This is a genomic window from Lachnotalea glycerini (assembly GCF_003201285.1).
Lineage (GTDB): Bacteria > Bacillota > Clostridia > Lachnospirales > Lachnospiraceae > Lachnotalea > Lachnotalea glycerini.
Genome location: NZ_QICS01000007.1, coordinates 115,344 through 230,686, shown reverse-complemented (window position 1 = coordinate 230,686; position 115,343 = coordinate 115,344). Strand labels below are relative to the sequence as shown.

93 protein-coding genes and 1 pseudogene (2 of these 94 cut by a window edge) are annotated in these 115,343 nt (G+C 35.3%); 79 read left to right on the top strand and 15 right to left on the bottom strand.

Features of this window, described 5'->3' with window-relative positions:
• The 15 genes from C8E03_RS14195 to C8E03_RS14125 all read left to right on the top strand — a co-directional run.
• Positions 1–243, top strand: partial view of a sensor histidine kinase gene (locus C8E03_RS14195; protein WP_242993551.1) — the end only. It extends 1,515 nt beyond the left edge of the window; only the last 243 of its 1,758 coding nucleotides appear in the window; its start codon lies beyond the left edge, outside the window; it ends in the stop codon at positions 241–243.
• Positions 244–282: 39 nt separating this feature from the next.
• On the top strand, positions 283–1,872 hold the full coding sequence (locus C8E03_RS14190; protein ID WP_110291325.1) for a response regulator transcription factor: 1,590 nt from the start codon (positions 283–285) through the stop codon (positions 1,870–1,872).
• A gap of 127 nt (positions 1,873–1,999) precedes the next feature.
• Positions 2,000–3,685 (top strand): extracellular solute-binding protein, encoded by a 1,686-nt coding sequence (locus tag C8E03_RS14185; protein ID WP_110291324.1) that lies wholly within the window; start codon positions 2,000–2,002, stop codon positions 3,683–3,685.
• 77 nt (positions 3,686–3,762) lie between these two features.
• Positions 3,763–4,704 carry an ABC transporter permease gene (locus C8E03_RS14180; protein ID WP_110291323.1) on the top strand — a complete coding sequence of 314 codons (942 nt, stop codon included), beginning with the start codon at positions 3,763–3,765 and terminating at the stop codon, positions 4,702–4,704.
• Positions 4,705–4,716: 12 nt separating this feature from the next.
• Complete coding sequence (locus C8E03_RS14175; protein WP_110291322.1) at positions 4,717–5,625, top strand: carbohydrate ABC transporter permease; 909 nt, start codon at positions 4,717–4,719, stop codon at positions 5,623–5,625.
• Positions 5,626–5,635: 10 nt separating this feature from the next.
• Positions 5,636–6,778: a glycosyl hydrolase family 8 gene (locus C8E03_RS14170; RefSeq protein ID WP_110291321.1), complete on the top strand. Its 1,143-nt coding sequence runs from the start codon at positions 5,636–5,638 to the stop codon at positions 6,776–6,778.
• A gap of 36 nt (positions 6,779–6,814) precedes the next feature.
• Positions 6,815–8,365: a glycoside hydrolase family 43 protein gene (locus tag C8E03_RS14165; protein ID WP_110291320.1), complete on the top strand. Its 1,551-nt coding sequence runs from the start codon at positions 6,815–6,817 to the stop codon at positions 8,363–8,365.
• Positions 8,366–8,603: 238 nt separating this feature from the next.
• A complete protein-coding gene (locus C8E03_RS14160; RefSeq protein ID WP_110291319.1) occupies positions 8,604–9,224 on the top strand; it encodes a GntR family transcriptional regulator in 621 nt (206 codons plus the stop codon).
• Positions 9,225–9,553: 329 nt separating this feature from the next.
• Positions 9,554–10,753 carry a quaternary amine ABC transporter ATP-binding protein gene (locus tag C8E03_RS14155; RefSeq protein ID WP_110291318.1) on the top strand — a complete coding sequence of 400 codons (1,200 nt, stop codon included), beginning with the start codon at positions 9,554–9,556 and terminating at the stop codon, positions 10,751–10,753.
• A complete protein-coding gene (locus C8E03_RS14150) occupies positions 10,746–11,630 on the top strand; it encodes an ABC transporter permease (protein WP_110291317.1) in 885 nt (294 codons plus the stop codon). Before C8E03_RS14155 ends, C8E03_RS14150 begins: the two co-directional genes overlap by 8 nt.
• 22 nt (positions 11,631–11,652) lie before the next feature.
• Positions 11,653–12,573 carry a glycine betaine ABC transporter substrate-binding protein gene (locus tag C8E03_RS14145; RefSeq protein ID WP_110291316.1) on the top strand — a complete coding sequence of 307 codons (921 nt, stop codon included), beginning with the start codon at positions 11,653–11,655 and terminating at the stop codon, positions 12,571–12,573.
• A gap of 308 nt (positions 12,574–12,881) precedes the next feature.
• Positions 12,882–13,763, top strand: a complete 882-nt coding sequence (locus tag C8E03_RS14140; protein WP_242993549.1) for a MurR/RpiR family transcriptional regulator — start codon at positions 12,882–12,884, stop codon at positions 13,761–13,763.
• Positions 13,764–14,046: 283 nt separating this feature from the next.
• Positions 14,047–15,435 (top strand): 6-phospho-beta-glucosidase, encoded by a 1,389-nt coding sequence (locus C8E03_RS14135; RefSeq protein ID WP_110291315.1) that lies wholly within the window; start codon positions 14,047–14,049, stop codon positions 15,433–15,435.
• A 41-nt stretch (positions 15,436–15,476) separates the two neighbouring features.
• Positions 15,477–16,517, top strand: coding sequence for an aldose epimerase family protein (locus C8E03_RS14130; RefSeq protein ID WP_110291314.1), 1,041 nt, complete (start codon positions 15,477–15,479; stop codon positions 16,515–16,517).
• 95 nt (positions 16,518–16,612) lie between these two features.
• Positions 16,613–18,265 carry a PTS transporter subunit EIIC gene (locus C8E03_RS14125; RefSeq protein ID WP_094377487.1) on the top strand — a complete coding sequence of 551 codons (1,653 nt, stop codon included), beginning with the start codon at positions 16,613–16,615 and terminating at the stop codon, positions 18,263–18,265.
• A gap of 144 nt (positions 18,266–18,409) precedes the next feature.
• Here the strand turns inward: C8E03_RS14125 and C8E03_RS14120 are convergent, their stop codons facing one another.
• From C8E03_RS14120 to C8E03_RS14110, 3 genes are all read right to left on the bottom strand, one after another.
• Positions 18,410–20,185 (bottom strand): oleate hydratase, encoded by a 1,776-nt coding sequence (locus C8E03_RS14120; RefSeq protein ID WP_094377488.1) that lies wholly within the window; start codon positions 20,183–20,185, stop codon positions 18,410–18,412.
• A gap of 116 nt (positions 20,186–20,301) precedes the next feature.
• Positions 20,302–20,886: a TetR-like C-terminal domain-containing protein gene (locus C8E03_RS14115; protein WP_094377489.1), complete on the bottom strand. Its 585-nt coding sequence runs from the start codon at positions 20,884–20,886 to the stop codon at positions 20,302–20,304.
• A 171-nt stretch (positions 20,887–21,057) separates the two neighbouring features.
• Positions 21,058–21,549: a QueT transporter family protein gene (locus tag C8E03_RS14110; RefSeq protein WP_094377490.1), complete on the bottom strand. Its 492-nt coding sequence runs from the start codon at positions 21,547–21,549 to the stop codon at positions 21,058–21,060.
• 245 nt (positions 21,550–21,794) lie between these two features.
• Between C8E03_RS14110 and C8E03_RS14105 the strand changes: the two genes are divergently transcribed.
• The 5 genes from C8E03_RS14105 (at position 21,795) to C8E03_RS14085 (ending at position 24,204) form a co-directional block, all read left to right on the top strand.
• Complete coding sequence (locus C8E03_RS14105; protein ID WP_094377491.1) at positions 21,795–22,112, top strand: PadR family transcriptional regulator; 318 nt, start codon at positions 21,795–21,797, stop codon at positions 22,110–22,112.
• Positions 22,105–22,692, top strand: coding sequence for a DUF1700 domain-containing protein (locus C8E03_RS14100; protein ID WP_094377492.1), 588 nt, complete (start codon positions 22,105–22,107; stop codon positions 22,690–22,692). Before C8E03_RS14105 ends, C8E03_RS14100 begins: the two co-directional genes overlap by 8 nt.
• The gene (locus C8E03_RS14095) at positions 22,689–22,928 is read left to right on the top strand and encodes a hypothetical protein (protein WP_094377493.1); all 240 of its coding nucleotides are present in this window, start codon (positions 22,689–22,691) and stop codon (positions 22,926–22,928) included. The genes C8E03_RS14100 and C8E03_RS14095 overlap by 4 nt, the downstream gene beginning before the upstream one ends.
• Positions 22,929–22,930: 2 nt before the next feature.
• Positions 22,931–23,761 carry an RNA polymerase sigma factor gene (locus C8E03_RS14090; protein ID WP_110291334.1) on the top strand — a complete coding sequence of 277 codons (831 nt, stop codon included), beginning with the start codon at positions 22,931–22,933 and terminating at the stop codon, positions 23,759–23,761.
• A 128-nt stretch (positions 23,762–23,889) separates the two neighbouring features.
• Positions 23,890–24,204 (top strand): carboxymuconolactone decarboxylase family protein, encoded by a 315-nt coding sequence (locus tag C8E03_RS14085; RefSeq protein ID WP_094377494.1) that lies wholly within the window; start codon positions 23,890–23,892, stop codon positions 24,202–24,204.
• Between the two features lie 29 nt (positions 24,205–24,233).
• Here C8E03_RS14085 and C8E03_RS14080 read toward each other — a convergent pair whose 3' ends face one another.
• Positions 24,234–25,862 carry a putative polysaccharide biosynthesis protein gene (locus tag C8E03_RS14080; RefSeq protein ID WP_110291313.1) on the bottom strand — a complete coding sequence of 543 codons (1,629 nt, stop codon included), beginning with the start codon at positions 25,860–25,862 and terminating at the stop codon, positions 24,234–24,236.
• Positions 25,863–26,147: 285 nt separating this feature from the next.
• On the opposite strand from C8E03_RS14080, the gene C8E03_RS14075 reads away from it, so the two are divergent.
• A complete protein-coding gene (locus tag C8E03_RS14075) occupies positions 26,148–26,771 on the top strand; it encodes a precorrin-2 dehydrogenase/sirohydrochlorin ferrochelatase family protein (RefSeq protein WP_094377496.1) in 624 nt (207 codons plus the stop codon).
• On the opposite strand, the gene C8E03_RS14070 is transcribed toward C8E03_RS14075, so the two are convergent.
• Entirely contained in the window at positions 26,768–27,646 is an 879-nt protein-coding gene (locus tag C8E03_RS14070) for a LysR family transcriptional regulator (RefSeq protein ID WP_094377497.1), read from the bottom strand. The genes C8E03_RS14075 and C8E03_RS14070 overlap by 4 nt on opposite strands.
• A 129-nt stretch (positions 27,647–27,775) precedes the next feature.
• On the opposite strand from C8E03_RS14070, the gene C8E03_RS14065 reads away from it, so the two are divergent.
• From C8E03_RS14065 to C8E03_RS14035, 7 genes are all read left to right on the top strand, one after another.
• The gene (locus tag C8E03_RS14065) at positions 27,776–29,401 is read left to right on the top strand and encodes an FAD-dependent oxidoreductase (RefSeq protein ID WP_094377498.1); all 1,626 of its coding nucleotides are present in this window, start codon (positions 27,776–27,778) and stop codon (positions 29,399–29,401) included.
• Between the two features lie 25 nt (positions 29,402–29,426).
• Complete coding sequence (locus tag C8E03_RS14060; protein WP_094377499.1) at positions 29,427–30,377, top strand: 4Fe-4S dicluster domain-containing protein; 951 nt, start codon at positions 29,427–29,429, stop codon at positions 30,375–30,377.
• A gap of 426 nt (positions 30,378–30,803) precedes the next feature.
• The gene (gene larB, locus C8E03_RS14055) at positions 30,804–31,556 is read left to right on the top strand and encodes a nickel pincer cofactor biosynthesis protein LarB (RefSeq protein ID WP_110291312.1); all 753 of its coding nucleotides are present in this window, start codon (positions 30,804–30,806) and stop codon (positions 31,554–31,556) included.
• Positions 31,546–32,838 carry a nickel pincer cofactor biosynthesis protein LarC gene (gene larC, locus C8E03_RS14050; RefSeq protein WP_110291311.1) on the top strand — a complete coding sequence of 431 codons (1,293 nt, stop codon included), beginning with the start codon at positions 31,546–31,548 and terminating at the stop codon, positions 32,836–32,838. The genes larB and larC overlap by 11 nt, the downstream gene beginning before the upstream one ends.
• Positions 32,838–33,659 carry an ATP-dependent sacrificial sulfur transferase LarE gene (gene larE, locus C8E03_RS14045; protein WP_094377502.1) on the top strand — a complete coding sequence of 274 codons (822 nt, stop codon included), beginning with the start codon at positions 32,838–32,840 and terminating at the stop codon, positions 33,657–33,659. The genes larC and larE overlap by 1 nt, the downstream gene beginning before the upstream one ends.
• Before the next feature lie 39 nt (positions 33,660–33,698).
• Positions 33,699–34,148: a D-aminoacyl-tRNA deacylase gene (gene dtd, locus C8E03_RS14040; protein ID WP_094377503.1), complete on the top strand. Its 450-nt coding sequence runs from the start codon at positions 33,699–33,701 to the stop codon at positions 34,146–34,148.
• Positions 34,149–34,208: 60 nt separating this feature from the next.
• Positions 34,209–34,982, top strand: coding sequence for an HD domain-containing protein (locus tag C8E03_RS14035; protein WP_094377504.1), 774 nt, complete (start codon positions 34,209–34,211; stop codon positions 34,980–34,982).
• Positions 34,983–35,059: 77 nt separating this feature from the next.
• On the opposite strand, the gene C8E03_RS14030 is transcribed toward C8E03_RS14035, so the two are convergent.
• Complete coding sequence (locus C8E03_RS14030) at positions 35,060–35,431, bottom strand: metal-dependent transcriptional regulator (protein ID WP_094377505.1); 372 nt, start codon at positions 35,429–35,431, stop codon at positions 35,060–35,062.
• Positions 35,432–35,731: 300 nt separating this feature from the next.
• Here C8E03_RS14030 and C8E03_RS14025 point away from each other — a divergent pair, with 300 nt between their 5' ends.
• The 4 genes from C8E03_RS14025 (at position 35,732) to C8E03_RS14010 (ending at position 39,043) form a co-directional block, all read left to right on the top strand.
• The gene (locus C8E03_RS14025; RefSeq protein ID WP_094377506.1) at positions 35,732–35,941 is read left to right on the top strand and encodes a FeoA family protein; all 210 of its coding nucleotides are present in this window, start codon (positions 35,732–35,734) and stop codon (positions 35,939–35,941) included.
• Positions 35,942–35,999: 58 nt separating this feature from the next.
• Positions 36,000–36,221 (top strand): FeoA family protein, encoded by a 222-nt coding sequence (locus C8E03_RS14020; RefSeq protein ID WP_094377507.1) that lies wholly within the window; start codon positions 36,000–36,002, stop codon positions 36,219–36,221.
• 78 nt (positions 36,222–36,299) lie between these two features.
• Positions 36,300–38,492, top strand: a complete 2,193-nt coding sequence (gene feoB / locus C8E03_RS14015) for a ferrous iron transport protein B (protein ID WP_110291310.1) — start codon at positions 36,300–36,302, stop codon at positions 38,490–38,492.
• 59 nt (positions 38,493–38,551) lie between these two features.
• The gene (locus C8E03_RS14010) at positions 38,552–39,043 is read left to right on the top strand and encodes a transcriptional repressor (RefSeq protein WP_094377509.1); all 492 of its coding nucleotides are present in this window, start codon (positions 38,552–38,554) and stop codon (positions 39,041–39,043) included.
• Between the two features lie 290 nt (positions 39,044–39,333).
• Here C8E03_RS14010 and C8E03_RS14005 read toward each other — a convergent pair whose 3' ends face one another.
• Positions 39,334–39,675 carry a helix-turn-helix domain-containing protein gene (locus C8E03_RS14005; RefSeq protein WP_110291309.1) on the bottom strand — a complete coding sequence of 114 codons (342 nt, stop codon included), beginning with the start codon at positions 39,673–39,675 and terminating at the stop codon, positions 39,334–39,336.
• Between the two features lie 247 nt (positions 39,676–39,922).
• On the opposite strand from C8E03_RS14005, the gene C8E03_RS14000 reads away from it, so the two are divergent.
• The 8 genes from C8E03_RS14000 (at position 39,923) to C8E03_RS13965 (ending at position 52,001) form a co-directional block, all read left to right on the top strand.
• Positions 39,923–41,650 (top strand): methyl-accepting chemotaxis protein, encoded by a 1,728-nt coding sequence (locus tag C8E03_RS14000; protein WP_094377511.1) that lies wholly within the window; start codon positions 39,923–39,925, stop codon positions 41,648–41,650.
• Between the two features lie 415 nt (positions 41,651–42,065).
• Entirely contained in the window at positions 42,066–43,424 is a 1,359-nt protein-coding gene (locus C8E03_RS13995; RefSeq protein ID WP_110291308.1) for an MATE family efflux transporter, read from the top strand.
• Between the two features lie 59 nt (positions 43,425–43,483).
• Positions 43,484–44,434, top strand: a complete 951-nt coding sequence (locus tag C8E03_RS13990) for a M14 family metallopeptidase (RefSeq protein ID WP_110291307.1) — start codon at positions 43,484–43,486, stop codon at positions 44,432–44,434.
• 195 nt (positions 44,435–44,629) lie between these two features.
• Positions 44,630–45,247, top strand: coding sequence for a DUF3793 family protein (locus C8E03_RS13985; RefSeq protein WP_110291306.1), 618 nt, complete (start codon positions 44,630–44,632; stop codon positions 45,245–45,247).
• A 14-nt stretch (positions 45,248–45,261) separates the two neighbouring features.
• Complete coding sequence (locus C8E03_RS13980; RefSeq protein ID WP_094377515.1) at positions 45,262–45,693, top strand: flavodoxin; 432 nt, start codon at positions 45,262–45,264, stop codon at positions 45,691–45,693.
• 80 nt (positions 45,694–45,773) lie between these two features.
• Complete coding sequence (locus C8E03_RS13975) at positions 45,774–46,070, top strand: DUF2325 domain-containing protein (RefSeq protein ID WP_094377516.1); 297 nt, start codon at positions 45,774–45,776, stop codon at positions 46,068–46,070.
• 418 nt (positions 46,071–46,488) lie between these two features.
• Positions 46,489–49,197, top strand: a complete 2,709-nt coding sequence (locus C8E03_RS13970; protein WP_094377517.1) for a glycoside hydrolase family 48 protein — start codon at positions 46,489–46,491, stop codon at positions 49,195–49,197.
• A gap of 140 nt (positions 49,198–49,337) precedes the next feature.
• On the top strand, positions 49,338–52,001 hold the full coding sequence (locus C8E03_RS13965) for a glycoside hydrolase family 9 protein (RefSeq protein WP_207657808.1): 2,664 nt from the start codon (positions 49,338–49,340) through the stop codon (positions 51,999–52,001).
• 106 nt (positions 52,002–52,107) lie between these two features.
• On the opposite strand, the gene C8E03_RS13960 is transcribed toward C8E03_RS13965, so the two are convergent.
• Positions 52,108–53,631: a response regulator transcription factor gene (locus tag C8E03_RS13960; protein WP_110291304.1), complete on the bottom strand. Its 1,524-nt coding sequence runs from the start codon at positions 53,629–53,631 to the stop codon at positions 52,108–52,110.
• Positions 53,615–55,411, bottom strand: a complete 1,797-nt coding sequence (locus C8E03_RS13955) for a sensor histidine kinase (protein ID WP_094378241.1) — start codon at positions 55,409–55,411, stop codon at positions 53,615–53,617. The genes C8E03_RS13960 and C8E03_RS13955 overlap by 17 nt, the downstream gene beginning before the upstream one ends.
• Positions 55,412–55,705: 294 nt before the next feature.
• Here C8E03_RS13955 and C8E03_RS13950 point away from each other — a divergent pair, with 294 nt between their 5' ends.
• The 7 genes from C8E03_RS13950 to ascB all read left to right on the top strand — a co-directional run bounded on the left by C8E03_RS13950 (position 55,706) and on the right by ascB (position 64,804).
• Positions 55,706–57,013, top strand: a complete 1,308-nt coding sequence (locus C8E03_RS13950; protein WP_110291303.1) for an ABC transporter substrate-binding protein — start codon at positions 55,706–55,708, stop codon at positions 57,011–57,013.
• A 126-nt stretch (positions 57,014–57,139) separates the two neighbouring features.
• A complete protein-coding gene (locus tag C8E03_RS13945) occupies positions 57,140–58,009 on the top strand; it encodes a carbohydrate ABC transporter permease (protein WP_094378239.1) in 870 nt (289 codons plus the stop codon).
• The gene (locus C8E03_RS13940) at positions 58,006–58,827 is read left to right on the top strand and encodes a carbohydrate ABC transporter permease (RefSeq protein ID WP_094378238.1); all 822 of its coding nucleotides are present in this window, start codon (positions 58,006–58,008) and stop codon (positions 58,825–58,827) included. The genes C8E03_RS13945 and C8E03_RS13940 overlap by 4 nt, the downstream gene beginning before the upstream one ends.
• A 56-nt stretch (positions 58,828–58,883) precedes the next feature.
• Entirely contained in the window at positions 58,884–60,212 is a 1,329-nt protein-coding gene (locus tag C8E03_RS13935) for an alpha-L-fucosidase (protein ID WP_094378237.1), read from the top strand.
• A gap of 302 nt (positions 60,213–60,514) precedes the next feature.
• On the top strand, positions 60,515–61,360 hold the full coding sequence (gene licT, locus C8E03_RS13930; RefSeq protein ID WP_110291333.1) for a BglG family transcription antiterminator LicT: 846 nt from the start codon (positions 60,515–60,517) through the stop codon (positions 61,358–61,360).
• A gap of 161 nt (positions 61,361–61,521) precedes the next feature.
• Positions 61,522–63,369, top strand: a complete 1,848-nt coding sequence (locus C8E03_RS13925; RefSeq protein ID WP_110291302.1) for a beta-glucoside-specific PTS transporter subunit IIABC — start codon at positions 61,522–61,524, stop codon at positions 63,367–63,369.
• A 10-nt stretch (positions 63,370–63,379) separates the two neighbouring features.
• The gene (gene ascB, locus C8E03_RS13920) at positions 63,380–64,804 is read left to right on the top strand and encodes a 6-phospho-beta-glucosidase (protein ID WP_094378235.1); all 1,425 of its coding nucleotides are present in this window, start codon (positions 63,380–63,382) and stop codon (positions 64,802–64,804) included.
• A gap of 198 nt (positions 64,805–65,002) precedes the next feature.
• Here the strand turns inward: ascB and C8E03_RS23020 are convergent.
• Positions 65,003–65,380, bottom strand: a pseudogene (locus tag C8E03_RS23020) (IS1634 family transposase); the annotation flags it as partial.
• Between the two features lie 20 nt (positions 65,381–65,400).
• Between C8E03_RS23020 and C8E03_RS13910 the strand changes: the two are divergent.
• The 23 genes from C8E03_RS13910 to C8E03_RS13800 all read left to right on the top strand — a co-directional run bounded on the left by C8E03_RS13910 (position 65,401) and on the right by C8E03_RS13800 (position 93,027).
• A complete protein-coding gene (locus tag C8E03_RS13910; protein ID WP_110291301.1) occupies positions 65,401–65,676 on the top strand; it encodes a hypothetical protein in 276 nt (91 codons plus the stop codon).
• A 241-nt stretch (positions 65,677–65,917) separates the two neighbouring features.
• Positions 65,918–66,748, top strand: a complete 831-nt coding sequence (locus C8E03_RS13905) for a type II CAAX endopeptidase family protein (protein ID WP_110291300.1) — start codon at positions 65,918–65,920, stop codon at positions 66,746–66,748.
• Between the two features lie 257 nt (positions 66,749–67,005).
• Entirely contained in the window at positions 67,006–67,485 is a 480-nt protein-coding gene (locus tag C8E03_RS13900; protein ID WP_094378232.1) for a complex I 24 kDa subunit family protein, read from the top strand.
• A complete protein-coding gene (locus C8E03_RS13895) occupies positions 67,482–69,353 on the top strand; it encodes an NADH-quinone oxidoreductase subunit NuoF (RefSeq protein ID WP_094378231.1) in 1,872 nt (623 codons plus the stop codon). The genes C8E03_RS13900 and C8E03_RS13895 overlap by 4 nt, the downstream gene beginning before the upstream one ends.
• Before the next feature lie 14 nt (positions 69,354–69,367).
• Entirely contained in the window at positions 69,368–71,059 is a 1,692-nt protein-coding gene (locus C8E03_RS13890) for a [FeFe] hydrogenase, group A (protein WP_110291299.1), read from the top strand.
• Between the two features lie 282 nt (positions 71,060–71,341).
• On the top strand, positions 71,342–72,514 hold the full coding sequence (locus C8E03_RS13885) for an NAD(P)-dependent malic enzyme (RefSeq protein ID WP_094378229.1): 1,173 nt from the start codon (positions 71,342–71,344) through the stop codon (positions 72,512–72,514).
• A gap of 68 nt (positions 72,515–72,582) precedes the next feature.
• A complete protein-coding gene (locus C8E03_RS13880; protein ID WP_094378228.1) occupies positions 72,583–73,560 on the top strand; it encodes a 2-keto-3-deoxygluconate permease in 978 nt (325 codons plus the stop codon).
• A gap of 148 nt (positions 73,561–73,708) precedes the next feature.
• On the top strand, positions 73,709–75,295 hold the full coding sequence (locus C8E03_RS13875; RefSeq protein WP_110291298.1) for an ATP-binding protein: 1,587 nt from the start codon (positions 73,709–73,711) through the stop codon (positions 75,293–75,295).
• 12 nt (positions 75,296–75,307) lie between these two features.
• Entirely contained in the window at positions 75,308–75,982 is a 675-nt protein-coding gene (locus C8E03_RS13870; protein WP_094378226.1) for a response regulator, read from the top strand.
• 24 nt (positions 75,983–76,006) lie between these two features.
• A complete protein-coding gene (locus tag C8E03_RS13865) occupies positions 76,007–76,795 on the top strand; it encodes an ABC transporter ATP-binding protein (protein ID WP_094378225.1) in 789 nt (262 codons plus the stop codon).
• A gap of 1 nt (position 76,796) precedes the next feature.
• A complete protein-coding gene (locus C8E03_RS13860) occupies positions 76,797–78,473 on the top strand; it encodes an ABC-2 transporter permease (protein WP_110291297.1) in 1,677 nt (558 codons plus the stop codon).
• Between the two features lie 200 nt (positions 78,474–78,673).
• Positions 78,674–79,948: a right-handed parallel beta-helix repeat-containing protein gene (locus C8E03_RS13855; RefSeq protein ID WP_242993545.1), complete on the top strand. Its 1,275-nt coding sequence runs from the start codon at positions 78,674–78,676 to the stop codon at positions 79,946–79,948.
• Between the two features lie 18 nt (positions 79,949–79,966).
• Positions 79,967–80,773 (top strand): formylglycine-generating enzyme family protein, encoded by an 807-nt coding sequence (locus tag C8E03_RS13850; RefSeq protein WP_094378223.1) that lies wholly within the window; start codon positions 79,967–79,969, stop codon positions 80,771–80,773.
• 267 nt (positions 80,774–81,040) lie between these two features.
• Positions 81,041–81,898, top strand: a complete 858-nt coding sequence (locus C8E03_RS13845) for an AraC family transcriptional regulator (RefSeq protein WP_094378222.1) — start codon at positions 81,041–81,043, stop codon at positions 81,896–81,898.
• 466 nt (positions 81,899–82,364) lie between these two features.
• Positions 82,365–83,939 (top strand): motility-associated ABC transporter substrate-binding family protein, encoded by a 1,575-nt coding sequence (locus C8E03_RS13840; RefSeq protein ID WP_110291296.1) that lies wholly within the window; start codon positions 82,365–82,367, stop codon positions 83,937–83,939.
• Between the two features lie 62 nt (positions 83,940–84,001).
• Positions 84,002–85,048, top strand: a complete 1,047-nt coding sequence (locus C8E03_RS13835; RefSeq protein WP_110291295.1) for a phosphate/phosphite/phosphonate ABC transporter substrate-binding protein — start codon at positions 84,002–84,004, stop codon at positions 85,046–85,048.
• Between the two features lie 66 nt (positions 85,049–85,114).
• Positions 85,115–85,894 (top strand): phosphonate ABC transporter ATP-binding protein, encoded by a 780-nt coding sequence (phnC, locus tag C8E03_RS13830; RefSeq protein WP_110291294.1) that lies wholly within the window; start codon positions 85,115–85,117, stop codon positions 85,892–85,894.
• Positions 85,870–86,691 (top strand): phosphonate ABC transporter, permease protein PhnE, encoded by an 822-nt coding sequence (gene phnE, locus C8E03_RS13825; RefSeq protein WP_094378218.1) that lies wholly within the window; start codon positions 85,870–85,872, stop codon positions 86,689–86,691. The genes phnC and phnE (C8E03_RS13825) overlap by 25 nt, the downstream gene beginning before the upstream one ends.
• Positions 86,692–86,703: 12 nt before the next feature.
• Positions 86,704–87,510 (top strand): phosphonate ABC transporter, permease protein PhnE, encoded by an 807-nt coding sequence (gene phnE / locus C8E03_RS13820; RefSeq protein ID WP_094378217.1) that lies wholly within the window; start codon positions 86,704–86,706, stop codon positions 87,508–87,510.
• 2 nt (positions 87,511–87,512) lie between these two features.
• Positions 87,513–89,030, top strand: coding sequence for a bifunctional metallophosphatase/5'-nucleotidase (locus C8E03_RS13815; protein WP_110291293.1), 1,518 nt, complete (start codon positions 87,513–87,515; stop codon positions 89,028–89,030).
• A 160-nt stretch (positions 89,031–89,190) separates the two neighbouring features.
• Positions 89,191–90,144, top strand: coding sequence for an ABC transporter permease subunit (locus C8E03_RS13810; protein ID WP_110291292.1), 954 nt, complete (start codon positions 89,191–89,193; stop codon positions 90,142–90,144).
• 60 nt (positions 90,145–90,204) lie between these two features.
• A complete protein-coding gene (locus C8E03_RS13805) occupies positions 90,205–91,134 on the top strand; it encodes a carbohydrate ABC transporter permease (RefSeq protein ID WP_094378214.1) in 930 nt (309 codons plus the stop codon).
• Positions 91,135–91,230: 96 nt separating this feature from the next.
• Positions 91,231–93,027 (top strand): type 2 periplasmic-binding domain-containing protein, encoded by a 1,797-nt coding sequence (locus C8E03_RS13800; RefSeq protein WP_094378213.1) that lies wholly within the window; start codon positions 91,231–91,233, stop codon positions 93,025–93,027.
• A 108-nt stretch (positions 93,028–93,135) separates the two neighbouring features.
• On the opposite strand, the gene C8E03_RS13795 is transcribed toward C8E03_RS13800, so the two are convergent.
• Both C8E03_RS13795 and C8E03_RS13790 read right to left on the bottom strand, forming a co-directional pair.
• Positions 93,136–94,671, bottom strand: coding sequence for a response regulator transcription factor (locus C8E03_RS13795; RefSeq protein ID WP_094378212.1), 1,536 nt, complete (start codon positions 94,669–94,671; stop codon positions 93,136–93,138).
• Positions 94,672–94,675: 4 nt separating this feature from the next.
• Positions 94,676–96,478, bottom strand: a complete 1,803-nt coding sequence (locus C8E03_RS13790; RefSeq protein ID WP_094378211.1) for a sensor histidine kinase — start codon at positions 96,476–96,478, stop codon at positions 94,676–94,678.
• 233 nt (positions 96,479–96,711) lie between these two features.
• On the opposite strand from C8E03_RS13790, the gene yicI reads away from it, so the two are divergent.
• Together yicI and C8E03_RS13780 are read left to right on the top strand one after the other, a co-directional pair.
• Positions 96,712–99,048: an alpha-xylosidase gene (gene yicI, locus C8E03_RS13785; protein WP_110291291.1), complete on the top strand. Its 2,337-nt coding sequence runs from the start codon at positions 96,712–96,714 to the stop codon at positions 99,046–99,048.
• Between the two features lie 49 nt (positions 99,049–99,097).
• Positions 99,098–101,260 carry a beta-glucosidase gene (locus C8E03_RS13780; RefSeq protein WP_110291290.1) on the top strand — a complete coding sequence of 721 codons (2,163 nt, stop codon included), beginning with the start codon at positions 99,098–99,100 and terminating at the stop codon, positions 101,258–101,260.
• A gap of 67 nt (positions 101,261–101,327) precedes the next feature.
• Here the strand turns inward: C8E03_RS13780 and C8E03_RS13775 are convergent, their stop codons facing one another.
• On the bottom strand, positions 101,328–102,638 hold the full coding sequence (locus C8E03_RS13775) for a glycoside hydrolase family 18 protein (RefSeq protein WP_110291289.1): 1,311 nt from the start codon (positions 102,636–102,638) through the stop codon (positions 101,328–101,330).
• 180 nt (positions 102,639–102,818) lie between these two features.
• Here C8E03_RS13775 and putP point away from each other — a divergent pair, with 180 nt between their 5' ends.
• The 6 genes from putP (at position 102,819) to C8E03_RS13745 (ending at position 111,032) form a co-directional block, all read left to right on the top strand.
• Entirely contained in the window at positions 102,819–104,351 is a 1,533-nt protein-coding gene (gene putP, locus C8E03_RS13770; RefSeq protein ID WP_207657807.1) for a sodium/proline symporter PutP, read from the top strand.
• 656 nt (positions 104,352–105,007) lie between these two features.
• Positions 105,008–106,690 carry a pectate lyase family protein gene (locus C8E03_RS13765; RefSeq protein WP_110291288.1) on the top strand — a complete coding sequence of 561 codons (1,683 nt, stop codon included), beginning with the start codon at positions 105,008–105,010 and terminating at the stop codon, positions 106,688–106,690.
• A 314-nt stretch (positions 106,691–107,004) separates the two neighbouring features.
• Complete coding sequence (locus C8E03_RS13760; RefSeq protein ID WP_110291287.1) at positions 107,005–108,381, top strand: alanine/glycine:cation symporter family protein; 1,377 nt, start codon at positions 107,005–107,007, stop codon at positions 108,379–108,381.
• 279 nt (positions 108,382–108,660) lie between these two features.
• Positions 108,661–109,107 carry a staygreen family protein gene (locus tag C8E03_RS13755; protein WP_094378205.1) on the top strand — a complete coding sequence of 149 codons (447 nt, stop codon included), beginning with the start codon at positions 108,661–108,663 and terminating at the stop codon, positions 109,105–109,107.
• 181 nt (positions 109,108–109,288) lie between these two features.
• Positions 109,289–110,335, top strand: a complete 1,047-nt coding sequence (locus C8E03_RS13750; protein ID WP_110291286.1) for a PocR ligand-binding domain-containing protein — start codon at positions 109,289–109,291, stop codon at positions 110,333–110,335.
• Positions 110,336–110,555: 220 nt separating this feature from the next.
• The gene (locus C8E03_RS13745; protein WP_094378203.1) at positions 110,556–111,032 is read left to right on the top strand and encodes a DUF134 domain-containing protein; all 477 of its coding nucleotides are present in this window, start codon (positions 110,556–110,558) and stop codon (positions 111,030–111,032) included.
• A 118-nt stretch (positions 111,033–111,150) separates the two neighbouring features.
• Here C8E03_RS13745 and C8E03_RS13740 read toward each other — a convergent pair whose 3' ends face one another.
• Complete coding sequence (locus C8E03_RS13740; RefSeq protein WP_094378202.1) at positions 111,151–111,507, bottom strand: NifB/NifX family molybdenum-iron cluster-binding protein; 357 nt, start codon at positions 111,505–111,507, stop codon at positions 111,151–111,153.
• A 192-nt stretch (positions 111,508–111,699) separates the two neighbouring features.
• Here C8E03_RS13740 and C8E03_RS13735 point away from each other — a divergent pair, with 192 nt between their 5' ends.
• Positions 111,700–112,659, top strand: a complete 960-nt coding sequence (locus tag C8E03_RS13735) for a tRNA dihydrouridine synthase (RefSeq protein ID WP_110291285.1) — start codon at positions 111,700–111,702, stop codon at positions 112,657–112,659.
• 174 nt (positions 112,660–112,833) lie between these two features.
• Here the strand turns inward: C8E03_RS13735 and C8E03_RS13730 are convergent, their stop codons facing one another.
• On the bottom strand, positions 112,834–115,343 hold the 3' portion of the coding sequence (locus C8E03_RS13730; RefSeq protein WP_110291284.1) for a glycoside hydrolase family 2 TIM barrel-domain containing protein. 493 nt of this gene lie beyond the right edge of the window; only the last 2,510 of its 3,003 coding nucleotides appear in the window; the start codon falls outside the window, past its right edge; it ends in the stop codon at positions 112,834–112,836.

Sequence of the window (115,343 nt, the reverse complement as noted above, 5' to 3'; positions counted from 1 at the left end):
GAACGGTCAGAGTTTTGCATAGAGATAGAAGATACGGGGGGAGGAATAGAAGAGCCACTTTTGAAAAAACTTCTGGATAAGATGAACCACGCAAGTATAGAGAAACTAAAGGACAAGGAGGGAGTGGGTATTTTAAATGCCTGTTTACGTTTGAAAATGGCAACGGATAACAGAGTATACTTTGAGGTGGAAAGTGAAATAGGAATTGCAACAATGATTTTAATTAAAATTCCACTTCAATAAGAAACGTTGCTTTTATTTATTTAGTGGGAGGATAAAGATATGCTTCAAGTTTTATTAGTGGATGATGAGCCTTTTATTGTACAGGGGTTAAAGGTTTTGATCGATTGGAAAGAGCAAGGATACGAAATTGCAGGAACGGCAGCAAATGGAATGGAGGCCTTAAACTTTTTACATAAAACAAAAGTTGATCTGATAATCGCCGATATTAAAATGCCTGTTATGACAGGACTTGAACTATTAGAGGTCATAAGAAAAGAAAAAATCTCAGACGCATATTTTGTTATTTTAAGCGGTTACGGAGACTTTAATTTTGCACAGCAGGCGATACGTAATAATTGCTTAGATTATATTTTAAAGCCTGTGTTGAAAGAAGAACTGATCAAAATTCTTGAAAAATTATTAAGCCTGAATCAGGGCAATAAGCTTCAGCAGCAAACCGATCAAAGATTAAAAAAGGCCTATTTGGCAAGAAATATGATTTCATTGATATTTGGAAAGTATGACCAGATTAATTTGGACTATATTTACCATCAAATGCATTTGTCAAACGGAGTACGCTATATTGGTATTGAACTAGACCATATGGGTCAGATGGAAGAATTTATGGATGAGGAAAAGCGTCTTCAGCAAAGAAAACTCTACGATTCTTGTCTTGAATTTCTGGGTGAGGATGGAGATCATTGTATTTTAGATGTATCTAGCCATGAGAAAAGCTATGATATTGGCTTTATCTATTGTGATTATATGGCAAATTATCAGGAAATCTGTGAAAAGGAATACTTGGAGAAATTTTTAAAATTTTTAAATTGTAACACGGAAATTTCGGTTGTAATGTTGGTTGGCAAGAAAGTAGCTGATATTTCCCAAATATCCAAATCATATGGAACCTCATGCGTTCTGCGCTCTTTTCAGGCATTTCGCGTGAAGAGAAATATTTATTTTTATGAGGAAGAGGTACAGGTGAACAGCAGTGGAATTTTACTGTGTAAGGAAAGCTTGGACGCATTATTATTTGCAGTTGAGCAAAATGACAAGCTTCAAATCATAACAAGCGTGGAAAATCTGTACAAAGAAATGAATCAAATGGGCTTTAATGCAGATACGGTAGATTTAAATATCAACTATCTGCTTTTTCAATTTATTCATCTTGCAACTCAGCAGGACAGTTATGTAAATCAAGAAGAAATTATGCATTTCATTAGTGAGAATACATTTGAAGGCGGTGTAATGAGAGGAAGCAAGGCTCATTTGTCAAGATTTGCATGTGAGTATGCCCAATACCTTGCCCAGCTTCGTAAAAATGTATCTCGAGGGGTGTTATATGAGGTTGAAAAAGATATTCGGGAAAACTATGCACAAAATCTTACGTTAAGGGATTTAAGTAAAAAATATTATGTAAACAGTGCTTATTTGGGGCAGATGTTTCGCAAAAAATATGGACAGTCATTTAAAGATTATTTAAATAATTATCGAATTGACCAGGCTGTCATTAAGCTGCTTCGCACCGATGAAAAAATATATCGCATAGCAGAGGAAGTGGGCTACCATGATTTGGACTACTTTGTAAATCGTTTTATTACAGTTAAGGGTTGTACACCTGCTAAATTCAGGAAGCATGCTAGACAATAACGAATACAGGAGTAATTTGATAGGGTAATATATATAATTTACCCTATCTTTATATATGCTTTCTCCTATTGATAAGAGAGTATAAAAAGGTAAAATTTAACTATAAACATTTAAGGGAGGATATAACATGAAGAGGAAGAAACTTGTCGTAATGCTGCTTGTGGGGTCAATGGCTGCATCCATGTTTACAGGATGCTCCAAGGATGCAACACAAACCAGTAACACAACATCATCAAACAATGGGGAAAGTATCAAGGAATTTACTGCTTTTTTTGCAGTACCAGGATCAGAAATTAATGATGATAATGAAATTCAACAAAAAATTGCTGAAATCACAGGAGCAAAGGTAAAAGAAACCTGGCTGACCGGACAGACTGCAGAAGAGGCAGTGGGTACTTTAATTGCTGGAGGTGAATATCCAGATTTCATTGATGGAAGTAGTGGAACGCCTCAGTTATATGAAGCAGGTGCATTGGTAGCTTTGGATGAATATCTGGATAATTATCCAAATATAAAAGACTATTTTACAGAGCAAGAATGGGAACAGCTCCGTCAGGAGGATGGTCATATATACTGGATTCCTCAATTTAGCAACAGCTATGAAAAATTAATGGAAACTGACCATAATGATGAAGCGTTCTGGATTCAGACACGTGTGTTAAAGTGGGCAGGATACCCTGAAATAACAACAATGGATCAATATTTTGATTTGATTGAACGATATAATGAAGCCAATCCGACAATGGAGGATGGAATGACAAATATTCAATATACAATTCTATGTGATGACTGGAGATATTTTTGTCTGGAAAATGCTCCTTTGTTCTTAGATGGCTATGCGAATGATGGAAGTTGTATTGTAGACCCTGATACAAAAAAAGTAATAGATTATAATACAACTCCTACTGCAAAAGAATATTTTGAAAAGTTAAATACAGAATTTCAAAAAGGCGTCGTAGATCCAGAATCTTTTACACAAACGTATGACGAATATATAGCTAAGCTTTCCACCGGTCGTGTATTAGGTATGATTGACCAGTACTGGGATTTTCATTTTACTGTTAACGATGCCCTAAAGCAACAAGGGCTGGAAGATCAAGGCTGTAACTATGTTCCATTGCCAATTACAATTAAAGAGGGAGTTCAAAACAGATGGCACACATCTGGTGATACCCTAAATGTAGGAGCCGGATTAGCAATCACAACGAGCTGCAAAGATGTGGAGGGTGCACTACAATTTGTAAATGATATACTTGGTGAAGAGGTAGCGACTCTTCGTAACTGGGGCGTTAAGGATGTTGATTATCTCGTAGATGAGGATGGTGTATTCTATCGTACCGATGACATGCGTACTCAAAGTTCAAACACGGCTTATAAAGCTTCACATGCATGCGCCTATTCTTATTTTCCAAACTGGGGAGGAATGAGCCATGACGGTATCAATGCTGCAACACCGGCATTGCAACCTAACGAATTCCTTGATTCTATGCCAGATAATGTACAAGAATGCTTAGAAGCGTATAACTGCAAGACGTTTGTAGAAATGTTGGGTCAACAAGATATTCCGGGACCTTGGTTTCCAATTTATACATTTGCGGGAACATTAACCACGGCGACAGAAGGTGGTGTGGCATGGAATAAGATGTCAGATATCAAGCATGAGTATTTACCTAAGGTAGTAATGGCGACTGATTTTGAGAGTGCATGGTCAGATTATATGGAGGTTTATGAAGAATGTAATCCGGAAGCATTTTTAAGTGAGGTACAAACAGAGGTGGACCGTAGAATCGAAAACGCAAAGAAATGGGAATAACAACATAAAGGAAATACAGGCAGAGGCAGAGGGAGCTTTTACTGCAACTGCCTGTATTTAGTTAAAGGAGTGAGATAATGTCTACTAGTGTGAAGGTGAAAGAGAAACGTGAAAAAATAAATTGGAAAGAAGTCAAAAAGCAGAAAGTATTATTAATTTGGTCTGCTGTATTTGTAATATATGGTACTATATTTTGCTACCTCCCTTTGTTTGGATGGTTAATGGCTTTTCAAAATTATAAACCAAAGGATGGATTTATTCATTCAACCTTTGTTGGTATGGCTAAATTTAAGCAGTTGTTTTTAGATGATGGATTTATAAGAGTAATACGAAACACACTTGCCATGGGGGTGATTAATCTTGTCTCTACGTTTGTAATGGCAATTGTATTTGCAATCCTACTAAATGAGGTAAAGTCAAGAGGCGGAAAGAAGATGGTTCAGACGATTTCCTATCTTCCACACTTTCTCTCCTGGATTATCGTAACTTGTATCCTTCACGATGCTCTTTCTAGCACAGGTATTATAAATGAGCTGCTGATGAAGTTTCATGTGCTTGAGGATCCACTTAATTTTTTTGCATATCCGAAGTATTTCTGGTGGATTGTTGCATTTGCAAACGTTTGGAAAGAAACAGGATGGAATGCCATTATTTATTTATCGGCAATTACTGCGATTGATACAACTCTTTATGAAGCTGCCGCTATAGATGGAGCAGGACGTTGGGGAAGAATTAAATATATTACATTACCGGGAATCAAGCCAACGATTATGATATTGCTCCTGATGAATGTCGGAAATGTGTTAAATGCAGGCTTTGAGGTACAGTACTTGTTAGGAAATGGATTGGTGCAAAGCGTTTCTCAGACCATTGATATTTATGTTCTAAAGTGGGGTATCAGTCAGGCAGATTACTCTATCGGTACTGCAGCAGGTATTTTTAAGAGTATTGTTAGTATTATATTAATTGTAATTGCAAATCAAATGGCAAAAAGAGCAGGTGAAGAGCGATTGTTCTAAGGAGGCAGTAAAATGAATAGAAGAATAGTATTACATAAGAAGAAAAAAACTTCTTGTTCTGATAAAATATTTGTAGTGTTGAATACCGTTTTTATGATTATACTTGTTATTTTTACCTTATATCCCGTGTTAAATACGCTTGTAGTATCACTCAATGATGGTACAGATGCGCTTCGCGGGGGATTGTATTTGTGGCCTAGAAAGTGGACTTTACAAAATTACATCACAGTAATTCAAAAAAATAATTTGATAATTGGAGCGTATATATCCGTGGCGCGTACCGTTTTAGGTACTTTGCTTGCACTTTCGGCTAATGCATTGCTCGCATTTATTGTAAGCAGAAAACGATTTCTTTTTAAAAAACAATTGTCGTTATTTTGGGTTATTACCATGTATGTAAACGGCGGACTGATTCCAACCTTTTTATTATATAAGTCTTTAGGACTTACAAATAGCTTTTATGTGTATATTATTCCGGGGATGTTGGGAGCCTTTAATATGTTGGTTATTCGTACTTATATGGCCGGTATTCCGGATAGTCTAGAAGAATCTGCACAATTAGATGGAGCAGGTTACATGACTGTATTTGTGAAAATTATATCCCCTTTGTGTAAGCCGGTGTATGCGACAGTAGCCTTATTTATAGCAGTTGGACACTGGAATTCATGGTTTGATGCGATGCTATACAACCGTATGAGTTCGAATTTGACTACTCTTCAATATGAATTAATGAAACTGTTATCTTCTGTTACAAATCAAAGTACATCTGTGGAGGCTATGAAGAATGCGGCTTCGTCAGTCACACCAACCTCGGTTCGTGCGGCTGCAACAATATTAACTATGCTTCCCATTGTTTGTCTGTATCCGTTTTTACAACGATACTTTGTGACAGGACTGACCATAGGGGGCGTAAAGGAATAGGAGGTTATTTATGCAGGGAGCATATGATACTGGCATTTATCGAAATGTATTATTAGAATATGGATATACGATTCGGGAGATTGAAGATAAGCTGAATCAGGCATTTGAAATGCTTTTCTACGGAACAGCAAAGGAGCGAATATATCATACAGCAGGAGATGATAGGGGGTATATAGAGGATACCGGAAATCATGATGTACGTACAGAAGGAATGTCATATGGGATGATGATGTGTGTACAGATGAACAAAAAGTTAGAATTTGACTGTTTGTGGAAGTGGGCTAAAACCTATATGTATATGAAAGATGGAGAGAATGCAGGCTTTTTTGCATGGTCGTGTCAGACAAATGGGGAAAAGAATGCATGGGGACCGGCACCAGATGGAGAAGAGTATTTTGCAATGGCATTGTTCTTTGCAGCAAATCGCTGGGGAGATGGAGAGGGAATCTTTTGCTATTCGAGAGAAGCCAAAGAAATTCTTCATACATGCATTCATAAGGGAGAACATAAGGAGGGCGGCAGACCTATGTGGGAGCCGTCTAACAAGTTAATAAAGTTTATAACAGAGTGTGATTTTACGGATCCGTCCTATCACTTGCCTCATTTTTATGAACTATTTTCTTTATGGGGAAATGAGGAGGACAGCAAATTTTGGGAGGAGGCGGCTAAAGCAAGCCGAAGCTTTTTAAAAAAGGCGTGTCATATCGATACTGGATTGTGTGCAGAATACACAGACTATGATGGCAGACCAAAGAAATGCACCATAAATACAACGCAAAGGCATGATTGGTATTACAGTGATGCGTATCGAACCATAGCCAATATAGGTCTTGACTATTCGTGGTTTGCAAAGGATGAGTGGGAAAGTGAAAATGCGGATAGACTGCAGAAATTTTTCTCGGAAACAGGGAATGAAAATGGAGTATATTTAATTGATGGAACTCAATTAGAGGGTGTGAATGCATTGCATCCGATTGCCATAATTGCAACCAATGCGCAGGCTTCCTTGGCGGCAAAAGGCGTTTATGCAAAAGCCTGTGTAGAACGATTTTGGAATACCCCATTACGCACGGGCGACAGAAGATATTATGATAATTGCTTATACTTTTTTGCTTTGCTTTCGTTAAGCGGAAAATTTCGCATATGGAAATAAAAGAATCAAAGAAAAGGATAATGGAAAGGAAAAAATATGATTACAATATCAAACCCTATATTAAGTGGATTCTATCCTGATCCATCCATTTGCAGAGTAGGAGATGATTTTTATCTTGTCAATTCAAGCTTTGCCTATTTTCCCGGAGTACCGATTTTTCACAGTAAGGATATGGCTCATTGGGAACAAATTGGAAATATTCTCGACCGTAATTCACAGCTTCCGCTTAAGGGGTGTGGACATTCACAGGGAATATTTGCGCCAACCATTCGCTACTTTAATGGTACATTTTATATGATAACCACGAACGTGTCAGGCGGCGGAAATTTTATTGTAACGACAAAGAATCCAAAAGGGCCGTGGTCAGAGCCTTATTTTTTGGGAGAAGATGCGACTGGAATAGATCCCAGCCTGTTTTTTGATGAAGATGGAAGCTGTTATTATGTGGGAACACGGCCAAATCCTAAGGGAGTGCGTTATAATGGAGATTGGGAAATATGGGTTTCAAAGTTGGATTTACAAACGATGAAATTAACAGGAGAAAATCATAAAATCTGGAAGGGCGCACTTAATAACGTCATTTGGCCGGAAGGACCTCATCTGTATCAAAAGAATGGATATTATTATGTAATGATTGCTGAGGGAGGAACTGGACCAAATCACAGTATTACGGTTGCTAGGAGTAAAGAGGTTATGGGAACTTATGAGAATAATCCCAACAATCCGATTTTGACACACCGTCATTTGGGAAGCAATTATCCAATTATTTATGTAGGGCATGGTGATTTGGTTGACGATGAGAAAGGAAACTGGTATATGATTATGTTGGCTTCAAGACCATGTGAGGGCTTTACTAATCTAGGGCGGGAGACTTTTTTAGCTAAGGTGATATGGGAGAACAACTGGCCGGTGGTTAATCCGGGTATTGGCAAATTAGAAGAGAAGCTAATGCTTCAGGGTGAAGCTTTCTATAAACTCCCAAGACAGAGTACCTATCATTTCATGAATCAAAAGCTTGACGATGCTTTTGTAATGCTTCGAAATCCCGAAGAGGGTATGTATAATATGGCTGAGCGAGAGGGCTATCTAAGAATGAGATTGTACAAGGATAATTTGAAGAAGGCGGCTAATCCTGCCTATATTGGAGTGCGTCAGCAAGGATACTACTATCAATCAGACACCTTACTGGACTTTACTGCAAATCAGGATGGAGAAGAAGCCGGAATTGCAGTACTTCAAAGCAATCTGTATCATATCCGATTCGGCAAGATTATGGAACATAAAGAAGAATGGCTGATAGTAGCATTATGTGAAAACGGTACTGATACAATAATATCAAAACAAAAAGCACCCAGGGGAAAGCTTGAACTTCGAATTATTAATCGTGGACAGAAAGCAGATTTTTATTATAGAGTAAAAGAGGAATTCTTGCCAATTGCGAGTGGAGTTGATATGTATAAGCTTAGTACAGAAGTAGCAGGTGGATTTACTGGCTGTACGATTGGTATGTATGCTTCCTCAAATGGATGGGAAAGTGTAAACTATGCAGACTTTGGCTGGTTTTCATATGAGACTATTAAAATATAATAGTTAGAGCTAATGGGAGGAGTATCAAGAAGCTTATCAAGCATGTAAAACGCAAGTTTTTTTGCAGAGCTACAAAATGAATTGAGTCTAAAAGAATAAAGTTATCAAATGGAGAAAGCTTTCAGGCTAAGCATAGCATAACCTTGCACTATTTTATAATTTGATTTATAATTACTTCTTAAGGCACATATTGAATATGGGGACAGAAGTTCACCTACATGATTTTGAGGAAGGATAAATGAAAATAGCGATACCAAGATATCAGCAAATTGCAGCAGATGTTGCAACTAAAATAGCACAAGGTTATTATTTAGAAGGAGAAAAATTTTATGTTCGTTCTTCATTGGCCAGTCAGTATGGAGTTTCATCTGAAACTGCCAGACGAGCCATCTGCATCCTGTCAGATATGAAGATTGTTGAATCAACCAAAGGAAGTGGAGTATTAATAAAGTCAAAGGAAAAAGCAGTTGAATTCATTCATAGATTTAACAATATTAACCAAATGAGTGATTTAAAGGAAGAGATTTTGTCTAACCTTGAACAGCAGATAGAACATAGCAGCCAGCTTAAAATTCTGGTATCTGAATTTATGTATAAAACAGAACGATTTCAGGCAGTTCATCCTTTTACACCTTTTGAAATTGAAGTAACAGATAAGGCAAAGCATATTGGAGAGAGTATTTCTGATTTGAGATTCTGGCATAACACAACAGCAACCATTATTGCTATCAGGCGGGGGGAACAGATTATTATTTCACCTGGTCCATATGCAATCATTACATTGGGAGATATTATTTATTATGTTGGCGATGAAAATTGTCATGAACGAGTAAATAATTTTTTATACTCAATTGAATAAATTATTTAAACAGTTCCTAAATTGTGGGAGCTGTTTTTTGTTACATAGAGTAGACCTGTTGTGGTAACGTATAAACGTTTTGATTCGTATCTTTGGGGAGGGGAAGAAGGAAGTAATTTTTAGCAATCGCGTTTCGCGGGAGTATTTGCTTGCATAAGGCGAAGACAAAGTATTTATGGTTCATTTGATCAAATTTTTGTGTGTATGTAAAGTACAATGTACATTAGAATTTGACAAATTAACACAAACACTTTATAATAAACAAGCAACACTAAAAAAGATACAAGTTGTAACTATTGTAAAGTTGCAACTTTTAGAAAGGAGAATTTATGCCGAAAATAGAAGTTAAAAATATATATAAAATATTTGGTTCAACCCCAAAGCTGATTGTTCCTTTACTTGAAAAAGGGGATAGCAAATCCGTAATATTGAAGAAATATAAGCATAGTGTAGGTGTAAACAAAGCATCGTTTCAGGTAAATGAAGGTGAAATTTTTGTGGTTATGGGACTATCTGGAAGCGGTAAATCGACGCTGCTTCGTTGTCTAAATCGCTTGATTGAACCAAGCAGTGGTGAAATTTTTATAGATGGAACTGATATTACGAAGGTGGATGGATCCGAACTTCGAGAAATAAGAAGAAAAAAGATTGCAATGGTCTTTCAAAATTTTGCACTTCTGCCACATAAAACAGTACTAGAAAATGTTGCTTTTGGTTTAGAAATTCAAAATGTAAAAGTAGAACAAAGATTAAAGAAAGCTATGGAGATGTTGGAACTTGTAGGGCTAAAGGGTTATGGTAATGCAAAACCAAAGGAGTTATCAGGGGGTATGCAGCAAAGAGTAGGTCTTGCAAGGGCTCTTGCAACAGATGCAGATATTTTACTTATGGATGAGGCATTTAGCGCTCTTGATCCGCTGATAAGAAAAGATATGCAAAATGAACTTTTATCTTTGCAGGCTCATATGCAAAAAACAATTGTTTTTATAACCCATGATTTAGATGAAGCATTAAAAATCGGTGACAGAATTGCTATTATGAAAGATGGTAATATTGTTCAAATTGGTACATCAGAAGATATTTTGCATCATCCTGCAGATGACTATGTTAGAGAATTTACCCAGGATGTGAATCGTACCAAAATTGTTACAGCAGCCTCCATTATGCGTACAGCGGAATCCATCATTGTAGGAAAAGCAGGAGTTCGAACGGCGGCAAAGAAAATGAAAGATTTAGGCATATCAAGTATATTCGTAACGGACAAAAATAATATTCTACTTGGCATAGTTACCATTGATAAAGTATCAGAGATGATCAAGGAGCAGAAAGAGGATCTGAATGAAATTATAGATCATGATATTTTTACAGTGGAGTGCGATCATTCTATTGATACGATCATATCAGAGTTCATAAAATCAAAATACCCAATTGCAGTTGTAGATGAAGAAAATAAATTAAAGGGAATTGTCTTTAAGTCTACGGTTCTATCTGGAATTGCAGGTGAAGGAGGTGACCAAATTGATGCTTAGCACAAAAATTCCAATCGGTGCGTTCATGGAAAAGGTCATAAATTGGATGACAATAAATTTTTCTGACTTTTTTGATGGAATGAAGGCAGGACTTTCTCACCTGATAGAAGGAATAGAATTTTTTCTAAATGCAGTACCAATATTAATATTTATTCTAGTTGCAGTATTTCTTGCATGGTGGATAGCAGGTAAGGGAATTGCTGTTTTTACAGGGGTTGGTTTGCTTCTTATTCAAAATCTAACACTATGGAAGCAAACGATGCAGACTCTGGCACTTGTCAGTACATCAACACTAATTGCACTCATGATAGGGTTACCGCTAGGTATTCTTATGGCTAAAAATGATATGGCAAATAAAATAATAAGACCCATATTGGATTTTATGCAGACAATGCCTGCCTTTGTTTATTTAATTCCTGCAGTTTACTTTTTTGACCTTGGAACAGTACCAGGAGCAGTAGCTACAATTATTTTTGCGATGCCTCCTATTGTTCGTCTTACCAATCTTGGAATCAGACAGGTTCCAAAGGATATCGTAGAAGCATCCAGATCCTTTGGTGCTACATCAATGCAGTTATTGTATAAAGTTCAGATTCCTCTTGCAATACCTACAATCTTAGCAGGATTGAATCAGACCATAATGCTTTCGCTATCCATGGTTGTTATTTCTGCAATGATTGGAGCAGAGGGGCTGGGGAATATCGTTTTACAAGGAATTACACAGATGAAAGTCGGTAAAGGATTTGAAGGTGGTTTAGCCGTCGTTATTATCGCTATGATTCTGGACAGAGTTACTCAATGCCTTGGAAAGACAAATAGTAAATCCGGAAGAGTTATGATAAAAAATTTAAGAAACAGACAAGCAAACAAGAATTAAAATTAACAGGAGGAAGTAAAGTATGAAGAAAAAATTTATAATGCTGTTAGCGGCTGTTATGATGATAGGTACTTTAACAGCATGTACATCTGACAATAATAAGGAAACAAGTGCAGGAAATAATGAGGACATAAATTCAGAGACTGATGCAGATTCAAAAGAAGAAAAGAAAACTGTAAAACTGGCATATGTAAATTGGTCAGAAGGTATTGCAATGACAAATCTTGCAGCGGCTATTTTAGAAGATAAGATGGGATATGAGGTAGATATGACGATGGCAGATATTGCTCCTGTGTTTACTTCCATTGCCAGTGGAAATACAGATGCATTTCTTGATGTATGGCTTCCTGTCACACATAAAGAATATATGGAAAAGTATGGTGATGATGTAGTAGATCTTGGAGTAAGCTATGAAAATGCCAGATTAGGTGTAGTTGTACCATCCTATGTAGAAATCAACAGTATCGAAGAATTAAATGATAATAAAGATTTATTTGGTGGAAAAATAGTAGGAATTGACGCAGGAGCAGGTCTTATGACTGCAGCTGAAAATGCAATTCAAGAGTATGGTCTTGAATATGATCTTTTAACAGGGAGTGGAACAACAATGACAGCTGCGTTAGGTAAGGCAATTGAAGCAAATGAACCGATTGTGGTTACCGGCTGGTCACCTCATTGGAAATTTGCAAGATGGGACTTGAAATTTTTAGAAGACCCTAAGGGAGTGTTTGGTGAAGTAGAAAATATTCACATTATTACCAGAAAAGGTTTAGAAGAGGATCAACCTAAGGTAGTAGAATTTCTAAAGAGCTTTAAATTGACAGAATCAGATCTTGGCGATTTGATGGGAGCAATCGAGGAAGACACAAGAGAACCGCTTGACGTTGCCAGAGATTGGATGAATGCACACGATGAACTTGTGCAAGGCTGGATGATACAATAACAGTTGAATAGTACTAACTATTAAACGATAAAGAATGGTACCTATTTTGAAAGATAGGTACATCAAAAATGAGTCAACATTGGATCAGTATGATTGAATGTTGACTCATTTTGTATGACATCAATTAATCTTATATAGTTGAAACAATTGCTTTCATGGGATAATTATAGGTGATTGAGAAAATTAATGGTTGAATATTATTTTGATAGGTTTAAAATGAATTTAATACAAAACTATATTAATGGCTCTAGAATAAAAATTGCGAATTAGTAAATAATGTTTTAAAATTAGAATTGGATATTAAATGAATGGAGCGTAAGGATACTATGACAATAGAAAATCTGATTAAATGCTATAATTTAACACCTGTCGAATTTCAGTTGGCAAAATATATTTTACAAAATAAAGAGGAAATAAAGAACTTATCTATTCAAATTTTATCAGAAAAAACATTTGTATCAAAATCTGCCATTCATCGTTTTTGCAAAAAGATTGGATTAGATGGATTTAATGAATTAAAGGTAAGATTGATTCAAGATCTTTTACAGGAAAGCGATTCATATAACCAAATTGATGTAAATTTTCCGTTTGAGAGTACGGATACACAAAAAGTTATTGCGCAGAAACTGCTAAAATTATATGAAGCATCAATAACAGATACTTATAATTTTATTGATGTGGAGGAATTAAATAAGATAGTTGTATTATTGCATCATGCAGACATTATTGATATCTATACACATGCACATAATCAAAGTATTGCAATTAATTTTCAAGACAAAATGCGTGCAATTGGACGAATTGTTAATTGCCCAGAATCTTTTTATGATAAGCGCTGTACGGCTACTGCATCTAAGAAAAATCATGTGGCCATGATTTTATCGTATTCGGGTAAGGCTACTTTTTTGCCAATTATAGTAGAAACCTTATATAATAAAGGGATTGATATTATTTTGGTAGGAAGAGTCGGGAATAATGCGATATCTAATTATGTTAAATATCATTTGTATATCAGTGACAGAGAACATTTACGAAATAGAATATCACAGTTTTCGTCGCATATTGCCATGCAGTATATGCTTGATGTATTATTTAGCTGTATTTTTAAAATGGATTATAAAGCGAACATGGATTACACTCAGGAAGTCATTGGCATTGTTGATGATAGAAATATTAATGAACCAAATTAGAATAGATTTAAATTAAAATAGTAAAATGCTTGTTGGAGAAAACTCTGATAAGCTTTTTTTTATTAATAAAGTTCTACGAACATCCATTTTAGCTTTTTGCATATTCGTTCCTTAAAAAGTTTCAAAAAGTATCAAAGAATAAAAATTATACAGTTTATTTTTGAAAAAAAGAACCAGAATATTTGTGGTTTATTGACGAGAACCTGAGAAATAAATATAGTAAATATAACAATTAATTATGGCCGTAATAATTGAAATAAGGTTATCTTTAAGGAGGAGCTACATGAAAGGTAGTATAAAAATTGTAACAATAGGGGGAGGCAGCAGCTATACACCAGAGCTCATAGAAGGTTTCATTAATCGATATGAAGAGCTTCCCATTAAAGAAATATGGCTGGTTGATATAGAAGATGGAAAAGAAAAGTTAGAGATTGTAGGGAGACTGGCACAACGTATGTGGGATGCGGCTGGATACAAGGTAAAGGTATATACTACATTGAATAGGCAAGAGGCATTAGTAAATGCTGATTTTGTGACAACACAGTTTCGGGTTGGACTACTAGATGCAAGAATTATTGATGAAAGGATACCTTTACTACATGGAATGTTGGGACAGGAAACGAATGGGGCAGGAGGAGTATTTAAAGCATTTCGTACAATTCCAGTTATGAAAGAGATTATTAAGGATATGAAAGCCTTATGTCCAAATGCATGGCTCATTAACTTCACGAATCCAAGTGGAATCATTACAGAAGCTGTAATTAAGCAGTTTGGATGGGAAAAGTGTATTGGATTATGTAATGTACCAGGGATTGCAATGATGAATGAACCCAATGTGCTTGGTATGGAGCCGACAAAGTTACATCATCAGTTTGCAGGTCTAAATCACTTTCATTGGCACAAAGTTTTTGATAATCAGGGAAATGATATGACAGATCAAATAATTGATCATATTAATGAAAAAAACGGCGGAACCCCTGCTAATATTTACCAAGCTGAATTTCCACTGGAATTATTGCATACTATGCATTTGTTGCCTTGCGGTTATCATCGTTACTATTATCTCGAAAAAGAAATGCTAGAGCACAGTATAGAAGAGTTTCGCTGCGGTGGAACACGAGCCGAACAAATGAAAGAGGTAGAGGCTGAATTATTTAAAATATATCAAAATCCTGATCTGACAACAAAGCCAGAGCAATTAAAAAAGCGAGGAGGAGCCTACTATAGCGATACAGCATGTGAATGTATCAGCGCAATTTATAATGATAAAGGAAGCCATATGGTAGTAAGCACAAAGAACAAGGGAGCAATTTCATGCCTTGATTCGGAATCAATTGTTGAAGTATCAAGTATAATCACAGCAAAAGGTGCGAGTCCGATTGCATGGGGGAAAATGCGATCCGCAGAAAAGGGCTGGGTGCAAATAATGAAAGCTATGGAAGAATGCACGATTGAAGCAGCTTTATCAGGAGATTATGGACAAGCTTTAGAGGCATTTACAATTAATCCATTAATCCAAAGCGGAAGAGAGGCAAAACAAATTCTTGATGAATTGCTCGTTGCTCATGCAAAATATCTTCCTCAATTTGATGAGAAAATTGGTCAGTTAAAAAAGGATGGAGTGGCATCTAAGGATGCTGTAGTAGTCAAACTAATTGAAAATGGATATTAGAAAGAAACTTTCATGAAAGTAAAAGAATTAATGGAGGGCATATGAGTGTTGCGATGAAGTTATTTGGAAAAACCAAGGAGGGAAAAGAGGCTTACCTATTTACACTTTTAAATGAAAGAGGAATGAAAGCAGAAGTCACTAATTATGGAGCCATACTGGTTTCCTTGCATGCATTTAGTAAATCGGGAAAAATAAAGGACGTAGTTTTAGGTTATGACAAATTAGAGGAGTATTTTAAAAATCCGATGATGCTTGGTGCAACTGTTGGAAGAAATGTAAATCGCATTGAAGGAGCCAAGTTTAAGATTGATGATGTACTATATGAATTAGTTGATAACAATAATGGAAATAATATCCATAGTGATAAGGAACATGGATTTCATAAGATTTTATGGGATTTTCATGTAATTTGCGATAATTCCGTAGAATTTTATTATCGAAGTGTGGATGGAGAACAAGGCTTTCCAGGCAATCTAGATGTATCCGTTACCTATTCATTAACAAATGCAAACGGACTTATTATTTCATATCGTGCAATCAGTGATAAAAAAACTTTGATAAATTTAACAAATCATACCTATTTTAATCTGAATGGACATGAGAGTGGAAGTATTTTAGATACCGTGGTTACTATAAATGCTAACCAGTATACACCGATTAAGAAAGGTTTGATACCTACTGGAGAAATTGCCACAGTAAAGAACACTGTTTTTGATTTTGAAGTTCCTAAAATCATTGGAAAAGAAATAGAGAGTGATTGTGAACAGCTAAGACTTGCACAGGGTTATGATCACAATTTTGTTCTTAACTATCAAAATATTGGTATTAGAAAGATAGCAGAAGCTTCCAGTGAATCGGGTATTACCATGGAAGTGTATTCGGATCAGCCAGGCTTACAGTTCTATACAGGCAATACAATGAAACAAACAGTAGGAAAGGGGAGTACTGTTTACCAAAAAAGAGGAGGCTTTTGTATGGAACCTCACTTCTACCCAAACAGTATCAACATAAAGCACTTTCCGTCACCAATATTTGACAAGGGAATGGAATTCAAAACAACGACGATATATCAATTTGTTTAAATGAGGTATATCAAGATATGGGGATTCTCAATATAAATTGTTATAAAGGATTATTCATTGTCATATAAGATAATAAAATTTGGGAGGTTTAAAATATGGAAAGAAAAAAGAATGGAAAAGTATTTGCAACAGTTCAAAAAATTGGAAAAGCATTTTTTCTGCCGGTTTCAATTTTGCCAATTGCTGGTTTATTATTAGGACTTGGGGCGTCCTTTACCAACCAAACCACCATAACATCGTATCATTTAGAAGGATTATTGGGTTCGGGAACCGTTTTAAACGCTTTGTTAACGATTATGTCTCAGGTTGGAAGTGTTATATTTGGAAATCTTCCAATTATTTTTGCTATGGCAGTTGCGCTTGGTATGGCAAAAAATGAAAAAGGTGTAGCAGTTTTGGCTGCTGCAATCTCCTTTTTGGTTATGCATACGACCATTAATGCAATGCTAAAATTAAACGGTTATATTCTTTCAGATGGAAGTTATGCCGATAAAGTGTTAAGTGGGGCACTTACGGATGTATGTGGCATCAGTTCCTTACAAATGGGAGTATTTGGCGGTATAATAGTAGGTATTGGTGTTGCCGCATTACATAATCGTTTCTATAAGCAAAAATTACCAGCAGCCCTCTCCTTTTTCTCGGGAATCCGGTTTGTTCCCATTATTTCTGTTTTAGTATATATTTTAGTTGGTATTGTATGTTTTTATATATGGCCGATAGTACAAAATGGTATTTTTGCAGCAGGTGGATTGGTTACAAACTCAGGTTATGCAGGAACATTTATTTTTGGCTTTATAGAACGTGCATTAATTCCATTTGGACTTCATCACGTATTTTACATTCCGTTTTGGCAAACAGGACTAGGTGGCACTGCTGTGATAGATGGAGTTACTGTTGCAGGAGCTCAGAATATTTATTTTGCAGAACTGGCATCCTCTCATACGGTAAAGTTTAGTGTGGAGGCATGTCGTTTTATGACTGGAAAGTATTCTTTTATGATGGCAGGGCTGCCAGGAGCTGCATTTGCAATGTACAAAACATCAAAACCCAAAAACCGTAAAATTGTAGGCGGTTTGCTTCTTTCAGCAGCACTTACATCTTTCTTAACAGGAATTACAGAGCCAATTGAATTTACATTTTTGTTTGTTGCACCTGCATTGTATGTGTTACATTGTGTATTAGCAGGAATATCCTTTATAATTTGCCATGCTTTCGATATTTGCATTGGTACAACTTTTTCCTGCGGCTTTATTGATTTCACGTTGTATGGCTTGCTTCAAGGAAATGCAAAGACAAATTGGTTTCGAATCATACCTGTTTTTATTGGGTATGCAGCAGCTTATTATTTTATTTTTAAATTTTTCATTATCAAATTTAATTTAGCTACTCCAGGACGTGAAGAGGATGAAAATGAAATTAAGCTATATACTAGGGAAGATTATAATAAAAAAAATAAAATAGATGGGGAAGTGAATACAGAAGTATCTAAAGAAAATTATATATCAGCTATGATTTTGAAAGGAATAGGCGGCGAAAAAAATTTAGTGGATATTGATGCATGCGCCACCAGATTACGATTAACAGTCGTTGATTCTTTGGTTATAGATGATCAATTATTAAAGGATACAGGTGCTAAAGGTATTATAAAGAAAGGCACGGGAGTTCAAATTATTTATGGCCCACATGTAAGCATTATAAAAAGTGATTTTGAAGAATATGTGCAAACATTAAGCCATGAGAAGGCATAAATATTAGTTTGGTTTTAAAGTCTAGATCATTTCTCTTTGTACAGTAGGAAAAGAAAATTAATATAAAAATCCCAGAATAGCTAAATATCCTGGGATTTTTATATTAATTTACAAATTTAAGTTAGTTATGTAGGTGTCGTTTTATTAAATAATATGATATTCCTTTAGAAGTTTCTCAATGTCAGTTCCTTCTATTTTCTTTAGCAAGTCCTTAAGTGCTAATTTCTGTTTCAAGCTCAGATTCATATCAATTGCTTTTTTGCCGTCTCGAAGCTGAACCGTCGCATTGAGTAAATCACGAACATCAAATACACTGCCCCACACCTCAGGTACACCGCGGTCTACATTCAAAAGAGTATAAACAGCCTCCATTCCGGTACGAATGGAATATTCGGTTGTGAATATAGTGTCACGGGCTGTTTCGGCAAATTGACCAAGGAAAGCAAAATTAACACTGCCCTCCGGAACAACAGCCGGACGATCACCAGTACTTCGTGGCATGAAGAAAGCTGTAATATATGGCATCATACAAGGAATAGTATTGGCACTGTTGGACGCCATATCTTCAATTTCATTTTCAGGTACGCCCATGTGGTATAACCACTCCATGCAAATTTCCTTACCGGTACAATCACGCATTGGCTTTTTGATATAGTTACCCGGTTTATCACTGAATAAGCCATAAATCCATCCTACAAGCTGTCCTTTTGGTTGATTGCGAAACTGTGGCTGGCGGTTAAAGGTCCAGCTAAGAAGCCAGTTAGAATCTTTTACGGTTACAATGCCGCCGGTTACTACTTTTCCGCTGAAAGGATCTCTTTTACATATACTTTGTATGTATGGAGGAATACGGTCATCTAGAGTAGTTACAGTAGCTGACATCCAGTTTGTTAATTCCGGGTCATAGCAAAACTTGTCAGGATGTCCAAAGGATGGGTCTTGTGCTGCAATTTTACGCCACATATCCCAGCCTCCGCCTTCTTTGATTTCTTTATTAAATAATGCCGGATGATTTTGATCGCCAAGAGTAGAATTTTCTACGCAGCCTCCGTTGGTAATAAAGATTAAGTCATTTTCAGTTAAATCAATTGTTTCATCATTTCCATCTCTAATAACAGATACAGATTTTGCTATTTTTTTATCAGATTGTATATCAAATTCAACATTTACAACTTTGGTATTGTAGTGGAATTGAACCTCATGTGCTTCCAAATATTTAATCATAGGAAGAATCATTGACTCATACTGGTTATATTTTGTAAAACGAAGTGCTTTAAAATCAGGTAGTCCCCCGATGTGATGGATAAATCGCCTGATATATAGTTTCATTTCCAATGCACTGTGCCAGTTTTCAAATGCGAACATAGTACGCCAGTATAGCCAGAAATTAGAATTTAATACATCAAAGCTAAAAAAATCCGTGATTGGTTTATCATATAGATCTTCATCCGGAGTGAAAAACAGCTTCATAATTTCCATAGAACCTTTGTCAGAAAGATTAAATTTGTTTTCCGTATGGGCATCTTCTCCTCGATTTAAGGTTGCACGCATAAGAGAATAGTTAGGGTCGTGCTTGTTAAGCCAGTAGTATTCATCCAGAACGCTTATTCCTTCTGTCTCGATGGATGGAATGGAACGCATAATATCCCACATACATTCAAAATGATTGTCCATCTCACGACCACCACGCATAACATAACCTAAGTTATCATATTGATAACCATCACAGGCTCCGCCCGGAATTGGATCTTTTTCAAGAATGTGAATTCTTTTGCCACTCATTTGTCCGTCACGAACAAGATAGCAGGCCGCTGAAAGTGCTGCCAGACCTGAACCTATGATATAAGCTGATTTTTGGTCAACACCTTCAGGCTTTTGTGGACGAGCAAATGATTCATAAGTACCGCTTGAATAATACATATAGATACCTCCTATTAATTTTAATAATCTTATTTTACTCTTATAGGAAAGAAATGCCATAAACAAAGAAACCGCCATGATAAAAGTTTTATCATGACGGATAGAATGTATAAATTTTAATCATTTGTATGGTTTTGATGTATTATATCAGTTCGGTACCGATCCAAAGCAGCACTGATGTTTCCATGAACCAATATACTGAGCCGGTCGATTATTATACCGGGATCTTCACGCATCCCGTTTTTAATCCAGTCGAGCAAAAGTCCAACCAAAGCAAATTTATAAAAATCGGCAATAAACTTTTTGTCCTCCTCACGAATTTCCATGCCAAAAGACTGTTCATTAACAACTCCTATTAACAAATCATAAGTAAGCTTATAGAGATAAATTTCTACCTGTTCACGGCTGATTGAATGATAAGCATTTGTGATTAAAGGCTTGTTTTCCAATACAGCTTCAAAAATCTGCAAATAGCCTTGTTGCCAGGTATCGTAGGTTTTCTTTCCGTCAATTGCCTTGGCGGCATCTTCGACACAAGACCATTCAACCAAATCAAAAATGTCTTTAAAATGATAATAAAAGGTCATACGGCTGATTCCACAATCTTCTGTGATATCAGTAATTGTAATTTTCTCCAAAGGCTTTTTTAGAAGCAATTTTTTAAGTGATTCTTCTAATGCACGTTTTGTTATTTGCGACATCATTTTCTCCTTTCAGGCTTATTTATACCGGAGGGAATGATTTAGTATAATTAAATTCATTTCATGTAGTATAACATAAATAAAAGGAAATGTGAATTACAAATAAAATTAAAAATATAGACATATCAATATAAAAATATTTATGATTTTTGTTCTTAAATGATACCTCTTTTATTCTATAGAAGTTCGAAATAGGATATATTTGTATTTTTCTAAACCAAGTAAAAGAATTGTTCCAATTACACCGCAAGAAATGAATTCCCCAATACCAACAGTAAGTATCATGAACATAATAGTAAGAGGAACACCATATGCATACTTTAATATGAAAGGGACAACTAACATATTAGCGAGTATGGGAGGAATCGGCACGAGAAATTTATATTTTCGAAGTGAATAGGAAATACCAGCAGCAAGTAATGTAGCTAAGCTGCCGAAAATGACATCAATTAGCACGGCACCTCCTAAGAAATTACCGAGCAAGCAGCCAATAAAAAGTCCGGGAATAGCAGCCGGCGTAAAGAACGGCAGAATGGTCAATGCCTCAGCAAATCTGATTTGAACCGCATCAAAGGACAGCGGTTTTAGAAAAACTGTCATCACTACATAAATTGCAGCAATAGCAGCAGCATGGGTAATAAATTGTACGTTTTTTGTTTTCATCATATTCTCCTTTAGTTTTGTTTTACGTGTGGAAGGTTACGAACACACGAATTGATAGTTGGGAAACCTGTATTTTTTAGGAATTTCACAATGTATACTATAAACCATAAAGATGGAAGATGCAAGTAATGCATGATACAGTTTTTTACTCTTTTATTTTTAAGATTCATTGTGACAAATTGTTTAAATACTACTTGACACATTATACTATGTAATATATAGTATAATGCATAAGGAGGTGTAACGTGGATATTCAATTAAAAAAAGGCTTATTAGAATTTTGCGTACTCGCAGTTCTAAAAAAATCTGATTCCTATGGTTATCAGATCATTAAAGATATATCTACCTGCATAGAAATTTCAGAATCAACACTGTACCCAATCTTAAAAAGACTGGAAACAGGTACCTATCTGGAAACATATTCGTTGGAACACAACAGTCGTTTAAGAAAATATTATAAAATAACCGAAAAGGGAAAAGATTATATGAATGAATTCTTGGAGGAATGGAAACAGGTAATGAATATTTATTATTTTATTAAAGGAGAGCAGAATTATGAATAAAGCAGTTTTTTTGAAAGAGCTAGCACTTTATTTGAATAAAATGAAGAAAGAGGATAAAGATAGGTTTATTACATACTATGATGAAATGCTTTCTGATTATATTGAAAATGGTATGTCAGAAGAAGATGCGGTCAATAAAATTGGTGATCCCAAAAGAGTAGCAGAGGAACTTTTAGAAAGTCATGACAGTGTTAAAATTGAAATCCCTTCTACCGGCAGCAAATTTTTAAATATTATATTATTAATTCTGGGTTTCCCATTATGGGGCAGCTTACTACTATCTGGCATTATAATGATAATTTCGATTTATGTCCTTTTATGGTGTCTGCCTTTTATTACCGGAATCGGTTGTTTTGGATTTTTCTTAACATCAATTATTGGTGTGATCGGGTCACCATTTATTATGTTTAAAAGCATACCTTTTGGCATAATACAGTTAGGAACCAGTATTATATCAGTTGGCAGTTCAATTTTATTAGGTATCGCAACAGTAAAAATTTCAAAGATATTTATTAATATAAATAAGAAATTCAATATTAAATTAGTTTCACTATTTAAAAAGAAAGTGGTGATAAGATGAAAATAAAAAGTTTTAAGAAAAAAGCAATCATGTTAAGTCTTATATTCATTTTAACAGGTACAATTATTTTTATTGCAGGATTTGGATTCTTAGGCTTTAATAACAATCGTTTGAAAGAATACGCTTATAATGACACATGGTATCAAACAATTCATGTGAACAGCAACAATGAATTATGGTTTGGAATTGAGTTTGGAGATGACATTCATTTATTCACGATAGGAAAATGTGATTGATTATGGATAAGAATACTGCGCAAGAAGCAGATGCTTATAAAGAAAACACAACAGAAGATGAGCTCACGATTGAAGTGGTTATCACAAAATATGGGAATTATATTTATAACTTAGCTCTTAAATTGTCATCTAATCCTGAAGATGCAAATGATTTGGCACAAGAAACCTTTATCAAAGCTTGGAAGCATATAGCTGATGTAAAAGAGCCAATCGCCATTAAAAAGTGGCTTCGCACCATTTGCGTTAATGAATTTCGTATGATGATAAGAAAAGAGAAGCGGGACAATATATGTTATGTTGAAAACGTAGAGGATTTAGAAAAAGATAGTACACTGCTTATCAATGTTTCGCCATTAGTGATTGATGAAATCCAGACAACAGAGGAAGTTATTAAGCTAAGAAATGGATGCTTTTTGGCAATGACGCGCAAATTGACGCTCAATCAAAGAATTACATTTTCTCTCATAGATATGTTTGGACTATCAAAAAATGAAGTCTCTGAGATACTGGGGCTTTCAGAAAAAGCAGTGAAGGGTCTGTTGTATCGGGCAAGAATGAATTTGGAATCATTCTTTCAAGGACATTGCAGTTTTCTTGATATAAACAATCCATGCAGTTGTACAGCCTGGATTGAATTTATGCAAAACAGAAGCCAATTGCAAGAAGAAATGAAGCAAAAAATAGATATTCTGGATTATAAGGAGAGAGGATATTCCTTTGATTCTAATGTAAGACAAAAAATTCTACATTACTATAACAATATGCCCGATCAAAGACCAAGTCAGGAATGGTATGAAAAGGTAATCGAACTTGTAAAAAAAAGTTACAATTAATTTATTACTTATCCGAGTCTTTTACAAAAAATTTGCATCTTATATTATGAGAAGGTAAAAATGAGAATTATAAAGAATGGGTATGGTTTTACCGGATTAAAATTGTAAAAGGAAAAGGAGATTACAGAATGACAGAAGGATTTAGTATATTTATGAAAGAGGCAGAAGAAACAGGACAAGCATATAACAAAATGATCATGCAACTATCGCAGTCAAGTGCATTAGACAAAAAGACGCATGAGCTTGCTTATATTTCAGTACTTTCAGCAGTTAAAATGACAGGTGGTTTAGAATTTCATGTGAAATCAGCAAAGAAGCTTGGGGCAAGTCGAGATGAAGTAAAGAGTGCTGTATTAGTTGGTCTGCCTGCGGTTGGTGTAACGGTTATCGAAGCCTTAAAACCTGCATTGGACGCTTATGACAACAAGGAAGAAATAGAATAATTTGTAAACATTATGACGATTTTGAATGCTTATTCAGAACCGTCATTTTTGGTAAAAGCCTTTATTTTCTTTCCAAAAGGCAGAGTCTCTAATTCACTTTTATCTATTCCACCTAAATGAAAGAGTAAAATCAAATAGATTGCAGCCGCAATTGCTATCGTAGCAAAAAGTGATACCACATTAATTTTGGTTATAAAGTAAAGCCCGTTATATAGAAAGTAAGCCAATACCCCCATAATAGAGGCAGCAGAGAAAGGAATCAGAAAGCATTTTTTCAAATTAATCTGATAACTTAACTCTTTGCGAAGTGAAATTCCGTTTAAAACGCACATAAAAAAAGAATAAACAATTGCCGCAATCGCTAGAATAAACAGGTCTAATTTTGTGGTAAATAATAATGTTATCAGAACAATTGCCTGTATAATAAGAGATATCAATGCATTCAGTACCGGAATATTTACCTTACCAATTCCTTGCAAGACAGCATTGGTTATTGTGGATAAGGAATAAAACACTACCGTAATACTAAGACATGCGACTAAAGCAGATGCCTGCCAAATGGTCGCCTTTTGCGGAAACAGGATTAAAACTATTGGCTTTGCAAGAGCAAAAAGGCCAACCGCAGATGGTATCGAAATTAGCATGCCATAGCGTATTGCAACGTCAGTTTTTTGAATTGCACCCTTGTTGTCACCTAGCGCAAAGGCACCTGAAATACCGGGAAGAATGGAAGCTGCCATGGCAGATGCAAGGGCAATAGGAATATTGGCAATTACAATTGCTTCACCTGAAAAAACACCATATCGAATGGAGACAATTTCCTCCTGAAAGCCTTTGAAATAGATTAAAATTTTGGTATAGAGAGTCTGATTTAAGGAGGTGCTTAAATTGTAAATAAAGGTACTTAATATAATCGGAGTAACAGTAAAAATAATGTTTCTGAAAATCTCACGATATGGTTGAAGCTGAATATTGCTACATTGTTGCATTTGTTTATGTATCCTATTTTTATTTTTCAGATATACAAGCATCATAAACAAAAGCGCCAGAACAACACCACAGCCTGTTCCAACCGCACTTCCAGCGGCACCGTAGATTGCTTGTGTGGTCGTATCCGCATGAGAAACTGATTTCATTAGAAAATAAGCTGCTGATATGCTGATTACCGCATTAAAAATTTGTTCCAAAATCTGTGATATAGAGGTTGGAACCATTGTGCTTTGTGCCTGAAAGTAGCCCCTTAATACACCAAGTAGACTGGATAAAAAGATGGTAGGAGCAAAAACTTTCAAGACAATAATTGAATTTTCTTCTACTAACAGGTTTGCACCAAAAAAGGTAAAAAGACTGGCTAAGCCTCCAACTATACAGACATAAATCAAAGCGGCATAGAAAATTCTTTGCGCGTTTTTAAAATCTTTAATGATTAGTTTTCTGGATATTTCTTTTGAAATAGCAGAGGGAATGCTATAAGAGGAAATAAGCAAAATCATAGTATATATATTGTAAGCCATACTATAATAACCCAAGCCTTCAAGACCAAGGAGTGATGTTAATGGGCGTCTATATAAAATTCCGATTATTCTGCATATAATTCCGGCAGTGGCAAGTATTCCTGCCTGTTTCACAAAGTTATTTTTATCAGGTTGTTTTGACATTTTATACCAACTTTCAGGGGAATCAGTATCTTCGATCTGTATCGGTAAAGTAAGACTGTAAGATATATTTTTAGCTAAGACAATTAGTACAATAATACCATAAAGCCTTTGCTGATATCAATACTAAAAAGTTTTATGACATAAAATCTATGAAAAGGTAAGACAATAAAAAGTATAGAATAATATTCAAATTAATGTTACTATGAAAAGATAATAAGCTAAGAATAGCAGACATATAGCTAAGAATAAAAATAGTGTAGGCTTGATATAAAGGAGATAAGTGAAATGGCATATTTTCCAATGTTTATAGAACTTAAAAACAAACCCTGCTTAATTGTAGGAGGAGGGACGGTGGCATATCGCAAGGTAATCGTTCTAAAGGATTTTGAAGCAGATATTACTGTAGTTTCTTCTACAATATCTGAAAAAATCAGACAGTGCCAGCCAATTATATGTAAGGAAAAGGAATTTGAAGAAGCAGATCTAGAGGGGATGCAGCTTGTTATTGCTGCAACCGATGATGAGCAAACAAATCATGATATTGCTTTGTTATGTAAAATGCGTGGTATAGCGGTAAATGCAGTCGATCAGATTGAGGATTGTAGTTTTATATTTGGCTCTTATGTTAAGGAAAAGGATGTAGTTGCGGCAATTAGCAGTGCAGGAAAAAGCCCTGTCATCACCCAATACCTAAGGGATTACATGCAACAGATTCTCACGGAAGAAATTGGTGAAATGGCAGATTTTCTTGGTGATTTAAGACCAAGAGTCAAGGAAGAGATAGTAAATCAATCAGAGAGAAAGAAAGTATATCAAGACCTTCTAGCCATCACATTAGAAAAGAAAGAGCTTCCCCAAGAAGAGGAAATAGAGGCAGTAATGAAACGATATAAATCAAAAACAAACTAAACCATCGTTTTTATTACCTCAATCAAATCTGTCATTTGTGAGTTAACCGGATGAGACTTATTATAACAAATATAAAAATATCTTTGAAGCGGCATGTTTTTAATAGGGCTTATATGAAGCAAATCGGAATCAAAGCCGTTTTTTACATAACGGGCAGATATGACGGCAATACCCAGATTATGCTTTACAGCATCAATAATAGCGGCAGCGCTGTAGGACTCCCAAGTAACATGAACTGGAATGTGATGCAGATTCATAACGTTTTCAAAGATAGAACGTGTACCGCTTCCAATTTCACGCATAATGAACGACTGATTACGTAAATCCTCCATATGGATACATTCCTTTTGGGAAAAAGGATGCTCTTTGCTGTATATTAACTGCAAAGAATCCTCTAAGACAGGCTCAGTAACAATCTTTTCATTAAATATAATACCTTCTACAAAGGCAATATCCAACTCATTGTGAACCAACCGATGCTCTAAAATCTTAGTATTTTCAATAAAAACGGAAGCTTCAATATCCGGATATTTCTCTTTCAATAAACAAAGGATATCACTAATCAGTGTATCTCCAATGGTAAGAGTAGCACCAATTCGAAGAGGGCGTATCTCTTTTTGATTCTCCATAAATTGATTCAGATTCTCATAGCTTACCATAACATTTAAAGCGCGCTCTAAAAAAAGTCTTCCCATTGGAGTAAGCTCTAGCCGTTTCGGGTAACGTTTAAAAAATATCTCATTATATTCTTTTTCCAAATCAGCAATAATCTGACTCACAGTAGGCTGAGAGATATATAATTTCTTAGCTGCTTCACTCATTTTCAAAGTTTCTGCAACTGCAATAAATGTTTTTAGCTGTTTTAAGGTTGCCATTTCGTGTTACTCCTTCTCTTGCTATAGAAAAATCCAATACCATGCTTTTGATTTTACTATTTTACGGTTGATTACGCAAGTGATAGAATGGGATAAAGTATAAAGAGTAAAAGAAAGGCGGAGGTAAAAATGAGGATAATTGTTTTAGGTGGTGTTGCCGCAGGTACAAAAGTAGCGGCAAAGCTAATGAGAGAAGATAGAAGCAATGAGGTAATCATACTAAATAAAGGGGAGAATATTTCGTATGCTGGTTGTGGACTTCCTTATTATGTAGGGCATGTTATTGAAGAAAAAGAGCAGCTTATCGTGAATACGCCGATAAAATACGAAAAGCTAACTGGGGCACAGGTGTTCACGAATAAAGAAGCAATTAAAGTGGATAAGGAGAAGAAGAAGGTAACGGCAATCGATTGCAAAACGGGTGAAGAAACTGTTTATACTTATGATAAACTGGTCATTGCAACAGGCGCCAGTCCGGTTAGACCATCTATAGAAGGAATTAATCTGAAAAATGTATTTGTAATGAGAACACCAGAGGATGCTATTATGCTTCGCGAACTGGCGGATTCACAGGAAGTTAAGAGAGCTGTAGTGGTAGGAGCCGGCTATATCGGACTTGAGCTTGCAGAGAATTTAATGAACTTAGGGATTAAGCCCTTTGTCATGGATATGGCAGATCAAGTATTGCCAGGTTTTGATCAGGATATCGCAGAATACATTGAGACAAAGCTTGCAGAAAACAAGATTCCTGTACTGACCAATACCGAAGTAATACGGATAGAAGGGGATAAAAAGGTTGAAAAAGTAATAACAAATAAGCGTGCATTTAAAGCCGATATGGTGATTCTATGCGCAGGAATCAGACCCAATACAGCATTTTTAGACAGTACAGGTCTTGAAATGGTAAAAGGAACACTTCTTACCAATGCAAAAGGGCAGACCAATGATGAGAATATCTATGCAGTAGGTGATTGTGCTATGGTAAGCAACGCAATAACTAATAAGGCTGTATGGTCTCCAATGGGCTCTACTGCCAACATTAATGGTCGTTTGGTAGCACAAAACATAGCAGGAGCAAAACTTAATTATAAGGGTACATTAGGAACTGCAATTTGTAAGCTGGCTGAATTTAATGTAGGCAGAACAGGTCTGACTATGGAGGATGCAGTCAAAGAAGGCTTTAACGCAGTGAGTGTAATTACAGTGGTAGATGATAAGGCGCATTATATGCCGGGAGCTTCTTCTTTTATCATTAAAATGATTGCAGACAGAAAATCTTTAATGCTTCTTGGAGTACAGGTGATAGGAAAGGGTGCAGTTGATAAGATCATTGATATGACAGTTACTGCCATGATGTGTCATGCGACCTTGAATGATTTGGAGGATATGGATTTAGCTTATGCACCTCCATTTTCCACTGCAATTCACCCATTTACACAAACCGTTAATATATTGAAAAACAAGATTAACGGTGTATTTGATACGTTTACTCCACAGGAATATGCAAGTAAAAAAGCAGAAGGCTATCAAATAATTGATACCTGTTTAGTTCCATCAATTGAAGGTGCTCCTTATGTAGATTTGACAAGTGTAAATGGAATGATGTCAGGATTTGAACCGGAGGATCCATTGCTTTTGGTATGTAATAAAGGAAAAAGAGCATATTTGCTTCAAAATCGTTTGAAGTATTATGGATATCAAAATACAAAAGTATTAGAAGGCGGTATTAGCTTCACCAATGTAACAGTAGAATAAATTAGAAAATGAAAGGTGTAAAACTATGGCATGTACAATAAAACCAGAGGAAATAAAAAGAGTAAAGGGATTGGGCTTTTTAAATAATAAAGGAACAGATTTATTTAACGGACGAATCATTACCATAAATGGTAAAATAACTGCCGGGCAGGCGGCCGTAATTGCGCAGGCGGCGAAGAAATTTGGAAATGGAGATGTAGAATTTACTGTGCGGCTGACCGTAGAAGTGAGGGGAATTCCTTTCGACCAGATTGATAATTTCCGTGAATTTATAGCGCAGGCAGGCTTAGAAACCGGTGGTACCGGTTCACTTGTGCGACCTGTTGTTTCTTGTAAAGGAACTACTTGCCAATATGGCCTATACGATACCTTTGCTATATCAGAAAAGATACATAAACGCTTCTACGAGGGGTATCATACAGTGAAACTGCCACATAAATTCAAGATTGCCACCGGAGGATGTCCAAACAATTGTGTAAAGCCCTCTTTAAATGATCTTGGTATTGTAGGACAGCTCATTCCAAAGGTAGATGAAGATATGTGCAATGGGTGCAAAAAGTGTCAGGTAGAAATGGCCTGTCCTATGAAAGCGGCCAAATTAGAGGATGGGATCATAGCGATTGATAAAGAAGTTTGCAACAACTGCGGACGCTGTATTGAAAAATGTCCGTTTGATGTAATTGAAGAAGGAATCCCCGGCTTTCAAGTCTATATCGGTGGAAGATGGGGCAAGAAAATAAACCATGGACAGCCGATTCATAAAATTTTTACTTCAGAGGATGAACTCTTTCAAGTAGTGGAAAAAACAATTCTATTATATCGCGAACAAGGAAAGACAGGAGAGCGTTTTGCAGACACAATTGAAAGAATAGGATTTGAAGTGGTAGAAAAGCAAATACTCTCCAATGATATACTCGATCGAAAACAAGAAATACTAGATGCACCACTTCATTTAGTTGGTGGGGCGACCTGCTAAACAGTTCTTATATGATTATTACGTTATACGTTAAGTGATGATAATAATTAGTTTAGCTTAGCTTAGTCAAAAGATATATACGATAAGCAGGGTGAATCCGAATAGGTTTTATCCTGTTTTTCATTTCATAGGAGACGTTGTTGTTAACGTATAAAAGTTTTGATTCCTCGTATGAAATATTACACAATGCGCACGAATGCAAGAGGAAAACGTCACTGCGTGACTACATTCAGCGCAAAGCATTTAAATACCTAAAAACCTTGGACAAAGCTTGCAAATCAACAAATTTGTGTATATGATATATTTAGTACACCTTTTAAAAGTGGACAAAGTGGACAAATATTATTACTTGACCTATAGTAAGTTTTAGGTGATAAACTTAAATAGAAAACAAGAAATTAATTACAAGATAGAGAGGGTAGAAAAGTGGAAGTCTATGATATATTAGAAAAGGTAAAAAGCGGAGAGCTTTCCATTGAGGATGCACAGCTTTATCTACGCAGAGAGCCTTTTGAAGAAATGGGATATGCAAAGCTTGATACCCACCGTAAGATTCGTTCCGGCTTTGCAGAGGTTATTTATTGCAGTGGTAAAACACAACAGCATTTATTGCAGATTTTTAGTAGAATCTATGAACAAGAGGGAGAAGTTCTTGGAACGAGAGCCTCAATGGAACAGTATGAGCTGCTGTTAAATGAATTTCCAAATGTGGAATATGATTCTGTGTCACGTATCATAAAAATAGAAAGAAAGGACAAAAAGCACATAGGAAAAATTGCAGTTTGTACAGCAGGTACGGCCGATATACCGGTTGCAGAGGAAGCATCACAGACAGCAGAATTTTTTGGTGCTAAGGTTGAAAGAATTTATGATGTAGGTGTTAGTGGCATTCACAGACTATTTTCCAGATTGGATGTGATCCAAAGTGCTAATTGTGTAGTGGCGGTAGCAGGTATGGAGGGAGCACTTGCCAGTGTACTTGGCGGTGTTGTGGATAAGCCAGTTATTGCAGTCCCTACATCGGTTGGCTATGGTGCCAATCTAAATGGTCTTTCTGCACTTCTGACTATGATCAATTCTTGCGCAAACGGAATTGCGGTGGTTAATATTGACAATGGCTATGGTGCAGGTTACATAGCAACGCAGATAAACAAGCTGGGGGCAGGAAATGAAGAGTAAATTATATTTAGAATGTTGTTTTGGAATCAGTGGAGATATGTTTGTTGCATCGTTGCTGGATTTGGGAGCAGACGAAGGGGCAATGGCAGATGTATTGAACAGTCTGCCCATTAACGGTTTTCACACAAAAATAAGCAGGGTAAAAAAAGCAGGATTAGATGTATGTGATTTTGCGGTTATTTTGGATGAAGTGCATGAAAATCATGACCATGATATGGAGTATTTACATGGAGAGGAGAAGGATATTCATAAGGAGCAGGACAAAAAACATTTGAATCATATAAAATCGAATATTCATGTACATCGTAGCTTACCAGAAATACTTGATATTATTGAAAAAACCAGTATGACAGAGCATGCCAGACAAATAGCAGGTAAAATTTTTCATATATTAGCGAAAGCAGAATCAAAGGCACATGGCGTAGAACTTGAACAAGTGCATTTTCATGAGGTGGGTGCAGTAGACTCAATTGTTGACATAGTTGCAGCGGCAGTATGTATTGACAATCTTGGAGTCAAAGAGGTGATAGTGCCTGTTTTATATGAAGGAACAGGTTTTATACGTTGCCAGCATGGTACGCTTCCGGTTCCAGTTCCCGCTGTTTCTAACATCGTAGCGGAACATGGACTTAAGCTTCATATTACAGAGAACATGGGTGAATTTGTTACGCCGACAGGTGCTGCCATAGTAGCGGCTATTCAGACTTCAGATCAATTGCCAAAAGAGTTTGTAATTAAAAAAATTGGTATCGGTGCGGGGAAACGCAATTATGAAAGACCAAGTATGCTTCGGGCACTGCTGATTGAAGAAGATACTATAGAAGCTGATATCATTTATAAACTTGAAAGTAATATTGACGATTGCAGTCCTCAAGCACTTGGTTTTGTTATGGAACGCTTGTTTGAAAATGGAGCAAAGGACGTTTATTATATTCCTGTTTTTATGAAAAAGAATCGCCCTGCATATCAGTTGAATGTCCTATGTAAAGAGGAAGAAATAGCTAATCTAGAGCAGATTATTTTTGAAGAAACAACTACCATTGGAATTAGAAGACAAAGGATGGAACGCTCTGTTTTAAAGCGTGAAATAAAAAAGTATTTTACCTCCTTGGGAGAGGTAAAAATTAAGATATGTAAGATTTCTAATAAGACACGATACTATCCTGAGTATGAAAGTGTGGTGGAGCTTTGTAAAAAGCACAAAATACCTTTTCAGGAGGTCTACCAGCTTATTGGAAAGGAAATAGCGAAGAATGAAATCAATCTTTTACAGGAGGGATAATGAAACTATTAGAGGAAAAGAAGAAAAAGCTTCTAACATGCCTGGATAAATACAGCGATGAAGATATTATGATTGCATTTTCGGGTGGTGTGGATAGTACATTATTATTAAAGGCCGCCTGCGAATTAGCAGATAAAAACAAGCGCAAGGTTTATGCGGTCACTATTCATACAACATTGCACCCTATGAATGAGATTGAGATAACCAAACAGCTTGCCAAAGAGATTGGTGCTATTCACTCTATTATTGAGGTGGATGAATTACAAAATGCCGGGATTATGAATAATCCGGTTAATCGCTGTTATCTGTGTAAGAAATATTTATTTACGAAGCTTCTTGAAATGGCGAAAGAGCTTGGAATTCAAACCATTATGGATGGTACAAATGAAGATGATTTACATGTTTACCGACCAGGCATTTTGGCATTGAAAGAGCTGAATATAAAGAGCCCCCTTGCAGAGACTGGGATTACGAAGAAAGAGATCAGAGAGATAGCGAAAGAATATGGTTTATCAGTGGCTAAACGTCCCTCTGCTCCTTGTCTGGCTACCCGATTTCCATATGATTGTGAACTGTCTTATGAGAAGATGAGAAAGGTTGAAGCGGCGGAAGAGTATATAAAGGGGCTAGGCTTTTATAACGTCAGGCTTCGAGTTCATGATGAGCTTGCAAAAATTGAGGTTGATGCAATTGATATGAACCATTTGCTTGAAATGAAAACTGAAATAGTAGATTATTTGAAACAATTGGGATATACTTATGTGGCGATGGACTTAGAAGGTTTCCGTTCCGGAAGTATGGACGCCGTACTGGATTTATAAAAGTTGAGAAGATAAAAAGAAAAGGAAAGGAAATATAAAATGAAATTTGTAATACAACGTGTTAATTATGCAAGTGTCACCGTAGAGGAAGCGGTGATAGGAAACATACAAAAAGGACTTCTTATATTAGTTGGTGTAGGTCAGGAAGATACAAAAGAGGAAGCAGACCGTCTAGTTAAAAAATTGATAAACTTAAGAATTTTTGATGATGAAAATGGAAAAACAAATTTGGCTCTTAAGGATGTAGGTGGAGAATTGTTGATTGTATCTCAGTTTACATTATATGCGGATTGTCGAAAAGGAAATCGGCCATCTTTTATCAATGCAGGGAGTCCTGATAAGGCAAATGAACTTTATGAATATATCATTGAAGAGTGTAAAAAACAAATATCCAAGGTGGAACATGGAGAGTTTGGGGCCAAGATGAAGGTGGAGCTTTTAAATGATGGACCGTTTACGATTATATTGGATTCAGCAGATTTTAAATAATGAAAATATATGGCATATTGATCGTTATTTGAACAGAAAATGGAAAGGAGGAGATCAGTAATGCTATTTGATAGAGAAGAGGTAATGACAGAATTTCAAAATTATGTAAAGAAATATAATCAGGAGGACGAAAGAATCAGGCTTAAAATAGAACATACATACCGAGTTGCAAGACTTTGTGAACAAATTGCAGAGTCACTTTCCTTAACAAAGGAGAAAATAGAGTTGGCCTGGCTGATTGGAATGCTTCATGATATCGGAAGATTTGAACAGTTAAAAAATTATAGAACCTTTATTGATTCGGAATCTATAAACCATGCAGAATATGGGGTACATCTTTTATTTGAGCAGGGAATGATCCGCACTTTTTGTAAAGACAGTCGGTATGATGCGTTGATTCAAGCCTCCATTTTCTATCACAACGCTTATCGGCTTCCAAAGAATTTAAAACAAGAAACAAAGTTTTTTTGTGACTTATTAAGAGATGCAGATAAAATAGATATTTTAAAGGTAAGTGTGGATATACCACTTCAAACGATTTATGATGTCAGTGATAGCCAAATGAAGCAGGCTGTCATTACACCGGAAGTTATGGAAAACTTCTTTGAGCATCATGCAATCAATCATAAGCTAAAGAAAAGTCCGATTGATCATATTATAGGACATATATCTTTGGTTTTTGAATTGGTATATCCTATTAGTCTTACTATTGTAGAGGAACAAGGTTATTTACGGCAAATGCTTAATTTTCAGACAGAAAATGCAACCACACAAAAGCAGCTTTGGCTATTAAAGCAAGACATGCAAAATTACATTGCGCTTAAGAGTCTATAATATAATTTAAGCAGTCAATTGTCCCATTCATAGCGGGCATGACTGCTTTCTAAATTCCAAATCAGTTAGTAACAATGTTACTTGTTATGAAATTTACTAATATGTTTTTTGATTGCTTCGAAGCTTTCTTTGCTGATAACATGTTCGATTTTACATGCATCTTCTGTAGCAATTTCTGCATCAACGCCAAATTTAATCAGCCATTGAGATAATAGCTGGTGTCTTTCGTAAATCATCTCTGCAATTTCTTTTCCCGATTCAGTTAAATAAATAAAACCAGAGTCAGTAACTGTAATATGCTTTTTTTCACGAAGATTTTTCATAGCAATACTGACGCTTGATTTTTTGTAGCCCAATTCATTTGAAATATCAACAGCTCGAACGACTGGAAGCTGTTTGCTTAGAACTAGGATGGTTTCTAAATAATTTTCAGCAGATTCATTAATCATATTTTCCTCCATTGTGCATTGCGTGCATAGTGGTAGCTGTGAAAATTAAATGCACATATATACATTATTAATAGTTAGATAAATCAAATTATAGTTAGTATAACACATTAAGCAACTATTTTCAAATTTAGGTGTAAAAAATTGAATACATGAGCATTGTATTTTTCACAGAGTGCATTGACAAAACTAAGAATAAAATTTTTAAAATTATTAAAAAAGTTCTTGACAACTAACGCATGTTTTATTATACTAATAATAAGAAAATGATAATCATTATCAATTAAAGAGAGGATGATTTGTATGCCTTTAACAATGGTAAAAACAGGAGAGCCGAATGTAATAAAGAAAGTAGGCGGTAAGGAAGAAACGAAGCGTTTTCTAGAGAATCTTGGATTTGTAACAGGAGGTCTGGTTACTGTTATTTCTGAAATCGGTGGAAATATGATAGTAAACGTGAAAGATTCCAGAGTTGCAATAGGCAAAGATATGGCAAATAAAATTATTGTATAGTTTTAAATATGCATCACATATTTTGAGTATACAAATTAAGAAAGAAAGAAGGAGCCTTATGAAGACTTTAAAAGAAACAGCTTGCGGAGAAACAGTAAGAGTGAAAAAATTGACAGGGGAAGGTCCTGTGAAGAGACGTATTATGGATATGGGAATCACAAAAGGTGTTGACATATTTGTTCGAAAAGTAGCCCCACTAGGAGATCCAGTTGAAGTGACAGTAAGAGGTTATGAATTATCACTTAGAAAAGCAGATGCTGAGATGATTGAAGTGGAATAATTTTTGTTACAAGGTTAGTCAAAACTAACTTGAAATAGCATGGATATAATATGGCCAAAGGGCAGAAGGAGTTATAAAATGTCAATTAAAATAGCACTCGCAGGTAATCCAAACTGCGGAAAAACAACATTATTTAATGCATTGACAGGTTCAAACCAATTTGTTGGTAATTGGCCGGGTGTAACAGTAGAGAAAAAAGAAGGTAAGTTAAAAGGAGACAAAGAGGTCATTATAATGGATTTACCCGGAATTTATTCTTTATCTCCTTATACGTTAGAGGAAGTTGTAGCCAGAAATTATTTAATTAGTGAAAGACCAGATGCAATTTTAAACATTGTGGATGGTACTAATATTGAACGAAATCTCTATTTGTCAACACAATTAATGGAGCTTGGCATACCTGTTATTATGGCAGTGAATATGATAGATGTACTAGAAAAAACAGGTGAAAAAATACATATTGATAAACTCAGCAAAAGATTAGGCTGCGAAGTAGTGGAAATATCAGCACTAAAAGGGACAAAAACAATGGAAGCTGCCCAAAAGGCTGTAGAGCTTGCAAAAAGAAAAAATGCAAATATACCAGTACATGAATTTACTCCCGAGGCAGAGGCAGTGATTCAGGCAGTGGAAGAAAAATTAGGATTAGATATTCCAGTAGAGCAAAAACGTTTTTTTGCTATAAAGCTGCTAGAAAAGGATGAAAAAATTCAAAGCCAGATGAAAACGGTTCCGGATGTATCTAAGGAAATCAAGCAAATGGAAGAGGAATTTGACGATGATACAGAAAGCATTATAACAAATGAAAGATATGTATTTATTTCATCCATTATAAATGAATGCTGTACAAAGAACAAAACGAAAAAGCTTAATACTTCAGATAAAATTGACCAAATTGTGACAAATCGCTGGCTTGCAATCCCAATATTTGCTGCAATTATGTTTATTGTATATTATGTATCTGTTACTACAGTAGGTACATGGGCAACAGACTGGGCAAACGATGGGGTATTTGGTGATGGCTGGAATTTGTTTGGAATTGAGGCAGTTCATGTACCTGGTGTCCCGGCACTAATTGAAGCAGGTTTAACTGCAATTGGATGTGCTGACTGGTTACAGGGTTTAATCCTTGACGGTATTGTAGCAGGTGTCGGAGCTGTACTAGGCTTTGTTCCTCAGATGCTTGTATTGTTTATTTTCTTAGCCTTTTTAGAAGCATGTGGCTATATGGCCAGAGTTGCATTTATTATGGATCGAATTTTCCGCAAATTTGGACTCTCGGGTAAATCTTTTATACCTATGTTAATTGGTAGTGGTTGTGGAGTGCCCGGAATAATGGCATCGAGAACGATTGAAAATGACCGTGACAGAAAGATGACAATTATGACGACAACCTTTATTCCATGTGGGGCTAAGCTGCCGATTATTGCTTTAATTGCCGGCGCATTATTTAACGGAGCGTGGTGGGTTGCACCAAGTGCATATTTTGTTGGAATTGCCGCAATTATATGTTCTGGTATTATCTTGAAGAAAACGAAAATGTTTTCAGGAGATCCGGCGCCATTTGTTATGGAACTTCCGGCATATCATATGCCGACTGTTGGAAACATATTAAGAAGTATGTGGGAAAGAGGTTATTCTTTCATAAAAAAAGCTGGTACCATTATCCTTCTTTCTACCATTGTTTTATGGTTCTTAATGAGTTTTGGTTTTGTGGACGGACAGTTTAGAATGTTAGATACACTGGAATTAAATGATAGTATTTTAGCTGCCGCAGGTGGAGCAATTGCATGGATATTCAAACCTCTTGGCTGGGGCAATTGGAAGTTTGCGGTTGCAGCGGTAACAGGATTAATCGCGAAAGAAAACGTAGTGGGTACATTTGGAGTTTTATTTGGATTTGCAGAAGTGGCAGATAACGGATCTGAAATTTGGGGCAGTCTTGCACAGAGTTTGACAATGGTTTCCGCTTACTCATTTTTAGTATTCAACTTACTTTGTGCACCATGTTTTGCAGCAATGGGAGCAATTAAACGTGAGATGAATAACGCGAAATGGTTTTGGTTTGCTGTCGGATATCAGACATTGCTTGCTTATGTTGCAGCCTTGTGTGTATATCAGATTGGAAATCTTATTACAACAGGTAGTTTTGGACTTGGAACTGTAGTAGCTTTTCTTTTAATCATAGGTTTTGTTTATTTATTAGTGAGACAAAGTGGTACCAATAAAGTATCCAATGTAGAGGTGAAGAAAGTAGCGAATGCAAAATAGTGCTAGTGTTTTAACACGGTTGACACTGCCATAATAAAGTGATTTAGGGAGGAATAAAGTTGACCAGAGAAACAAACAGTAATAATTTAAAATTTGGACATAATACGAATAGGTATTTGAGAACGCAGTTGCAAAAAGATAATATCATTGAACAATTAAAGAAGAATGGCTGCCGGATTACGAAACAAAGGCTGTTGTTGCTGGATGTTATATTGGAGGATGAGTGTTCCTGCTGTAAAGAAATTTATTATAAGGCATCAGGGATAGATAAGAGTATTGGTACTGCTACTGTTTACCGTATGATTAATAAGCTGGAAGAGATTGGTGCGATTAATCGAAAAAATATGTATAAAGTAGCATGCTCTGATCGATGTGAAATAGAAAATGCATGCACGATAGAACTGGATGATAATACGATATATCATTTTTCAGCTAAAAATTGGAATATGGTAATCAAGGAAGGATTAAAAGTGTGCGGATATTTAAAAGCCCAAAATATTTTGAATGTAACAGTAAGGCAATGCGAATGTGATGGTGAAAATTGCAGATAAATGCCGGAAAGAAGGTAAATATGATCAATGAATATGTAAATTTATATAATATTGTGATATTCGTGGCATCTATTATCTTGGTATTTGTATTGAATTTTATCAAAAAGATGTTATTAAAGTATATGAAGAGGACGAGCTGTAAATAACAGTTCGTCCTCTTCGTATCATAGGAAATACCTATGATATTATGGTTACACCATGCAGGATTCCATATGTAGGGAAAATGTCTTTGATTGACTGCATTTGCCGCGACAAAGCAGTCAATCCTTTTATGGCTCTCCACTTTGTTTTTATTTTGGAAGTTGTTTCGACAAGCCGCTTGCATAGACTAATAATAAATCTTGCTCATGGCGTTTTAGAGAATGATATAAGGTAAGAAGCTCAATATCTTCAGGAGAAAAGCTGTTATCCTGACAGGAGGTTGGAATGTCATCGTTAAAAAATTCTGATAGAGAAATACCGAAGCCATTGCATATCTTTCGGAGTGTTGACAGGGTTGGTTCTGTATTTCTTAGAAAAATATTATTAAGACTGCTATAGGGAATATGAGAGCGTTGTGCTAAACGATAAATGCTCCATCCGTTTAATTCAAGTATCCGTTTAATCCTTATAAGAGTATCATTTTCTTGCATATTTATTCCTCACTTTCGTTATATTTGATTTAATTGTATCTAATTGCAGAAATATAATAAGATGATTATATGAGTAGCATGTAAGGTTGACTATACAACTCATATGAGTTATAATTAATAAAAATTCAGACAATACGACAAAAACTTCAATATAGTGAAACTATTTCTGAATCAAAAAGTCTAATGTAATGGACTTATATTGTACTGGTTTTAATACAAATATTCAAAAATACGATGGAGGAAGAGTATGAAATTTTTACAAAATATCAAAGTAAGGTACAAAATTTTATCAATGGGAATTACATCTATATTATTAACAGTAGTAGTAGGTTTAATCGGTCTTCTTTATTTAAATAGCGTAAACAGTAATGCAGAAACTATGTATCAGGCATTTCAAAAAGCTATTTATTTAGAAAAGGCAATGGATGTTAAAGATGAGAGTGATAAAAAGCTATTGGAATTAATGATTACGGAGGATGAACAGTATAATCAGGAGCTTAAAACTCAAATCGAAGGCTCAGGGCAAGAGATTGAAAGCTATATGGCACAATATGAAAAATTAGGAGTTAGTTCAGAGGAAGAAGAGCTCATTCAATCATTATACAGTGCTTTGGAGCAGGGAGAAACTCATAAAACACAGATTATTTCCTTGGCAGATTCAAACAAAAATGAAGAAGCATACAGCTTGTTTCAAAAGGAATATGACGATATATCAACTCAAATGGAAAATTGTGTAGATGAATTTACCCGTATATTAAGTGAAAACGGAGAATCAATAGAACAAAATAATGTAATGGAATTTCGTAATGCAACAACAATAATAGGTATTATAATAGCTATTGCAACATTGCTTGTACTAGCTTATGTAATAATAATTAATAAATTAATTTCAAAACCAATTGAATCATTTAGCAGATATATATCTAAATTTTCAAAAGGGGATTTAAGTGAAGAAACATTAGCTCAAGCAAGAGATGCAAAACTATATAACGATGAAATCGGAGCCTTGGGCAAAAGCATCATCGCTATGAGAAGCAATCTTTGGAATATTATGTCTAAAATCAATGATGTTGCATCTTCGGTTGCTTCCTCCTCAGAGGAATTATCAGCCAGTACAGAAGAATCTTTATCTATGATTGAAGAAACTACAAATTCCGTTACATCAATAGCGCAAGGTGCAAAAAATCAACTGACTAATATTGAAACAACTTTGAATGTCATTGAAAACATTTCTAAAAGCATGGTGAATAGCAATGATAGAATAGATGATACGGTTCATATTACAAACGATGCAATGAAAGCTGCCAAGGACGGCGAAAAGGCAATCGATGCGACGAAAGAGCAGATGAATCAGATTGAAAAAACGGTAATTAATGCAAGTGAGAGCATTATGGAATTAGGAGAACGCTCTACAGAAATAGAAGAAATTGTTGAGACGATTTCAAGTATTGCAGAACAAACGAACCTGTTATCTCTAAATGCAGCAATTGAAGCGGCTCGAGCAGGAGAACAGGGAAAAGGCTTTGCAGTTGTAGCAGAGGAAGTTAGAAAGCTTGCAGAAAGCTCAGCACAATCAGCTTCTAAAATAGCGGCTCTGATTCAAAGCATTCAAAAAGAAACAAACAGCGCTGTCGCTTCGATTCAGGAGGGAACCAGTCAGGTGCGTATCGGAATGAATGTAGTAGGACAGGCAGAAAGCGCTTTTGGAAATATATCTGAGTTTGTAGATAATATTACGAAGCAGATTAATGAAATATTTCTAACCTCAAAAACGATAATTAGAGGAAGTGATGAAATGGTCTCAGCAGCAAAGGAAACCAATGCTTTAAGCAATGAATTCTCTGAGGTATCCACAAACATTGCGGCAAGTATGGAGGAACAGACTGCTACCGTGAATGAGATTGCTAGAGCATCTGAAAGTCTTTCTGTGGTTGGAGAGGAGTTAATTAATGAGGTTTCATCCTTTAAGCTTTAAGAATATAAGGACAGGAAAGTTGTAAATTTTCCTGTCCTTTTTCTATTTTTAGCGTTAATAGTCAATGACTTGACAAAAGAAATGTTATTTTGCAAATGTTTTTATTAAGTGGGCATAGTATGCAAGAATGATTCGTACGAAAGTCATGAAATATCAGGATAAAAATTATATATTATTTTAGAGTTGCATAAGGGAGAGTGTCTTGGTATACTAGGAAAAAGTGGAAGTGGTAAGAGCCTGAGCGTTAAAATCAGTGCAACTTGGCAGTCACATGGGAATTTGTCGAAAAAACAATTGTATAATAATGCAGTTAAAATGCTTGTAAGCATGAAGTTAATGAATCCAACGCAGGTATTGTGTAAAAAGTATGCGAAAACGCTGTTACATTCCATTGTTGACATGAAAGGGATAGAGGATGAAGAACAATTTAATGATAGAAGGAAATATTTTCAAAGGACTTATCTTATTTTCGATTCCGATGTTAGCCAATAGTTTGCTTCAACAGTTTTTCAATACAGCGGATATGTATTTTATTGGAAATTATATTGGGAAAAATGCAGCGGCAGCAGTAGGAGCAAGCGGAGTACTGATTACCTGTATGATAGGTTTATTTGTAGGAATATCTACAGGAATTGGAGTGATAGGAGCAAGATTATATGGAGGCAAACGGTACAAAGAACTGAAAGAGGCAGCAAGTGCAGCGTTAGGTATAGGTATCATATTTTCTATATTTATTACGATAATAGGTTATTGCTTTATGGAAACATTACTGATTAAATTCCAAACGCCAAAAGAAATTTTAAAAGAAGCGCTACAATATGCAAGAATGTATCTGCTTGGCTTGTTTCCTATGATGGGGTTTCATATATACGCAGCTGTTATGAAAGCAGCTGGTGAGGTGAAAATTCCTCTTATCAGTATGGTCATAGGAGGTCTGACTAATATTGGGTTAGATGCTTTGTTTATTATACACCTTGGATATGGAGTAATAGGGGCATCCCTTGCTACAGTTATTTCACAATGGATCGTTTTGGTACTGATTGGCTATCAGTACCATTATAAGCTAATAAAAAAATTAATGATAAATCAGAATGCGCCAAAATTAGATTTTAAAGAACAATATAATTTTGGCAAAGAAGTGATTAGAATTGGAGTACCTGCAGGGGTGCAGGCTGTGTTACTTACTTTTTCAAATCTTATTATGCAGTATTATGTAAACAAGCTTGGAATTTCTCAAGTTGCTGCTTTTTCTGCTTATTTTAAAATAGAGTCAGTAATTTATCTTCCAATACTTGCCATGGGACAGACTGTTATGATTTTTATCAGTCAGAATAAGGGTGCTGGTAGATTAATAAGGGTTAAAAAGGGAGCTATTTATGGATTGGGATTGGGGATTCTTTTAACGCTTGTTATTTCAATCAGTATGTTAAGTGTAATTGAAAGTATTTTCTGGATTTTTATAAAAGACAACACAGTTATCTTTTATGGAGTTTCTATAACTTTAGTTACATTTCCATTTTATTTTTTATATGCCATTTTGGATATAACAGGAAATGTAATCCGTGGATTGGGGAATTCTTTTATTCCCATGTGCAACTCCATTATTAGTTTGTGTGTTATACGTATACTGATACTTGTTCTGTGGGCAAGCTCTTACAAGGATGTAAGTAAGATTTCATATATATATCCCATCACATGGTTTATATGTGCAATGTTAAATATGGGTATTCTTTTTCTGCTCTTAAAAAAAGAAACTGTTACAGTAAGACAATAAAGAGAGTAAAACTTCCAATTAAAATATAAAACGAATAAAAAAGAGAGGTAAAATAGAATATGTTAGAGGTTTTAAATGTAAAAAGAGGTGAGAAGAAGCAGGTAGAACTAGGAGTTTTAGGTGGTAAGTCTAAGCTGCCTGTTACTATAATTGCAGGAAAAGAAGAAGGAGAAACTCTTCTTATTACCAGTGGGATTCATTGCACTGAATACACTGGCATTCAAGCGGCTATCGAATTGGCACAGAATATCATTCCAGAACAAATTAAAGGAACGGTTATTCTGATACATCCGGTGAATCAATCAGGTTTTGAAATATGTAATAATAGCAGCGTTGTTCCCGAGGATAATAAAAATCTTAACCGCGTCTTTCCAGGAAATAAAAATGGAAGCGCAGCCGAACAATTGGCTGACTTTATAGTGAATCATTTATATAGTTTAACAGATTATTATATTGATATGCATGGAGGTGACATTCAGGAGGATTTATCTCCCTATGTATACTATGTCACAGTAACTAAGGATTCTGTTAAAGATAAGGCACAGCAAATGGCAAAAAGAGTCAATGTAAATTATATGGTTGGTTCTAAAGTAGGTAGTTATGGAGCCTATAACTATGCAGGCTCGTTAGGAATCCCAGCTATACTAATTGAGCGAGGCTGCAAAGGAGTTTGGAATCATGAGGAAGTTGAACTATATCAAGAAGATATTAAAAATGTGATGAGATACCTTGGGATACTAGAAGATAATAAGAAAGAAGTAAGTTTTGAGTCAACTGAACTTGAACAAGTGCATGAGCTATGTGCAAACAATACAGGATGTTGGTATCCTGGCAAAAAAGCAGGTGAAAGTTTTAAAAAAGGAGAACTGGCGGGTGAGATAAAGGATTACTTTGGCAATGTAATTGAGCAGATCTATTTTGAAACGGATGGAATTATATTGTATCAGACTTGTTCCTTATGTGTGGGAAAAAATAAAGAAATAATAGTATATGGAGAGAAAAACGGATGAGGTGTTTACACTTTATCTGTTTTTTTTGATTAGAGATAAGCTGTTCTAAATTTATAAAAAGCATCGACTTAGAATAAAAAACGGCAAATGGAAGAAAATAAATGATAAAAAACAATCATTATGACTATTGACAAACCGATTGCAATTAGATAATATAAACATAAGTTAGATACATCTAACTCGAAAGGAGAAAACATGAGTTCCGAAGTATTTCAAATTATAAAAAGTATGAATCTTAAAAATTTAGAGATACAATTGGCCATACAATGTGCACCATTTATAATGGGAATTAAAATCTCCAATTTACTTATAGTTCAGAGGGAGAATGCCGAGTATGTGGAAGAGATGTTTAAGAATGGAGAAATCTCTTATTTTATTCTTTGCGAGACACAGAATAAAACAACTTTTTTATTATACCGGTTAAATGAGCTTATGGACTATTTAAGTAAAAGAGAAGTAATAAATTTGCTAGCAGTGTTAGGCTATAAGAATCATATGCTTTTTGAAATTTTAAGCTGTATTCGAAAGAAATATGAAGCATATATGGCAACTAGCAAAAAATTTCCACATGAACTGGGCTTGATACTAGGCTATCCGGTTGAAGATGTGTATGGATTTATGGCAAATCAGGGACAAAATTTTCTATATGCAGGTTACTGGAAAGTATATGAAAATATAAAGGAAAAGCAAAGGATGTTTGAAAAATACAATCAGGCAAAGGAAACCGCGATTCGTTTAGTTTCGAGTGGGGAAAGTATTTGGGAAATCATAGACAAGTATAGTAATAATAATTTGCAAAATGCAGTAATTTAGGAGGATGATAGGTTATGGGTAAGATAAGTGTAATTTTTTGGTCACAGACAGGAAACACAGAGGCTATGGCAAACGCAGTCGGTCAGGGAATAAAGATGGCCGGTAAAGAGGCTGAGGTGATTGAGGTGTCAAAGGCTTCTTTAGACAGTTTAAAAGATTCTACCGTATTTGCTTTAGGCTGTCCTGCCATGGGTGCAGAGGTTTTGGAAGAAGAAGAGATGGAACCATTTGTTGAAGAGATAGAGAAATTTGCAACCGGTAAAAACATCGCTTTGTTTGGCTCCTATGGATGGGGAGACGGAGAATGGATGAGAGACTGGGAAGAAAGAATGATAAATGCAGGTGCTGTTTTAGTTGGAGGAAAAGGCTGCATGTGTCAGGAAACACCAGATGATGAGGTATTAGCAGAGTGTAGTGAGATTGGAAAGCAATTAGCAGCACTTTGATCTTTAGATAAAGCCGTTACGAAGTTTAATGTAACGGCTTATCTGTACGAGATATCAGCAGGAGTCAGAAAGGAGTTAATATGAGTGTTGTAATTATAGGCGGACATGATAGAATGGCCTGTCAGTATAAAAAGATATGTAAGGAATATAAGTGCAAAGCCAAGGTATTTACAAAAATGTCCGGTAAATTTGGAGATCAGATAGGAAGTCCTGATTTAATTATATTATTTACCAATACAGTTTCACACAAAATGGCACGATGTGCTGTTGCGGAGGCAGAAAAAAACAATACGGATTTAGTCAGATGTCATTCCAGCAGTGGATGTGCATTGAATGATATTTTGGAGAATGTTTGTAAAAATGAATGTGATTTATAGCAAATAGAGGTTATGAAATTCAAATTTTGAATGCATAATCTCTATTTTTTATTATGTAAAAAATAAATATCTTTGTGTATTATTTAGGTTCATTATGTTGAAAAAAAACACTTAATACGTAAAATAAACAAAAAATATGTAAAATAAGTTAAATAAAAGTAAAAACAACAAAAATATAATAAATTGTAAAATAATTTAACATATTGATTTACAAATGTACAATAATATGCTATCCTAATCTAGTAAAGACGATAAAATTAGACAAAAATTGGGGGACTACCATTAATGCTTGCTAATTTAGAAGTGTATAATTATGCAGGGGAGAGGAGGCATGAAACAAGCTTTTTTATGACAAATTTTGCAACGCTCCTAAAAAAGCGAACGTTAATTGTTAGATAAATTATGAGGAGGTATTTTAATGTATAAGAAAAAAGTAGCATGGTTAGTTTTAACAGCACTAATGATTTCGCTTGTGCCAAAACCAATAACCTATGGTGCAGAAGCAGATAATACAAGTGCTTATGAAGAGCGTTTTATGGAAATGTGGGAGGATCTGCATGACTCAGATAATGGATATTTTAGCGAACAAGGAATCCCATACCATTCAGTAGAAACTATGATTGTAGAGGCACCAGATTATGGTCATGTTACAACTAGTGAGGCTTTTAGCTATTATTTGTGGTTGGAAGCTATGTATGGTAAATTTTCAGGAGATTTTTCTTCATTTGAGGATGCTTGGGATATCACTGAAAAGTACATAATTCCAGGAGATAAAGATCAACCAAATAGCAGTATGAGTAAGTATAATGCAAATTCACCAGCAACGTATGCAGCAGAGTGGGAAGAGCCGGATTTATATCCATCAGCAATGGATTTTGGAGCAGCTGTTGGTAAGGATCCAATTAACAGTGATTTGACTTCAACTTATGGAACATCACAGATATACGGAATGCATTGGTTACTTGACGTAGACAACTGGTATGGATTTGGACAAAGAGGAGACGGAACTTCAACACCATCCTATATTAATACATATCAAAGAGGTACACAGGAATCTGTATTTGAAACAATACCACAGCCTTGTTATGAAACTATGAAATTTGGCGGTAAAAATGGATTCTTGGATTTATTTGTCAAAGACAATTCCTATTCACAGCAATTTAAGTACACCAATGCACCAGATGCTGATGCCAGAGCTGTTCAAGCAACTTATTGGGCAAATGAATGGGCAAAAGATTATGGTGTCGATTTGTCGGATGATGTAAGTAAAGCAACTAAAATGGGTGATTATCTGCGTTATTCTATGTTCGATAAATATTTTAGAAAAATAGGAAATTCATCAACAGCAGGAACAGGCTATGATTCAAGTCATTATCTATTATCCTGGTATTATGCGTGGGGTGGCGGAACGACTGCTGACTGGGCTTGGAAGATTGGTTGCAGCCACAACCATTTCGGATACCAGAACCCAATGACAGCATGGATTCTGTCTGAGGATTCAGAATTTAAGCCAGCTTCTCAAAACGGTGCAACCGACTGGGGAGAAAGCTTGGATCGACAATTAGAATTCTATCAATGGCTTCAGTCGTCAGAAGGAGCAATTGCAGGTGGAGCGAGCAACTCTTACAATGGACGTTATGAAACATTACCTTCAAATGTTTCGACTTTCTATGGTATGGGATATGAAGAAAATCCTGTTTACAGTGATCCTGGAAGTAATACGTGGTTTGGTATGCAGACATGGTCAATGCAGCGTGTAGCTGAGTATTATTATCAGACCGGAGATACCAGAGCGAAAGATATCATGGATAAATGGGTAAGTTGGGTTAAAACAGTTGTTAAATTAAACAGTGATGGTACGTTCCAAATTCCTGGTAAAATAGCTTGGACAGGTCAGCCTGATACTTGGACAGGTACTTATACAGGTAATTCAGGTCTGCATGTATCTGTAGAAACTTACGGAACAGACCTTGGTATTGTAGGTTCACTTGCCAATACATTATTATATTATAGTAAAGCATCTGGTGATGATGAATCTCGTGTTCTTGCCAAAGAATTACTTGATAGAACCTGGACACTTTATCGTGATGAAAAGGGTGTATCATGTACTGAATATATAGATCCTACACGTTATTTTGAACAGGAGGTTTATGTTCCGGAAGGCTTTACAGGAACAATGCCAAATGGTGATGAAATTAAGAATGGTATTAAATTCCTTGATATTCGTTCTAAGTATAAGGATGATCCTAACTATGAGAACTTATTAAACGCATATAATACAGGCACTGACATGGAAATTAATTACCATCGTTTCTGGGCTCAATGCGATGTTGCAATTGCAAACGGATTATACTCAATTTTATTTGGTGAGGAAACAAATGAAAGTAATTCTACCCTTTCAACAAATAAAGCAACCTTTGATAAAAATGCTGCTGAGGACATTTCTGTAGAAGTAACTTTAAACGGAAATACTTTAGATGCAATCAATAACGGTAAGGATGCTTTAGTGAAAGGAACTGACTATACAGTAAATGATAACGTGGTAACCATTTCTAAGGATTATTTAGCAAAATATTCGGTTGGAAACGTTAATCTAACCTTTGATTTTAGTGCAGGAAAGAACAGTGCATTAAAGGTATCTGTTATCGATTCTTCAGTACCTGAAGCTGTAGAAGGAGATATTAAGGTACAAATGTACAATGCAAGTACTTCAAATACGACAAATGGTATTTCTCCTAAATTTAAGATTTATAATGAGGGAGATAGTGATATTTCACTTTCTGATGTAAAGCTTCGTTATTATTATACAATTGATGGTGATAAGGATCAGAGTTTCTGGTGTGATTGGTCAACAGTTGGTAGTAACAACGTAACCGGAACTTTTGTTAAGATGGATGCATCTAAAACAGGGGCTGATCACTATCTTGAAATCGGTTTTAGTAATGGCGCAGGAACTTTGGCAGCAGGACAGTCTCTTGAAGTACAAGTGAGATTTTCTAAATCAGATTGGTCTAACTATACACAAGACGGAGACTATTCATTTAGTACAGCCAATACGTCTTATGCAGATTCAGAAAAAGTTACAGGTTACATTAATGGTGCTATCCAATGGGGAATTGAACCATAAGAAGTAGAAATACTCTGGTATGATGTAGTAAAGAGAGTTTTCTATCATTAAAATTATCACCGCTCCATGCAGGGGCGGTGATTTTGAAATGATTATGATATTTTTACAGAAAAGTAGAAATAGAGTGAATGGAGGAAAGTATGAGAAAATCTTGGAGTAAATTAGTAGCTGCAGCACTTGTGTGTACGTTATTGCCAGTACAGGGGATAAAGGCAGAGGCTGCTAACTATAATTATGGAGAGGCACTTCAAAAAGCAGTTATGTTTTATGAATTTCAACGCTCAGGCGAACTGCCGGAGAATACGAGAAATAATTGGAGAGGTGATTCAGGACTTACAGATGGTGCAGATGTCGGACTTGATTTGACCGGAGGCTGGTATGATGCCGGAGATCATGTAAAATTTAATATACCGATGGCATATTCTGCGACCATGCTTGCATGGTCTGTATACGAAGCTAAGGATGCTCTTATAGAAAGTGGACAATTGGATTATCAGATGGATAATATAAAATGGGTCAGTGACTATTTAATGAAGTGTCATCCAGAGGCAAATGTATTTTACTATCAGGTAGGAAACGGTAATACAGATCATTCTTGGTGGGGACCAGCAGAGGTAATGCAAATGTCAAGGCCTTCCTATAAAGTAGATTTGTCAAATCCTGGTTCATCTGTAGTAGCGCAGGCGGCAGCAGAGTTGGCATCAACAGCAGTGATTTTTAAGGAAGAAGATGAAGAGTATGCAGCGACATGCATCAGCCATGCGAAAGAGCTGTTTGCCTTTGCTGATAACACAAAAAGCAATGCAGGTTACACAGCGGCTAACACATTCTATGGTAATTCAAGTGATTTCTATGATGAATTGTCATGGGCAGGGGTTTGGCTATATTTAGCAACTGGTGAAAAAGAATATTTAGACAAAGCAGAAGGTTATGTGGATAATTGGAATGGCAGTGCAGGCGTGGCTTATAGCTGGGGACAAAATTGGGATGATGTTCATTATGGTGCAGAATTATTACTGGCTAAGATTACAGATGAGCCCATTTATAAAAAGTATATAGAGCAACATTTAGATTTTTGGACGACTGGATATAATGGAGAAAGAGTTACTTACACTCCTAAGGGACTGGCATGGCTATCAGAGTGGGGTTCTCTTCGTTACGCAACAACTACTGCATTTTTAGCAAGTGTTTATGCAGACTGGTCTGGATGTAGTGCAGAGAAGGCAAATACATACAATACATTTGCCAAACAGCAGATTGATTATGCGCTTGGAAGCACCGGAAGAAGCTATGTAGTTGGCTTTGGTACAAATTCACCGGAGCATCCACATCATAGAACCGCTCACAGTTCTTGGACAAATAGTATGGCTAATCCTACCAGCCACAGACATGTTCTTTATGGTGCACTGGTAGGAGGACCCGGAAAAAATGACGACTATACAGATGATATCAATAATTACGTTGTCAATGAAGTTGCTTGTGATTACAATGCAGGGTTTGTAGGCGCTTTGGCTAAAATGTATGAGGATTATGGCGGTACACCTATTGAGAACTTTACAGCTATGGAGAAAGTAACCAATGATGAATATTTTGTTGAGGCATCAGTCAACGCATCAGGCTCTAACTTTATTGAAATAAAAGCAGTTCTTAATAACCAATCTGGCTGGCCGGCAAAAATGGGAGATAAGCTTTCTTTCCGTTATTTTGTTGATATAACAAAAGCGATCAATGCAGGTTACAGTGTCAGTGATTTTAAAGTGACAAATAACTTAAACGAGGGTGCAGTTTTATCTCAGCTAAAGCCTTGGGATAAAGAAAATAATATATATTACGTAGATGCTGATTTTACAGGAACTAAGATATATCCGGGAGGAAATTCAGAATGTAAAAAAGAGGTTCAATTTAGAATTACAGCCCCATCTGCGTATGAATTCACAAATGATTTCTCATTCACAGGATTGAAGACAGGAAGTGTTGCCAAATCCTCTTATATCCCGGTTTATGATGATGGTGTAAAGGTATTTGGAAATGAACCAGGTGCCAGTACGGGAGAGATTAGCAAAAATTCTTCAATTTCAGTAAAATCAGTTTCTTTTGATAAGGCAGAAAGTAATCAGAAAGATATTTCTGTAGCACTTACACTAAATGGTAATACATTTGTGGGAATTAAAAATGGAAGTACTGCTTTAGCAGGGAATGAAGATTATTTAGTAAATGGTAATAATGTTACGATTCGAAAAGAATATCTGGCAGCACAAAATAGCGGAAAATTGAATCTTACCTTTGCATTTAGCGCAGGGACAGATTCTACATTGGCAGTTAATGTTTCAGATTCTTCTGTCGTAACATCAGGGGATGTTGAGGTTTCAATGTATAATGTTAATTCCCAAGCTTCAGCCAATGGAATTGCTTCAAAGATTAAGGTACTTAATACAGGAGATACCAGTCTAGATCTTTCGGATGTTAAACTAAGATATTATTATACGATTGATGGTGAAAAGGATCAAAGCTTTTGGTGTGACTGGTCAAACGTAGGAAATTCCAATATAACAGGTGCTTTTGGTAAATTAGATACAGCAGCCAAAGGGGCAGATCACTACGTTGAAATTGGTTTTAGTGATGCAGCAGGAGAGATTTCACCTGGAAATGCAGTAGAAGTTCAGATACGATTTTCAAAGGCAGATTGGAGTAATTATAATCAAACGGATGATTATTCTTTCATAACATCTGCTAATGAATATACAGATACTCAAAATGTAACTGCTTATATTGCAGGCAGTCTTGCATGGGGAATTGAGCCATAATCAATAAAGATTAATAATAAGAGCAGGCATTTTATTATGAAAGAAACAGCTACTAATTCTTTACGAGAAGATTAGTAGCTGTTTCAATTGAAAGTATTTGACCTGTTTAGTAATTCTGAAAATAATTTTTTTGAAAATTACTTGGAGACACCCCTTCGCTTACTTTAAAGACACGGCTAAAATAGAAAGAGTCTGCGAAACCAGATAACTCAGCAACTTCTTTTAAAGTCATCTGTGGATGCTCCATTAAAAGTTGTTTTGATAACTCAATACGCAGTTTGCTCACATATTTACTAGGAGAAATATTATATTCTGTTTTAAAAAGCAAAGAGATATATTTTTCATTATAACCAAAAAGTTCATAAAAATCCTTGTAGGTAATTGGTTGCGTATAATTTTGATCTAAATATTTTTTAACTCTTTGGACGATAGCCAAAGAGTCTTTTTTCTGCGTTTGATCAGACAGATTGAATATTAAATATAGTGAATGGAGTAGGTTATCATATAAAGCATCGAAATTATCTGAGATGCTAATCATTTCAGTAGCACTTAGGTAAGAAGTTAATAGTGTTGAACTTTTTTGCAGCATCTGGCTCAAAATATAACGTAAATCATTATGAAGCTGAAATTGTGCAATTTGTTTTGTTCTCCACCAGTCAATTGTTTTAATACAAAAAGATTCAACAATTTCTTTCGTAGCTTTTGAAGGAATTTGTTGACATAATTGTTGTACCTCTAAGGATACAAAAATAGGATCTGTATTAACTTGATTCTTGTCTATCATAGTTTTACTAACGCCGAAAGGAATAGTTGAAAGCGCGTAGACACAACACTCATTCATAATAGTGGATAGTGTTGAAATATTATTTGTTGTTTTTGATACTACAATATTTCGATAACTTTCAGTAGTTTCAATATGGGATTGAAAAGCAGTAATTATGGGCGATAAGGTACATTTTAAATCACTACAGCTTACAATTGTAAAAATACATTCATTATAATGTCTGCCTTTATTACAATAAATCCATATATTCTGTTGCTTCTCGATATCTGCGATAAAGGAAAGGTCCAAATTTTTAACTAATTCACGGCTTATATTTAATTCATCATAAGTATTGTCGATTACGAAACCATAATAAATAAATAGAAAAGTAATATAATAACCGTCTAAAACAGAAGAATTTGAAATGAAGTTTCCGTTATAGATCAAATCACGGATACATTTATTTTGGTGTTGGCGGATTTCTGCGTAATAGGATTTTTTGAAATCATTCAGTGTATTTAAAAGAGAATCAAATTCCAAAGGTTTTAAAAGATAATTCTTTACACCCAGATGAAGAGCAGACTGAGCATAAGTAAACTCTTCATATCCAGTTAATATGATAAAATGGGGAACCTGTTCAAGTTGATTTGCTCCTTTTATCATATCAAGTCCATCCATTACAGGCATACGAATATCAGTAAATACAAGATTAGGAAATGCAGCTTTAATTTTTTCTAATCCTTCTAGTCCATTTCTGCAAATTCCAATTACTTTGAAACCATTGCTATATTGAGAGATCATTGTTTCAATACCACGTGCAATCATGGGTTCATCTTCCACAATCAATACTTTAATTTTGTTGTTCATTGATTTTGCTCCCTATTGTTATAATTGTCCATTGGTTCTGAGTGGATATCTGGAAATATTCATTGCCACTATAAAATATATGAAGGCGAATTACTGTATTTTCCAGTCCAAAACCTTGTTTTTCTAGAAATTGATTGGAATCATATTCTTCGAAAAATGAATTTTTATATTGTTCAAATCGCTGAAATAATTGTTCCTTTTTATCAATTGAAAAAGGAGAACCATTGTTTGCTACAGACACATACCAATTACCGTCTGCCTGATAAGACTTAATTTTTATTTTCCAAGGAGGTGCAATATCTTGAAAACCATGCTGAAAGCAATTTTCTACCAAAGGTTGTAAGATTAACTTAGGAACATGTATATCATTTATAGTCTCATCCAGTTCCCAGATGCATTCAAGTGCATCCTCATGTCGGGTCTTCATAATGAATAAGTAGCTTTGAATGTTATTTATCTCATTTTCAAGGGGAACGGATTTACCACTGTAGGATATGGTATAGCGTAAAAGCTTAGCTAATTCAGAACACATTTTTGACACGGTTATATTTCCGGTATTTAAAGCACTAGCACCAATAACAGAAAGGGTATTATAAAGAAAATGAGGGTTCAATTGTGCTTCCATTGCATCATAGTGTGCTCTTAAAGTACGTTTTCGAGTTTCTACTAACTTATTATTCTGAATATAGATTTGGCTTAAAATATCTTGTATAGTATTAGTCAATGCAATTATCTCATTACTTTCAGTAGCTACATTTATTTTAACATCAGGACTTAGTTTACAAGTTAGTAATTGTTTACAAAGACTGCGTAAAGGATTCGTTAGATAACGTGTTAAAACGTATAGAAACAGAGCTACTACAATAAATATTACAAAAAACGTAAAAATAGTTATTTTTATGAGTTTATGAATTTCCATGGTTAAATCGGAAATATTACGTATCAGAATCAATTTCCAATTGGTCAAAGAAAAAGTTTTTTCGGAAGCAATATAAGAGTTATTTACAAAAAATGTGTTGTGAGTAGAATTAGATTGATTCTTCTGATAAACATTTAATACAGCTTCCGTATCTAAAAGATCATCTGAACTATAAATAAAGTTATTATTTTCGTCCAATATCATAAATTCATATTCTTTTTGGTTATTATCGGACATGGTTAATAATTTTTTGATTTCGGACATTTGGATTGTATATTCCAAAATACCATAGCTTTGATAGGTACTGCGTACCCAACGAACAACAGAAATAACTTGATTCTCCTTGCTGAACCAATAATCTTGGTGAGGAAGAAGGAAAGCCTCGTAATTCTTAGCTTCTAAAAGATGCAGCAAATCGTCATTTGAACGAAGCTTAACTTTGCCAAAATAAGCACTGGAATTAGAAACACTAGTACCAACATTGTCTAAATTGTTACTAATATAATGAATGCAACGATCGCTTGATTTAGAATAAAGTATGGTACGAAAAATATTCTTCATATTGGAAGATTGTGAAGGCTGCGAGGCAAAATAATTAGCATCAGAGTAAGGGATTTGTTGAATAATATTTAAGAAGTTATCTGAAGTCTGAATGGTTTTTAGGGAAGAATTCATATCACTTAATACGTTATTTAGCTGCATATCAAGAAGAACCAAAGTACTCGCAGTGTTATTTTTTAAGTTATTTATCATTAATTGAGAATTATACTGATAAAATAAAAAAGCACAAGCAGACATAGCCAAGGTAATTATGAAACAACAAGATAAATACAAGGTTATCTGAAAGTTTCTTTTAAACATAAGTATACTCCTTTTTAGGTGAAATTTATTAGGTGCTAACTTAAAATATATATAATTATCATATGGTATAGACTGCTTAAAAATGAAGTTACTCCTTTGCTGATTTTTTTCAGTATAATAGAATTTTTTATTAAAGTCAATGAATGCTCAATAATTTTTTGTTGTATAAAATATGCATATTTTATAAAGACATTTTGAAGTTTGTCCATGGACTTTCAAAGCCATATTATATAAGATAAATGTAGCATTAATAACTTGATTCATATCAAACGATGATAAGAGGAGGATAAAGAAATGAAAAAGAAATTAGCACTATTTTTAACTGGAATTTTTGCAGCTACCCTTTTAATTGGATGCGGAAACAGTACTGAATCAAATGACTCAAATGAATCAAATGAGGAGAGTGCTGGTAGTGGTGTAACTTTAACTTTATATGGAAATGCAGATGATCTTGCTAAACCATATATGACAAAGATTATTGATCTTTATGAAGCAGAATCAGGTAATAAAATTGATGTTCAAGGATTGGATACAAATAATGCGGAAACGATTGCATTGACCAAATTTACTACAGGGGACATACCAGATTTGTATATTCACTTTGGAAATAGTAATTTATTAAATTTCAATTGTGAAGAAAATTTTTATGACTTTACAGAAGCAGAGTGGGTATCAGATATTAATGAAACCGTTCTTCCACAGACAAAAGTGAATGGTAAAATTTATGGTCTTCCATTCTGGGAAGCATCGATTTCAGGATGCTTTTACAATACTAAAATTTTTGAAGATCAAGGATTATCAGTACCTACCACACAGGAGGAATTTGATGCTATTTGTGACAAGTTAGTGGAAGTGGGTATTCAGCCAATATATTTGGCGGCTTCGGATGCATGGCCGATTCTATACCAATATGCTTTTGACCCTATTTTTAGCGGTGATGATGGAACCAAGCTGATTGAACAGTTAAACAGCAATACAATTACTTATTCAGATATTCCCCAAATAAAGGATATGCTGAATTGGTTTAAGAAAGCAGCAGAACGAGGCTGGTTTGGTGAAAGCTATATGACGGACACATGGGATTATACGAGTGAAGTATTGGGTGAAGGGAAAGCGGCAATGATGTTTTGCTGGGACACTTGGTTCGATACAGATTTTGATAATGATTCCTATACTTATAAAAAGGATGATTTTGGTTTAATGCCTGTATTTATGGGAACTATTGATGACGGAACCTTTGAAGGGCCAAATGTTAATTTGATGATGGTCAACAAAAATGGAGAAAATGTAGAGACTGCTTTGGAGTTTATAAAGTTTATGGCAGATCCGTATAATTATAATAAAGCATTTGAAGGGATTGCAACAACACCTGTATTTAAACAGCAAACAACAAATACTCCTTCTATACAATATAATAAGGCAAAAGATCTGATTGATAAATTAGGGAATGCATCGGTTGCGCAACCTCAAATTATAGGATTTTCTCAGACAGAAGGCGGAAAAGCAATTCAGGAATTAATGAGTGGAAATATCACGGTTGACGAGTGCTTAAAACGATTAGATGAAGATCGCATCGCAACACTGGAATCCTTTAAAAAATAATTTCAAATAGGTAAAATTAAGACATTATAAATCAAGTCTAGACACTGGAAATTAAAGGATGGGTGTGCAAGAACTTTTTACGCCTACCAGTTGATGTGTGTGTGAATCGAATGAATGGAGGTAACTATGAATAGAAAAAAAATATACCCACTCTATATGATTGTTGCATCTGTAGCAGTGTTTATTATATTTTTTATAATACCATCAACAATTGGGTATATATATGCATTTACAAACTGGAGTGCTGCCAGAACCAATTCCCTTAAATTTGTAGGATTGGATAATCTTGTTGAAGTGTTAAAAAACAGAAAGGTACCAATCGCTTTTGTAAATACATTAATTTATGCAGGTATAAAAACTATTGTAGTTACAATCCTTGGTTTTGTCTTTGCTTATATTTTAAATAGAAATATACGAAGCAGAACAGCTCTTCGTACAGTATACTTTATTCCGGCTATTTTTTCTGCTTTAGTAGTTGGACTTATATTTACAGCTGTTTTTCAGACAAGACATGGTACGATCAATAATATTTTAAATGCATTAGGAATTGATAGTATTCAGTGGCTTGGAAGTCGGTGGAGTGCAATATTTGCAATATGTTTTGCAGAAATTTGGAGAAACATAGGCTATGCAATTATTATAACATTAGCTGGGATGCAGTCCGTATCCACTGATTATTTTGAAGCAGCTAAAATAGACGGAGCCTCTGAATGGAAATTATTTAAAAATATAACATTACCGCTCATTATGCCTACTGTGAATGTTAACATTTTGTTTAGTTTGATTTACGGGCTCAAAATGTTTGATTTAATTTATGTTATGACATCTGGTGGTCCGGGAAATTCAACAGAAAGTTTTGGTACTTTGATAATGAATGAAATGTCTGCAGGACGTTATTCTATGTCAGTCGCTGTCAATCTAGTATTTACCATATTATTGGTTGCTATTTCAGGATTATATCAAAAGTTTAGTGAAAGGTGGGAGCATATAGAATGAGTAAAAAAACCAAAAGTATCAATATATTACTGGAATTTATTCTGTGGATATTAAGTATTGTTACCATTTATCCAATTCTTATGGTAGTTATGACTTCCTTTAAAACAAAAGGAGAAGCGAGCTATCTGAATGCTTCCTTACCGACAAATTGGCAATTCGCCAACTATATGACCGTGTTTGATAATAATTTTTTACAAAGCTTTGGTAATAGTATTTTTATTACTGGCTTAGGCGTATTGCTGATTTTGATTTTTTCTTCCATATTAAGCTATGTATTGACAAGAAGAGACACTAAAGAATGTAGAATTATGTATAAAGTAATTTCATTTGGAATTATTGCACCATTTGCAGCACTACCTACTATTCAACTGTTAAGGGGGGTTCATTTATATGGTTCACGTATTGGCTTAGTGCTTGTATACAGTGCGTTATATATGCCATTTTCAGTTATGATGTTTAGCAGTTTTATTAAAGAAATACCAAGAGAGCTGGATGAGGCCGCAGTGGTAGATGGAGCAATAGGGTTTAAGCTATTTACAAAGACAATTCTTCCATTATTAAAACCTGTTATTGCAACAACAGGGGTATTAAATTTTATGTGGGTTTGGAATGAATTACAGATACCTATGTATTTACTTAATTCTTCTAGTAAGTGGACATTACCATTATCTGTATATAACTTTTTTGGACAATACAGCAGAAGCTGGAATCTGGTCTGTGCAGATGTAGTTATGGTTTCCATTCCAGTTGTTTTAGTATATATATTTGCACAAAAATATATTATAGCTGGTATGACTGCGGGAGCTGTTAAAGGTTGAGTATGAAGATAAAGAAATAGGAATTGATCTAACGTAATTTTGGAGGAGAGACAAGAATGAAAAAACAATATAATGGAACGTGGGAATCACTTAACTCACATGAAGTTCCTGCGTGGTATCATGATTGCAAATTTGGAATTTTTATTCATTGGGGTTTATATTCTGTACCGGCATATGCTCCAATAACATGGCAATTAGGAGAAGTTCCAATTGACGAAAATTGGTATGCGAATAACCCTTATGCAGAATGGTATTTTAATTCTGTAAACGTCGGAAGAGGACCAACCTATGAACATCATATAAAGACATATGGTATAGATTTTAAATATGAAGATTTTGTGTCAATGTGGAAAGTTGATAATTATAAACCAGATAAGTGGGCAGAATTATTCAGGAAAGCAGGAGCAGCATACGTGGTAATGGTTACAAAGCATCATGATGGATTTTGCTTGTTTCCAAGTAAGTACACGGACTATAATGCAATGAAGAAAGGTCCGAAACGCGATCTGGTAGGAGATTTAACAAATGCGGTAAGAGCACAGGGAATGAAAATGGGCTTATATTACTCTGGCATTCTTGATTGGAGATTTGCCCATGATCCAATTATTGAACAAAATGATAATTTCAACAAGGCTTGTCCTACCTATGAATATGCAGATTATGCATATAATCAATCTTGTGAACTAATTGATAATTATAAACCCTCTGTATTTTGGAATGACATTGGCTGGCCAAAACAAGGAGAACAGAATTTACCCTATTTATTGTCACATTATTATAATAACGTTGAAGAGGGTGTGGTAAATGACAGATTCAATGGACTTTATCATGATTTTAGAACAATGGAATACAAATATGGAGAGTCAAACCGTATGGAAAAGTGGGAAATGAATCGTGGCATGGGCTTATCTTTCGGTTACAATGCGATAGAAGAAGATGATAAAATAATGAGTGTTGAGGATACTATCAGCTTATTGGTAAGTACAGTGTCAAATAATGGGAATCTCTTGTTGAACATTGGACCAAAAGCAGATGGAACCATACCAAAAGAGCAGGAAAAAAGATTGCTTTCAATTGGTCAATGGCTTGCAGTAAATGGAGAAGCAATTTATGGAACTAGATGCAGTAAACGAGAGTCTGCCATTGATGAGAGTGGTGTACAGATTCATTATACAAAAAAGAAAAAGGATTTATATGTTATGCTTGATAAAGTTCCACAAGGGGCATTTGAAGTAGTAATTCCAGATTTAAGCGGAGAAATTAGGGCATTGGATGATAAAATTTTCTATGATTTTGAAGCGTTTGGTACTGGGGTAAAAATAAAGATACACAGTCATCAGACCAGTATAGGCTCAATTGCATTTAAAGTGCCCGGGGGAGAATGAAAATAGAAGGAGTTAGGCTGCATGCTTCCATATCTGTAACTTAGGAATTTACGTAACAATATATATTTAAATTGAAGAATGGTTATTTTAAATTAGCTTTTAACAGTGAATATGCATAAAAAGCATGAGAAAAATACATTAATATGCACTATTGATAAAGACAAATGGATTATGCTATAATAAATTATATAAAAGGATTGTAACTGTTAAGCAGGCAACACCTGAACTAGATAGAACATAAACAAGTTCTGAATTAGTTTAGGTGTTTTTTTATGCAAGGAGGGTAGATCAAGGAGATGTGTTTGCGAATTAAAAAGATATTCAATAATAATATAATCTTAGCTGAAGATGACAAAATGTCAGAATTGATATTGTTGGGGAAAGGAATCGCTTTTAAAAAGTTGACGGGAAGCATAGTTGATGAAGATAAAATAGATAAAACGTTTGTTTTTCAATCGCCTGAAATGTCCTCTAAATTTATCAGTTTGTTAAAAGAGGTTCCTTTAAACCATGTTGAATTAGTAGAAAAGATTATTGTTCAAGCACAGAAAGAATTGAATGTAAAATTTCATGACAGTATCTATATTGGATTGACTGATCACATTAGTTATACAATTTCCAGATATAAATCTGGAATGTTGATGAAAAATGCATTGCTATGGGAAATACGAAAGTACTATCCCAAAGAATATGCAGCTGCAAAAAATGCATTAACTCTTATTGAGTATTATGAAAAAATCTATTTATCAGAAGATGAAATTGGATTTATAGCACTTCATTTTATTAATGCACAACAGGATGGAGAGGATATTCAATTAACAATGATGATAACAGAAATTGTAAATGATGTATTAAACATTGTAAAATATCATTATCAAATTGATCTAGATGAAGATACTCTTAATTACAGTCGTTTTATCACTCATATCCGCTATTTTGCAAGAAGGCTGATTAGTAATGAAATACTAGCATCAGAAGATGATTTTTTATACGAACAGGTGAAAGATAAAATACCACAGGCAAAAGCTTGTGCTGACAAAGTCAAGAAGTATTTTATTAATAAATTTAATGTAGTGATATCGCAAGAAGAAATGATATATTTTATGCTTCATATTAATCGCGTTGCAGAACGAGAGAAAGAGAAATAGAAGTGGATTGTAACCATTATGGGCAATACCTAAACCAAGGCAAGTTAAGTTAGCATAAATAGCAAATACTTGTATTTGATTTAGGTATTTTTAAATTGATATTTGTAAAGAGGAAAGTCGACGCCTTTTTATATGAATATAAAATTTAAGGAGGACAAGATATGAATCATCAGGAATTGGCACAAAAAATATTAGATCAAGTGGGAGGAATAAATAACATTACGCAGTTAGCAAACTGTGCCACTCGATTGAGAATGAACTTTAAGGATGAGTCATTGGTTCATTTAGAAAATATAAAGAAAATTAATGGTGTGATTGGAGCCACTAAAAAATCAGGGCAATATCAAATTATTATAGGCACGGATGTAGGGAATGTTTGTGCGGCAATTAAAAAATTAGGTCAGGTTGATCTAACGACAACGCCTGAAAAAAAGAATAAAAAAATAGATCAATTAATGGATATTTTTGCATCCATTTTCACACCAGTGATACCAGCAATCACAGCGGCTGGTATGATTAAGGCAATGTTAGTTGTTTGTGTTTTGCTTGGCATGTCAAAAGAGTCACAAGTGTATAGTATCATAAGTTTTATAGCAGATGCAGGATTTTATTTTTTGCCAATTATGCTGGCTTTTTCATCAGCTAATAAACTAGGATGTAATCCATATATGGCAGCAATGATTGGAGGGGTTTTATTACATCCAAACTTTGTAGCAATGGTATCAGCAGGTGAACCGATTTATTTATTAGGATTGCCAGTTAAATTAGTGAGTTATGGCTCTAGTGTAATTCCTATTATTTTAGCAGTATGGCTAATGACATATGTGGAACGCTTTGCAGATAAGATATCTCCAAGACCAGTAAAATTTTTTATGAAACCAGTATTAACGATACTAATTGTAGCCCCTATTGTACTGATTATATTAGGACCATTAGGTTCTTATATCGGTATGGGTATTGCAACAGTAACAGATTTTTTAAATGTACATGTTAGTTGGTTAGTTCCTACTTTAATGGGTGCGTTTATGCCTTTGTTAGTATTAACGGGTATGCATTGGAGTTTCCTGCCGATTCTTATGACATCTTATTCTACCTATGGGTATGAAGCAATAATGGGACCTGGAAGTTTAGTTTCTAATATATGTCAAGGTGGCGCATCTTTAAGCGTAGCCCTAAAAACAAAAAACAAAGAATTGAAGCAGCTAGCTTCTTCGGCTGGGATTACAGCTTTAATGGGTATTACAGAACCTGCAATGTATGGAATTACTTTAAAGCTAAAAAAACCATTGATTGCAGTTATGATTGGTGGAGGAATAGGTGGCTTCTATGCCGGACTGATGGGAGTAGTTCGGTACACGTCAGGTACGCCAGGACTTCTTTCCCTTCCAATTTTTATTGGCGAAAATCCAATGAATATCGTACATGCGTGTATTGCATGTATAATAGGTTTTATTGTAACATTTGTATTAACTTGGATGTTTGGCTTTGAAGACCCAGCGGATTCAGAGATTGATAAGCAAGAAAATAAGAATGTAGTTAAAAAGAATCCATTGAGTAAAAAGATTGCAATTTATAGTCCAACGAGTGGTAAAACAGTTCAATTATCAAAAGTAAATGATGAAACGTTTGCCAAAGAAATTACAGGAAAAGGGATAGCAATCGATCCGTTTGATAACAAAATAGTAGCTCCGTTTGATGGGGAAGTATTAACTGTATTTCGAACAAAACATGCAATTGGCCTGGTAAGTACAGAAGGAGTAGAATTGCTTATTCATATTGGTATTGATACAGTAGAATTGGAAGGAAAGTATTTTACTGCATATGTTCATGATGGTGATCGTATTAAAAAGGGTGATGTATTAATTGAATTTGATCAGAATGCAATTAAAGCAGCTGGATATGAATGTATCATTCCCATTATTGTAACAAATACAGAAGATTATCTGGACGTAATTGGTATTAAAGAAGAAAATGTGGAAAGTGGTGAACAAATAATCACTGTATTTTAAGGAGGGAACAATGGTAATAGAAAATGACTTTTTGTGGGGAGGGGCAATGGCTGCTAACCAGTGTGAAGGAGCCTATCTAGAAGATGGAAAGGGAATGTCTCCAATGGATATTCTCCCCTGCGTACAATGTGGAAGAAAAGAGGCTATGTATCATCCAGGAATAGCAATGGAAAAAGACTATGAATATTATCCAAGTCATGAGGGGATTGATTTTTATCACAGATACCAAGAAGATATTGCTCTATTAGCAGAGATGGGAATCAAGGCTTTTCGTACTTCAATAAGTTGGGCAAGGATTTTTCCAAATGGTGATGAGGTTTTGCCCAATGAGTTAGGGCTTCAATTTTATGATAACCTATTTGATGAATGTTTAAAATATAAGATAGAACCTATAGTTACAATATGCCATTTTGATACTCCGCTTTCTTTAACAATGAAGTATGGTGGATGGGCAGATCGAAGAGTCATTGAGTTCTATTTGGCATACTGTGAGGTGTTATTTAAGAGGTATGAGAAGAAAGTAAAATATTGGATGACATTTAACGAAATTAATATGATAACGCATATTCCATTTTTTGGCGGTGGAGTGATGATAAGAGAGGACGAAAAGGCAAATCAAATTACTTATCAGGCTGCACATCATCAACTAGTTGCAAGCGCACTTGCAACAAAGCTGGCACGTACGATTAATGAAAAGATGCAGGTGGGATGTATGTTGGCAGCAGGCTCTTTTTATCCATATAGTTGTAATCCGCAAGATGTTTGGCAGGCTATTGAGAAAAACCAAGATACTTATTTGTTCATAGACGTGCAGGTGAGAGGAAAATACCCAAGCTATGCGCAGAGAATATGGAATGAAAAGAACGTGACTCTTAATATGCAAAAAGGTGATAAGGAAATATTACAAGCGAATACAGTTGATTTTATTGCCTTTAGTTACTATTCCAGCCGATTAACCAGTGTGGATTTAGAGTTTTCGAACAATATTGTAGATGGGAATGCTATTCAAACATTAAGAAATCCGTATCTAGATATCACGCAATGGGGAAGACAGATTGATCCCCTTGGTCTTCGAATTACGATGAATGAATTATATGACCGCTATCAGAAGCCTTTATTTGTTGTAGAAAATGGTCTGGGAGCTGTTGACAAAGTAGAAGCAGATGGTAGTATTCAAGATGATTATCGTATCGATTATACAAAGAAGCATATTGAAGAGGTAAAAGCGGCGATGAATGATGGTGTGGAATGTCTTGGCTATTTAACCTGGGGCTGCATTGATTTAGTAAGTGCAGGAACCGGTGAAATGGAGAAGCGATACGGATTTATTTATGTAGATCGCGATAATAAAGGAAATGGAACATTAGAACGTAAAAAGAAAAAATCTTTTGTTTGGTATAAAAAAGTAATAGAATCAAACGGAAAATTGTTGTAAAAAAGAACAATCAGGTGCAATTTGTACTTGATTGTCTTTTTTTGTACTAAATTAAATAATAGATAAAAACTTATCGATAAGTATTTGTTTATATATTATAATCTCATGTTTGACAGTTGTAACGTTAAAAAGGCTGGAATCCACTGTATTTACTGGATTACAGCCTTTTATAATTCTCATAAAAAGTGAGTAATGTTTTTATTTTTTTGTATCCTTAAAAATTTTTTTCATCTGTTTTGTACTAACAATCTGATAGTCTGTATGAAAGCAAAATACGTCATGAAGTGCATCTGTAAAATCTGTTTTCATAATTCTAAAACATTCTTCGATTTCCCACCGCTTATGTTTGATTTTTGATATTTCTGTAGCATCATCTTGGGTGACTCCAGTTGTTTTAATAAGACGTTTATAGTCATTTTGATTATGTTTTTTCACATCTTTAGGTCTTGATTCGATTAGTTTTTTTGCACGTTCGATTTGGGAACTACGAACCCGTGATGACTGACTAAAAGAATAGTTGAAACATATTGAAAAAAGATTTATAATATAAATACTTAAATTATTTTTATGTAAATAAAGCAATAAGGAGGATTATAATGTTCAAAAGAGCAAATGAAAATTTTATAATTCCAGATAATGCAGTATTATTGACGGAAGAAGAGATGATGGAAGTTGAAGGTGGAGGTTTTAAGGCAAAGATAACAAAAAAAATAGTCGAATTTATTGCAAATTATATAATTGCAAAAGGTGTTGATTATTTATGGGAACATAGAAAAGCTATATGGGATTCTTTTGTGAAAGGGTTAGAGCCTACAGATGCTACGAAAGCAACTGCATATTATAAGACTTTTAGTCAATCAATACCTCATTAAAGATGAAAAATGTGGTTAAATTTATATTATGTTTTGTATTAAGTAAGTTTACAAGTTATATTTTGTTGATACTAAGTGTAAAAATAAATATCTTTATTGATTTTATCATTTTTTTTATAAGTTATTTATTTATAACAGAAATAGAAGAAATTATTAAAAAATATAAAGAATAATATGATAAATAACTTGGGGATGGAAGATTAATTATCCATCTCCATTAATATATAATAGAGGAAAATACATGGAAATTTTATCGAATTTAAAAATAAGGTCTTTTTTATTAATTGTTATGGCAGGATTTATCATTGTATTTCTTCTGCCTTTGGATTCCTTGTTTTTTGTAAAATATATGAATGAATCTGTTTGGTACAAAGTACAATCGGATATTTGTTGTTATCTGATTCCTTTATTGGTAATATTATTTTATCTTTTAAAAAATGAGAAACATGTTACTATCTTTTTTCAAAATAAAAGATTTGAAATTAAGGATATCCTGCTTTCGGATGGAGGTGCTCTATTGTTAGGAACAGGAATCACTTGCTTTCTTGTCTTTAACCTAATTTATTTTAATGATTTTACAGAGCCTGTTGGTAACTATTTTAATTCAACAGATGGAGTTCTTTATAGTTTTTTTGAGGGGGTGTTTTTAGCACCATTTTGTGAAGAAATTATATTCAGAGGATATTTACTGGAGCGAATGCATAAGAAGTGGGGAACAAAAAAAGCAATTGGGATTAGTGCATTTATATTTGGAATATTACATTTGGGTGGTTTTGTTTCTTCTTTTATTGTAGGCATCTTATTTGCTATTATAAGATTTAAATATCAATCTCTTGTTCCAAGTATGTTAGCTCATATGTTAAACAATATTATAGTAATAGGATTAAAAAGTTTCTTCTTAGATCAGAGCGCTAATGTAAATTCAGCCAGTGAGAAAGTATCTTTCAATCTTTATCTAGGAATCATGGGTATATCATGTGTCATGATTTTAATTGGAGGAATATTGATTTGGATTTTTTTAAAGAGAAATTGTAAAGGAGCACAACATGAAACTTACCGTATTAGTAGATAATAATTCCAATACATGAGGTAGGATTTTGATTATCCTGAAATATTAGGATTAACTAATATTCTTAAAAGTGAAGAAAACTGCTAACTATTTAAAGGGTTAAAAAATTGTTGTAAAAAAGAACAATCAGGTGCAATTTGTACTTGATTGTCTTTTTTTGTACTAAATTAAATAATCGATAAAAACTTATCGATAAGTCTTTATTTATATATGATAATATAGTAGAATAATAAAGTATATTTTAGGAAGGAAGGTATAACATGTTAGAACAAGCGTATTACAACAAAGCAGATGAAATTATTGCACAACATGGTAGAACGCAAAAAGCTCTGATACCTGTTATTCAGGATATTCAGGCAAACTATCGCTATCTACCAGCAGAATTATTAAGTTATGTTGCAAAGCAGCTAGGAATTAACGAAGCTAAAGCCTATAGTGTGGCTACATTTTATGAGAATTTTTCCTTTGAAGCAAAAGGAAAATATGTGATTCGTGTTTGCGATGGTACAGCCTGTCACGTAAGGAAATCCTCGTTGATTTTAGACAGGCTCTATAAGGAACTAGGACTATCAAAGGAAAAACACACAACAGACGATATGATGTTTACACTAGAGACAGTTTCCTGTTTAGGCGCCTGTGGACTTGCACCTGTACTTACTGTAAATGATGAAGTATACCCAGCAATGACACCGGAAAAAGTAAGTGAACTAATGAAAGAATTGAGAGGTGAAAAGGCATGAGATTAGAAACAAGAGAAAATCTTAAGTCAGCAAGAGCCTCGGCAATTAATAAAATAAAAAAGGAAAATTGCCGCATCTTGATTTGTGCAGGTACCGGCTGTCTGGCTGGTGGTTCAGATAAAATATATAAAAAATTGAAGGAAATGGCCAAAGGAGTAGAAGGTGTTACTTTAGAATTTGGAGAAGAAGCAGCACATGTTGGAGTGCATGAAAGTGGTTGTCATGGTTTTTGTGAAATGGGTCCATTGGTAAGAATTGAGCCTTGGAATTATCTTTATATAAAAGTAAAGGAAGAGGACTGTGAAGAAATTTTCAATACAACAATTGTAAAAGGGAAGCCAGTAGAACGCCTGATGTATCACCAGGATGAAATGATATATAAGGAACAAGAGAATATTCCTTTTTATGCAAAGCAGACAAGATTAGTCCTTAAAAACTGTGGACAGATTAACGCAGAGGACATAGAAGAATATATTGCGGCCGGCGGCTATGAAGCGCTAGAAAAGGCATTATTTGAAATGTCACCGAATGACATAGTCAATGAAATTACAAAAGCAAACCTAAGAGGACGCGGTGGCGGAGGTTTTCAGACTGGTTATAAATGGAAACAGGTAGCAAGCCAGCCTGAAAAGATAAGGTATGTAGTCTGTAATGGTGACGAGGGAGATCCGGGAGCCTTTATGGATCGAAGCGTTATGGAAGGGGATCCTCATAAGATGCTTGAGGGGATGGCAATCGCTGCCTATGCAGTAGGAGCGCAGGAAGGCTATATATATGTACGAGCGGAATATCCCCTTGCAATTAAGCGCCTGAAGATTGCAATTGAGCAAGCAGAACAGCGTGGACTGTTAGGTGATAATATTTTAGGCTCAGGCTTCAATTTTCGTATACATATCAACCGTGGCGCAGGAGCATTCGTTTGTGGAGAAGGCAGTGCTCTTACGGCGTCGATTGAAGGTGAGAGAGGTATGCCTCGTACAAAGCCTCCAAGAACCGTAGAACAGGGGCTTTTTGCAAAACCAACGGTATTAAATAATGTGGAAACCTATGCAAATGTTTCTATGATTATTACAAATGGGGCAAAATGGTATCAGGGAATCGGAACAGAGAGCAGTCCGGGAACTAAGGCGTTTGCAATTACGGGAAGTGTTAATAATACAGGATTAATTGAAGTGCCGATGGGGACAACACTTCGAGAAATCGTATATGATATTGGCGGGGGAGTCAAGAACGGTGCAGAGTTTAAGGCAGTGCAAATTGGTGGTCCTTCAGGTGGCTGTTTGGTATCAAACAATCTGGATGTTAAGCTGGATTTCGATTCCTTGAAAAAGCTGGGGGCTATGATTGGATCGGGTGGTCTTGTAGTTATGGATGAAGATACCTGTATGGTAGAGGTAGCCAGATTCTTCATGAATTTTACACAGAATGAAAGCTGTGGTAAATGTGTACCTTGTCGCGAGGGCACAAAGCGTATGCTTGAAATACTTGAACGTATCGTTTCAGGCAACGGTACGTTAGAGGATTTGGACTTGCTAGAGGAATTAGGTGAAGCAATCACCGCAACAGCTCTATGTGGTTTAGGAAAAAGTGCAGCACTTCCGGTGCTTAGTACTCTAAAGAATTTCCGCGAAGAATATGTTGAACATGTGGTTGATAAACGCTGTAAGACAGGTACTTGTCAGGCGATGATTAAGTATAAAATAAACCCAGAAGCATGTAAAGGATGTTCAAAATGTGCACGCAATTGCCCGGTAAATGCAATTAGCGGAAAAGTAAAAGAACCATTTATCATCAATGGTGATAAGTGTATCAAATGTGGTGCATGTATTGAAAATTGTTCATTTGGTGCTATTTATACAGAAAACTAGGAGGAAGGTTGAATATGGATTATATAACAATTGATACAAAGCGTGTACCCATTGAAGGAGAAAATAATATTCTTTCTTTGATTCGTAAGGCTGGTATAGATTTACCGACATTTTGTTATCATTCTGAGCTTTCCATCTACGGAGCTTGCAGAATGTGTGTAGTAGAAGATGACCGAGGACGCATTTTTGCTTCCTGCTCCGAGCAGCCAAGACCCGGAATGGTGATTTATACTAACACAAAGAAAATTCAATCTTACCGCCGACTAATTATTGAACTGTTGCTTTCCTCCCATTGCAGAGATTGTACGACTTGCCAGAAGAATGGGAAATGCTCGTTACAAGAGCTTGCTTATCGAGTTGGAGTACATGCAGTACGTTTTTTGAATAATAAGAAGAAGATACCGCTTGATATGAGTTCACCATCTATAGTGCGTGATCCAAATAAATGTATTTTATGCGGTGACTGTGTTCGTACGTGTGATGAAATTCAGGGAATCGGTGCAATTGATTTTGCATTCAGGGGTTCCGATACACAGGTTATGCCTGCTTTTAACAGAGCATTATCAGAAACAAACTGCGTAGGCTGTGGACAGTGTGCAGTGGTCTGTCCAACAGCTGCCATTTCGGTTCGTACCAATGTAACAGAAGTATGGGATGCAATCACTGACCCAGCCATTCGTGTTGTGGCACAGATAGCGCCAGCGGTTCGAGTAGCAATTGGTGAAAGCTTTCATGTTGCGAGGGGAGAAAACAGCTTTGGTAAATTAGTGGCTGCCTTACGTGTTATGGGATTTGATGAAATTTATGATACTAGTTTCGCGGCAGATTTAACCGTTATGGAGGAGTCGAAAGAATTGGCTGAACGTTTGGAAAAGAGCGAAAAGCTTCCATTGTTTACTTCCTGCTGCCCGGGTTGGGTAAAATATTGTGAAAATCATTACCCAGAATTTACTGATAATATATCAACCTGCCGTTCTCCACAGGGAATGTTTTCACCATTGATTAAGGATTATTTTAAAGAAAAAGACATAAATGAAAATAAGAAAACAATAGTGGTATCTATCATGCCATGTACAGCCAAGAAAGGTGAAATTCTTCGTCCAGATAATTTCACAGATGGCAAACAGGATACTGATTATGTGATTACGACACAAGAAGTCATTCGAATGATTAAGCAGGTTGGCATTCAATTTGAACAGCTAGAGGAAGAAGCAGCAGATATGCCATTTGCCGTAGCATCGGGTGGCGGTACTATTTTCGGAGCCACTGGTGGCGTAACAGAAGCAGTACTTCGAAAACTTGCCAAGGATAAAAGCTATCAGAACTTAAAGGAAATCAGCTATATCGGTGTCAGAGGCGAGGAAACGGTAAAAGAAACTACAGTAACCTTAGGTGACAGAGAAGTAAAAATAGCAGTCGTTCATGGACTGGCAGAGACAGGAAGGCTGTTAGAACGCATCAAGGCAGGAGAAGTAAGTTATGATTTTGTAGAGGTTATGGCTTGCAGAAGAGGTTGCATTATGGGCGGAGGACAGCCACCATTTGCAGGAGACAGGACAAAGAAGGGCAGAATGGATGGATTGTATAAGGCCGATGTAATGTCAAACATTCGCTATCCGGACGAGAATCCTGTATTAAACCATATGTATCAAACCAATATAAAAGGAAAAGAGCATAAACTTTTCCACCGAAATATAGTAAAGTAATAAGTGTTAAACAAAATATAGAAAATAAGGGCAGAATCCACGATGAATAGGATTGCCCTTATTTTTTTATACTCTATACATTTCAGAATGTTAAGAGTGACAGCTTATATACTTGTCTAAAAGTACTATAATTAATTAAAATAATGTTAAATATATAACAAAATGTACAATATGACCATTATTAATTCTTTATGTTTCTAATATTTTCATTAGGTATCTTTGGTGTTATCCTCTTTTTGTGGCAAATATAACGAAAAACAAAATGGAAGGGTAGGTACAAAAATGAATTATTACGAGGAAAGTTTAAAATTACACGAAAAGTTTGCAGGCAAGATAGAAGTAAAATCAAAAGTTGCAATTACAACAAGAGAAGATTTAAGTCTTGCATATACCCCAGGGGTAGCAGAGCCATGTAAAAGGATCCATGAAAATGAAGAGGATGTTTATAAATATACAGCAAAGGGAAATCTTGTTGCAGTTGTTACAGACGGCACTGCAGTGTTAGGACTTGGTGATATCGGACCTAAGGCAGGACTTCCGGTAATGGAAGGAAAAGCAATTCTTTTTAAAGAATTTGCAGACGTGGATGCCTTTCCAATCTGTCTTGATACAAAAAACGTAGATGAGATTGTACAGGCAGTTAAGCTGATTGCTCCGGGTTTTGGTGGAATTAATTTGGAGGATATCTCAGCACCTAGATGCTTTGAAGTTGAAGAAAAATTAAAAAAGGAACTCGATATTCCGGTCTTTCATGATGACCAGCATGGGACTGCAATTGTAGTATTAGCGGGCATCATCAATGCATTAAAGGTAGTAGGTAAAAAAATCAACGAAATAAAGGTGGTTGTAAATGGAGCAGGAGCAGCAGGTACTGCTATTACAAAATTATTGTTGTCCTCTGATGTAAAGGAAATGATTGTCTGTGACAAGGTCGGCATTTTATATAGAGGAATGGAAGGTGTAGATGATGCGAAAAAGGATTTGGCAAAAATAACAAATCCAAATGTTATCAAAGGTGACTTAAGTGATGCACTAAAAGATGCAGATGTATTTATCGGTGTTTCTGCACCCGGTATCGTTACAAAGGAAATGGTAAGCACTATGAATAAGGATGCGATTCTCTTTGCAATGGCAAATCCAACACCGGAAATTATGCCGGATGAGGCAAAAGCCGCAGGTGCTAAAGTAATAGGAACAGGAAGATCGGATTTTGCAAATCAGGTAAACAATGTATTGGCATTTCCCGGAATATTTAAGGGTGCATTAAAAGTCAGAGCAAAGGAAATCAATGAAGAAATGAAAATTGCAGCGGCCTATGCAATTGCATCTATGATAAAGGACGAAGATCTAAATGAAAATAATGTAATTCCAAACGCTTTGGATAAAAGTGTCGCAGATAATGTGGCAGAGGCAATTGAAAAAGCAGCAAGAAAAAGCGGTGTAGCCAGATTATAAAGAAATGTATAAACAATACTATTTATTAGATTTTTTACTTTATAGGGAATGATAACAGGAGGGTTACTATGCAAATTCCAATTAAGAAAACACTTGATAAAATACCAGGCGGTATGATGGTAGTTCCATTATTTTTGGGAGTTATGGTTAATACATTTTTTCCACAGTTTTTAGAAATAGGCGGATTTACAACTGCGTTGTTTAGTAAGACAGCATCGACTCCCATATTAGCCTGCTTTATGTTTTTGATCGGATCACAGATACATTTTAAATTAGCGCCAAAGGCAGTCAAAAAAGGAGTTCTTTTAATAACCGGTAAATTTATTGTAGGTGCAGGTATAGGTATTGCGGTAGGAAAAATATTTGGTTCGGCTGGAGTACTTGGATTGTCACCACTTGCTGTATTAGCAGCCTTAACAAACTGTAATGGTGGTTTATATGCTTCCTTGGCTTCTCAATATGGAGATGAAACAGATGTAGGAGCTTATGCACTTTTATCAATCAAGGACGGACCATTTTTTACACTGGTTGCTCTGGGAGCATCAGGACTTGCACAGGTACCATTTAAGGCGTTGGTTGCAGTTCTTATTCCAATTGTCATTGGTATGATTTTAGGAAATATAGACTCTGATATGAGAACTTTTTTAGGCAGCAGTAAATTACTGTTGATTCCATTCTTCTCTTTCCCTTTAGGAGCAGGTATGAATTTAGAAACCATTGTTACGGCCGGGGGTCCAGGCATATTACTTGGAGTTCTCGCTTCCTTTACCGGAGTTGGAGCCTACATATTATTAAAGTTATTTAAGGAGGAGCCGATTATCGGTCTTGCAACAGGATCGACAGCAGGAAATGCAGTCGCAACTCCGGCAGCAGTAGCCGCCGCAGATCCGACATTAGCTGTGATAGCAACCGCAGCCACTGCACAGGTGGCAGCATCTTGTGTGGTATCCGCTATTCTTTGTCCATTTATTGTTTCCTTTGCATTTAAAAAGCTTAGTAAAAGCAAAGTAATGAAGCAAAAGAATGCAGCAGAAACAGCAATATAAAGTTAATATAGAATAAAAAGGTGCTGCGCACTGCAGATTTTCATCAGCTAGTGCGACAGCACCTTTTTGTCGATTCTTATAATGCGATTGTTTATTGCTTAAAAATTTGTTACAATAAATATCATAATAATTAGAGTGAGGGATGTACGTGAAGAAGAGCATGAAGCTGCAAAGCAAGATTATTTTATTGGTAATTGCAGTCGTATTCGTATCAATTACAATCATAATTTCCTTTGTTGCATCATGGATGACGAGAAATATTGAGAATGAGGCGAGAATAAATATTATGAATGTGGCAAAACTGGTGGCACATTCAAGTGAGGTAATAGAGGCGTTAGAAGAACAAAACCCAGATGAAAATCTTGCATTTTTCATTAATCGGCAACTTGAAAATCTTGAGTTGGTGGATTATATCATAGTTGCAGATAAGGACGGAATACGCTATTCACATCCAAATCAAAATATGATAGGAAAGCGGTTTGAGGGCGGAGATGAATACCGTGTTATCAATACAGGAGAAACTTATATCTCAGAAGCAACGGGTACACTTGGTAAATCTTTAAGGGCTTTTACTCCGGTTTACGATTCAGAGCAAAAGAATGAAATAGGATTTGTTTCAGTTGGAGCACTGATCAAGAGAGTGGAAGTGGCCAAGCATACCGCAATTTTATATATTATTTTAATTGGAATCGGTGGTCTTTTGGCTGGTGTAATTGGAGCCTTTTTATTAGCCAATAATATAAAGCATACACTGCTTGGTCTTGAGCCGGAAGAAATAACAAGGTTATATAATGAAAAGATGGGAATATTAGATGCCATACATGAGGGGCTGGTTGCAGTGGACAAAATGGGTATGATCACGCTTATGAATGATTCTACCTTTCACATATTAAAGCTTCAAAGTTTTGCATATAAGGAAGAGATGATGGGGCAAAGCCTTGAAAACATAATTCCAAATACAGGATTATTACATGTATTGGATACTGGCAAGGCGGAATTGGATGATGAACAGAGATTAAATAACACGGTCATTGTGATGAATCGGATTCCTATTATACATCAAGGTGAGGTTGTGGGCGCTATTGCCAGTATCCGTGATAAAACAGAGGTCATTAAAATGGCAGAGGAATTGACGGGAGCCAAGAAGATGGCGTGGTCATTGAGAGCACAAAATCATGAATTTATGAACAAGCTTCATACCATTTCCGGCCTCATTCAACTAAATGAATATGAGGAAGCCTTGCAGTTTATTTCAGAGGTGGCTAAGGTAAGAAGCAATATCAGCAATATTTTAGCACAAAATATGAAAGATAGGTTTTTGTCAGCACTCTTACTTGCAAAATATAACAAGGCAGAGGAGGCTAGGGTAAAACTCAGAATAGATAAAGCATCAAAGCTTGCAAACCTGCCTCAGAATATGACATCACAGGAGATAGTATCAATAGTAGGGAATTTGATAGAAAATGCATTGGACGCAGTAAAAAACGATGGAACCGGAGAAATTCTTGTTAAAATCTTGGAAGACGATCAATTCTTAAACATACAAGTAAAGGATAACGGATGTGGAATCCTTCCTGAGTATAGAGAGAAAGTATTCGAACAGGGTTTCTCAACAAAAGAGGGGCAAAGAGGACATGGTATGTATATTGTGAAAAGGATAATTGATGAGTTTAACGGTAACATTAAATTTGATACAAAGAATGGTGTTTCATGGAATATTCAAATACCAATGTAGGGGGGAAGAGGTTTGATAGGATCTATGATTGTTGAAGACGATCCGATGGTTTTAGAGATTAATTCAAAATTTTTAAAAAGAGTAGAAGGTTTTACTTTATATAAGGCAGTTACGAATCTGGAAGACGCAAAAAGGGAAATAGCAGTAAGAAAGCCTGAACTTATTTTGCTGGATGTATATCTGCCAAAAGAAAATGGAATTGATTTATTAAAATGGATCAGAAATCAGGAGCTGGATATTGATATTATTTTAATAACAGCCGATAAAACAATGGAACGAATACAAGAGGCTTTTCGATATGGTGTGGTAGATTATCTGATTAAACCATTTAGCTTTGAACGTTTTAAGGAGGCACTTCTTCAGTTTAAGGAAAGACATGACAGTTTTCAACAATGTGAGGTAATGGAACAAAAGGATTTAGATAAACTGATATCAAGCAGCCAAAGCTCACAAAATGAAGATGATATGGCTAAGGGTCTTAACAAATATACTTATCATATCATTTGGGAAGAGATAGAAAATGGAAGCTATGAAATTTTTACTGCTGAGAGTCTGGCGGAAAAATTGCAGATAGCAAGAGTAACAGTAAGAAGATATCTGGAATTTATGGAAAAGGAAGAAAAGATAGATAAGCTGGTCGAGTATGGTAAAGTAGGCAGGCCACAGCATAAGTATCGAAGACTTTAAATTTAAAATCAGGAGGAATCAAGTATGGATTCACAAATGGAATCAGTGATATCAATTAAGGATTTACACATGAGCTTTGGTGCGAAGCCTGTACTAAAGGGAATTAATCTAGAAATACAGGGAGGTCAAATAATCGGATATATCGGACCAAACGGAGCAGGCAAAAGTACGACAGTCAAAATTTTACTCGGTATATTGGAAGGGTATGAAGGGGAGGTTAAAATATTTGGTGAGAATTTAAGTTTTGGAAATATTCAATATAAGAAAAAAATAGGCTATGTACCTGAAACTGCACAAATGTATGACAGCTTGACAGCACAAGAATATCTTACCTTTATCGGTGAGCTTTATGGTATGAATCCTGTTAACATTGACAGTAAAGCGTTTCAACTAATGTCATTATTTGGTATAGGAGATAACTACAGTTCAAGAATCTCATCCTTTTCAAAGGGAATGAAGCAAAAGGTTCTTATAATCGCAAGCTTGCTGCATAATCCGGATATCCTGTTTTTTGATGAGCCGTTAAGTGGATTGGATGCGAATAGTGTAATGATTTTTAAGGAGATTATTGCTGAACTAGCCGCTCAGGGAAAAACCATTTTTTATTCTTCCCATATTATGGAAGTAGTAGAAAAAATAAGTGACAGAATCATTCTAATAAATGATGGACAAATTGTAGCAGATGGTTCGTTTGCAGAGCTTCAGAAAATGAGCAGTGAAGGTTCACTTGAGGGCATCTTTAATCAACTGACCGGTTTTAATCAATATAAAGAAATTGCTGATTCATTTATTTCTGTATTAAAAGAGGGGTAAGATGAAAGAATTTAAAATATTAAAGATATTAGATAAAATTAGTTTTATTTTTAAGTCCGTTGATATTGATTATCCACTGATGAGAAAAATCATACAGATTAAATTATTGATGGACGAGAGAAGAGTTCCAACTGTTATGATGAATAACAAGAGTAATGCACAAGCAAAGAATTCTTTTCGCTCTTCTTTGTTGCTTTATTTGTTTGTTGGTGCATTTATTGGTTTATTTATTTTCATACCGTTACCTATATTCATTAAGATGAATATTATATTGGGAATGCTTATTTTTATGATTATGACAACTATGATTTCAGACTTTTCTACCGTTTTGCTGGATATAGAAGATAAAAATATATTGCTTCCAAGACCAGTTGATGCGAAAACGCTTAATATGGCTAAGTTGATTCATATCCTCATTTACCTAATTGGTATTACCTTTGCTATTACAGGCGGAACACTTTTATTTGGCACTATAAGATTTGGAATTGCATTTTTCCTATTAATGCTTTTCGAAATTATTTTGATTTGCAGCTTTTCATTATTTGTCACATCGCTGTTATACTATGCCATTCTTGCAATTTTTAGTGGCGAAAAGCTGAAAGATATAATAAATTATTTTCAAATAGCCTTATCCATCTTTATGACAATTTCCTATCAGATGATAGGACGAATTTTCAATATTGCTACTATCAATGTTGAAGTGAAAAAGCATGTATGGGATTTTTTATTACCAACAGCTTGGTTTGCCGCACCTTTTCATATACTGTTAAATCAAGAGTTTGATATTCATTATATTATTTTAGGAGCATTGGCTATTATCATACCAACTGTTACACTTATTATATATAGTAAAGTAGTTGCTCCCAATTTTGAAAAAAAATTGCAAAAAATAAATAACAGTGAAGGCAGAGTCAAAAGAAAAGAGAGAAAGGAGGCAAGACAAAGGGCGATTGCAGCTTTTTTTTGCAGAACAAACGTAGAAAAAACTTTTTTTCGCTTTACCTTGCAGATGCTTAACAATGAAAGAAAACTAAAACTGAGAATTTATCCATTGCTTGGATTGGCAGTCATCTTTCCCTTTATATTTATGTTTCAGTTTTTTAATGCAGGCAATACCTTTTTGGAGGCATATACACAAATAACAAGTGGAAGATATTATCTGTATTTATACTATACTGCATCACTTCTGGCATCCTTATTTACAATGATAAGTCTGAGTGAAAACTATCAGGGAGCATGGATTTATAAGGTTTTACCGTTAGATGATCCAACAGTGCTTTTAAAAGGAGCCTTTAAGGCCTTTGTGTATAAATACATCGTTCCTGTCTATTTGTTTGTCAGCGTTATCTTTATGGCTGCTTTTGGAGTGAAAATAGCAGACGATTTAATATTGATTTTTGTTAATCTTCTTATTTTAATGCTAGCCATGTTTAAAATTATGAAAAAGGAGATGCCTTTCTATAAAGATTTTCAGTATGCACAAAACAGCAGCAATTCAGCTAAGGTATTTTTATCTTTCATTCTTTGTGCTGGAGAAGCGTTGGTTCATTACATAGCCTGTAGATTTGTTCCGTTTGGAGTGGAATTAAATTTGATTGTTTCAGTGCTGATTTTAATATTTCTGTGGTATATCAGTTTTCAATTTACTTGGAAAGAAGTTGTCAGAGACAGCCAATAAAGAGTAGTTAAAAATGTAGGAGAAACGCATTTTATTATAGTAAATTTGGGAAATTGTGTGCTAATAACACGACAATATATTAAATTTACATAAAATCAAATAAAAGGTTGCTTGTTTTTACAAAATTATGTATGATAATACTAGATGAATAATAATTTGTCAAATAAAAGGGGATTATTAATAAAAAAGGGAGGTATTATATGCGATTTTTACAAAAAAAAATCAGTAATGAGAAACAAAGCAATCAAATTTTTAAAAGGACAGCAGCAGGACTATGCATGGGGATGATGATTTTGGTTGGAACGAGTGTTACGGCTCATGCGGCTGATTACTATATTTCTCCAAATGGCAATGATAGTAATCAGGGAACTACATATGGAACACCATTTAAAAGCATTACAAAGGCTCAAGAGGCAGCCTCAAGTGGAGATACCGTCTATATGCTTGGCGGTACTTATAAGGATTTTACGATAGCAAGCTCAGATAGTAATTATAATTATGTGCATGACATTACAAAAAGTGGAATTACCTATCGCGCGTATTCCTCAAAAAATCCGCCAATTTTTGATTTTTCCAACATTACTACTTCTAAGCGAGTTGCTGCTTTTCGTATTGCAAAAAATGTCACAAATGTCACATTTTTATGCATGAATGTCACGAAAGTTCCTGTTGGCAGCCAAAAACAATCCGAGTGCTTCCGAATTGAGGGAAATGCAACTTTTAATCAGGTAAATTGCTATGCGAATGCAGCAAATGGTTTTTACTTTGTAAATAATGGTACAGGACAATGCATCAAATGTGATTCCTACAATAATATTGGTACAACTAGTACTTCACTTGGAAATACAGATGGTTTTGGCGCACACGGAAATGGTGTTGTGTTTAAGGAATGCCGTGCTTGGTACAACAGTGATGATGGATATGACAGTATAACATCCAAGGGAGCAAATACCTTTGATACCTGCTGGGCATATAATATGACTGCCGGAGGAGATTCAAACGGTTTTAAAATCGGAGGCTACGGAACAGGCACTGTTCCAGGTACGGTTCCGGTTCATACCGTAAAGTATTGTCTGGCAGCGAATAATAATGCACATGGCTTCTATGCCAATCATCAGCCTGGACAGGCAGCTACATGGACTAATAATACGGCATATAATAACAAGCATGGCAATTTTAATATGCTGGAGCGAGTAAGTAGGACTGATTCAACGGATATCTCAGGTACAAGAGAGGTATTGCATTATAATATTGCATTGAAAGGTATCTTGATTGAGTATGCGAACTTACCTCAGGCTAACGTGACCAACAACTCTTGGACAAAGAGTGGTGTTACTGTCACAAACGATGATTTTCAAAGCTTAGATGCAAGCCAGATGACATGGGCTAGAGGTACGAATGGAACATTGCCAACCATTACCTTTATGCACCTTAAAAGTAATAGTGATTTAAAAGGAATGGGTTGCTTTAATTAACGATATGGAGTAGATTATATGAGAATAAAGAAACGTGTGTTGTTTGCTATTCTATTGTTATTGGCAGTCTTTGCAGCTTTTATAGTATATAGCTATAATCACTTATCAAAGGATGTCTTGCCAAAGGAAATAAACCTTGAGATTTCAGATGGAGTCACAATGGAATTTGTTTTAATAGACAGTGGTTGTTTTGCCATGGGATCTTTTGAAGGAGAAGGAGATGCAGACGAGACACCAAGGCATAAAGTTGCCGTGTCAAAGCCCTTTTATCTTGGGAAATATGAGGTGACTCAAAGGCAGTGGGAAGTGATAATGGGTGAAAATCCAAGTGATTGGAAAGGTAACGAATATCCGGTTGATACGGTAAGCTATAACGATTGTATAGTATTTACTGAGAAATTAAGTCAAATTACGGGCAAAGAAATTTCACTTCCTACTGAGTCACAATGGGAATATGCTTGCCGGGCTGATACGATTACAAAATGGTCTTTTGGAAATAAGGAAGAAGATATAACGAAATACGGTTGGATTGACATAAATTCAAAGGGCACCACTCATCCAGTTGGCTTAAAGCAACCTAATAAATGGGGTTTATATGATATGTACGGCAATATTTCTGAGTGGTGTATCGATTGGTATCAGAACCCTTATTCAGCAGAGAATGTGACAGACCCTACAGGACCTTTAGAAGGTGATTCGCGGGTGATTCGGGGTGGAGCATGGGGTGATTTTCCAGAAAATACGCGTTCTGCCTATCGAAACGCAATGGGTGAAGAGATAGAAAATAATGGTACTGGGCTTCGTTGCGCTTTGTATTTGGATTAATTTGTAATTATTTATTTCATGATGTGTATCCGTTTTCTAGCTGTCAAAATACAAAAGTATTAAATTTTATAAATAAGGTTAGAGCAAGTAGTAAAGTGTTTGTGTATTGATACTAGGAATAGAATAATAAAATAATAGATATTCAAGAAAGAGAGTGGTATGATAAATAAGACTGTATGTGTCTGACATAGTGCTCTCTTTTTTTGAATGGGAAAAGAGAGGTTTTTCTATAAAAAATATAGTATTTTAGTGTGAGGAGTTGATTAGATGGAATGGATTGAACGATTAAATGAAGCGATTCATTATATGGAAGAGCATATGTGTGATACCATCGATATGAATGAGGTAGGTAAAATTGCAGGTTGTTCTACTTATCATTTTCAAAGAATGTTTGCGTATATGGCAGATATTTCCTTATCAGAATATATTCGCAAAAGAAAGATGTCTTTAGCAGCGACAGAATTAAAAAATGAGGCGAACAAGGTTATTGATATCGGATTGAAATATGGTTATGAGTCTCCGACTGCATTTACCAGAGCCTTTAAAAGTGTACACGGCATAGCGCCGACACAGGCTCGACTTGATGGTGTTGTTTTAAAAGCATTTCCACCTATTGGCTTTAAGATAACAATAAAAGGAGAAAGTGAAATGAATTATCGAATTGAGAAAAAAGATGCGTTTCGAATTGTCGGAATTTCAATGCCGCTTGAAAAGGAAATTGAGAAAAACTTTGAAATTGTACCAAAAATGTGGGAAAAAGCGGCAACAGACCAAACCATCCCAAAGCTTGCAGGATGGATGGATCAAATTCCAATGGGGCTGTTAGGAGTGAGTGCTTGTAATGAAGAGGAGAATTGGAGATATTATATTGCAGTTGCAAGTCATAAGCCGCTTGAAAGTGATTTTGAAGAATTTATGGTTCCGGCTGCTACATGGGCAGTTTTCGCAGGGGAGGGCACCAGCCAATCCTTACAAGAATTAGAGAAGCGGATTGTAACTGAATGGCTTCCGACCTCCGGTTATGAATATGGGAATGCTCCTGATATAGAAGTATATTTAAATCCCGATCCTCAAAATGCCAAATATGAGGTATGGATTCCGGTAGAGAAGAAAGAGAATGTATAAAAATTAAATGTTGTAATACATAAATTTAGTATAAGAGACAAGGTTGTGTAAAGAACACAATCTTGTTTTTTTTCATAGGAAAGAGTTTGTTGTTAACGTATAGATTCCTCTATGAAATAAAAACACAATACGCACGAATGCATGTGGAAAATGTCACTGCGTGACAGCATTGGGCGCGGCAAAGTGTATGTACTTTGTTCTTTAATCATCAAATTGTTGCAAAATAAACAGTAAAAATGTACCAAATATACAAAAATAAATTAAAGATTGAGAATTTAGCAAAAATGCAATATGATTATAAATGTAGAATAAACAGGTTTGCCATCACTGCGAACAAAATAAAAATTGTCGTAAGCATAAGGCATTTACTCATTAATTACAGATCATCAATAAGAGCCAAATAAAGAAAAAACATAAGAGCTACAATTAGGTCTGTAATAATGGTAACAAAAACGGAGGGGAAATGATGAAAAGAACAAAATTATCAAGGGGATTATCTCGTATTTTTGCAGCAGGCTTAATTGTTACATTTCTGTTTACACCTGACTATATGGTACAGGCAGAAAATTATTCTGATGCAGCTCCCTATTTGACACCAACTGAGGCAAATGGTGAAAGTATTTTATTTGATAATACGCACGGACAGACAGCAGGTGCGGCAGATTGGGTTATAGATGGAGGATTTTCAGACTATGCAGATGACCTTGTAAATCATGGATATTATGTAAAGGAGCTTAGAAAAAATTCAGAAATTACGTATTCTGATTTAAAAAGCTATGATGTCTTTGTGATTCCAGAAGCTAATATTCCTTATAAGAAAACGGAGCAGGAAGCAATCTTACAATATGTTCAAAATGGGGGAAGTGTATTTTTTATCGCGGATCATTATAATGCAGATCGAAACAAAAACAGATGGGATGCATCGGAAGTATTTAATGGCTATCGAAGAGGTGCGTACTTTGACCCGACCAAAGGTATGAGTGCCGAGGAGGCAGCCAGCGAGGCGATGAATGGAGTTAGCAGCAGTGACTGGCTGGCAGAAAACTTTGGAGTACGTTTTCGCTATAATGCGCTGGGAGATATCAATGCAACCAAGATAGTTGATGCCAGCGAGTCATTTGGCATTACTGAAAATGTGGATGCTGTGGCCATGCATGCAGGTTCAACCATTGCAATTATAAACCCGCAAATAGCAAAAGGAATTGTTTATTTGCCGGAAAACTTAAACTCTAATGATAAGTGGTCTTATGCGGTAGACAACGGAGTATACAACGGAGGGGGGATTGAAGAAGGAGCTTATGTTGCAATTGCTAAAATAGGACAGGGAAAAGCTGCATTCTTAGGTGATTCTTCAGCAGTAGAGGATTCTTCTCCCAAATATGTAAGAGAAGAAACAGGTGCGAAGAAAAAAACCTATGATGGTTATTTGGAAGCAGATGATGCTCTGCTTTTAATACAGCTTTCTAATTGGCTGGCTAAGCAGGAGAGCTATAACAGTTTTGTTGATACCCAAATTTCATTGGATACTGCTACTGTATTATATGATTATGAAGCACCAACTGTCTCTACTGAACCACAAAGCGAACCATGGGCAACTCCTTCAAGTGGATACAAATGGTACGATGCTGTGACCTTTAAAGAAGGCGCTTATGGCTGTATCTCAAACAACAGTGGTAATGATAATAGCAATGAAGAGCAAACCTATCAAATTGAAACCCCGGCTGAAATTATTGCAGGGAAAGAATTAACTATGACAATTAATTTTACAGGACTTACAGCAAACACAACCTATAAGGGATATTCATTAGGTGCCTATTTAAGCGGAGGAACACAGATTGCTAGATTTGCAAAATCAAATGGTTCTTATCCGGCTGTAAGCGGTTATAGTGAAGAATTTTCTATTACGACAGATAGTAATGGAAAGGCATCCAAAACAATCGGATTTATCATTGATGCAACTGCGAGTGGTACATTTAGCTTAAGATTAAAGCAGTCAGGTAAAAAATTATTAACCGAATCCTATACACTTACAGTTAAGTAGGTATAATTTAATAGTCTATAAATGATTGATCAATTAATACAAAACATAGAAGGAGTTTAAAAATGAAAAGGATTATTATAGCAATAATAATTGCACTGGTATGTGCAGTAGCATTGGCAGCATGTGGGAATGAGGCAGCGAAAGAGACTTCTTCAAAGACGAATTTCATTGACACCTTAAAGGTATATTTTGTACCCTCCAGAGAGCCGGAGGAGATAGTGACGGCGACCGAGCCATTGAAAGCTTCGCTAAAGGAGGAATTGGAAAAGCAAGGCTATGAGGTAGGAGAGGTTGAGATATTAGTTGGTACCACATTTGAAGCGGTAGGAGAGGCCTTGTCAGCAGGAACAGCAGATATTGGTCTAATACCCGGAGGCACTTATGTACTTTATGATGATGGTGCAGATGTCGCATTAACGGCTACGCGTTTTGGTTTGAATAAAGAATTTAATAATCCCAAAGAATGGAATGATGGGAATGCTACCGAAAATACGAAAGAACAGGCAGTTTCTTATCGCGCATTGTTTATAGCAGGACCATCCGAAAAAGGAAAAGAACTCGCAGCTATCATAAATTCTGGAAAAGAGCTTACCTGGGAGGATTTAAACAGTGCAAATTGGAGCGTTATGTCCTCTTCTTCTTCAGCCGGGTATATTTATCCGGCACTATGGCTGAACGAAAAATATGGAAAAGCAATCACAGATTTATCTAATGTAGTTCAGTCAGACTCCTACGGAAGTGCTTTTGCAAGATTGGCTTCCGGACAGGTGGATGTTATAGTTGCGTATGCAGACGCAAGAATTGATAATGCTGAGAAATGGTCAACAGAATTTGGACGGACGGATTCTATTTGGACTGAAACGAATGTAATCGGAGTCACCGATCCCATTTACAATGATACCGTCTGTGTTAGTAAAACATCGGAAATTATGAGCGATGAGCTAAAAACCGCAATTCAGAAAGCTTTTATAGATATTGCCAATACCGATGAAGGGAAAAAAATTATCTCCATTTACAGCCATCAAGGGTATCAGACAGCAAAGTCCTCTGATTACGATAAAGAAAGAGAAGCACAAAAGCTAATAAAGGAATTAGGTGCAGCAAACTAATATAGCTGCTTAAGCAGGGATAGGTCATTGGCTTATTCCTGCTTTTATGGGCTAGAAGGAGTATATATGATAGAATTTAAACATGTTTCTAAACTATATTCAAATGGTGTAAAGGGTCTTGATGATGTGACACTTCAAATCAAACAAGGTGAATTTGTAGGGATTATTGGCTTATCAGGAGCAGGAAAGTCAACACTGTTAAGGTCAATTAATCGGATGCATGAAATAACTTCAGGAGAATTAATTGTGAATGGCAGTGAGGTTAAAAGCTTAAAAGGAATAGAACTAAGAAAATTCAGACGAAGCATCGGAATGATTTTTCAGTCCTTTCATTTAGTGACCAGAACAACAGTCATAAAAAATGTACTGACAGCTAATGTTCCTAATATGCCATTCTGGCGTGTTTTGCTTGGAGCATTCACCAAGGAAAACAAAATAGCGGCATTGGAAGCCTTAGACAAAGTTGGAATATTGGAAAAAGCTTATATTAGAACGGAACAACTTTCAGGCGGTCAGCAACAAAGAGTGGCATTAGCAAGAACCCTTGCACAAAATCCGAAAATAATTTTGGCCGACGAACCGGTGGCAGCGCTTGATCCTGTTACAGCAAAGCAGGTTATGGATGATTTCAAGAGAATCAATAAGGAAATGAATATAACAATTTTAATCAATATTCATCACGTAGAATTAGCTTTGAATTATGCCAATCGGATTATTGGAATCAGAGCTGGAAAGATACTGTATGACGGACCAGCCAGTGAGGTTGATGAGGATGTGTTAAATAAAATATATGGCAAAGAAATTACTAAGGAGGAACCAAAATGGGAATCTATAATAGAATATTGAAACCAAGGAAGCTTCAATTGTCTAATAAAAAAGTAATAGAGGAGCCAATTTCAAAAACACCCATCATCCTTATAATGCTTTTCATAGCAGCCTGTATATCGGCCAAAATTACTGGATTTAACATACATATACTTTTAAAGAGAGGAGGGAAATTCTTTAACATATTGACTCAAATGTTTCCTCCGAAACTTAGCTATGTCAATAATATATGGAATCCATTGTTTGACACAATTAAGATGTCCCTGCTAGGTTCTATGACCGGAAGTATATTGGCAATTCCGTTTGCCATTCTAGCTTCCAGCAATCTGGTATTTAACCGCTTTTTCATGCTGGTAATCCGCTTTTTACTAAGTTTAGTCAGGACTTTACCGACTTTAGTGACGGCCTTAGTTGCTACTTATATTTTTGGACTGGGTACTATGGCAGGAACAGTTGCTATTTGTATTTTTACCTTTGCATATGTGGGAAAACAGCTATACGAGCAAATCGAGACAGTTGACATGGGAGCATATGAAGCAATGGAAGCAATGGGTGCAAATAAAACGTACGCTTTTCTGGCTGCAATTTTACCTCAGGTACTGCCAGCTTATCTCTCTATCTGCCTTTTCTGCTTTGAGGGAAATGTTAGATATGCTTCAATCCTTGGTTATGTCGGGGCAGGCGGGCTTGGATTGATTATAAACGAAAAAATAGGATGGAGAGAATATGACAGTGTAGGAATGATATTAGTTGTATTATTTATCACTGTTATTATAATTGAAGCACTCAGCCATTATATCAGATTGAGATTAACTTAGTGAGGATGAAGGATGAATCAAAAAATATTAGTAAAATATGAAGAAGAACCAAAACGTTGGATACTACAGTTAAGCATTGCATTTCTTATTGGAATCATGCTTGCATGGTCATCAAGTACAGTCAATTATAAGATAACAGCAAAAGGAGTGGAAATGGCAGGCTGTATTATAACTGGAATATTTCATCCGGACACGAAATTGCTATTTGACCTGTCTGAAAATGGAGTTGCCTATCTGCTGTTGGAGACAATGTGCATCGCATTTTTAGGAACAATCGTCGGAGCAATTTTGTCTGTACCGTTGTCTTTTTTGTCTGCTGCTAATGTAGTCGCCAGACCAGTTGCATTATTGGTTAGAGTTTTCATTATGGCAATACGAACCGTACCAGCCCTTGTTTATGGACTAATGTTTATAAGGGTAACAGGTCCTGGTGCCTTTACAGGTTTATTAACAATGTCTTTGTGCTCTATTGGGATGATATCAAAAATGTATATTGAGTCAATTGAAGATTTAGACATTAAAATATTAGAATCCTTAGATGCAATAGGGTGTACCACGTTGCAGAAAATCCGCTATGGTATTATTCCACAATTGTTTCCGGATTTTATGTCTACCATAATTTATCGCTTTGATATGAATCTTAGGGATGCAACTGTACTTGGCATGGTAGGAGCGGGAGGAATTGGAGCACCACTGATCTATGCTATGAATGCTTATCGTTGGAATGAGGCAGGTGCCATATTAACAGGTTTGATTGTATTAATATTAGTAATTGAAGTGATTTCAACAAAAATACGTGTCAAATTAGCAAGAGGTTAAAAATGAGAAATAGTATAAAAATTTATTATACCTCCGATATTCACGGTTATTTTTTTCCTACCAGTTATGCAGATAAAAAAGTTAAAGAAATGGGGCTCTTTCAATGTGCAAATCAATTTAAAAAGGATGGAAATACACTGATAATAGATGGAGGAGATATGTTACAAGGATCTGCCTTTGCCTACTACTGTCAAAATCAAATCAAATCCAATCAGATTATTGCTCAGATTATGAATTCATGCGGCTACGATTACGTAACCATTGGTAATCATGATTTTAATTATGGACAGGATTATCTAAAAGACTATATTAAAAGCCTAAATGCAAAATGTGTGTGTCAAAATGTCAAAGACCTAAATAATAATTATCTGTATCCTTATGATATCAAAATGATGGAAAATGGGATGAAAGTAGGAATAGTAGGACTTGTAACAGATTATGTTAACATATGGGAAAAAAAGGAAAATTTAGAACACTTGAATATAACAGATACCTTTAAAGAAGCACAGTATTCCTTAGAACAATTGAGAAATCAAGTAGACATTACACTTTGTATCTATCATGGAGGCTTTGAAAGAAATCTTGAAACAGGCGAGTTACTGTCTGAGACTTCAGAAAATATCGCATATCGAATTTGCAAGGAGCTTGACTTTGATCTATTACTGACAGGACATCAACATATGTCCATACATGGACAATACGTACATCACACCTATGTACTACAGCCTAAGGAAAATGGAGTAGAGTATCATGTGGCAGAAATTTCTGTTGAAAATAAAGACGTCAAAATTCAATCCAGAATAGAAAAACCTAAGAGGAAAGAGGAGTTTGATACGAATGCATTCTATTTGATTGAAACAAAAGTACAAAGCTGGCTGGAGAAAAAGGTTGGAGAGCTTACAAAGGCTCTTATGCCGGAAAGTAAGCTTAAGATGGCATCTGAGGGAAATGAGATTGCTTCTTTTATCAATTATATTCAGCTCTACTACTCAAAGGCTCAGATTTCTGTATGCAGTCTGCCAAATGATGTAAAGGGGTTTGACAAAATAGTAACCAGAAGGGATATCATAGCCACTTACCCTTATCCCAATACATTAGTTGTGCTTGAAATGACTGGAGAGGATGTAAAAGCAGCAATCGAGCGGAGTGCAGAGTATTTTCAATTAAATGACAGGGGAGAATTGACGATAGCAAAGCAATTCTTAGAACCAAAGACAGAGCACTATAATTACGATTACTATGCAGGAATTGAGTACCAAATTGACCCAGCCAAAAAGCCAGGTGAGCGTGTCAGCTTATTAAAATATCACCAAAAAAATATCGCTGAGGAGGACATCTTTTTGGTTTGCATCAATAATTACCGAGCAAGCGGAGCAGGAGGTTATTCTATGTATCCAAAATGCAAAAAAGTAAAAGAGATAAATACTGAAATGGTAGAATTAATTTTAAATTTTTTTGAGACGCATCAGAATACTGTTACCAAAATACCTAAAAAGAAAAGAATTGTTACATTGAAATAAATTCCAATATCTTGAATTATTATTTTATATAATGGAATTATTACTACATTCTATATTTAATTTTTCCTGTATTCAGAAAAGAAAAAAAATGCTACTATTTATTTAGCCAATCAGCATATGATTTAGTAAGAATGAAAGTACGAATATCAGGAGGTTAAAAATGCAAAATATATTATCCCTACAGACAAAAGAGTCAGAGAAAGTAAAGAAAAAGAAAAATGTACAAGGAAAGATAATGTTTTTGTACATAGTGCCATTTTTAATCTTGTCCTTTGCATTTTCTTATTTTCCACTACATGGTTGGGCATATGCCTTTTTTGATTACAGACCGCCTCTTAAATTATCACAATGCGATTTTGTAGGTATGCAATGGTTTAAAATGTTATTTTCCAATAAAACGCAGGTAAGTCAGTTGTTAAAGGTTATGATAAATACATTTGCAATGAGTGGCTTAACGCTAGCAACTTCCTTTTTACCTGTGATTTTTGCAATTTTTTTAAGTGAAATAAAATGTAAATGGTTCAAAAATTTTGTACAAACCTTTACAACAGTACCTAACTTTATTAGTTGGGTTATGGTTTATTCAGTTGCCTATAGCTTGTTTACGAATACAGGAATGGTAAATACCATATTAATGAATCTGGGAGTGATTTCAACTCCGCTTAAATTTCTGGACGGTGATTCACATACATGGCTTTCCATGCTTGTATGGTATACCTGGAAAGGGCTTGGCTGGGGGTCTATTATGTATCTGGCGGCAATTGCCGGAGTAGATCAGGAATTATATGATGCAGCCAAGGTAGATGGAGCCAATCGCTTTAAGTTGATGAGGTATATCACCCTGCCGGCATTGATGCCTACCTTTTTTGTTTTGCTTATGCTTGCAGTAGCTAATTTCTTAAATAATGGATTAGACCAATATTATGTTTTTCAAAATTCCTTTAATAAAGCGCATATACAGGTACTTGATTTATATGTATACAATATTGGTATGACGGGTAAAAGTCCATCGCTGGCAACCGCAATTGGTATGCTTAAGAGTATCGTGAGTGTCACTCTTTTATTTATTGTCAATCATGTCTCCAAAAGGGTAAGAGGAGAAACGATTATATAAATAAATTGAGTTCACATCAAGGAAGTATTTGCCTTTGAGGCATTCATGGAGGGATTTATAATGAAACAGATGGTTAAGGCGAAACGAATGAAATTAAATTCATCGGATGTTATTTTTAATATATTAAATTATGGGTTTTTTATGATTTTTACTTTAATTTGTATCTATCCATTTTATTATCTTCTAATCAATACAATTAGTTCCAATCAGTTAAGCGCAAATGGCGTAATTAATTTGATACCAAAGGAAATACATATTCAAAATTATATTAATGTAATTAAGATTAGGGGGCTTGGAACTGCTTTAATGATATCAATAGCAAGAACATTGCTTGGAACTACATTTACTGTATTAGCATCCTCATTTTTAGGATTTATGTTTACCCAACAGAAAATGTGGGGCAGGAAATTTTGGTATCGCTTTATTGTAGTAACGATGTATTTTAATGCAGGCTTGATTCCAATGTTTTTAACTATGAAAAATCTGCATTTAACGAATACGTTTTGGGTATATATTATACCGGCTGTTGTCCAGCCATTTAATATTATATTGGTAAAAACGTATGTGGAATCAATTCCATCATCTCTACAGGAGGCAGCAGAAATTGACGGGGCAGGAATAATAACCGTATTTTTAAGAATTATTCTGCCGACTTGTAAGCCGATTTTAGCGACCATTGCAATCTTTTCTGCAGTTAACCAATGGAATAATTTCTATGATACTTTAATTTATATTACCGACCAGAAATTATATTCATTGCAATATTTATTATATTGTTATATTAATCAGGCAAATTCTCTAAAAGCATTGATTAATAATGCAACAGGTGGAGGAGGTGCAGCTGATATGATGGCATTGGCCACTCAACAGACACCTACATCAATTCGAATGACGGTAACGGTTATTGTGGTTATACCGATTTTATGTATCTATCCCATTTTTCAAAGGTATTTTGTTAAGGGTATTATGATTGGCTCTGTAAAGGGGTAAGAGAAAAGTGCAATAGGTTTCTTGATATAAGGAGCAAAACAAAATAAATAGTATTGTTTATTTATTTTGCTAAAATAAAATTTGGGGGTAAATAGAATGAGAAAGAAATTTCTAAGTGTGCTATTGTGCACAGTGTTAGCAGTTTCAACGCTGGCAGGCTGCAAAAACGATGCAAAAAGTACATCCAATACGACCAAGAGTGATGAAGAAAGCACAAATGAAGCAGGCAGTAATAACACTGAAACCGAAGGTGAAAAAAAGTATCCGGAATTTATCACGGTAGATGTATTTGACGGATTAGCAAATTACCAAGGGATTCAATCAGGGTGGTTTGCTAAAATAGTCAAGGATAAATTCAATATGGAGCTTAATATGATTTCACCAAATGTTTCAGGGGGAGGAGATACTTTATACCAGACTCGTTCTGCAGCAGGAGATCTAGGAGATTTGATTATTTATGGTGCAGACGACGGAAAGCTACAGGATATGGTAACCGCAGGATTATTGACAGATTTATCGGATTTAATCGCTGATAAAGAGTACTTAAAGCAATATCAGTCAGGTATTGATTCATTAAATGATTTAGTGAAGGAGGATGGTGTTTACGCAATTCCTGCCAGTGTTTCAGAACAATCGGCAATTACACCGTCTGAAGGCTTAGACCCTACTTTTGGACCTTATCTTCGCTGGGATGCTTACAAAGCAATCGGCTACACACCTATGAGTACGCTTGAGGATTTACTTCCTGTGTTAAAGGCAATGCAGGAAGCTGTTCCTACCAGCGATTCAGGAAAACAGACATATGGAATTTCTTTATTTAAGGATTGGGATGGAAATATGATGTGTTTGGCAAAGCAGCCAACCTGTTTTTATGGCTTTGATGAGCTTGGCTTTGTGTTGGCAAAGGCAGATGGCTCAGAGTACCAAAGTATTATTGACAGTGATTCAATGTATACAAGAGTTTTAAAATTCTATTATGATGCAAACCAAATGGGAATCGTTGATCCAGAATCTACGACACAAAACTATGATACCCTCTACACAAAATATCAGGATGGTCAGATTTTATATTCACCATGGCCTTGGCTTGGTCAGTCAGCGTATAATACAACAGAGAATAAAGCTGCTGGTAAAGGCTTTATGATTTCATCCTTTGACGATATGAGTATATTTTCTTACGGATGTAAACCAAACGGTGACAGACAGTGCATCGGAATTGGAAGCAAGGCAGAAGATAAGGAAAGACTGGCAGACTTTATTGATTGGTTATATTCACCAGAAGGTATTGAGGATTCAGCAGCTCAAACAGCTAAATCTTGTGGGCCAGAAGGACTTACTTGGGAAATGAAAGACAATGTTGCCTCTTTAACAGAATTTGGCTGGAAAGCTTTCTACGATGGCGGAGAAACACAAGTTCCGGATGAATGGGGAGGCGGTACATGGAAAGATGGTGTATCAGCACTTAATTTCCAGGCAGTATCACCGGCAGATATTGATCCAAAGACAGGATGTGCATACAACTATAATCTGTGGGATTCTGTTATTGAGGCTAACACGACTTTGCTTGATATTGATTGGCAGACACAAATGAATGCGAAAACAACATTAGAATATCTACAGAATAATGATAAACTTATGGTAGCACCTGGTTCTTCCTACATAACTCCCGCTGAGGACTCTGAGATAACCACTTTAAGAGGACAATGCAAGGCAATTATTGTTGAGTACTCATGGAAAATGGTATTTGCTTCCAGTGAAGATGAATTTAACAGCTTATTAAGTGAAATGCAGGATATTGTAAAGGGACTTGGTTATGATCAGGTATTGGCTGTTGATATGCAAAACGCAAAGGATCAAAATGCTGCAAGGATAGAAGCAGCAGCTGAGCAGTAAGTTATTCAATACCCTTTTGAATGAAATAGATACCTCCAATTTGTCACTTTAAAGATGGATTGGAGGTAGAATTTTTGATTAGAGTTTAATTAATAAATATTTGCTTTATTAAACATTTCGTTTTCGAAATTCGGCTGGACTCATTCCTACATATTTTTTGAATTTTTTATGAAAGTAATCTACATTTTTGTAACCGACCAGTTCTGAAATTTCGTATACTTTCATTTGATTTTCAATAAGAAGCTTTTTGGAGTGTTCTATTCTTACATGGTCAATATAAGAATTAAAATTCCCCCCCATTTTTTTATTGAATATTTTTCCTAAATATGAGCTGTTATAGCCAAATAGCGGAGCAATTGTTTCTAGTTTAATATTTTCGTGAAAATTGTGATTAATATAATAAACAATATCATCCAAAATGCTGTCACTCGAGGAATTTCCAATTGCTTTCATTACCATTTCAAACTGTTCTGAAAAAAATTGAATAATTTCATATAAATAATATTTACTATCAATAAAGTTAATTACAGAAGAATTACTTGGAAATGGGATATCCATTGTACTGTAAACATGATCTATTTCCTGTTTTATCTGCAAATAGATATCGGTTAAAAACAGTTTGATATTCGGCACATCAGTTTGAGTCAAATAAAGTGTCTTTTCTAAAGTGACTAAAGTATCAACAATCATATTTCGATTATAGCTTTGAATGTAGTTACACAATTTATTACTATAAAACTTAGCATCCTGAGGATTTATTTCATCTTTTTGCTTCACATCAGGTAATTTTTGATAGCCGATGGCATGTCGGTTTTGTTCGCAGAAAAATCGGCGGTTCATGAGATTTAAGGCATCCTCATAGGAATAATGAATGTCATCTGCTCTTGTTACAATGCGTCCATAAGCAAGAAATATAGAATCAAGGTAAGACCCCTTTTGCGGTATGTTGCGGTAATGACGCAATACATCCAAAAAACGTTCCAGTGCATAGCTGCCCTTTAATACGATAATATCCTTTTCGTGAATCTTAAGATGCTCAAAGAAATGATTTTCTTTATTAGAAATCTTTAATAATTCAGCAAAGCTATAATTTTGACCAAATGAATCACGATTATAATTTTCATAAATGATAACCTGATATTTTGTATCAAGAATGTTAAGCTCCTTTAAATTTAATGACTCAAAATCACTGGAATTAAGAAGAATATCACGCAGGACAGTATGCTTAGCCTTTTCTTTAAATTGACGTATGGAATCGGTATGTATTTGCTCTGCTTTTATTGTTTCTTTAACTGAAGTAATTGCATTGGTTAATTCGTCTTCATCAATTGGCTTCGTCAGGTAATAATCTACTCCATAACGAATTGCAGTCTGGGCATACTTAAAATCCGAAAAACCGCTTAAAATAATAAAATGTCCTTTATAATTACGCTCTCTTGATATGCGCACAATTTCAGTTCCCTCTAATTTGGGCATACGAATATCCAGCAGAACCAAATCGGGCTTAAGTGTTAATATACCGGCTAAGGTATCGTCGCCATTATTTGCTTCGCCACAAAGAGAGAACCCTAATTCTTTCCAGTCAACTATATATTTCAATCCTTCTCTTATGATTGCTTCATCATCTGCTATAAATACATTCATTAAGTTAATCCTCCATTGTGTTATGTGAAGGAAGTGTGAGTGTCACAAGTGTTCCTTCTTCTAAACGGCTTTTGATATTCATTCCATAAGCATTGCCATAATATAACTTTATACGTTGATTAATGTTATATAAACCAATGTTTGAAGTTTTATTTTGCTTTCGAGTTTGGATATTTTGATTTAGTTCAAGAAGTTTGTCCTCTGTCATTCCCAGCCCATTGTCAAAAATATCTATGATAAGAAACTCTTCCTCAATTACCTTTACATCGATTATAATTTTGCCATTTTCGTTTGTACCTTCAAGACCATGAAGAATCGCATTTTCCACAATTGGTTGTAAAAGCAGAGGAAGTATTTGATATTCTTCTAAATTCAAAGCATCCTGAATCATTAATTGATAGTTGACCCTATCATCAAAACGGAGCTTTTGAATGGCAAGGTAGGTCTGTATGTAATCCAGTTCTTTTTTTAGTGTAGTCGAGGACGTACCTGTATTTTCCAGTACGTAATGCAAATATTTGCCAAGCAGCTTAATTGCATTTGCTACATCACGGTTTCCAGAAGTAAATGATTGCATGCGTATAGTTTCCAGTGTATTGTAAATAAAATGAGGATTTATTTGGCTGGCAAGCATTTTAAATTCCATTTTCTGTTGTTGGTTAGTAAACTCCTTTTCCTTTAGTTTTGCTTCATACATTTTTGAATCCATTTGCATGATACAGCGAATCATTACTTTCAGGTCTGAGAATACCTCAGATAACTCGTCATTTCCTTTGAAATTATCAATAATATTATAATCGCCATTACTTGCCTTATGCATTTCACGAAGCAATGTATTAATACGTGTACTGAAATGATTGGTAAACAGCGTGAACAATATAAAGGGCACAATACAGGCAATCAATATAATGATACTGCAAAAGGCTACAATGTGATAAGCATCAGGCAGAGCATTAAAATCCAAGGTTGAAATATAGATTTTGTCCTTGGAAATGTAGGGAAGTAAAGTGGAAATACAAGCAATACTTTTCTGTTCGTCATAGGTAAACTGCCCTAAATATTGATATTGATTTTGTTCATAATCAATGGAAAAATCCACGTTACAGCCAACCAGGCTGCGGTTTGTGCTATAAAATACAGGTTCATTATTTACTGATACAGCCGTAAACAGCGAATTGTTCTGAATTCTGTTCTTTAGATAATTGTTGCTTATTTGAATGACCAGTATGGCGTATTCACCAGTTGAAATAACAGGTATTCTCCTTATCAGACTAAGTTCTTGAGAAGTGTGCTTCCAATAGTCCGTCGTTTCCATGCTTTTCCAAATAATATCAGCATGATTACTAGCCTCCTGATACCATAATGCTTCTTTAATTTCCTGCGTAGCAGGAATAAAATTTCCATATTCGGCAATTGTTTGATTATTTGTGTAAAGCTTAATATCAGAAATATATGTATTTTTATTGATAAAATTTGTGATTTTACTGTAGTTATTACATGCTTTTGCAGACTCTTCTTTAGATGAATAATGGTTTGCCAATAAAACCTGCAAATCCTTATCAGAGAATAAATCATCAGACAGATTATAAACATTAGTTGTAACGTCAAACATAATTGACTTAACACGTATGTTATCTGCCTCAATTTGATTTTGATAGTGCTTTAACAGCAAATGATAGGTATTAGTAATTAAAAATATTCCAATAAGTAAGATTGGAATTAATAGCGCAAAAATATAAATAAAGTATAATTGTTTTTTTATCTTAGTAATGCGAAAGATACGTTTAGGAAATAATGTAATATTCATATTTAGTCACCTTTCGTTTCTTTTATCAAGTGTTTGTAATAAATCTATTATAGTTGAAGCTAAAATAATTGTCAAACTACGAAATTAGACAATGTATGATTCAAAAAACATCTAATTTTGAGAGTGTTTAAAGTATAATTTGTACGGTATTCGATTCAAAAATTATGCCCTATAATAGGTGCATAATATGATTGAATTGGTTATAAAATGGTAAAGAAGGGAGTTTTATTCATATGAAATTTAGTAATGGATGTTGGCTGTTAAAGGAAGGCTATGAAAGTTTTAGCCCAAAGCAGGTTTTTCGCACAAAGTTAGAAAAGGATATGGTAACGATTTATGCACCTACGAATCATATAAAGCACCGGGGAGACACATTAGGAGGAGTCAATTTAACTATTCAGATAACAGTACCGGCACCGGAAGTCATTCGTGTACAAACGATTCATTATATGGGGGTAGTTCATAAAACACCTGAATTTGAATTAAATTATAACACGAATACCTCAATACAGGCAGAAGAAGACGAGAGTCAGATTACGATCACAAGTGGAAGTCTTAAGCTTATTATAACAAAGAACGATTGGTCAATGACCTATGTAAGAGACAAGGAAATGTTGACCAAAAGTGCAGGAAATGACTTAGCCTATGTAAAAACAGACTGGAAAGGGTATGCATACGATAGGGGAGAGGAAGATAATACATATATGCGCCAGCAGCTTAGTCTGTCGGTTGGAGAGTTAATCTATGGACTTGGAGAACGCTTTACGCCGTTTGTGAAGAATGGGCAAACAGTTGATATATGGAATGAGGATGGAGGCACCAGTACGGAGCAGTCTTACAAAAATATTCCATTCTATATTACTAACAAAGGATACGGTGTATTTGTCAACCATCCGGAAAAGGTTTCCTTTGAAGTGGGAACAGAGCAGGTTACGAAAGCAGAATTTAGCGTGCCTGGAGAGAGTTTGGATTATTTTGTTATTAACGGACCTACGCTGAAGGAGGTTTTAACAAGATATACGGATTTGACAGGTAAACCAGCGCTTCCGGCTGCCTGGACATTTGGGCTTTGGCTGTCAACTTCGTTTACTACGAATTACAATGAAGAAACAGTTCTAAACTTTGTAGACGGCATGTTTGAGAGAGGGATTGCGCTTCGTGTATTTCATTTTGACTGCTTTTGGATGAAGGATTTTTGCTGGTGCGATTTTACATGGGACAGTAAAGTATTTCCAGATCCCGCTGGAATGCTTTCAAGATTAAAGGAGAAAGGCCTTAAAATATGCGTGTGGATTAATCCTTACATTGCTCAGGAATCAACGCTATTTAAAGAAGGGGCAGAGGGTGGCTTCTTTTTGAAACGAAAGGATGGTAGTATCTGGCAGTGGGATATGTGGCAGCCGGGCATGGCAATTGTTGATTTTACGAATTCTGACGCACGTAAATGGTACAGTGATAAATTAGAAGCACTGCTTGCTATGGGCGTTGATTGCTTCAAGACGGATTTTGGTGAAAGAATTCCGACAGATGTCATATATGCAGATGGTTCAGATCCCGTTAAGATGCATAATTATTATACCTATTTATACAATAAAACAGTCTATGAATTAATTCAAAGAAAAAAGGGTAAGGAAGAAGCAATCTTATTTGCTAGGTCGGCAACGGTTGGCGGTCAAAAGTTCCCGGTTCACTGGGGAGGAGACTGTTGGTCAGATTATGAATCAATGGAGGAAAGCCTGCGTGCCGGTCTGTCGCTTATGATGTCAGGCTTTGGCTATTGGAGTCATGACATTGGTGGTTTTGAAAGTACTTCAACACCAGATGTTTATAAGCGTTGGGCGGCATTTGGTTTATTGTCTTCTCATAGCCGCTTGCATGGCAGCACATCTTATCGTGTGCCATGGGTTTACGATGAAGAGGCAGTTGATGTGGTTCGCTTCTTTACCAAACTTAAGGCAAGCATAATGCCATACCTATATAAGACGGCAGTGGAGACATCAATAACAGGAATACCGACAATGCGAAGCATGGTGTTGGAATTTATGGAAGACAAAAATTGCCAATATCTCGATAAACAATATATGCTAGGAGATTCGCTATTAGTTGCTCCAATCTTTAATGAAAACGGTATTGCGCAATATTACTTACCAAAAGGCAGTTGGACCGATTACTTTACGGGTGAAACCGTAGAAGGAAATCAGTGGATTACAAAAGAATGTGGTTACTTAAGCATTCCGCTCATGGTAAGGGAGCACTCCATTATTGCAATCGGAGATCAAGAGAGAGCAGATTATGATTATGCAAATCATGTTTTGCTAAAAGTTTATGAATTAATGGAAGGCAAAGAAGCTGAGACTATCGTTTATAATGTAAAGGGAGAAAAGGAATTATCCATAAAGCTCCTACAAAATAATGGGGAAATTATTATAACGGCAAATGCTAAAAAGCATTATCGTATCCAATTCGTAAATAGAAAACTGCATGAAGTATCAAATGGAACTTTGACAACAATAGGAGCCGATTCAATTATAACACCTGAAATTCTTTCAGATAAGCTAAGCTGTAGATAAAGAAATAATAATAACTGATAGAGGAATTTTTATTATAAATGGAGGCATTATGGATAAAATGAAGCAGACAGAAGAAATAATCGAAGAACTATTGGAACAGCTGACTCTGGATGAAAAAATTGGTATGATTCATGGAAATGGTTTATTTCAGACTAAAGGAGTAGAAAGACTTCATATTCCCCCACTTAAAATGTCAGACGGACCAATGGGTGTTCGAAATGAGTTTGAAAAGGATAACTGGAATAGTGTCGGGAACACAGATGATTTCGTAACTTATCTTCCATGCAACAGTGCCTTGGCTGCAACATGGAATAGGAAGCTGGCATATCGCTTTGGAAAGGTGCTTGGAGAGGAGACAAGAGGCAGGGGAAAGGATGTGATTTTAGCTCCTGGAATCAACATTATCAGGTCACCTGCCTGTGGTAGAAATTTTGAATACTTAAGTGAGGATCCATATTTGACGGGCCAAATGGCAGTTCCTATCATAAAAGGGATTCAAAAGTCTGATGTTTCAGCCTGTGTCAAGCATTTTGCAGTTAATAATCAGGAAACCAATCGTTTGTGTGTGGATGTGGAAGTAGAAGAGCGCACGCTTCATGAAATTTACCTCGCAGCATTTAAAGAAGCAATTATGGAAGGTAAAAGTCATGCGATTATGGGGGCATACAATTTATTAAAGGGTGAACATTGCTGTGAAAGCGAATTTCTGCTTCATCATATTTTAAGACAAGAATGGAACTATGACGGCTGCATTATATCAGATTGGGGAGCTGTACATGATACAAAGAAGGCAGCTAAAAGCGGTCTGGATGTAGAAATGTCCGTTACGAATAATTTTGATGAATATTATATGGCAGAGCCTTTGAAAAAGGAAATATTGGAAGGAAATATAGATGAGAGTTTGATCAATGAAAAGGTGCGCAATATTCTACGTTTGATGGAGCGCCTGCACATGCTTTCAGGAAAGCGTGCGAGAGGTTACTATAACATACCCAAGCATCAAGAAGAGGCTCTTGCAATAGCCAGAGAATCCATTGTTTTACTCAAGAATGAAAATAATCGGCTTCCTCTTTGTGAGGACAAAATTAAGAAATTATTGGTGATTGGAGAGAATGCCAACAAAATTCATTCGAATGGAGGAGGCAGTGCTGAAATTAAGGCACTTTATGAAATTTCTCCGTTGATGGGACTGAAAAAAAGGCTCGGAGGTAATACAGAGGTTATTTATGTGAATGGATATTATGTAGAGCCTAAAATGGAGGAAAACGATGCCAATTGGCAGGAAACTAGTTTGGAAGATGCCTTGCTTAGCAATCGCAATAAGGAAATCAGCTTAGAGACAAAGGTGATTAGAGACTTATATTTGAAAGAAGCTGTTGAACAGGCAAAAAGAGTCGATGAAGTAATTTTGTTTGGCGGATTAAACCATGATTACGATTCGGAAGGAATTGACCGTGATGATATGAAGCTGCCGTATGATCAGGATCGTTTAATACAAGAGGTTCTAAAAGTAAATCCAAATACGGTGATTGTTATGGTGGCAGGTTCACCGGTTGAAATGGGAGAATGGATAAAGAATTCAAAGGCAGTTATGTGGAGCTGGTATGCAGGAATGGAAGGAGGAACCGCGCTGGCAGAAGCTTTATTTGGGGATATCAATCCAAGCGGTAAGCTTCCAGTAACGTTTCCGAATCAATTAAATGATTGTCCAGCACATTTGATCGGTGAATATCCGGGAGGAAAAAAGGTTTCCTATCGGGAAGGGATTCAGGTAGGATACCGTTATTATGATACCCATCAAATGGATACGCAATTTTGCTTTGGCTATGGGTTATCCTACACCGAATTTGCTTATAAAAATTTGAGCATTATTGCTAATGAAAACGAAGATGTCAGCATCACGGTTTCAGTTGAAACCACAAATATTGGCTGCGTAGAGGGCAGCGAAATACTTCAATTGTACATAGCTAGTAAAAATGCATCAGTAGAACGGCCACTTAAGGAATTAAAGGAATTTCAAAAGGTTTTATTAAAACCGAATGAAACGAAAGAAGTAATTTTTACATTAGACAGAAAAGCGTTCGGATTCTATGATGTCAATACAAAGCAATTTAAAGCAGAATCAGGTAGATATGAAATTTGTATCGGAAGTTCATCAAAGGATATACGTTTACAAAAAATAATTGAATTAAATAATACATATTATTATTAAAGAAAGATAAAATATAGGGTGCCGACGTCGTCGACACCCTATGAGTTGTATGTAGAACTTATCAAAATTATTTCATTTTACTATAAATAGCATTCAGTAGTTCACCACTTGGATCCTGACTCAACTCCCAAGCCATTGCGCCCCCTAAGTTCTTAGATTTGATATAATCCATTTTATAAGAAATGGATTCGGTATCTTCATAGCTGATGAAAACAGAACCGTTAAATAACCAAGGAACTTTAGATTGAGAATGAAAATATCTGGTGTATCCTGATTTATTTAAATAATTTTGCTTAATTAATTGATAACTAATGGAATTAGAGCCGCCAAAGCTTTGGTATAATCCTTGATTAGAATTGTTTACCGAAGAATAAATATAGCCGTAGAACGGAATACCTAGCACTAGCTTATTTGACGGAAAAGCATTATTAATCCAAGAATTTACAGCAGAATCAATACTTGCCTTGTATTGTGGAGAAGTGTCTGTATTGCTATAGAGCGGGGAATGCAGATCAGTATAATTATCCCACATACCATGCATATCGTAGGTCATTATAGTTGCATAATCAATATAAGATGCTATTTTAGACAATTCTACATTGTTCAAATAGGAAGCATCAGAGCTGCCGGCAATTGATAGAAGATAGTGTTTATTATCCTTAGTACCCCGTTCATCTAGTTTTTCTCGTATTTTCTGAAGTAAAAGAGTAAAGTTTTTCTTGTCTGCTGGACGGGTTTTGTTAGTAGCCAAGCCGCCGCTAACAGGGTATTCCCAATCAATATCAATACCATCAAATCCATATTTGTTAATAAAGTCTACACAACTATTGGCAAATGCAGTTCGTGATGCATCAGTCAGTGCGGCATCAGAGAATTTATCGGACCAATTCCAGCCACCTACAGAGATTAAAGTCTTTAAATCAGGATTTGAATTTTTCAAAGAATTTAAAAGTTTAATATTGTTTTGATCTATATCAGGATAACCCAAAGTAAGCTTTAAATCAGAACTGATATTTGCAAAAGCGTAATTAATGTGTGTTAATTTAGTAGCATTAATTTGATTTGGATAATAGCTATAATAAGCTGCCCAAGCAGCATAATAGCCGACTACTCTATTGGAAGATGTATCAGTTGAAACAGCAGCGTCAGAAGACTCAGAAGTTTCAGAAGCATTTGAGGAGGCTGTAGTAACATTGCTCTTCTTATTGGAAGGAGCTAATTGTTTGACATCTTTTGCCTTAAAATAATACTGATAATTGATTGATGCATTGTCTGTTTGCTTTGCATACACTACATTAGCAAAGGGGCTGTAAACAATAGTGAGAATAACTAATAGTAAAGTTAATAGGGGCGCTTGGCTAATATGTTTTTTCATCATTGTTTTCCTTCTTTCTGCATTAATAAAAACAGTATAACATGGTATATTTTACTTGAGTAGAGCACAAATAATGGAAGAAAGACGATACATTGTAAAAAAATTTTTGTTTATATTTATTTAGAAATTGTGTATAATTAGGACATTATGGATTTTACTAGATTTAATGGGAGGAACAATTAAATGGAACAAATGATTCACGCAATCGTCCTAATTATTTATTTAGCTTTTATGCTGGCAATAGGACTTTATTTTTACAAAAGAAACAAGAGTCAGAATGATTACTATTTAGGAGGGCGGCAGCTTAATTTTTGGGTAACATCAATGAGTGCTCAGGCATCAGATATGAGTGGCTGGCTATTAATGGGACTTCCGGGAACAGCCTTTTTATTGACAAAGAATAATGGGCTTGCAGAAGCAGTTTGGACTGCCATTGGTTTAGCAGTCGGTACCTATTTAAACTGGCTTTTACTTGCGAAAAAACTTAGGAATTATTCAGAAACAGCAGGAAATGCAATTACGATTCCTACGTTTCTTGAAAATAGGTTTCGTGATAAGAGTCACTTGATTAGATTGATATCAGCAATATTTATTGTTATATTTTTCTTGATTTATACAGCAGCACAGTTTTCTGCTGGTGCAAAGCTGTTTAATGCAGTGTTTGGTATTGATTATCAAATAGCATTAATTCTTGGAGCAGTTGTGATTGTATCTTATACATTCTTTGGCGGTTTTCTTGCCGTTTGTTGGACTGATTTGGTTCAGGGAATTATCATGTTTTTTGCTATTATTTTACTACCTATAATAGCAGTTGTACATCTGGGCGGTATTAAGAGCACCTTTGATTTGGCAGCCTCACTGACAGAAGCGTCTAAGAGCTTTGGTTTTAGTGAATGGACAGGTATTGGAAGTGGCTTTCATCTGATTGGTATTATTTCAATTGCTGCATGGGGGCTTGGATATTTTGGACAGCCACATATTTTATCTAGATTCATGGGAATAGAAAGTTCCAAACAAATCAAGCCAGCGAGAAGACTTGCAATGGTATGGGTTATTTTGACTTTATCAGCAGCAGTTTTGCTGGGAATTATAGGAAAAGCTTACATTTCTACTGTAGTATCTCCAAAAGAGCTTGCAGTGATGGATGGAGAGAAAATATTTATTTATATTACACAGCATATTTTAAAAGGACCTATGGCGGCAGTGTTGGCGGGTGTATTTCTGACTGCCATACTAGCAGCAATTATGAGCACAGCCGATTCACAGCTTCTTATCACATCCTCAGCAGTTTCAGAGGATATTGGCAAAGGATTATTCGGTAAGTATATGAATGAAAAGAGTTCAATGATGATAAGTAGAATGAGTGTTATTATTATAGCAATTATTGCGCTAATTATTGCAAAAAATCCAAATAGTTCTGTTTTTGATTTGGTAGGGTATGCATGGGCAGGTTTTGGTGCAGCCTTTGGCCCTGCCATCCTGATATCGGTATATTGGAAGAGAATGAACTGGCAAGGTGCCTTAGCAGGGATTATATCAGGAGGTTTTACAGTATTTGTATGGAGAAACTTTATTAAATCATTTATAGATATATATGAGCTTTTGCCTGCCTTTATCATATCAGCAAGCTTAATAATAATTGTTAGTTTACTTACAAAGAAGCCGGATGAAGAAATAGAAAAAGAGTTTGAGGAGTTTATCAATGCAGATAAATAAGTAAAAATAATTCAAATATTTAAGTTTTAATCTTATATTTTCTAAGGTCAACATTTAAAAATAAAATGTTGACCTTTGTTTTACAGACACTTTGTTCTTACATAGGAAAGGCTTTGTTGTTAACGTATAAAAGTTTTAATTTTTGTATGAAATAAAAACACAATGCCCACGAATACAAGAGGAATACGTCGGTTCTGTCTTGAATTAGATAAAATATTTAATAAATTCTAATAATAAAGCATATTAAATGTAATATTTGATAAATTGTTAGAAAATAATGTTGTAATATGGAAAAAATTAGTATATAATATAAGCGTTGTTGGATTTGATGATAATAGTTCTAAGAGGGGTGATTTTATAGAAAGAAGATAAATTGTAAATAAGGGCTTTAATAAAAACAGTCACAAACTTATTTCATTCATTTTTGTTTATTATGATTTAAAAATGGTTCATTTAAATCTCTTTTATTTCTTATATTTATATATTCATTTTACATCTTAAATTATTCTGAAATAAAAAGTCGATAGTAGTTTTGTGAATTATATGTCTGAGATATCGAGGGGATAACACGAAGACAATAATTCTTTATTCATAACAAAGTAATAAGATATTTTACTTGTGAATGAGAACAAAATACGATAGGGGGAAATAATTTTATGATTAAAATTTTTTCAAAATTAAGTAGTAAGATAATTATATGTTCTTTGATATTTGCTATGATAATAGGGTTCTTTATTGATACCACAAGTTATGCATCAGGTATCTCTATTACTAATTGCGGTGGCTGGTTTGAAAGTGCATACGTTGAATGGACTGATGTGAACAATTCAGTAGGATACAATGTATATGTAAAGCCGGCAAATTCAGCAGATTCAGCATATGTTCAGATTGATAATGAATTAATCAGAAAATATCCATCTTACCAAAGAGCCGATGCAGTCGGCTTGGCTGCAGGTACTTATGTAATGAAAGTGGAATGCTTGTTTTCTAATGGTTCCACAGTCTGTGCAGTATCAAATAAGATTACTGTTAGTGAAAATGACAGAAGTGGATTTGCTTTTGCACAAGATTCCACCTATAAGACCGGTTCTGGTGCTTATAATGATGATGGAACATTAAGAAGTAATGCAAAAGTAATTTATGTAACACCAGATACAGCTAAAAGTGTCACTCTTGATGTTATTATAAACAGTAAGGGAAAAGTGCAAACGGCTGTTGGAATTGGACAAATTTTGACCTTAAGACAAAAGGGTTATGACACAACCCCGCTTGCGATTCGTTTTATCGGTAAGGTTACTGACAGTAATATGAGCGGTCAGTTAAACAGCAACGGATATCTTCAGGTAAAGGGAAAATCATCCTATAAGGAAATGAATATGACAATTGAAGGCATCGGTGAAGATGCAACCGCTTATGGCTGGGGATTTTTGATCAGAAACAGCGGTAATGTCGAAATAAGAAATATAGGTGTAATGTATTTCCCTGATGACGGAATTTCGTTAGATACAGATAATTGCAATATTTGGGTTCATAATAATGATATTTTCTATGGTCAAAAGGGTTCCGATGCCGATCAGGTAAAGGGAGATGGTTCGGCTGACGTAAAAGGAGCATCCACTTATGTATCATTATCTTATAATCATTTTTGGGATTCGGGAAAATGCTCTCTTTGTGGAATGAGTGATTCAACAGAATTTTTTGTCACCTATCATCATAACTGGTATGACCATTCTGATTCACGCCATCCACGTATTCGAGTTGCTTCTGTACATATTTACAATAATTATTTTGATGGTAATGCGAAATATGGTGTAGGCACAACAAAGGGAAGTTCTGCTTTTGTGGAAGCTAATTATTTTAGAAATTGTAAATATCCTATGATGAGCTCCCTTCAAGGTACTGATACGTTTGGTACAGGTACATTCTCGAAAGAAAACGGTGGTATGATTAAGGCTTTTAATAATAAAATTGAAGGTGCAAAAAGCTTAATTTATGCAAATTCAGATGCAGGTACCACAATTGCAAATGCAACTTCTTTCGATGCCTACCTTGCGGTGTCTAGAAGCGAAACTGTTCCAAGCTCATACAAGACAATAGCAGGAAGTACAGTTTATAATAATTTTGATACAAATAAGGATTTAGGTGTCAGCCAAAGTGATATTGATAGCGTAAATAATGTAGCTGCCATTGTTACAGCAAGTGCAGGCAGAATGAATCAGGGTGATTTCACTTGGCAGTTTAATAATGCAGTAGATGATGAATCTTCTGATGTAAATGCAGCGCTGATGGCTAAGATTGCAAGCTATACCTCTCAATTAGTATCAATTGGCGGTAAATAACTTAAATTAGAAATGTAGAGTAAAATGAATATAAAAGATAAATGAGGCAGCAGCTTGCATGGATTATCATGCAAGCTGTTTTGTACATTCATAGAAAATAACTTGTTGTTCAACATCTATAGAATATAAAGGCATTACATGCCTGAATGGGTACTTGTTATTCAATTTTCAGCAGCTTGATTCTCAATAGGATTGCAAAAAGAATGAAAGATTTGTTGTAATCGTGCAAAAAATATATTATTATAGTAAAGTATATGCAAATTTATGAGAAAAAGAGAATAATTATAATTCTTTACAATTTACTGGAGGGACAGATGGATCAACTAATTAATATTTTTAACAAAATTGACTCTTTGATATGGGGAGCGCCTCTATTAATCTTATTAGTAGGTACAGGAGTTTATCTTACCGTGCGCTTAGGACTCATACAGATTTTCAAATTACCAATGGCCTTTAAATATTTATTTTCCAAGGAAGAGGATAGTGAAAAAGCAAAGGGTGACGTTAGTAGCTTCGCGGCGCTTTGTACAGCATTGGCGGCAACGATAGGGACTGGAAATATTGTAGGCGTTGCTACTGCACTTAAAGTTGGCGGACCGGGTGCTTTATTTTGGATGTGGATGGCAGCCTTTTTCGGAATGGCTACAAAATATTCTGAGGGTTTGCTTGCCGTAAAATATAGAGTAGTTGATGACAATGGCCAAATGTCTGGTGGACCCATGTACTATATTGAAAAGGGATTAGGAAATAAATGGCTGGCTAAACTGTTTGCATTGTTTGGAATTGGAGTAGCCTTTTTTGGTATTGGTACGTTTGCTCAAATTAATTCAATTACACAATCGACGCAGGTTGCTTTTCAGATACCAGTAGTAGTTTCCGGCACAATCATTACCGTATTGGTTGCCTTGGTAACGGTAAATGGGATTAAATCAATATCTAGAGTAGCAGAAATTGTTGTACCATTTATGGCAATGCTTTATATTTTAGGTTCTGTTGTAATTTTAATTCTAAACATTCATATATTACCTAATATAATCGGAATTGTAATAAAAAGTGCTTTTACACCTGTGGCAGCTACGGGAGGTTTTTTAGGAGCAACAATCAAGCAAGCAATTCAGAGCGGAATTGCTAGAGGTGTGTTTTCTAATGAATCAGGACTTGGAAGTGCACCAATTGCAGCGGCAGCCGCCAAAACAAATTCCTGTGTGCGCCAGGGTCTTATTTCAATGACAGGGACCTTTATTGATACAATAGTAGTCTGCACAATGACTGGTCTGGTTATTATTTTAACTAATGCATGGAGTATGAATATGGAAGGAGCAGAAATAACAAATTATGCCTTTTCTACAGCACTTCCGGGTGCTAACCTTGGAAAAGTTATTGTTACGGTAGGCCTAATTTTCTTTGCATTCACAACAATAATTGGATGGAATTATTATGGTGAGCGTTGTACCGAATATTTATTTGGCATAAAGGGAATTAAAATATATCGATATATATTTATTTTTCTTGTGGCAGTTGGACCATACTTAAAGTTAGAACTAGTTTGGATTGTTGCTGATATTGTAAATGCTTTGATGGCAATTCCAAATCTGATTGGAATATTGGGGCTTCGAAAGATTATTATTTCTGAAACTAAGAGCTTTTTTGAAACATTGAATGAGAAAGCTATTTTAGACAGTACAAAATAAGAATAGAATGTATTGGATGTTCAAGTGGAGTTTGCAGCTAATTGCAAGCTCTTTTTATGTAATAGGGAAATTGCGTCCTATTACATTTAAATACTCCACAGGATGCGCACGAATGCAAGTGAAAAATGTCACTGCATAACAGCATTCGACGCGGCAAAGCGGTCAAGTCTCTCATGAGTGAGGAATTAGGAAGCTAACGTATAAAAGTATGAAGCAAATAGAAAAAGTCTGCATATATTATAAAGACAAATATTAAAACATGTTTATAGAGGTTTATATATGGAAAGACTGGATCCTAAAAAGCTGACTGTAGAATTTTCCCCAGATGTTACAAAGACTGAGCCTATTATAGGACGTAAGTATACTGTGACTCATTCCGATCAGACAGCCGAGTTGTACTTATCAATAGGACTGGAATATGCATATGAAAAAATTACAAGCATGAGGGATGAAGTACTTGCTGAATGGAGAACAAATAAGGAGGAGACAATATTGTTTGTATCAGTTTTGGTTGGAGGAGAATATAATCCTATCATAACATCTGTGCGAAATGAAGTTTTTCGCCGTGAACTGCCACTAGCATTAGAAGCAATAAGATATGGTGATAGAGAATTATTTGCGGCACATCCTGAACTTGATAATGCGCCAATCATTGTAAATTTCGAAGCGCCAAATACAGATTATGATCAGCTTGAAAATTGGGGGATAGGTAAGGATTATAAATAGGAAAAACATACTTGTTTAATAGGAAAATCACGTAATTTCTTATAAGTTATTTAATATTTTTTTAATAAAAACAAAAGATTTTTGTGCTACTATTTTAGTATTAAAGCTTAGCTGAATTTATAAAGATTTACAGAAAGAAATATAGATTTAGCTTTATTATACGAAAGTTGGAGGATTCAAAATGAATAGCAGAACAGAAAGTAAGAATAACGATGATTTATCAAATGTCAAGGTGATGGATGTAATTGACCTTAATACATTACAGAAATTTTTAGATAATTTCGCAGAAAGTATGGGGATAGCCAGTGTAGCTGTTGATATGGACGGCAATCCACTAACCAAGCCAAGTTCCTATACAAAAATTTGTGATAAATTTATTCATTCTACTAAAATTGGTGATGACAGATGTGCAGTTTCTCATAAAAGAGGAGGAGAAGAGGCAGCGAAAGCAGGAAAGCCTTACATTTACAAATGTCACGCTGGTTTGATTGATTTTGCAGCTCCAATTATGATAAATGGAGTACAAATTGGTACGATTTTAGGAGGGCAGATTCTGACATCTCAGCCAAAATCAGATGAATTTAAAAAAACAGCAAGAGAAATAGGAGTTGATGAAGAGCAATATTTTGAAGCGGCTAAAGAAGTGCAGATAACGACAGAAGCAAAGCTTAAGTCAGCTGCTGAAGTTTTATTTCTAATTGCAAATTCATTATCACAAATTGGTTATCAAAAGATGAAATTGAAAAATATGAGCTCAGATTTATTAGAAAGCTTTACTCAGATTTCCGCAACGATGCAAGAGCTTGCAGCATCCTCTGTAAGTGTGAATGAAAATCAGATTTTACTGAATAAGGAAATTCAAAATGTAAGTGAAAGATCCAATCAGATTAATACAATATTAGAATCAATTAAAAACATAGCTGATCAAACAAAAATGCTTGGATTGAATGCAGCGATAGAGGCAGCAAGAGCAGGAGAGCATGGCAGAGGTTTTTCAGTTGTTGCTACAGAGATTAGAAATCTTTCACAAAATTCTAAGGAAACTGCTATGGACATAGTGAACCTAACAAGAGAAATTCAAAACTCTGTTAATAAGACTCTGGATATTTCTAACTCAACAATGGAAAATGCAGAGCAGCAGTCAGCTGGTATTGAGGAAACAACGGCAAGCGTGGAAGAGGTATTAGCATTGACCAATGAATTGTATACAATGGCAAGTGATAATTAGAACATAATAATAAAATAAGCGTAAATAAAAGGGTAATGTTGATTGGAGACATTACCCTTATTAGGTGGAAATAAAATCAATAATAAAATAAAGATATTGCAAAAGCTGAGGAAACTCGTTAAAATGATATATAATTATCAAATGTTAAATTAAAGAAGATAGGGATAAATTGTATGATTGAGTCAAGCTTTCAATATGATACAATAGATGAGGAGTAAATATGGCAAGACCAACAAAATTGAGAAAAATTGATTATATACCAGCAATACCTTATTTTATACCGTCTGAAAAGGAAATAGCAGAATTACCGGAGAATATACTCAAACTAGAGGAATTGGAGGCAATACGTTTAAAGGATTTAGAAGGTCTTGAACAAACGGATTGTGCACAGCGCATGGAAGTATCAAGACCGACTTTTCAAAGGATATTATTGTCAGCTAGAGAAAAAATTGCAGATTGTCTTATAAATGGGAAAATGGTTCATATCGAAGGCGGTAATTTTACACGTAATATATGTCCAATTCACTGCATGAGCTGTGGTAAAGAGTGGAAAGAAAGCTATGAAAATTTGGAAGTAATAAAAAATGGTCAATATATATGTCCAGAATGCGGATCGGATAAGGTTTTATGTAAAGAAAATTGTAAAGGAAAATTCTGCAGAAAGAATTGTTGGCGGTATGATAATAGTGATTTCTAAATAAGGCGAAATAATAAAGTGTTTCATAGTGTTTTCTGTGTGTAAAGTACCCCATCACTCGTTAGGGGAAAGGTACTTTACACACAGATACCCATTATTGGTGATAATTGTCAAAAATTTAATGCTCGCAGCCGTGCTCATGTTCATGACAAGAGTCGCCTGAATCAGTAACAGAACCAGCAAGCCAAGCAAGGGCAACTTCCTTAACATTTCCGGAACAACCGCGTACAACTTCGATACCGCAGCTATTTAGCACATTTACTGCACCATCTCCCATATTACCAGCTAACATTACTGTAACACCCATTGAAGCTAGGGTCTGTGCAATATTAGATTTGCAGCCGCAGCCCTCTGGAGAGTCGACAATTTGCTGGTCAGCTATCTCTCTTCCCTCTGTTGTAAATACAGTAAAGTATTCACAGTGTCCAAAATGACTGTCGATCAAATCCTGATGTGTAGGTAAAGCAATTTTCATGTTCTATTCTCCTTTTACTTGTTAGTTATATTTATGTAGCATCAAAATATATTTGATTATCATATAATATGATAAAACAGTTAAGAGCATATGTCAACAACTGTTTTGTTTTAGCTTATATAGTAACTTTTATTAGTATTCACAAAAAAGAAGTGTTATAATTTGAATTACTTAAATTAAGGAGAAAAAGCAATGAACTTTTACTTTGCACCTATGGAGGGGCTGACTGGATACATTTATCGAAATGCCCATAATACATTTTTCAACTCAAAAATTAATAAGTATTTCGCACCATTTATTCAGGCGAATCAAAGCGAAAGCTTTAAGGCTCGTGAGCTAAATGATCTTTTACCAGAGCATAATGAAGGGATCAGTGTCGTTCCACAAATTTTAACGAATCGTGCGAAAGATTTTATTCATACCTCAAAGAAATTGAAAGCGTTAGGTTATAAGGAAATCAATCTAAACTTAGGATGTCCTTCGAAAACGGTTGTCACTAAAAATCGTGGTTCTGGTTTCTTGGAAAAGACAAAGGAGCTGGATGAGTTTTTAGAAGAAATCTTTACAAGCTTCATTTCAGAAATATCAATAAAAACCAGAATTGGAATAGAAAATGAAGAGGAATTTTATGAGCTATTAGATATATATAATAAATATCCTATTAAAGAATTGATTATTCATCCCAGATTACAACAAGATTTCTATCAAAATAAGCCAAACCTTGCCATTTTTGAATATGCCTTAAACAATAGTACGAATCCTGTTTGCTATAATGGAGATATTTGTAAGGTGAAGGATTATTGTGATTTACAACAAAGATTTCATAATTTAGACACCATTATGATTGGAAGAGGATTATTAGCTAATCCGGCTTTAGTACATGAAATAACCGCCAATAACAGATTGGATAAAAATGTATTAAAGCAATTTCATGATAAAATATATTTCGATTATCAGGAGATTTTATCTGGTGATAGGAATGTTTTATTCAAGATGAAAGAATTATGGTTTTATATGATTACTATATTTACAGACAACGAAAAGTACACCAAAAAGATTAAGAAATCACAAAAACTAAGTGACTATGAAGATGCAGTTTCTCGTTTGTTTCAAGAGCAGGAATTAAAAAATGAATGGGTATCAAAAGACTGAAACCCATTCACCTTTATACTAATAAATTTCTTTGAATTTCCTGATATTTAAACTTATCATGGTATCGCTAAGATGCAAAAAAGGAAGTAATTGCTTCACAAATGCATTTCCCAAGAGTGTCTGGATTCAATCCAACAAAGCAAGCAAGTTACTCAAGCGCTAGGTTCTTTATAGCTAGAACTGTAAGGTCATTTGGAAAGATAAATGTTCTTCCCTTAGCTGATATTGATTCGCCAATGCAGGACCGCAGGAATTGGAGCCAATTCCGCTCATTTTGTAATCAAGACATAAAACAGTATGTTCTGATTGCAAAAGTTCATAATTGTGTGCTTTACTTGCTAGTTCCTCTTGCGTATACCGGCTGGTTTGGAAAGAAAATGGAGCAGCAGCATTTACATGAATGTTCTTTCCTGTTGAGGAGGATAAAATCACCTCCTCACAATGAAAGTGACTTGAATTTTCTTGTGGCTTAATATAATCCACATACATATTTTCTACATTTGACTTAAACCTACCAAACCATGATGAACGGTGCTTGTCGACGTAGCTTTCATTTGGACCGTAGCCTAAATATTCTACAGCATTGTATTCCTTAGGTAAGAATAAACGCAGACCAAGTCTAGGAAGAAATGGCAGGGCAGTATTACGTTTTCCATCTAAATCGAGCGTAATTGTACCATTGCTGCCAATGGTCCAAGTCACATTTAAATCCAAGATATGCTGGATTTGAATGGCATTGATAGCAAATCGGCAGCTTATTTTAACAACATTATTTTTGTTTGTCAAAGTAGTTTCGTATACTCTGACAAGAGCTCTGTTATAACCAGCAGATTCCCATTCGTTGCGGATTGTGCTGTCATTGTCAGTAGGAGCACGCCAGATATTATATTCCAGAGGCTTTTCTATTATATTACAATTATCTATAGTCAGAGAATCAAAGCTTGCTTGCATTTTATTAAATACATATCTGAAATTAGTTCCCTTTAGTAATATCAAAGAAGAGTTTTCTTCGGTCTGTATACTTTCCTGATGATAATCTTTGGCATGTACCAATGGTCTATTATGCTCTTTTAGCATAAGTTGATCAAAGCCAAGTAAATGCCCTGCTTTTGTAAGTGGTTTATCAAAGATTTGCACATAATTTATTTTCAGGCTCAAGCTTTTTGTCTGTTTAAAGTACGCTTGATTTATTGTGATATTTAAAACAGTTGTCTCATGTGGCTTTACATCAACGGTTCCTAACTCGTAGGTTTCAACGACTTCACCGTCATAGAGAAGCTGTGCCTGTAAGTTTACATAATCTTTCAAATTCGTAAAATCCAGCATATTCTGCAATTTGATTTTTCCAGTTGCAGCGTCCAATAAGAAAGCTCTGACGGGTCTTATAACATTTTTATACTCTGCCAAGGCAGGGTGAGGGACACGGTCAGGACTTACCATTCCATCCACGCAGAAATTGCCATCATGCGGGAATTCATTAGAATCGCCGCCATAGTGGAAGATATTCTTGCCATTTGTAGTGATACCACGATAGATCGCATGGTCACACCATTCCCATACAAAACCACCAACAAAGCGGTCATGCTTGTAAATACATTCAAAATAATCCTCAATATCTCCCGGACCGTTACCCATGGAATGGATAAATTCACAAAGCATATAAGGTTTTGGATTTGTAGCCAGATAATTTTCAATTCCAGAAATTGGCTCATACATTTTACTATATACATCTAGCATAGAGGTATCGTTTTTATGACCACCCGTTTCATGAATACTTCCTTCATAATGAAGCAGCCTGGTTGAATCGTAGGCCTTGATAAAACGACCTGTATCTTCAAAAGCCTTGCTATAGCCAGCCTCATTTCCCATGGACCACATGATAATACAAGGATTATTCTTGTCACGAATTACATTTCTTTGGTTACGGTCTAAAATGGACTTTGCAAAAATTTCTTTTTGAACCAAATCTCCGAAAGTATCAAAGGAGCTTCCACCATAGAATTGAGTAGCTCCATGTGCCTCTAAATCACTTTCACTTATGACATAAAAGCCGTATTCATTGCAAAGCTGAGTAAACCAAGGAGCATTTGGATAGTGGCTGGTTCGAATAGCATTGATATTGGATTCTTTCATCATTGTTAAATCTTTTAATACTTGCTCTCTGCTTATAGTATAGCCTGTTACAGGATCACTGTCATGGCGGTTTACACCTTTGAATTTAATCTTTACACCATTAATATAAATGATATCGTTCTTGATTTCGATGCAGCGAATACCTATCTTTTGATAAATAATCTCATCCGGAGTTTCAATTTTGAGAGTGTAAAGATAAGGTTCTTCTGCATTCCAAAGAGTTGGATTTTCAAGTTCAAAGGCTAACATAGCATCCTGCACAGTCTTGGTAGAAATAATTTGATCCTTTGTATCAAATAAGGTACAGGTGGTTGGCACAGAGACACTGCGATAATTGAATTTGATTTCAATTTGCGCATTTTTGTAAATATTATTTAACCGAGTTTTAATAAAAAAGTCACGAATATGCTCCTTTGGACGGTGGAGCACATAAACATCTCTAAAAATTCCGGTCATACGAAACTTATCTTGATCCTCTAAATAACTTCCATCACACCACTTTAATACTACGACAGTAAGGTCATTTTGCCCAAGTCTAATATAAGGAGTGA

What these genes read in the sequence shown, in the direction of transcription:
- C8E03_RS14180 (WP_110291323.1), top strand. Translation starts at nt 3,763, where the DNA reads ATGTCTACTAGTGTGAAGGTGAAAGAGAAACGTGAAAAAATAAATTGG.
- C8E03_RS13950 (WP_110291303.1), top strand. Translation starts at nt 55,706, where the DNA reads ATGAAAAAGAAATTAGCACTATTTTTAACTGGAATTTTTGCAGCTACC.
- C8E03_RS14075 (WP_094377496.1), top strand. Translation starts at nt 26,148, where the DNA reads ATGGCATATTTTCCAATGTTTATAGAACTTAAAAACAAACCCTGCTTA.
- C8E03_RS13835 (WP_110291295.1), top strand. Translation starts at nt 84,002, where the DNA reads ATGAAAAGGATTATTATAGCAATAATAATTGCACTGGTATGTGCAGTA.
- C8E03_RS14065 (WP_094377498.1), top strand. Translation starts at nt 27,776, where the DNA reads ATGAGGATAATTGTTTTAGGTGGTGTTGCCGCAGGTACAAAAGTAGCG.
- C8E03_RS14000 (WP_094377511.1), top strand. Translation starts at nt 39,923, where the DNA reads ATGAAATTTTTACAAAATATCAAAGTAAGGTACAAAATTTTATCAATG.
- C8E03_RS14185 (WP_110291324.1), top strand. Translation starts at nt 2,000, where the DNA reads ATGAAGAGGAAGAAACTTGTCGTAATGCTGCTTGTGGGGTCAATGGCT.
- C8E03_RS14070 (WP_094377497.1), bottom strand. Translation starts at nt 27,646, where the DNA reads ATGGCAACCTTAAAACAGCTAAAAACATTTATTGCAGTTGCAGAAACT.
- C8E03_RS13940 (WP_094378238.1), top strand. Translation starts at nt 58,006, where the DNA reads ATGAGTAAAAAAACCAAAAGTATCAATATATTACTGGAATTTATTCTG.
- C8E03_RS13765 (WP_110291288.1), top strand. Translation starts at nt 105,008, where the DNA reads ATGATTAAAATTTTTTCAAAATTAAGTAGTAAGATAATTATATGTTCT.
- C8E03_RS13815 (WP_110291293.1), top strand. Translation starts at nt 87,513, where the DNA reads ATGAGAAATAGTATAAAAATTTATTATACCTCCGATATTCACGGTTAT.
- C8E03_RS14130 (WP_110291314.1), top strand. Translation starts at nt 15,477, where the DNA reads ATGAGTGTTGCGATGAAGTTATTTGGAAAAACCAAGGAGGGAAAAGAG.
- larE (WP_094377502.1), top strand. Translation starts at nt 32,838, where the DNA reads ATGAAACTATTAGAGGAAAAGAAGAAAAAGCTTCTAACATGCCTGGAT.
- C8E03_RS14110 (WP_094377490.1), bottom strand. Translation starts at nt 21,549, where the DNA reads ATGAAAACAAAAAACGTACAATTTATTACCCATGCTGCTGCTATTGCT.
- C8E03_RS13895 (WP_094378231.1), top strand. Translation starts at nt 67,482, where the DNA reads ATGAGATTAGAAACAAGAGAAAATCTTAAGTCAGCAAGAGCCTCGGCA.
- phnC (WP_110291294.1), top strand. Translation starts at nt 85,115, where the DNA reads ATGATAGAATTTAAACATGTTTCTAAACTATATTCAAATGGTGTAAAG.
- C8E03_RS13795 (WP_094378212.1), bottom strand. Translation starts at nt 94,671, where the DNA reads ATGAATGTATTTATAGCAGATGATGAAGCAATCATAAGAGAAGGATTG.
- C8E03_RS14160 (WP_110291319.1), top strand. Translation starts at nt 8,604, where the DNA reads ATGAAAATAGCGATACCAAGATATCAGCAAATTGCAGCAGATGTTGCA.
- C8E03_RS14100 (WP_094377492.1), top strand. Translation starts at nt 22,105, where the DNA reads ATGAATAAAGCAGTTTTTTTGAAAGAGCTAGCACTTTATTTGAATAAA.
- C8E03_RS14140 (WP_242993549.1), top strand. Translation starts at nt 12,882, where the DNA reads ATGGAGCGTAAGGATACTATGACAATAGAAAATCTGATTAAATGCTAT.
- C8E03_RS13945 (WP_094378239.1), top strand. Translation starts at nt 57,140, where the DNA reads ATGAATAGAAAAAAAATATACCCACTCTATATGATTGTTGCATCTGTA.
- C8E03_RS14080 (WP_110291313.1), bottom strand. Translation starts at nt 25,862, where the DNA reads ATGTCAAAACAACCTGATAAAAATAACTTTGTGAAACAGGCAGGAATA.
- C8E03_RS14170 (WP_110291321.1), top strand. Translation starts at nt 5,636, where the DNA reads ATGCAGGGAGCATATGATACTGGCATTTATCGAAATGTATTATTAGAA.
- feoB (WP_110291310.1), top strand. Translation starts at nt 36,300, where the DNA reads ATGTCAATTAAAATAGCACTCGCAGGTAATCCAAACTGCGGAAAAACA.
- C8E03_RS13865 (WP_094378225.1), top strand. Translation starts at nt 76,007, where the DNA reads ATGGATTCACAAATGGAATCAGTGATATCAATTAAGGATTTACACATG.
- C8E03_RS14145 (WP_110291316.1), top strand. Translation starts at nt 11,653, where the DNA reads ATGAAGAAAAAATTTATAATGCTGTTAGCGGCTGTTATGATGATAGGT.
- putP (WP_207657807.1), top strand. Translation starts at nt 102,819, where the DNA reads ATGGAACAAATGATTCACGCAATCGTCCTAATTATTTATTTAGCTTTT.
- C8E03_RS13890 (WP_110291299.1), top strand. Translation starts at nt 69,368, where the DNA reads ATGGATTATATAACAATTGATACAAAGCGTGTACCCATTGAAGGAGAA.
- C8E03_RS14175 (WP_110291322.1), top strand. Translation starts at nt 4,717, where the DNA reads ATGAATAGAAGAATAGTATTACATAAGAAGAAAAAAACTTCTTGTTCT.
- C8E03_RS14155 (WP_110291318.1), top strand. Translation starts at nt 9,554, where the DNA reads ATGCCGAAAATAGAAGTTAAAAATATATATAAAATATTTGGTTCAACC.
- C8E03_RS13900 (WP_094378232.1), top strand. Translation starts at nt 67,006, where the DNA reads ATGTTAGAACAAGCGTATTACAACAAAGCAGATGAAATTATTGCACAA.
- C8E03_RS13910 (WP_110291301.1), top strand. Translation starts at nt 65,401, where the DNA reads ATGTTCAAAAGAGCAAATGAAAATTTTATAATTCCAGATAATGCAGTA.
- C8E03_RS14095 (WP_094377493.1), top strand. Translation starts at nt 22,689, where the DNA reads ATGAAAATAAAAAGTTTTAAGAAAAAAGCAATCATGTTAAGTCTTATA.
- phnE (WP_094378217.1), top strand. Translation starts at nt 86,704, where the DNA reads ATGAATCAAAAAATATTAGTAAAATATGAAGAAGAACCAAAACGTTGG.
- C8E03_RS14165 (WP_110291320.1), top strand. Translation starts at nt 6,815, where the DNA reads ATGATTACAATATCAAACCCTATATTAAGTGGATTCTATCCTGATCCA.
- dtd (WP_094377503.1), top strand. Translation starts at nt 33,699, where the DNA reads ATGAAATTTGTAATACAACGTGTTAATTATGCAAGTGTCACCGTAGAG.
- C8E03_RS13980 (WP_094377515.1), top strand. Translation starts at nt 45,262, where the DNA reads ATGGGTAAGATAAGTGTAATTTTTTGGTCACAGACAGGAAACACAGAG.
- C8E03_RS13970 (WP_094377517.1), top strand. Translation starts at nt 46,489, where the DNA reads ATGTATAAGAAAAAAGTAGCATGGTTAGTTTTAACAGCACTAATGATT.
- C8E03_RS13955 (WP_094378241.1), bottom strand. Translation starts at nt 55,411, where the DNA reads ATGTTTAAAAGAAACTTTCAGATAACCTTGTATTTATCTTGTTGTTTC.
- C8E03_RS14020 (WP_094377507.1), top strand. Translation starts at nt 36,000, where the DNA reads ATGAAGACTTTAAAAGAAACAGCTTGCGGAGAAACAGTAAGAGTGAAA.
- C8E03_RS13750 (WP_110291286.1), top strand. Translation starts at nt 109,289, where the DNA reads ATGAATAGCAGAACAGAAAGTAAGAATAACGATGATTTATCAAATGTC.
- C8E03_RS13845 (WP_094378222.1), top strand. Translation starts at nt 81,041, where the DNA reads ATGGAATGGATTGAACGATTAAATGAAGCGATTCATTATATGGAAGAG.
- C8E03_RS14135 (WP_110291315.1), top strand. Translation starts at nt 14,047, where the DNA reads ATGAAAGGTAGTATAAAAATTGTAACAATAGGGGGAGGCAGCAGCTAT.
- C8E03_RS14060 (WP_094377499.1), top strand. Translation starts at nt 29,427, where the DNA reads ATGGCATGTACAATAAAACCAGAGGAAATAAAAAGAGTAAAGGGATTG.
- phnE (WP_094378218.1), top strand. Translation starts at nt 85,870, where the DNA reads ATGGGAATCTATAATAGAATATTGAAACCAAGGAAGCTTCAATTGTCT.
- larC (WP_110291311.1), top strand. Translation starts at nt 31,546, where the DNA reads ATGAAGAGTAAATTATATTTAGAATGTTGTTTTGGAATCAGTGGAGAT.
- C8E03_RS13850 (WP_094378223.1), top strand. Translation starts at nt 79,967, where the DNA reads ATGAGAATAAAGAAACGTGTGTTGTTTGCTATTCTATTGTTATTGGCA.
- C8E03_RS13880 (WP_094378228.1), top strand. Translation starts at nt 72,583, where the DNA reads ATGCAAATTCCAATTAAGAAAACACTTGATAAAATACCAGGCGGTATG.
- C8E03_RS13755 (WP_094378205.1), top strand. Translation starts at nt 108,661, where the DNA reads ATGGAAAGACTGGATCCTAAAAAGCTGACTGTAGAATTTTCCCCAGAT.
- C8E03_RS13805 (WP_094378214.1), top strand. Translation starts at nt 90,205, where the DNA reads ATGAAACAGATGGTTAAGGCGAAACGAATGAAATTAAATTCATCGGAT.
- C8E03_RS13885 (WP_094378229.1), top strand. Translation starts at nt 71,342, where the DNA reads ATGAATTATTACGAGGAAAGTTTAAAATTACACGAAAAGTTTGCAGGC.
- C8E03_RS13735 (WP_110291285.1), top strand. Translation starts at nt 111,700, where the DNA reads ATGAACTTTTACTTTGCACCTATGGAGGGGCTGACTGGATACATTTAT.
- C8E03_RS13840 (WP_110291296.1), top strand. Translation starts at nt 82,365, where the DNA reads ATGAAAAGAACAAAATTATCAAGGGGATTATCTCGTATTTTTGCAGCA.
- C8E03_RS13925 (WP_110291302.1), top strand. Translation starts at nt 61,522, where the DNA reads ATGAATCATCAGGAATTGGCACAAAAAATATTAGATCAAGTGGGAGGA.
- C8E03_RS14035 (WP_094377504.1), top strand. Translation starts at nt 34,209, where the DNA reads ATGCTATTTGATAGAGAAGAGGTAATGACAGAATTTCAAAATTATGTA.
- C8E03_RS14120 (WP_094377488.1), bottom strand. Translation starts at nt 20,185, where the DNA reads ATGTATTATTCAAGCGGTACTTATGAATCATTTGCTCGTCCACAAAAG.
- C8E03_RS13975 (WP_094377516.1), top strand. Translation starts at nt 45,774, where the DNA reads ATGAGTGTTGTAATTATAGGCGGACATGATAGAATGGCCTGTCAGTAT.
- C8E03_RS13860 (WP_110291297.1), top strand. Translation starts at nt 76,797, where the DNA reads ATGAAAGAATTTAAAATATTAAAGATATTAGATAAAATTAGTTTTATT.
- C8E03_RS14085 (WP_094377494.1), top strand. Translation starts at nt 23,890, where the DNA reads ATGACAGAAGGATTTAGTATATTTATGAAAGAGGCAGAAGAAACAGGA.
- C8E03_RS14005 (WP_110291309.1), bottom strand. Translation starts at nt 39,675, where the DNA reads ATGCAAGAAAATGATACTCTTATAAGGATTAAACGGATACTTGAATTA.
- C8E03_RS14090 (WP_110291334.1), top strand. Translation starts at nt 22,931, where the DNA reads ATGGATAAGAATACTGCGCAAGAAGCAGATGCTTATAAAGAAAACACA.
- C8E03_RS13775 (WP_110291289.1), bottom strand. Translation starts at nt 102,638, where the DNA reads ATGATGAAAAAACATATTAGCCAAGCGCCCCTATTAACTTTACTATTA.
- C8E03_RS13985 (WP_110291306.1), top strand. Translation starts at nt 44,630, where the DNA reads ATGAGTTCCGAAGTATTTCAAATTATAAAAAGTATGAATCTTAAAAAT.
- C8E03_RS13810 (WP_110291292.1), top strand. Translation starts at nt 89,191, where the DNA reads ATGCAAAATATATTATCCCTACAGACAAAAGAGTCAGAGAAAGTAAAG.
- C8E03_RS14030 (WP_094377505.1), bottom strand. Translation starts at nt 35,431, where the DNA reads ATGATTAATGAATCTGCTGAAAATTATTTAGAAACCATCCTAGTTCTA.
- C8E03_RS13855 (WP_242993545.1), top strand. Translation starts at nt 78,674, where the DNA reads ATGCGATTTTTACAAAAAAAAATCAGTAATGAGAAACAAAGCAATCAA.
- C8E03_RS13935 (WP_094378237.1), top strand. Translation starts at nt 58,884, where the DNA reads ATGAAAAAACAATATAATGGAACGTGGGAATCACTTAACTCACATGAA.
- C8E03_RS13740 (WP_094378202.1), bottom strand. Translation starts at nt 111,507, where the DNA reads ATGAAAATTGCTTTACCTACACATCAGGATTTGATCGACAGTCATTTT.
- C8E03_RS13760 (WP_110291287.1), top strand. Translation starts at nt 107,005, where the DNA reads ATGGATCAACTAATTAATATTTTTAACAAAATTGACTCTTTGATATGG.
- C8E03_RS14190 (WP_110291325.1), top strand. Translation starts at nt 283, where the DNA reads ATGCTTCAAGTTTTATTAGTGGATGATGAGCCTTTTATTGTACAGGGG.
- C8E03_RS14115 (WP_094377489.1), bottom strand. Translation starts at nt 20,886, where the DNA reads ATGTCGCAAATAACAAAACGTGCATTAGAAGAATCACTTAAAAAATTG.
- C8E03_RS13905 (WP_110291300.1), top strand. Translation starts at nt 65,918, where the DNA reads ATGGAAATTTTATCGAATTTAAAAATAAGGTCTTTTTTATTAATTGTT.
- C8E03_RS13800 (WP_094378213.1), top strand. Translation starts at nt 91,231, where the DNA reads ATGAGAAAGAAATTTCTAAGTGTGCTATTGTGCACAGTGTTAGCAGTT.
- C8E03_RS13965 (WP_207657808.1), top strand. Translation starts at nt 49,338, where the DNA reads ATGAGAAAATCTTGGAGTAAATTAGTAGCTGCAGCACTTGTGTGTACG.
- ascB (WP_094378235.1), top strand. Translation starts at nt 63,380, where the DNA reads ATGGTAATAGAAAATGACTTTTTGTGGGGAGGGGCAATGGCTGCTAAC.
- C8E03_RS13990 (WP_110291307.1), top strand. Translation starts at nt 43,484, where the DNA reads ATGTTAGAGGTTTTAAATGTAAAAAGAGGTGAGAAGAAGCAGGTAGAA.
- C8E03_RS13960 (WP_110291304.1), bottom strand. Translation starts at nt 53,631, where the DNA reads ATGAACAACAAAATTAAAGTATTGATTGTGGAAGATGAACCCATGATT.
- C8E03_RS13745 (WP_094378203.1), top strand. Translation starts at nt 110,556, where the DNA reads ATGGCAAGACCAACAAAATTGAGAAAAATTGATTATATACCAGCAATA.
- C8E03_RS13790 (WP_094378211.1), bottom strand. Translation starts at nt 96,478, where the DNA reads ATGAATATTACATTATTTCCTAAACGTATCTTTCGCATTACTAAGATA.
- yicI (WP_110291291.1), top strand. Translation starts at nt 96,712, where the DNA reads ATGAAATTTAGTAATGGATGTTGGCTGTTAAAGGAAGGCTATGAAAGT.
- C8E03_RS14125 (WP_094377487.1), top strand. Translation starts at nt 16,613, where the DNA reads ATGGAAAGAAAAAAGAATGGAAAAGTATTTGCAACAGTTCAAAAAATT.
- C8E03_RS13780 (WP_110291290.1), top strand. Translation starts at nt 99,098, where the DNA reads ATGGATAAAATGAAGCAGACAGAAGAAATAATCGAAGAACTATTGGAA.
- C8E03_RS14150 (WP_110291317.1), top strand. Translation starts at nt 10,746, where the DNA reads ATGCTTAGCACAAAAATTCCAATCGGTGCGTTCATGGAAAAGGTCATA.
- C8E03_RS13995 (WP_110291308.1), top strand. Translation starts at nt 42,066, where the DNA reads ATGAAGAACAATTTAATGATAGAAGGAAATATTTTCAAAGGACTTATC.
- C8E03_RS14025 (WP_094377506.1), top strand. Translation starts at nt 35,732, where the DNA reads ATGCCTTTAACAATGGTAAAAACAGGAGAGCCGAATGTAATAAAGAAA.